Origin of the sequence: Microbacterium sp. NPDC091662, assembly GCF_044756705.1 — a bacterium.
GTDB lineage: Bacteria > Actinomycetota > Actinomycetes > Actinomycetales > Microbacteriaceae > Microbacterium.
This window is the reverse complement of record NZ_JBIVTM010000001.1, coordinates 678416-792125: the sequence shown is the minus strand read 5'-3', so window position 1 is coordinate 792125 and position 113710 is coordinate 678416. Positions and strand designations below refer to the sequence as shown.

106 protein-coding genes, 2 tRNA genes and 1 other RNA gene (1 of these 109 only partly in view) are annotated in these 113710 nt (G+C 67.9%); 77 read left to right on the top strand and 32 right to left on the bottom strand.

Annotated elements, in window-relative coordinates; genetic code table 11:
* Window positions 1-587: the 5' portion of a fumarylacetoacetate hydrolase family protein gene (locus ACIQLD_RS03875; protein WP_402605230.1), read on the bottom strand. The gene continues 283 nt to the left of window position 1, outside the view; only the first 587 of its 870 coding nucleotides appear in the window; the start codon lies at window positions 585-587; its stop codon lies beyond the left edge, outside the window.
* A gap of 88 nt (window positions 588-675) precedes the next feature.
* Between ACIQLD_RS03875 and ACIQLD_RS03870 the strand changes: the two genes are divergently transcribed.
* From ACIQLD_RS03870 to ACIQLD_RS03855, 4 genes are all read left to right on the top strand, one after another.
* Window positions 676-2025: a PrsW family intramembrane metalloprotease gene (locus ACIQLD_RS03870; RefSeq protein ID WP_402605227.1), complete on the top strand. Its 1350-nt coding sequence runs from the start codon at window positions 676-678 to the stop codon at window positions 2023-2025.
* Window positions 2026-2071: 46 nt separating this feature from the next.
* On the top strand, window positions 2072-2752 hold the full coding sequence (locus ACIQLD_RS03865; RefSeq protein ID WP_402605224.1) for an alpha/beta fold hydrolase: 681 nt from the start codon (window positions 2072-2074) through the stop codon (window positions 2750-2752).
* 217 nt (window positions 2753-2969) lie between these two features.
* On the top strand, window positions 2970-3338 hold the full coding sequence (locus ACIQLD_RS03860; protein ID WP_402605221.1) for an FKBP-type peptidyl-prolyl cis-trans isomerase: 369 nt from the start codon (window positions 2970-2972) through the stop codon (window positions 3336-3338).
* A gap of 181 nt (window positions 3339-3519) precedes the next feature.
* The gene (locus ACIQLD_RS03855) at window positions 3520-4074 is read left to right on the top strand and encodes a YceI family protein (protein ID WP_402605218.1); all 555 of its coding nucleotides are present in this window, start codon (window positions 3520-3522) and stop codon (window positions 4072-4074) included.
* Window positions 4075-4107: 33 nt separating this feature from the next.
* Here ACIQLD_RS03855 and ACIQLD_RS03850 read toward each other — a convergent pair whose 3' ends face one another.
* Window positions 4108-5400, bottom strand: a complete 1293-nt coding sequence (locus tag ACIQLD_RS03850; protein WP_402605215.1) for an MFS transporter — start codon at window positions 5398-5400, stop codon at window positions 4108-4110.
* Between the two features lie 186 nt (window positions 5401-5586).
* On the opposite strand from ACIQLD_RS03850, the gene rpsO reads away from it, so the two are divergent.
* From rpsO to ACIQLD_RS03835, 3 genes are all read left to right on the top strand, one after another.
* Window positions 5587-5856 carry a 30S ribosomal protein S15 gene (gene rpsO, locus ACIQLD_RS03845; RefSeq protein WP_017830938.1) on the top strand — a complete coding sequence of 90 codons (270 nt, stop codon included), beginning with the start codon at window positions 5587-5589 and terminating at the stop codon, window positions 5854-5856.
* A gap of 155 nt (window positions 5857-6011) precedes the next feature.
* Window positions 6012-6881, top strand: a complete 870-nt coding sequence (locus ACIQLD_RS03840) for a hypothetical protein (protein ID WP_402605211.1) — start codon at window positions 6012-6014, stop codon at window positions 6879-6881.
* Window positions 6874-7203 carry a transcriptional regulator gene (locus tag ACIQLD_RS03835; RefSeq protein ID WP_402605207.1) on the top strand — a complete coding sequence of 110 codons (330 nt, stop codon included), beginning with the start codon at window positions 6874-6876 and terminating at the stop codon, window positions 7201-7203. The genes ACIQLD_RS03840 and ACIQLD_RS03835 overlap by 8 nt, the downstream gene beginning before the upstream one ends.
* A gap of 8 nt (window positions 7204-7211) precedes the next feature.
* On the opposite strand, the gene ACIQLD_RS03830 is transcribed toward ACIQLD_RS03835, so the two are convergent.
* Complete coding sequence (locus ACIQLD_RS03830) at window positions 7212-8216, bottom strand: isopenicillin N synthase family dioxygenase (RefSeq protein WP_402605203.1); 1005 nt, start codon at window positions 8214-8216, stop codon at window positions 7212-7214.
* 150 nt (window positions 8217-8366) lie between these two features.
* Between ACIQLD_RS03830 and efeU the strand changes: the two genes are divergently transcribed.
* Genes efeU through efeB form a run of 3 tightly spaced genes read left to right on the top strand, consistent with a single transcriptional unit; the run spans window position 8367 to window position 11879 of the window.
* The gene (efeU, locus tag ACIQLD_RS03825; RefSeq protein WP_402605200.1) at window positions 8367-9311 is read left to right on the top strand and encodes an iron uptake transporter permease EfeU; all 945 of its coding nucleotides are present in this window, start codon (window positions 8367-8369) and stop codon (window positions 9309-9311) included.
* The gene (gene efeO, locus ACIQLD_RS03820; protein ID WP_402605197.1) at window positions 9308-10540 is read left to right on the top strand and encodes an iron uptake system protein EfeO; all 1233 of its coding nucleotides are present in this window, start codon (window positions 9308-9310) and stop codon (window positions 10538-10540) included. The genes efeU and efeO overlap by 4 nt, the downstream gene beginning before the upstream one ends.
* Window positions 10541-10574: 34 nt before the next feature.
* Window positions 10575-11879, top strand: coding sequence for an iron uptake transporter deferrochelatase/peroxidase subunit (efeB, locus tag ACIQLD_RS03815; RefSeq protein ID WP_402605194.1), 1305 nt, complete (start codon window positions 10575-10577; stop codon window positions 11877-11879).
* A gap of 4 nt (window positions 11880-11883) precedes the next feature.
* On the opposite strand, the gene ACIQLD_RS03810 is transcribed toward efeB, so the two are convergent.
* Both ACIQLD_RS03810 and ACIQLD_RS03805 read right to left on the bottom strand, forming a co-directional pair.
* A complete protein-coding gene (locus ACIQLD_RS03810) occupies window positions 11884-12759 on the bottom strand; it encodes a serine hydrolase domain-containing protein (RefSeq protein WP_402605191.1) in 876 nt (291 codons plus the stop codon).
* 23 nt (window positions 12760-12782) lie between these two features.
* Entirely contained in the window at window positions 12783-13913 is a 1131-nt protein-coding gene (locus ACIQLD_RS03805) for an acyltransferase family protein (RefSeq protein ID WP_402605188.1), read from the bottom strand.
* A 110-nt stretch (window positions 13914-14023) separates the two neighbouring features.
* Here ACIQLD_RS03805 and ACIQLD_RS03800 point away from each other — a divergent pair, with 110 nt between their 5' ends.
* Genes ACIQLD_RS03800 through ACIQLD_RS03790 form a run of 3 tightly spaced genes read left to right on the top strand, consistent with a single transcriptional unit; the run spans window position 14024 to window position 17300 of the window.
* A complete protein-coding gene (locus ACIQLD_RS03800) occupies window positions 14024-15250 on the top strand; it encodes an LLM class flavin-dependent oxidoreductase (RefSeq protein WP_402605185.1) in 1227 nt (408 codons plus the stop codon).
* Window position 15251: 1 nt separating this feature from the next.
* Window positions 15252-15896: an FMN reductase gene (locus ACIQLD_RS03795; protein ID WP_402605182.1), complete on the top strand. Its 645-nt coding sequence runs from the start codon at window positions 15252-15254 to the stop codon at window positions 15894-15896.
* A gap of 51 nt (window positions 15897-15947) precedes the next feature.
* Complete coding sequence (locus ACIQLD_RS03790; RefSeq protein ID WP_402605179.1) at window positions 15948-17300, top strand: FAD-binding oxidoreductase; 1353 nt, start codon at window positions 15948-15950, stop codon at window positions 17298-17300.
* Window positions 17301-17303: 3 nt separating this feature from the next.
* Here ACIQLD_RS03790 and ACIQLD_RS03785 read toward each other — a convergent pair whose 3' ends face one another.
* Both ACIQLD_RS03785 and ACIQLD_RS03780 read right to left on the bottom strand, forming a co-directional pair.
* Entirely contained in the window at window positions 17304-17993 is a 690-nt protein-coding gene (locus ACIQLD_RS03785) for a response regulator (protein WP_402605176.1), read from the bottom strand.
* Window positions 17990-19270 (bottom strand): ATP-binding protein, encoded by a 1281-nt coding sequence (locus tag ACIQLD_RS03780; protein ID WP_402605173.1) that lies wholly within the window; start codon window positions 19268-19270, stop codon window positions 17990-17992. Before ACIQLD_RS03780 ends, ACIQLD_RS03785 begins: the two co-directional genes overlap by 4 nt.
* A gap of 145 nt (window positions 19271-19415) precedes the next feature.
* Here ACIQLD_RS03780 and ACIQLD_RS03775 point away from each other — a divergent pair, with 145 nt between their 5' ends.
* Entirely contained in the window at window positions 19416-20855 is a 1440-nt protein-coding gene (locus tag ACIQLD_RS03775; protein ID WP_402605170.1) for a cation:dicarboxylate symporter family transporter, read from the top strand.
* A gap of 71 nt (window positions 20856-20926) precedes the next feature.
* Here the strand turns inward: ACIQLD_RS03775 and ACIQLD_RS03770 are convergent, their stop codons facing one another.
* On the bottom strand, window positions 20927-21103 hold the full coding sequence (locus ACIQLD_RS03770) for a DUF5302 domain-containing protein (protein WP_017830923.1): 177 nt from the start codon (window positions 21101-21103) through the stop codon (window positions 20927-20929).
* A 31-nt stretch (window positions 21104-21134) separates the two neighbouring features.
* Window positions 21135-21719, bottom strand: coding sequence for a DedA family protein (locus tag ACIQLD_RS03765; protein WP_402605166.1), 585 nt, complete (start codon window positions 21717-21719; stop codon window positions 21135-21137).
* 139 nt (window positions 21720-21858) lie between these two features.
* Here ACIQLD_RS03765 and ACIQLD_RS03760 point away from each other — a divergent pair, with 139 nt between their 5' ends.
* Entirely contained in the window at window positions 21859-23799 is a 1941-nt protein-coding gene (locus ACIQLD_RS03760) for a GDSL-type esterase/lipase family protein (RefSeq protein ID WP_402605163.1), read from the top strand.
* A gap of 21 nt (window positions 23800-23820) precedes the next feature.
* Here the strand turns inward: ACIQLD_RS03760 and ACIQLD_RS03755 are convergent, their stop codons facing one another.
* A complete protein-coding gene (locus ACIQLD_RS03755) occupies window positions 23821-25131 on the bottom strand; it encodes a UDP-glucose dehydrogenase family protein (RefSeq protein WP_402605160.1) in 1311 nt (436 codons plus the stop codon).
* A gap of 360 nt (window positions 25132-25491) precedes the next feature.
* Between ACIQLD_RS03755 and ACIQLD_RS03750 the strand changes: the two genes are divergently transcribed.
* From ACIQLD_RS03750 to ACIQLD_RS03740, 3 genes are all read left to right on the top strand, one after another.
* A complete protein-coding gene (locus tag ACIQLD_RS03750; protein WP_402605157.1) occupies window positions 25492-27768 on the top strand; it encodes a polyribonucleotide nucleotidyltransferase in 2277 nt (758 codons plus the stop codon).
* A 219-nt stretch (window positions 27769-27987) separates the two neighbouring features.
* Window positions 27988-29016 carry an aldo/keto reductase gene (locus ACIQLD_RS03745; RefSeq protein ID WP_402605154.1) on the top strand — a complete coding sequence of 343 codons (1029 nt, stop codon included), beginning with the start codon at window positions 27988-27990 and terminating at the stop codon, window positions 29014-29016.
* Between the two features lie 69 nt (window positions 29017-29085).
* A complete protein-coding gene (locus ACIQLD_RS03740; RefSeq protein ID WP_028502818.1) occupies window positions 29086-29688 on the top strand; it encodes a histidine phosphatase family protein in 603 nt (200 codons plus the stop codon).
* 1 nt (window position 29689) lies between these two features.
* Here the strand turns inward: ACIQLD_RS03740 and ACIQLD_RS03735 are convergent, their stop codons facing one another.
* Window positions 29690-30607 carry a patatin-like phospholipase family protein gene (locus ACIQLD_RS03735; protein ID WP_402605150.1) on the bottom strand — a complete coding sequence of 306 codons (918 nt, stop codon included), beginning with the start codon at window positions 30605-30607 and terminating at the stop codon, window positions 29690-29692.
* Between the two features lie 212 nt (window positions 30608-30819).
* Between ACIQLD_RS03735 and dapB the strand changes: the two genes are divergently transcribed.
* Together dapB and ACIQLD_RS03725 are read left to right on the top strand one after the other, a co-directional pair.
* Window positions 30820-31560, top strand: a complete 741-nt coding sequence (dapB, locus tag ACIQLD_RS03730; RefSeq protein WP_402605147.1) for a 4-hydroxy-tetrahydrodipicolinate reductase — start codon at window positions 30820-30822, stop codon at window positions 31558-31560.
* A complete protein-coding gene (locus ACIQLD_RS03725) occupies window positions 31560-32000 on the top strand; it encodes a hypothetical protein (RefSeq protein ID WP_402605144.1) in 441 nt (146 codons plus the stop codon). The genes dapB and ACIQLD_RS03725 overlap by 1 nt, the downstream gene beginning before the upstream one ends.
* Before the next feature lie 8 nt (window positions 32001-32008).
* On the opposite strand, the gene ACIQLD_RS03720 is transcribed toward ACIQLD_RS03725, so the two are convergent.
* From ACIQLD_RS03720 to ACIQLD_RS03710, 3 genes are all read right to left on the bottom strand, one after another.
* Window positions 32009-32434 carry an OsmC family peroxiredoxin gene (locus ACIQLD_RS03720; protein WP_402605141.1) on the bottom strand — a complete coding sequence of 142 codons (426 nt, stop codon included), beginning with the start codon at window positions 32432-32434 and terminating at the stop codon, window positions 32009-32011.
* Window positions 32435-32515: 81 nt separating this feature from the next.
* Entirely contained in the window at window positions 32516-33088 is a 573-nt protein-coding gene (locus ACIQLD_RS03715) for a DUF4395 family protein (RefSeq protein WP_402605138.1), read from the bottom strand.
* Between the two features lie 20 nt (window positions 33089-33108).
* Complete coding sequence (locus ACIQLD_RS03710) at window positions 33109-33522, bottom strand: thioredoxin family protein (RefSeq protein WP_402605135.1); 414 nt, start codon at window positions 33520-33522, stop codon at window positions 33109-33111.
* 119 nt (window positions 33523-33641) lie between these two features.
* On the opposite strand from ACIQLD_RS03710, the gene ACIQLD_RS03705 reads away from it, so the two are divergent.
* Genes ACIQLD_RS03705 through ACIQLD_RS03695 form a run of 3 tightly spaced genes read left to right on the top strand, consistent with a single transcriptional unit; the run spans window position 33642 to window position 35685 of the window.
* On the top strand, window positions 33642-34451 hold the full coding sequence (locus ACIQLD_RS03705) for a thymidylate synthase (protein ID WP_402605132.1): 810 nt from the start codon (window positions 33642-33644) through the stop codon (window positions 34449-34451).
* Window positions 34448-34924, top strand: coding sequence for a dihydrofolate reductase (locus ACIQLD_RS03700; protein WP_402605129.1), 477 nt, complete (start codon window positions 34448-34450; stop codon window positions 34922-34924). The genes ACIQLD_RS03705 and ACIQLD_RS03700 overlap by 4 nt, the downstream gene beginning before the upstream one ends.
* Complete coding sequence (locus tag ACIQLD_RS03695; RefSeq protein WP_402605127.1) at window positions 34924-35685, top strand: SDR family NAD(P)-dependent oxidoreductase; 762 nt, start codon at window positions 34924-34926, stop codon at window positions 35683-35685. The genes ACIQLD_RS03700 and ACIQLD_RS03695 overlap by 1 nt, the downstream gene beginning before the upstream one ends.
* A gap of 10 nt (window positions 35686-35695) precedes the next feature.
* Here the strand turns inward: ACIQLD_RS03695 and ACIQLD_RS03690 are convergent, their stop codons facing one another.
* On the bottom strand, window positions 35696-36262 hold the full coding sequence (locus tag ACIQLD_RS03690; protein ID WP_402605124.1) for an NUDIX domain-containing protein: 567 nt from the start codon (window positions 36260-36262) through the stop codon (window positions 35696-35698).
* A 77-nt stretch (window positions 36263-36339) separates the two neighbouring features.
* Here ACIQLD_RS03690 and dapA point away from each other — a divergent pair, with 77 nt between their 5' ends.
* From dapA to dapF, 14 genes are all read left to right on the top strand, one after another.
* Window positions 36340-37317, top strand: coding sequence for a 4-hydroxy-tetrahydrodipicolinate synthase (gene dapA / locus ACIQLD_RS03685; RefSeq protein WP_029259018.1), 978 nt, complete (start codon window positions 36340-36342; stop codon window positions 37315-37317).
* Window positions 37318-37370: 53 nt separating this feature from the next.
* On the top strand, window positions 37371-39047 hold the full coding sequence (locus ACIQLD_RS03680; protein WP_402605120.1) for a ribonuclease J: 1677 nt from the start codon (window positions 37371-37373) through the stop codon (window positions 39045-39047).
* A gap of 72 nt (window positions 39048-39119) precedes the next feature.
* Window positions 39120-39614 carry a GNAT family N-acetyltransferase gene (locus ACIQLD_RS03675; RefSeq protein ID WP_402605116.1) on the top strand — a complete coding sequence of 165 codons (495 nt, stop codon included), beginning with the start codon at window positions 39120-39122 and terminating at the stop codon, window positions 39612-39614.
* A gap of 73 nt (window positions 39615-39687) precedes the next feature.
* Window positions 39688-42423 carry a DNA translocase FtsK gene (locus tag ACIQLD_RS03670; RefSeq protein WP_402605113.1) on the top strand — a complete coding sequence of 912 codons (2736 nt, stop codon included), beginning with the start codon at window positions 39688-39690 and terminating at the stop codon, window positions 42421-42423.
* The gene (pgsA, locus tag ACIQLD_RS03665; protein WP_402605110.1) at window positions 42423-42998 is read left to right on the top strand and encodes a CDP-diacylglycerol--glycerol-3-phosphate 3-phosphatidyltransferase; all 576 of its coding nucleotides are present in this window, start codon (window positions 42423-42425) and stop codon (window positions 42996-42998) included. The genes ACIQLD_RS03670 and pgsA overlap by 1 nt, the downstream gene beginning before the upstream one ends.
* A complete protein-coding gene (locus tag ACIQLD_RS03660; protein WP_402605107.1) occupies window positions 42995-43480 on the top strand; it encodes a CinA family protein in 486 nt (161 codons plus the stop codon). The genes pgsA and ACIQLD_RS03660 overlap by 4 nt, the downstream gene beginning before the upstream one ends.
* 141 nt (window positions 43481-43621) lie before the next feature.
* Window positions 43622-43930 carry a helix-turn-helix domain-containing protein gene (locus ACIQLD_RS03655; protein WP_017830901.1) on the top strand — a complete coding sequence of 103 codons (309 nt, stop codon included), beginning with the start codon at window positions 43622-43624 and terminating at the stop codon, window positions 43928-43930.
* Window positions 43931-43948: 18 nt separating this feature from the next.
* Complete coding sequence (locus ACIQLD_RS03650) at window positions 43949-44173, top strand: DUF3046 domain-containing protein (RefSeq protein ID WP_402605103.1); 225 nt, start codon at window positions 43949-43951, stop codon at window positions 44171-44173.
* Between the two features lie 268 nt (window positions 44174-44441).
* Window positions 44442-45491: a recombinase RecA gene (recA, locus tag ACIQLD_RS03645; protein ID WP_402605100.1), complete on the top strand. Its 1050-nt coding sequence runs from the start codon at window positions 44442-44444 to the stop codon at window positions 45489-45491.
* Window positions 45492-45910: 419 nt separating this feature from the next.
* The gene (locus tag ACIQLD_RS03640; protein ID WP_402605097.1) at window positions 45911-46360 is read left to right on the top strand and encodes a regulatory protein RecX; all 450 of its coding nucleotides are present in this window, start codon (window positions 45911-45913) and stop codon (window positions 46358-46360) included.
* A gap of 49 nt (window positions 46361-46409) precedes the next feature.
* Entirely contained in the window at window positions 46410-47957 is a 1548-nt protein-coding gene (gene miaB, locus ACIQLD_RS03635; RefSeq protein WP_402605094.1) for a tRNA (N6-isopentenyl adenosine(37)-C2)-methylthiotransferase MiaB, read from the top strand.
* Window positions 47954-48880 (top strand): tRNA (adenosine(37)-N6)-dimethylallyltransferase MiaA, encoded by a 927-nt coding sequence (gene miaA, locus ACIQLD_RS03630; RefSeq protein ID WP_402605091.1) that lies wholly within the window; start codon window positions 47954-47956, stop codon window positions 48878-48880. Before miaB ends, miaA begins: the two co-directional genes overlap by 4 nt.
* A gap of 36 nt (window positions 48881-48916) precedes the next feature.
* Window positions 48917-49465 carry a dihydrofolate reductase family protein gene (locus tag ACIQLD_RS03625; protein WP_402605088.1) on the top strand — a complete coding sequence of 183 codons (549 nt, stop codon included), beginning with the start codon at window positions 48917-48919 and terminating at the stop codon, window positions 49463-49465.
* Between the two features lie 9 nt (window positions 49466-49474).
* Complete coding sequence (gene dapF, locus ACIQLD_RS03620; RefSeq protein WP_402605085.1) at window positions 49475-50347, top strand: diaminopimelate epimerase; 873 nt, start codon at window positions 49475-49477, stop codon at window positions 50345-50347.
* A gap of 36 nt (window positions 50348-50383) precedes the next feature.
* Here the strand turns inward: dapF and ACIQLD_RS03615 are convergent, their stop codons facing one another.
* Window positions 50384-51031, bottom strand: a complete 648-nt coding sequence (locus tag ACIQLD_RS03615) for a class I SAM-dependent methyltransferase (RefSeq protein WP_402605082.1) — start codon at window positions 51029-51031, stop codon at window positions 50384-50386.
* 68 nt (window positions 51032-51099) lie between these two features.
* Here ACIQLD_RS03615 and hflX point away from each other — a divergent pair, with 68 nt between their 5' ends.
* A complete protein-coding gene (gene hflX, locus ACIQLD_RS03610; RefSeq protein WP_402605080.1) occupies window positions 51100-52611 on the top strand; it encodes a GTPase HflX in 1512 nt (503 codons plus the stop codon).
* Between the two features lie 7 nt (window positions 52612-52618).
* Here hflX and ACIQLD_RS03605 read toward each other — a convergent pair whose 3' ends face one another.
* A complete protein-coding gene (locus tag ACIQLD_RS03605) occupies window positions 52619-53287 on the bottom strand; it encodes an SIMPL domain-containing protein (protein WP_402605078.1) in 669 nt (222 codons plus the stop codon).
* A gap of 142 nt (window positions 53288-53429) precedes the next feature.
* Here ACIQLD_RS03605 and ssrA point away from each other — a divergent pair.
* The 3 genes from ssrA to ACIQLD_RS03590 all read left to right on the top strand — a co-directional run bounded on the left by ssrA (window position 53430) and on the right by ACIQLD_RS03590 (window position 57760).
* Window positions 53430-53799, top strand: a transfer-messenger RNA (tmRNA) gene (ssrA, locus tag ACIQLD_RS03600).
* 127 nt (window positions 53800-53926) lie between these two features.
* Window positions 53927-54811, top strand: a complete 885-nt coding sequence (locus ACIQLD_RS03595; protein ID WP_402605075.1) for a hypothetical protein — start codon at window positions 53927-53929, stop codon at window positions 54809-54811.
* Between the two features lie 78 nt (window positions 54812-54889).
* Window positions 54890-57760 carry an HAD-IC family P-type ATPase gene (locus ACIQLD_RS03590; RefSeq protein ID WP_402605072.1) on the top strand — a complete coding sequence of 957 codons (2871 nt, stop codon included), beginning with the start codon at window positions 54890-54892 and terminating at the stop codon, window positions 57758-57760.
* On the opposite strand, the gene ACIQLD_RS03585 is transcribed toward ACIQLD_RS03590, so the two are convergent.
* A complete protein-coding gene (locus ACIQLD_RS03585; protein WP_402605070.1) occupies window positions 57746-58564 on the bottom strand; it encodes an AraC family transcriptional regulator in 819 nt (272 codons plus the stop codon). The two genes, ACIQLD_RS03590 and ACIQLD_RS03585, sit on opposite strands and share 15 nt — an antisense overlap.
* A gap of 162 nt (window positions 58565-58726) precedes the next feature.
* On the opposite strand from ACIQLD_RS03585, the gene ACIQLD_RS03580 reads away from it, so the two are divergent.
* From ACIQLD_RS03580 to ACIQLD_RS03565, 4 genes are read left to right on the top strand one after another with little or no spacing between them, the layout of a single operon-like run.
* On the top strand, window positions 58727-59767 hold the full coding sequence (locus ACIQLD_RS03580) for an ABC transporter substrate-binding protein (protein ID WP_402605068.1): 1041 nt from the start codon (window positions 58727-58729) through the stop codon (window positions 59765-59767).
* Between the two features lie 27 nt (window positions 59768-59794).
* Window positions 59795-60814, top strand: coding sequence for an iron chelate uptake ABC transporter family permease subunit (locus ACIQLD_RS03575; RefSeq protein ID WP_402605065.1), 1020 nt, complete (start codon window positions 59795-59797; stop codon window positions 60812-60814).
* Between the two features lie 29 nt (window positions 60815-60843).
* Window positions 60844-61854: a FecCD family ABC transporter permease gene (locus ACIQLD_RS03570; RefSeq protein ID WP_402605062.1), complete on the top strand. Its 1011-nt coding sequence runs from the start codon at window positions 60844-60846 to the stop codon at window positions 61852-61854.
* Window positions 61851-62663 (top strand): ABC transporter ATP-binding protein, encoded by an 813-nt coding sequence (locus ACIQLD_RS03565; protein WP_402605059.1) that lies wholly within the window; start codon window positions 61851-61853, stop codon window positions 62661-62663. Before ACIQLD_RS03570 ends, ACIQLD_RS03565 begins: the two co-directional genes overlap by 4 nt.
* Window positions 62664-62666: 3 nt before the next feature.
* Here ACIQLD_RS03565 and ACIQLD_RS03560 read toward each other — a convergent pair whose 3' ends face one another.
* Together ACIQLD_RS03560 and ACIQLD_RS03555 are read right to left on the bottom strand one after the other, a co-directional pair.
* Complete coding sequence (locus tag ACIQLD_RS03560) at window positions 62667-63233, bottom strand: hypothetical protein (RefSeq protein ID WP_402605056.1); 567 nt, start codon at window positions 63231-63233, stop codon at window positions 62667-62669.
* 20 nt (window positions 63234-63253) lie between these two features.
* Window positions 63254-64045, bottom strand: coding sequence for an inositol monophosphatase family protein (locus ACIQLD_RS03555; protein ID WP_402605054.1), 792 nt, complete (start codon window positions 64043-64045; stop codon window positions 63254-63256).
* Between the two features lie 156 nt (window positions 64046-64201).
* On the opposite strand from ACIQLD_RS03555, the gene ACIQLD_RS03550 reads away from it, so the two are divergent.
* Together ACIQLD_RS03550 and ACIQLD_RS03545 are read left to right on the top strand one after the other, a co-directional pair.
* Window positions 64202-64274: transfer RNA gene (locus ACIQLD_RS03550), tRNA-Lys, on the top strand.
* A 336-nt stretch (window positions 64275-64610) separates the two neighbouring features.
* Complete coding sequence (locus ACIQLD_RS03545) at window positions 64611-66125, top strand: Ig-like domain-containing protein (RefSeq protein ID WP_402605051.1); 1515 nt, start codon at window positions 64611-64613, stop codon at window positions 66123-66125.
* A 107-nt stretch (window positions 66126-66232) separates the two neighbouring features.
* Here ACIQLD_RS03545 and ACIQLD_RS03540 read toward each other — a convergent pair whose 3' ends face one another.
* From ACIQLD_RS03540 to ACIQLD_RS03525, 4 genes are all read right to left on the bottom strand, one after another.
* Window positions 66233-66715 carry a YbaK/EbsC family protein gene (locus tag ACIQLD_RS03540; RefSeq protein ID WP_402605048.1) on the bottom strand — a complete coding sequence of 161 codons (483 nt, stop codon included), beginning with the start codon at window positions 66713-66715 and terminating at the stop codon, window positions 66233-66235.
* Between the two features lie 76 nt (window positions 66716-66791).
* Entirely contained in the window at window positions 66792-68021 is a 1230-nt protein-coding gene (locus tag ACIQLD_RS03535; RefSeq protein WP_402605045.1) for an MFS transporter, read from the bottom strand.
* Window positions 68018-68455 carry a MarR family winged helix-turn-helix transcriptional regulator gene (locus ACIQLD_RS03530; RefSeq protein WP_402605042.1) on the bottom strand — a complete coding sequence of 146 codons (438 nt, stop codon included), beginning with the start codon at window positions 68453-68455 and terminating at the stop codon, window positions 68018-68020. Before ACIQLD_RS03530 ends, ACIQLD_RS03535 begins: the two co-directional genes overlap by 4 nt.
* A gap of 35 nt (window positions 68456-68490) precedes the next feature.
* Entirely contained in the window at window positions 68491-69276 is a 786-nt protein-coding gene (locus ACIQLD_RS03525; RefSeq protein WP_402605040.1) for an IclR family transcriptional regulator, read from the bottom strand.
* A 104-nt stretch (window positions 69277-69380) separates the two neighbouring features.
* Between ACIQLD_RS03525 and ACIQLD_RS03520 the strand changes: the two genes are divergently transcribed.
* Genes ACIQLD_RS03520 through ACIQLD_RS03510 form a run of 3 tightly spaced genes read left to right on the top strand, consistent with a single transcriptional unit; the run spans window position 69381 to window position 72001 of the window.
* Window positions 69381-70154 carry a CoA transferase subunit A gene (locus ACIQLD_RS03520; protein ID WP_402605037.1) on the top strand — a complete coding sequence of 258 codons (774 nt, stop codon included), beginning with the start codon at window positions 69381-69383 and terminating at the stop codon, window positions 70152-70154.
* 1 nt (window position 70155) lies between these two features.
* Window positions 70156-70824 carry a CoA transferase subunit B gene (locus ACIQLD_RS03515; RefSeq protein ID WP_402605035.1) on the top strand — a complete coding sequence of 223 codons (669 nt, stop codon included), beginning with the start codon at window positions 70156-70158 and terminating at the stop codon, window positions 70822-70824.
* The gene (locus ACIQLD_RS03510; protein ID WP_402605033.1) at window positions 70817-72001 is read left to right on the top strand and encodes an acetyl-CoA C-acetyltransferase; all 1185 of its coding nucleotides are present in this window, start codon (window positions 70817-70819) and stop codon (window positions 71999-72001) included. Before ACIQLD_RS03515 ends, ACIQLD_RS03510 begins: the two co-directional genes overlap by 8 nt.
* Before the next feature lie 24 nt (window positions 72002-72025).
* On the opposite strand, the gene ACIQLD_RS03505 is transcribed toward ACIQLD_RS03510, so the two are convergent.
* Window positions 72026-72325 (bottom strand): hypothetical protein, encoded by a 300-nt coding sequence (locus ACIQLD_RS03505; protein ID WP_045265130.1) that lies wholly within the window; start codon window positions 72323-72325, stop codon window positions 72026-72028.
* Between the two features lie 10 nt (window positions 72326-72335).
* Window positions 72336-73556 (bottom strand): PLP-dependent aminotransferase family protein, encoded by a 1221-nt coding sequence (locus tag ACIQLD_RS03500; protein WP_402605030.1) that lies wholly within the window; start codon window positions 73554-73556, stop codon window positions 72336-72338.
* Window positions 73557-73767: 211 nt separating this feature from the next.
* Between ACIQLD_RS03500 and ACIQLD_RS03495 the strand changes: the two genes are divergently transcribed.
* The 8 genes from ACIQLD_RS03495 (at window position 73768) to ACIQLD_RS03460 (ending at window position 83939) form a co-directional block, all read left to right on the top strand.
* On the top strand, window positions 73768-75024 hold the full coding sequence (locus ACIQLD_RS03495) for an MFS transporter (protein WP_402605026.1): 1257 nt from the start codon (window positions 73768-73770) through the stop codon (window positions 75022-75024).
* 63 nt (window positions 75025-75087) lie between these two features.
* Window positions 75088-76494 (top strand): trehalose-6-phosphate synthase, encoded by a 1407-nt coding sequence (locus ACIQLD_RS03490; RefSeq protein ID WP_402605023.1) that lies wholly within the window; start codon window positions 75088-75090, stop codon window positions 76492-76494.
* Between the two features lie 76 nt (window positions 76495-76570).
* Window positions 76571-77368 carry a trehalose-phosphatase gene (gene otsB, locus ACIQLD_RS03485; protein WP_402605022.1) on the top strand — a complete coding sequence of 266 codons (798 nt, stop codon included), beginning with the start codon at window positions 76571-76573 and terminating at the stop codon, window positions 77366-77368.
* 9 nt (window positions 77369-77377) lie between these two features.
* On the top strand, window positions 77378-79096 hold the full coding sequence (gene ilvD, locus ACIQLD_RS03480; protein WP_021200376.1) for a dihydroxy-acid dehydratase: 1719 nt from the start codon (window positions 77378-77380) through the stop codon (window positions 79094-79096).
* Between the two features lie 51 nt (window positions 79097-79147).
* Window positions 79148-80950: an acetolactate synthase large subunit gene (locus tag ACIQLD_RS03475; protein ID WP_402605018.1), complete on the top strand. Its 1803-nt coding sequence runs from the start codon at window positions 79148-79150 to the stop codon at window positions 80948-80950.
* Window positions 80951-80953: 3 nt separating this feature from the next.
* The gene (ilvN, locus tag ACIQLD_RS03470; protein ID WP_017830816.1) at window positions 80954-81463 is read left to right on the top strand and encodes an acetolactate synthase small subunit; all 510 of its coding nucleotides are present in this window, start codon (window positions 80954-80956) and stop codon (window positions 81461-81463) included.
* Window positions 81351-82571, top strand: coding sequence for a ketol-acid reductoisomerase (gene ilvC / locus ACIQLD_RS03465; RefSeq protein WP_402605015.1), 1221 nt, complete (start codon window positions 81351-81353; stop codon window positions 82569-82571). The genes ilvN and ilvC overlap by 113 nt, the downstream gene beginning before the upstream one ends.
* 93 nt (window positions 82572-82664) lie before the next feature.
* Window positions 82665-83939 (top strand): alpha-L-fucosidase, encoded by a 1275-nt coding sequence (locus tag ACIQLD_RS03460; protein ID WP_402605012.1) that lies wholly within the window; start codon window positions 82665-82667, stop codon window positions 83937-83939.
* A 19-nt stretch (window positions 83940-83958) separates the two neighbouring features.
* On the opposite strand, the gene ACIQLD_RS03455 is transcribed toward ACIQLD_RS03460, so the two are convergent.
* Window positions 83959-85110, bottom strand: coding sequence for an ROK family protein (locus ACIQLD_RS03455; RefSeq protein WP_402605009.1), 1152 nt, complete (start codon window positions 85108-85110; stop codon window positions 83959-83961).
* A 200-nt stretch (window positions 85111-85310) separates the two neighbouring features.
* Here ACIQLD_RS03455 and ACIQLD_RS03450 point away from each other — a divergent pair, with 200 nt between their 5' ends.
* The 6 genes from ACIQLD_RS03450 (at window position 85311) to ACIQLD_RS03425 (ending at window position 92400) form a co-directional block, all read left to right on the top strand.
* Complete coding sequence (locus ACIQLD_RS03450; RefSeq protein ID WP_402605006.1) at window positions 85311-86570, top strand: ABC transporter substrate-binding protein; 1260 nt, start codon at window positions 85311-85313, stop codon at window positions 86568-86570.
* A gap of 50 nt (window positions 86571-86620) precedes the next feature.
* Window positions 86621-87526, top strand: coding sequence for a carbohydrate ABC transporter permease (locus ACIQLD_RS03445; protein WP_402605003.1), 906 nt, complete (start codon window positions 86621-86623; stop codon window positions 87524-87526).
* Complete coding sequence (locus tag ACIQLD_RS03440; protein ID WP_402605001.1) at window positions 87516-88424, top strand: carbohydrate ABC transporter permease; 909 nt, start codon at window positions 87516-87518, stop codon at window positions 88422-88424. The genes ACIQLD_RS03445 and ACIQLD_RS03440 overlap by 11 nt, the downstream gene beginning before the upstream one ends.
* A gap of 29 nt (window positions 88425-88453) precedes the next feature.
* Window positions 88454-89404, top strand: coding sequence for an ROK family protein (locus ACIQLD_RS03435; protein ID WP_402604998.1), 951 nt, complete (start codon window positions 88454-88456; stop codon window positions 89402-89404).
* A gap of 114 nt (window positions 89405-89518) precedes the next feature.
* Window positions 89519-91063 (top strand): M81 family metallopeptidase, encoded by a 1545-nt coding sequence (locus ACIQLD_RS03430; protein ID WP_402608481.1) that lies wholly within the window; start codon window positions 89519-89521, stop codon window positions 91061-91063.
* Window positions 91060-92400: an alpha-L-fucosidase gene (locus ACIQLD_RS03425; protein WP_402604996.1), complete on the top strand. Its 1341-nt coding sequence runs from the start codon at window positions 91060-91062 to the stop codon at window positions 92398-92400. Before ACIQLD_RS03430 ends, ACIQLD_RS03425 begins: the two co-directional genes overlap by 4 nt.
* A 94-nt stretch (window positions 92401-92494) precedes the next feature.
* Here the strand turns inward: ACIQLD_RS03425 and ACIQLD_RS03420 are convergent, their stop codons facing one another.
* The gene (locus ACIQLD_RS03420) at window positions 92495-95329 is read right to left on the bottom strand and encodes an FAD-binding and (Fe-S)-binding domain-containing protein (RefSeq protein ID WP_402604994.1); all 2835 of its coding nucleotides are present in this window, start codon (window positions 95327-95329) and stop codon (window positions 92495-92497) included.
* Window positions 95330-95415: 86 nt separating this feature from the next.
* On the opposite strand from ACIQLD_RS03420, the gene ACIQLD_RS03415 reads away from it, so the two are divergent.
* The gene (locus ACIQLD_RS03415) at window positions 95416-96078 is read left to right on the top strand and encodes a GntR family transcriptional regulator (protein ID WP_402604992.1); all 663 of its coding nucleotides are present in this window, start codon (window positions 95416-95418) and stop codon (window positions 96076-96078) included.
* A gap of 14 nt (window positions 96079-96092) precedes the next feature.
* Here ACIQLD_RS03415 and ACIQLD_RS03410 read toward each other — a convergent pair whose 3' ends face one another.
* A complete protein-coding gene (locus ACIQLD_RS03410) occupies window positions 96093-97046 on the bottom strand; it encodes a hypothetical protein (RefSeq protein ID WP_402604990.1) in 954 nt (317 codons plus the stop codon).
* 84 nt (window positions 97047-97130) lie between these two features.
* Here ACIQLD_RS03410 and ACIQLD_RS03405 point away from each other — a divergent pair, with 84 nt between their 5' ends.
* From ACIQLD_RS03405 to serA, 3 genes are all read left to right on the top strand, one after another.
* A complete protein-coding gene (locus ACIQLD_RS03405; RefSeq protein WP_402604987.1) occupies window positions 97131-97595 on the top strand; it encodes a hypothetical protein in 465 nt (154 codons plus the stop codon).
* Complete coding sequence (locus tag ACIQLD_RS03400; protein WP_402604985.1) at window positions 97592-97927, top strand: hypothetical protein; 336 nt, start codon at window positions 97592-97594, stop codon at window positions 97925-97927. The genes ACIQLD_RS03405 and ACIQLD_RS03400 overlap by 4 nt, the downstream gene beginning before the upstream one ends.
* A gap of 123 nt (window positions 97928-98050) precedes the next feature.
* A complete protein-coding gene (gene serA, locus ACIQLD_RS03395; protein ID WP_402604982.1) occupies window positions 98051-99655 on the top strand; it encodes a phosphoglycerate dehydrogenase in 1605 nt (534 codons plus the stop codon).
* 89 nt (window positions 99656-99744) lie between these two features.
* Here serA and ACIQLD_RS03390 read toward each other — a convergent pair whose 3' ends face one another.
* Window positions 99745-100287, bottom strand: a complete 543-nt coding sequence (locus ACIQLD_RS03390; RefSeq protein ID WP_402604980.1) for a TetR/AcrR family transcriptional regulator — start codon at window positions 100285-100287, stop codon at window positions 99745-99747.
* A gap of 96 nt (window positions 100288-100383) precedes the next feature.
* On the opposite strand from ACIQLD_RS03390, the gene ACIQLD_RS03385 reads away from it, so the two are divergent.
* From ACIQLD_RS03385 to ACIQLD_RS03350, 8 genes are all read left to right on the top strand, one after another.
* Window positions 100384-101919 (top strand): MFS transporter, encoded by a 1536-nt coding sequence (locus tag ACIQLD_RS03385; protein WP_402604977.1) that lies wholly within the window; start codon window positions 100384-100386, stop codon window positions 101917-101919.
* An 81-nt stretch (window positions 101920-102000) separates the two neighbouring features.
* The gene (locus tag ACIQLD_RS03380) at window positions 102001-103044 is read left to right on the top strand and encodes a 3-isopropylmalate dehydrogenase (protein ID WP_402604974.1); all 1044 of its coding nucleotides are present in this window, start codon (window positions 102001-102003) and stop codon (window positions 103042-103044) included.
* A gap of 60 nt (window positions 103045-103104) precedes the next feature.
* Entirely contained in the window at window positions 103105-104205 is a 1101-nt protein-coding gene (locus ACIQLD_RS03375) for a branched-chain amino acid aminotransferase (protein WP_402604972.1), read from the top strand.
* 30 nt (window positions 104206-104235) lie between these two features.
* Window positions 104236-105012, top strand: a complete 777-nt coding sequence (locus ACIQLD_RS03370; RefSeq protein ID WP_402604969.1) for a fumarylacetoacetate hydrolase family protein — start codon at window positions 104236-104238, stop codon at window positions 105010-105012.
* The gene (locus tag ACIQLD_RS03365; RefSeq protein ID WP_402604966.1) at window positions 105009-106268 is read left to right on the top strand and encodes an MFS transporter; all 1260 of its coding nucleotides are present in this window, start codon (window positions 105009-105011) and stop codon (window positions 106266-106268) included. Before ACIQLD_RS03370 ends, ACIQLD_RS03365 begins: the two co-directional genes overlap by 4 nt.
* Window positions 106265-107029 (top strand): class I SAM-dependent methyltransferase, encoded by a 765-nt coding sequence (locus ACIQLD_RS03360; RefSeq protein ID WP_402604964.1) that lies wholly within the window; start codon window positions 106265-106267, stop codon window positions 107027-107029. Before ACIQLD_RS03365 ends, ACIQLD_RS03360 begins: the two co-directional genes overlap by 4 nt.
* A gap of 53 nt (window positions 107030-107082) precedes the next feature.
* Window positions 107083-108588: a glutamate--tRNA ligase gene (gene gltX / locus ACIQLD_RS03355; RefSeq protein WP_402604962.1), complete on the top strand. Its 1506-nt coding sequence runs from the start codon at window positions 107083-107085 to the stop codon at window positions 108586-108588.
* 99 nt (window positions 108589-108687) lie between these two features.
* Window positions 108688-108759, top strand: a tRNA-Gln gene (locus tag ACIQLD_RS03350).
* Window positions 108760-108899: 140 nt separating this feature from the next.
* Here the strand turns inward: ACIQLD_RS03350 and ACIQLD_RS03345 are convergent.
* Window positions 108900-111965, bottom strand: a complete 3066-nt coding sequence (locus tag ACIQLD_RS03345) for a LamG-like jellyroll fold domain-containing protein (protein ID WP_402604959.1) — start codon at window positions 111963-111965, stop codon at window positions 108900-108902.
* A 55-nt stretch (window positions 111966-112020) separates the two neighbouring features.
* Window positions 112021-112722, bottom strand: a complete 702-nt coding sequence (locus tag ACIQLD_RS03340) for an HAD family hydrolase (protein WP_402604956.1) — start codon at window positions 112720-112722, stop codon at window positions 112021-112023.
* Between the two features lie 153 nt (window positions 112723-112875).
* On the opposite strand from ACIQLD_RS03340, the gene ACIQLD_RS03335 reads away from it, so the two are divergent.
* A complete protein-coding gene (locus tag ACIQLD_RS03335) occupies window positions 112876-113631 on the top strand; it encodes a GntR family transcriptional regulator (RefSeq protein WP_402604954.1) in 756 nt (251 codons plus the stop codon).
* The last annotated feature ends 79 nt before the right edge of the window (window positions 113632-113710 follow it).

Here is a 113710-nt window from a genome sequence, read left to right as displayed (position 1 = left end):
GCCGTCACGGCGAACGGCCCGGTCGGGGTGAAGCCGTCGAACGACTTGCAGCGGGACCACTGCGCTTCGGAGAACTGGATGTTCCTGGCGGTGATGTCGTTGACCACCGTGTATCCCCAGACGTGCGACAGCGCATCGGCCTCGGCGACGTCCTTCGCGGGGGAGCCGATGAGCACGCCGAGCTCGGCCTCGTAGTCGACGGCCTCGCTCAGCGCGCGTGGCCACGAGGTGATCTGGTCGTGTCCGGTCAGCGAGTTCGGCCAGAGCGTGAAGACCGTCGGGGCGGCATCGGTCTTCAGCCCCAGCTCGCTCGAGTGCGCGGCGTAGTTCAGGCCCACGGCGAGCACGGCGGGGGGAGCGAGCACAGCCGAGGCGAAGGCCCATTCCCCGATCGGGTGCCGAGGAGCGGTGGCGCTCGTCAGCGCCCGGCGCAGTGCGTCGAGACCGTCGTCCCCTCTCTCGATCAGCTGCTGCAGCGTGGCAGGAGGGTCGGTCAGGAGATCAGAGACGAGGATGGCGTCCGAGCCCTCGACGACGGCGAGAACCGCGAGAGGGGAGTCAGGACGGCGCAGGTGAGCGAACCGCATGCTTCTACGCTACCGGGTGGGTGCCGGTCGCCGGGTGGAGGGGGTCGCCAGATCCGGACGGCCGGCGTTGTGCCCATAAGCTTTGCCTATGAGTTCCGGAGGACCGTCCCAGCCGCAGCAGCCCTCGCCGTATGCGCCTCCGCCGGCACCGCCGTCGCGGTCGACATCGCCGCAGCAGTCACCGCAGACGCCGCCGCAGCCGGCACCGCCGCAGCCCTTCGCGCCCGCGCCGTACGCGAGCCCGGTCTCGGCGCCCGCGGCCCGCACCTCCGTCACCGGGTACGCCTCGTCTCTCGCGCAGCCGACGCCGTACACCCCGCCGGCTCCCGTCGCACCGTCGCCCGCGGAGTCGCTTCCGGCGCTTCCCGTTCCGACGAGGAAAGGGCGCACGGTGTCGCTCTGGCTCTTCGGCGTCCTCGGTTTCCTCCTGATCGCCCTTGTCGGCTACTTCGTCTGGGCGCTCGGGTCTTTCGCGTCCGTCGTAGGGCTGGTCCTCGCGCTTATCCCGCTGACCATCGTGTTCCTCGGCGTGCGCCTGATCGATCGGTGGGAGCCCGAGCCCAAGCGGCTCGTGGCATTCGCGATCGCGTGGGGTGCTGTCGCGGCGGTCGGGCTCACACTGCTCGTCGACACCGCGCTCACCCTCCTGCTCGACATCCGCTCCGAGGAGTTCGCCGCCGTCGTGCAGGCGCCCCTCGTGGAGGAGGTCTGGAAGGGGCTGGGCGTCTTCCTCATCTTCCTGCTCGCCCGACGGGCGTTCGACGGTCCTGTCGACGGCATCGTCTACGGCGCGCTGGTCGGGGCGGGCTTCGCCTTCACTGAGAACATCCAGTACTTCGGGGTGAGTCTCATCGAGGGCGGCGGGGAGCAGTTGACCGTCACGTTCGTGGTGCGCGGGCTCCTCTCGCCGTTCGCTCATGCCATGTTCACCGCGATCACGGGTTTCGCGATCGGCCTCGTCGCTCGTCGACATGGCTCGGCGAAGGCGGCGCTCGGCGCCGGCGCGGTGGGCTTGGTGGGCGCGGTCCTGCTCCACGCGCTCTGGAACGGATCGGCGACGTTCGCCGACTTCTTCGGGCTCTACTTCACGCTCCAAGTACCGCTCTTCATCGGGTTCATCCTCTGCATCGTCGCGTTGCGTCGTGAGGAGGCCCGCCTCACCCGCGCCCGTCTCGAGGACTACGCCGCAGCCGGATGGTTCACGCCCGAGGAGGTCACCATGCTCGCCACCCCTGCCGGGCGCAAGGTCGGACTCGCGTGGGCATCGCAGCTGCGGGGTGACCGTCGTCCCCTGATGCGTGCGTTCATCAAGGACGCGACCGAGCTCGCCGCCGTCCGGCAGCGCGCGATCACCGGTCGCGACCCCCTGGCCGTGAACGACGAGCGTGCGCTGCTGATCCGCACCAGGGCGACCAGGGCGGCACTGCTGGCCTACTGAGGCGGCACCCGCCGGCGTACCCTTCTCGGGAGGAAGGTGGTGGCGGATGAGCACTTTCGTGATGATCCACGGCGGCGGTGACGTCGGCTGGTCGTGGCACCTGGTCGCCGCCGAGCTGCGAGAGCGCGGGCACGAGGTGTTCACGCCCGACCTTCCCGCCGACGACGACACGCTCACTCTCGACGACTACGCCGAGGCGGTGGCGGAACTGGTCGGTCTGCGGACCGGGGTGGTGGTCGTCGGGCATTCCTTCGGGGCCTTCACCGCACCGCTGGTCGCGGAGCGCCTCTCCGCCGACGTCCTCGTCCTGATGGCGGGGATGATCCCGTCCCCGGGCGAGTCTCCCGATCAGTGGTGGACGAACACGGGATACGTCACGGCGTCTGCGGCCCAGTCGGTGCGGGACGGCGGGCTGACCGGGAACGACGATCCCCACGTCAGCTTCTACAACGGAGTTCCGCACGAGTTGGCAGACGAAGCACTCCGACGGGAGCGGGCGCATCCGTCGCAGACGGCGATGGAGAGGGTGTGGCCGCTGGCGGCATGGCCAGATGTGCCGACGAGGTTCGTGCTGTTCACGGATGATCGTTTCTTCCCCGCCGCATTCCTGCGCGAGCTCGCCGAGGCACGCCTGGGAGTGGTCGCGGACGAGCTGCCCGGCGGACATTGCGCGATGCTGAGCCGACCGGCGGAGATCGCCGAACTCCTCACCGGATACCTCGGGTGAGGGCCCCGGATCTGCCCACGGCAAGACTCAGCGCCCGGTGCTGCGGCGATGCCTGCGAGTCTCCCGGGCGCTGAGTTGATCTTTAAACAGGGTGCACCCGGCTCTGCGTGAGTGTCAAGAGCCTCTTGCCGAGGTTCGCCGGATGGGCGTGAGGTGTTCGCTGTGAGCAGGTGCCTGCGCGTTGACCGCGTCCGCCGGCCTCGGGTTTGATGGACGTATGACTGAACGCACAAAGCCTGAGTTCGAAGCCCCCAGCATTCCCGCTCCGGCGGATCTCGTCATCCGCGACATCATCGAGGGTGACGGCGCCGAGGCGAAGCCCGGCGACACCGTGACGGTCCACTACGCCGGCGTCGAGTTCGACTCCGGCGAGGAGTTCGACTCCTCGTGGGGCCGCGGTGAGACGATCCAGTTCCCGCTGCGCGGCCTGATCCAGGGGTGGCAGGACGGCATCCCCGGCATGAAGGTCGGCGGTCGCCGCGAGCTGATCATCCCCCCGCACCTCGCGTACGGCCCGGTCGGCGGAGGTCACTTCCTCTCCGGAAAGACGCTGATCTTCATCATCGATCTCGTCGCCGTCGGCTGACATCGGTCGCTTCCACGAGGCGTCTCTCTCCTGCGGGAGGGAGGCGCCTCGCGGCGTGTGCGGGAAAAGATTCTCCATTCAGGGGAATACATGTGAATGAATGTAAGTTGTCACAGAGGTCGCGGTGACGCGGCCCCTGTCCCTTGCCGCAGCAGCGGCTGAAGTCTCCAGAGGAGAAGCAATGACCAGCATCGACATTCCCGGTTACCGCCCCGGCACCTGGGTCCTGGACCCTTCGCACAGCGAGGTCACCTTCAGCGTGCGCCACATGATGATCTCGAAGGTGCGCGGCACCTTCGGTGTGAAGAGTGCGACCCTGATCGCCCCGGAGAACCCGCTGGATGCCACGGTCGAGGCCACGGTCGACGTGACCTCCATCGACACCAACGACGAGGGTCGCGACGCGCACCTGCGCTCGGCCGACTTCTTCGACACCGAGAACTTCCCGACCATGGAGTTCGTCTCCACCGGTGCGCACCTCAAGGGTGATGAGCTCTTCGTCGACGGTGACCTCACCATCCGTGGCGTCACCAAGCCGGTCAGCTTCGAGCTCGACTTCGGTGGCTTCGGTACCGACCCCTACGGCAACTACAAGGCCGGCGCCTCCGCCAAGACGGTGATCAATCGCGAGGACTTCGGTCTCACCTGGAACGCCGCGCTCGAGACGGGCGGCGTTCTCGTCGGCAAGGACATCACGATCAGCCTCGACCTCCAGGGCGCTCTGCAGCAGGACTGACCCCGTCGGAGCTTCTTCCGGACCCCGGGCCCGTCAGGGCTCGGGGTTCTCTGCGTCGTAGTCGTGGAATCGGCGATTGCGTCGCGCGAGCAGGGCCACGAGGGCGATCACCAGCACCCCGCCGAGCAGCGGAGGGAACCACAGGCTGGTCAGTGTCGCGAGGCTTCCGGCGTACAGCGCTCCGACGCGTGGGCCGCCCGCGACCACGACGATGAACAGCCCCTGGAGACGACCGCGCATCGCATCGGGCACCGCGGCCTGCATCATGGTGTTGCGATAGATCGAGCTGACGTTGTCGGAGGCGCCGGACAGGGCGAGGGCGATGCAGGCGGCGATGATCAGCCCGATGTGGGGAGCCGTCTCGGTCGCGGGCGACGAGAACGCGCCGATGAGCAGCACCAGCCCGAACAGCAGGATCGACGCACCGTAGGCCTCCACTGCCCGGGCGATGCCCCGGCCATGCCAGCGATACTGCACCACGCGTCCGGAGAACAGGCTCGACGCGAAGGTGCCCACCGCCACCGCGGCGGTGAGGATGCCGGTCGTGAGCGCTCCGCCGCCCAGCAGCACCGTGCCGAGCGCGGGGAACAGGACGAGCGGCTGCCCGAATGTCATCGCGATGATGTCGATGATGTACTGCATCCGGATGTTTCCCGCTCTGCGCAGGAAGCGCCAGCCGTCGACCAGCGACTCGAGGCCGGGGCGCACGATCTCTCCCTCCGGCCGCAGCGCCGGGAGTGTCCACAGCCCCAGGAACATCGACAGCATGAGCACGACGTCGATCGTGTACGTCCAGCCGTAGCCGGTGAGGGCGACGAGGAGGCCGGCCAGCGCGGGCCCGGCCATGACCGTCAGTCCGAAGGCCACACCGTTGAGGGCGGAGGCTGCGGCGAGCTTCTCGCGAGGGATGAGTCGCGGCACGATCGCCGTGCGCGTGGCCATGCCCACCGAGTTGGCGGCGGAGTTGATCATGCTCAGTGCGTACAGCCACCAGATCGTCTCCATGCCGGTCCAGGTGAGCGCCGCGAGCAGGGCGGTGGAGGCGAAGGTGATGGTCGCCGCGATCAGCGCCACCCGGCGACGGTCGAACGCATCGGCGAGCATGCCGCCGTAGAGGCCGGCGAGGATCATCGGCACGAGTCCGGCCACGGCGATCATGGAGACGGCGAAGGTGTTCTGCGTCAGCGCGAACACGTGCAGCATCACCGTGACGATGGTGAGCTGGCCGCCGATGCCCGCGAGGGTCGAGCCGATCCACATCCGGGCGAACGCCGGACTGGACTTCAAGGGGGAGAGGTCGATCAGATGACCGCGGCGGGTGCTCACTCCTCGAACTTCTTCTGCACGATTCGAGACTAGTTGAACCCGACGGGCTCGCTCCGCCACCGGTGTCACCGGGAGCTGTCCTCGGCTGGTAGACTCGTCAGGTTGCCGTTCGATCGGCCGCGGATAAAGAGAGCCCACGTATCAGGCGTCGGGCGCCGCGCAACAAGCAGAGAGGGGATCGAATCTATGGCACTGGAAGCAGACGTCAAGAAGGCGATCATCGAAGAGTACGCGACGCACCCCGGTGACACCGGATCCCCCGAGGTGCAGGTCGCAATGCTGACGCAGCGCATCAAGGACCTCACCGAGCACCTCAAGGAGCACAAGCACGACCACCACTCGCGTCGTGGACTGTTCCTGCTCGTCGGTCAGCGCCGTCGTCTGCTCGGCTACCTCCAGGACATCGACATCGCGCGCTACCGCTCGCTGATCGAGCGTCTCGGACTCCGCCGCTAAGGCACTGCGATCCTGCGTTCAATCGCGCAGAACATTCTTGAGAAGGCCGCCCCACGGTGTGGGGCGGCCTTCGTCATGTCCGGGGGTTGACCCTCCGCTCACTTTCCGATAGGAAAGTAGGGCGCTTTCCATGAGGAAAGTGGAGGAGACCCGACATGCAGCAGAAGCCGATTCCCGGTCAGGACGCTCTCGTGCCGCCCGATCCCGACGTCGCGCGCCAGTATCTGGCCGCCGCAGATGCGGTGGTGGAGCGTCGCAGCCGTGCCGTCGACAGACGCGCGCTCGCCGCACTCCAGATCGTCAACGCGGTGATCACTGCCGGGTATCTCGTCGCGTTCGCGCTCGTCCTCCGGCAGAGCGATGTCCTCGCCTCCCAAGTGATCCTGTTCTCGTTTCTGGTGTGGGGGCAGCTGGCGAGCGGGATGGCGCAACGCAATGGAATGCAGTGGCGCTGGAGCTCCTCCCGGTGGCCGCTCATTCTCGGTGAGGTCCTCGTTCTCGTCGGCGCTGTCGTCGTGTTCGGCCTCGTCGCGTTGGACCCGAGTCTCCCGGTCGGAGTGGTGCTGATCCCCGCGGGCATAGTCCTGCTGGGTATCGGCGGTTACGGAGTGGTCCAGCTCTTCCGTGCCTCCGGAGATCCCCGGTCTCCGCGGCCCCCGAGGGTCGCTCTGCCCGCTCCGACCCGATGGGGGACCCTGCTCGTCGGTGTCGCTCTCGGCGTGCTGACGATGCTCGCGGGAGCGCCGGACGATGTGGTGCGCAGCGTGATCACCCTGCTGGTGATGCTCGTGCTCCTCGCCTGGATCGCCGCCTTCAACACCTCCGTCGGGCTCCCCGCCATCGGCGCTTCCTGGCGGTGGCCGCATGTCGTGACATTCTTCCTCGCGGCCGGCATGCCCGTTGCTCTCGTGCTGGGAGGAGGGTCGGGCGGCGCGTCAGTGCTCGCCGGAGTCGCCGGCGGCGTCGCGGTGATCGTGCTCTTCGCCCTGGTGTCGTTCGTTCCCGGACGGGAGGGCCGTGGCTGAGCCGGGGTTCCGGCCGCACCCGCGTACGCAGCTGGATGACAACTTCGCCTCACCGATCCGGTTCTCTCTGATGGCCGCGCTCGGCGACGGCATGGAGTTCGACTTCCCGGCGCTCCGCGACATCCTCCAGTGCGGTGACTCCGCTCTGAGCAAGGCCATCACGCACCTGCAGGCGGCCGGCTACGTGCTTGCGCGCAAGGGTGTCGTCGGGGGTCGCGCGCGCACGTGGGTGCGTTCGACGAAGGTGGGCCGCGATGCCTTCGCGGCGCACCTTCAGGCGCTCCGGCAGATCGTCGACCTCGGAGGAGGACAGGCGCTGTGAACCGCGCGTCAGGCGGGCGCGCCCACGAGGTCGGCGTGGTGGATCGCGGCGACGTCGGGGTGCGCGCGCAGACGTGACTTGAGCGCATTCTCGCCGTACAGGGCGTGGATGGGGTTGCTCGGGTCCTCGGTCACGCCGTTCGCCGCGGCGGCCAGCTCCGCTGGCAGCTCGATCAGCGGGAGGCGCTTGTCGAGGGCGGGGTTGAAGAAGAAGGGGATCGAGATCCGCTCGTTCGGCGCCTGCGGAGAGACGACCCGGTGGTTCGTCGCCTTCAGGTATCCGCCTGTCGCGTACTCGAGCAGTTCCCCGATGTTGACGACGAATGCGCCGGAAACCGGGGGCGCATCGACCCACGCCCCGTCGCGCTCGACCTGGAGGCCGCCCTTGCCCGGCTCCACCCAGAGGAGTGTGAGCACGCCGGAATCCTTGTGCGCGCCGACACCCTGCTGCGGCTCGGGCTCGTGCGTCCCGGGGTAGCGGACGATCTTGATGAGGGTCGACGGCTCGCCGAAGTGCTCGTCGAAGTAGCTCTCTTCGGCACCGAGAGTCTGCGCCCATGCGCGCAGCAGCTTGCGCGCCACGTCGGAGAGGGTCCCGTGCCACTCGGCGACCACATCCTGCAGCTCGGGCTGCGCGGCCGGCCAGAGGTTGGGGCCGATGAGTCGGTTGAAGGCGGGGCCGTCGTCGACGGGTTCGCGCTCCGGACCGATGTCGATCTGCTCGCGCCAATCGACTTCCCCCTGCGTGCGTTCGCCGCCGATGCGGGTGTAGCCGCGGAAGTGCGGGCTGTTCACGTTCTCGATCGCGAGCTTGTCCTCCTCGGGGAGTGCGAAGAAGTCCAGGGCGGCCCGGTGCAGCCGCGCCTCGAGCTCGGGGGAGATCCCTGTGCCGGTGAGGTAGAAGAAGCCGACGTCGTGCGTCGCCGCTCGCAGGTCGTCGCGGAATCGTGCCGCGGCCTCGGGGCTTTCGTCGAGCTGGGAGAGGTCGAGGATGGGGAGCGAGAGTTCAGCCATGGACCGAGGGTACGTCGCGTCGACGGGAGGGGGATCCTGTGTTGCGCTCCGTTACCTCGGGCCCTCGTGTGTGGCGGAGGTCGATCGCGGTGCTAGAGTCTCCTCGGTAAGGGCTGCCTTACCTCAGTCATCGCCAGAGAGTGTTCTTTCGTGCTCGCCACCTTTCTCATCGGGCTCCGTGAGGGTCTCGAAGCCGCACTCGTCGTCGGCATCCTCGTCGCCTACCTCCGTCGCCTCGGACGGCAGGACGCGCTCCCGAAGATGTGGGCGGGTGTCGGGCTCGCGATCGCACTGGCTCTCGGCATCGGCGCGGTGCTCACCTTCGGGGCCTACGAACTCACGTTCCAGGCGCAGGAGCTCATCGGCGGCGGTCTGTCGCTGCTCGCCGTCGCGATGGTGACCTGGATGATCTTCTGGATGCAGCGGGCCGGGCGCAGCATGAAGGCGACGCTGGAGGGCGGTATCGACCGGGCCCTCACCGCGGGCGGGCTGTGGGCGCTCATCGCCATCGGCTTCGTGTCCGTCGCCCGTGAGGGGATCGAGACGACCCTGCTGCTGTGGTCGATGGTCCAGTCGTTCGGCGACGCGCCCTCGGCGCTGTTGGGCGCCCTGCTCGGGCTGATCGCGGCCGTGATCATCGGGTGGCTGATCTCCCGCGGCGCGCTGCGACTCGATCTGCGTCGCTTCTTCGCCTGGACCGGTGGGTTCCTCGTGATCGTCGCGGCCGGCGTGCTCGCCTACGCGCTGATGGATCTGCAGGAGGCCGGCGCGCTGCCCGGGCCCTTCACCGCGCTGGCGCCGATCGACGCCGTCACCGGCGGAGTGGCGGTGGGGTGGGCCGCCTTCCCGTTCGGATGGGCGTTCGATGTCTCGGCGACGATCGCCCCCGGCGGGCCCCTCGCCTCGATCCTGCAGGCGACGGTCGGCTTCATGCCCGCGATGACGTGGCTGCAGGTCGTCGCCTGGATCCTCTACATCTCCGTCGTCGGATGGCTCTACATCCGCGGCCTCCGCTCGAAGCGCCCGCCGAAGCCGCAGGGTCCGGCGGCGCCCTCGTCTGAATCTCCCTCCCTCTCACAACAAGGAGCAGCATGACCACCTCGCACCGGTTCCTGGGGGTGCTGGCGGCCACGGGCGCCGCGGCCCTCATCTTGAGCGGATGCGTCGCGAAGAGCGACGCCGAGGCCACCGCGGCCTTCGACGTCTCCTCCACCGACAGCGATTGCGCCGTCTCGGCGGCCACCGCGAAGAGCGGCACCCTGACCTTCGATGTCAAGAACGACACCGATCAGGTCACGGAGTTCTACCTGTTGGCCGAGGACGGCCTCCGGATCGTCGGAGAGGTCGAGAACATCGCGCCGGCCGCCTCCCGCACGCTCACCGTGGTGGCGCAGCCCGGCGACTACTTCACCCTGTGCAAGCCGGGGATGCTCGGCGAAGGTGTCGGCAAGACCGCCTTCACCGTCACCGGCGACCGGGTCGCGGTCGATGGGCCCGACGCCGAGCAGAAGCAGAAGGCCGTCGATCTCTACGCTGCGTTCGTGAAGGACCAGGTCGGTCAGCTCGTGCCGGCCGTCGAGGACTTCGTCGCGGCCTACGAGTCCGGTGACGACGAGACCGCGCGCACGCTCTTCCCGCAGACCCGCGCGTTCTACGAGCGCATCGAGCCGGTGGCCGAGGCCCTGGGCGACCTCGACCCGCGCATCGACTACCGCGAGGTCGACGCCGTCGCCGAAGGGCTGGACTGGACGGGCTTCCACCGCATCGAAAAGGACCTGTGGGTTCCCGCGCAGGATGCGTTGAACGCCGACGGTGAGACCCCCGCGTGGGACGACTGGGCGCCGTCCACGCCGGAGGAGCGGGCCGATTACGGCGACCTGCTGCTCGCTGACGTGCAGGAGCTGTACGACTACGTGCACTCGGACGACTTCACCACCGCGCTCGACGACCAGGGCATCGGCGGCATCTCGAACGGTGCCATCGCGCTGCTCGACGAGGTGGCGACCGGGAAGATCTCCGGCGAGGAGGACTGGTGGTCGGGGACCGACCTCTACGACTTCGCCGCGAACGTCGAGGGTTCGAAGATGGCGTTCTCCCTCGTGCAGGACTTCGCTGTCGCGCAGGGCGACGACGGGAAGGCCCTGGTCGCGGAGATCGAGTCGGGTTACACCGCGCTCGAGGACTCTCTCTCGGCTCACGGCTCGCTGGCCGACGGCTTCGTGGGCTATTCGGAACTGACCGAGGCCGACAAGCGCGAGTTCACCGACCTGATCAACGCTCTGGCAGAGCCGCTCTCGCAGCTCACCAGCACGGTCCTCGACTGATCAGCCGCACGTAGCACGGGATACCATCACGGACGTGAACGAACCAGAAGCGGATGCCGCCCCCGAAGAGTCATCGACGGGCGCGGCACCCGCTCCTGCCGGTTTGAGCCGGCGCGGTCTGCTCGGCCTGGCGATCGGGGGCAGCGTCGCGGGCCTCGCGGTCGGCGCCGGTGCGGGCCTCGCGGGCGGCGTCGCGCTCGGGCGGGCACGGGCCGCGGAAGACGCACATTCCGCGTACGCCTTCTTCGGCGAGCACCAGGCCGGCATCACCACTCCCGTGCAGGATCATCTGCATTTCGCCAGCTTCGACATGATGCCGCGCACCGATCGCGATGACCTGATCTCGCTGTTGCAGGACTGGTCGTACGCGGCCTCGCGCATGGCGCAGGGCCTCGAGGTCAGTGCGACCGGAGCGGTCGGCGGGCCGGCCGAAGCGCCGCCGGACGACACCGGGGAGGCACTGGGACTACCCGCCGCCGGGCTCACGATCACGTTCGGCTTCGGGCCGGGCCTCTTCGAGAACGAGGATGGCGACCGCTACGGGATAGCCGCGCAGCGTCCCCCCGGGCTGGAACGGCTCCCGGCCTTCCTCGGAGACGACCTCGACCCGCAGACCTCCCACGGCGACCTCTGCATCCAGGCCTGCGCGGACGATCCGCAGGTGGCGGTGCACGCGATCCGCAATCTCAGCCGCATAGCCTTCGGCCGTGCCCGGCTGCGTTGGTCGCAGCTGGGGTTCGGCAAGACGTCGCGCACCACGGCGACGCAGGCGACCCCGCGCAACCTCTTCGGCTTCAAGGACGGGACCGCCAACATCCTGGCCGACGACGCCGGGGCTCTCCGCGATCACGTGTGGGTGTCGGCGGAGGATGACCCGGCATGGCTGGCCGGCGGCTCTTACCTGGTGGCGAGGAAGATCGCCATGTTGATCGAGACCTGGGACCGGGTGCGGCTCTCCGAACAGGACACGATCATCGGTCGCGACAAGGGCGAGGGCGCGCCGCTCTCGGGCGGAGACGAGTTCACGGCGCCCGACTTCCACGGCACGGCCATCGATGCGAACAGCCACGTGAGTCTCGCGCATCCGGAGCAGAACGACGGCATCCGCATCCTTCGGCGCGGCTACAACTACGTCGACGGGAACAACGCGCTCGGGCGCCTCGACGCCGGGCTGTTCTTCCTGTCGTACCAGCGTGATCCCGCACAGTTCATCTCGCTGCAGCGACGACTGTCCACCGACCTGATGAACGAGTACATCCGCCACGTCGGCTCGGGTGTCTGGGCAGTACCGGCCGGGGCGGAGCCCGGTTCCTACGTGGGGGCCGGACTGTTCGCCTGACCCGTCAGGAATCGGAGGTCGCGAGGAGCGTCTGCACAGCGGATGCGGCGATGTCGTCGGCGCCGAGATGATCGTCCGCCGTGATCGTCACCACCGCATCCTCGAGGAAGATCAGCAGCTGTCCGTAGGCACCGTGCAGCCGCCAGGCGGGGCCGGGACCGCCCCATCCGGCGAGGGCGTAGCGATCGTAGGATTCGCCGTCCCCGGCGGCCCCCCAGTCGCTGTGCATGCTGTCGATCCACTCGGGGGCGATCAGCTGTCGACCGTCCCAGGCGCCGCGATCGCGGATCAGGAGGCCGAGACGCGAGAGCTCCTCGGTGCGCAGTGCGAGCCCGCCCCCGGCGACGATGCGACCGCGAGGGCTGCGCTGCCACTCGAGGTCTTCGATGCCGAGCGGGGCGAACAGACGCGGGGTGAGGTAGTCGCCCACATCGCCGACGCGTGCCGCGAGCGCGGTCATCGCGGTGTAGGTGCTGGCGTTCGAATACTGGAAAACCCGCCCCCTGGACGGCCGCTGGAGGAACTCGCGAGCGAGGTCGGGCCAGTCGGTCATCAGCGTGTCGGACCAGGCCAGGTCGACACCGCTCGTCATGGTCAGAAGGTGGCGCAGCGTGACCTCGTCGACGCCGTGGCCGAACGCGAAGTCGGGCAGGTAGGTCGCGACCGGTTCGTCGAGGGACACCGCTCCTTCGTCGGCGGCGATCCCCGCGGCCAGGACGCAGACACCCTTCGCGACGGAGTGGATGTCCTCCCGCACGTCCGGAGTCCAGCGGTGCTCTGCGGTATCCGCTCCCACACGCACGTGCAGTCCGTGCGCGACGAAGCCGGAGGCTCCCACCCGTTCGACGATGCGGTCTCTGACGGTCTGCGCTCGGGTCACACGTTCGAGGCTATCGCCTGTCTCTAGCGCGGCCGTCGCGAACCGGTCGGGTCGTTCCGGCGCCCCTCCTTGGAGGCGAGGCCGGGGTCGGCGAACAACCAGCCCGGCCGTGGCTCGACCAGCGGGCGGAACAGCCACCTGACCGGTCTGGTCGCCAGGGCGAGGGCGATGAGCACCGAGAGCACGGTCACGAGGGGAAGCCAGATCCAGGTGGGCTCCAGGTCGCGCAGGATTCCGCTCTCCCGGAACGGGTACAGCACGAACGAGTGCAGGAGGAACACGTACATCGTGTACTGGCCGAATGTGGTCCACCAGTGCGCACCGCGCGGGATCAGGGCGAAGAAGGCGGCGCTGAGCACGACGGCGAGCATCATCAGGACGATCCGGATGCCTCCGGCCCACCACTGCTCGCCGCCGAGGTCGGCGTACGAGTCCTCGTAGAACAGCCAGTGCCGCAGATCCGCCTCCTGCCAGACCGGGAGCCAGTTCCACGCGGCCCAGCCGACTCCGGCGAAGATCGCGAGGGCGCCGGCGCGCAGCCACCACGGGCGGAAGTCGAGGAGTCGGAACCGGTCGACGATGTCGTGTTCGCGCAGCCACCAGCCGAGGGCGAAGAACGGCAGCAGACCGAGGGTGCGCGAGAGCGAGAACGTGCTGTCGATGTTGGGCAGATACCCCACGCCGACCGAGATCACGACGGTCCACAGCAGGGGCCAGCGCAACAGGGCGAGATAGGGGAGCACGAGCCGGAAGATCCCGAGTGCCAGCAGGAACCAGAGGGTCCAGCTCGGCTGCGTGATGTTGGGGTTGGCCTGGCCCTCGACGAGCCATTTGGTGAGCGTCCAGAGCGTCTCGAAGATGACGTACGGAAGGATGATGTCGGTGATGACCCTGGCCATCTGCGTCTTGGTGGGGGAGCCGGACTTCGAGAAGTATCCCGAGATGATCGCGAAGGCCGGCATGTGGAACGCGTACAGCGCCAGATAGAACGCGAACGCGATGTCGGAGTCGTAGATGAGTCGCTGGATCGCGTGGCCGAGCACGACGAGCACGATGCAGACGTACCGTGCGTTGTCCCAGAAGGGCACGCGTCGTCGCTTGCGGGAAACCGATCCTGTGATGGGACCTGCGATGTCGGCGCCGGAACTGCTCATCGTTCGAGGCTACAGGCCGGGAATAAAGTTGCTGTGAGCGCGTTGACACATATACATTCAAATGAATAGAAACGGATGCGAGTCATCCGATTCGGAGACACGGAGCAATCATGAGCGAGCAGTCAGGCGCGCAGGCGATGCAGTTCGGCATCATGTCGGTCAGCGACATCACGCGCGATCCCACCACAGGGATCACCCCCAGCGAGCAGGAGCGCATCAAGGCGACGACGGCGATCGCCGTGCACGCCGAAGAGGTCGGGCTCGACGTCTTCGCGATCGGCGAGCACCACAACCCGCCGTTCTGGTCCTCCAGCCCCACGACCTTCCTCGCGGCGCTGGCCGCGCAGACCGAGCGTCTGATCGTCTCGACGTCGACCACGCTCATCACCACGAACGACCCCGTGCGCATCGCCGAGGAGTACGCGATGCTCCAGCACGTGTCCGACGGCCGCATGGACCTCATGCTCGGTCGTGGCAACACCGGCCCGGTGTACCCCTGGTTCGGCCAGGACATCCGCCAGGGGCTGCCGCTCGCGATCGAGAACTACGCCCTGCTGCACAAGCTGTGGCGTGAGGACGTCGTCGACTGGGAGGGCAAGTTCCGCACGCCGCTGCAGGGCTTCACCTCCACGCCGCGCCCGCTCGACGGGATCGCACCGTTCGTGTGGCACGGATCCATCCGTACCCCGGAGATCGCCGAGCAGGCCGCGTACTACGGAGACGGCTTCTTCGCGAACAACATCTTCTGGCCCAAGGAGCACTACCAGCGCCTCATCGAGCTGTACCGTCAGCGCTTCGAGCACTACGGCCACGGCACGAGGGAACAGGCGATCGTCGGTCTGGGCGGACAGGTGTTCATGGCCGCGAAGTCGCAGGACGCCGTCAACCAGTTCCGTCCGTACTTCGACAACGCGCCCGTCTACGGTCACGGTCCGAGCATGGAGGACTTCACCGAGATGACGCCGTTGACGGTGGGATCCCCGCAGCAGGTCATCGATCGCTACGCGGGCATGCGCGAGCACTACGGTGACTACCAGCGTCAACTGTTCCTCATCGACCACGCGGGTCTGCCGTTGAAGACGGTGCTGGAGCAGCTCGACATCCTCGGCGCCGAGGTGGTTCCGGTGCTCCGCAAGGAGCTCGCGAAGGACCGTCCGGCCACAGTGCCGGACGCCCCGACCCACGCTGCCCGGGTCAAGGCCGAGTTCGGCGACGGGCCGACCCGTCAAGCGCGCCCCGGTGCCAACCGCGGTGACAACCTGACCGGCGATTCGCCCTACCAGGACAGCCCGGCCCCCGCGGGCGCGGCGTTCGGGCTCGGCCGGAAGGAGGCGTGACATGACGATGCGTCGTATCGCGGTGGTCTCCGCCGGTCTGTCGAATCCGTCTTCCACACGGATGCTCGCGGACCGGCTGGCAGCAGAGACCGTCAAGGCCCTCGCCGAGCACGACATCGAGGCGAGCGTCGACGTGATCGAACTGCGCGACTACGCGCACGACATCACGAACAACCTGCTCACCGGGTTCGCGCCGCCCGCGCTCGAGACGGCGATCAACACGGTGGTCTCCGCCGACGCGCTCATCGCGGTGACACCGATCTTCTCGACGAGCTACTCGGGTCTGTTCAAGTCGTTCATCGACGTGCTCGACCCCGATGCTCTCACCGGCACGCCCGTGCTGATCGGTGCGAACGCCGGCACCGCGCGGCACTCGCTGGCGATCGACTACGCGATCCGCCCGCTCTTCGCCTACCTGCATGCGGAGCCTGTCTCGACCGGGGTGTTCGCGGCGTCGAGCGACTGGGGCGGGGCGGGAGACGATGTCGCTCCGCTCGCCAAGCGCGTCGAGAAGGGTGCCAGGGAGTTGGCGGAGGCGATCGCCCGACGCGAGGCGACCTCCGTCGTCGACCCGTACGATCCGGCGACGTATCTGGGAGAGGGCCGTTCCTTCGGCCACATGCTCGGCGGTCTCGCGGGCGAGTGAGACGCGCATGACGCCATCGACGATGTCCGAGGGATATCGTACGGTGGCGTCATGCCCACACACCCCGCGCTCGTCGCCCTCCAGGAACGACTCACCGGCACCCTCGTCCTCCCCGAAGACGACGCCTACGATGCGGCTCGACAGCCGTGGAATCTCGCGATCGAGCAGCGACCGGACGCGGTGGCGACACCGGCCGACGTCGAAGACCTCCGTGCGCTGCTGAACGCGGCGCGGGAGTCCGGCACTCCGCTCGCGATCCAGCCGAGTGGTCATGGGGCCTCCGGGTCCCTGGCCGGCACCGTGCTCGTGCGCATGGGCGCGTTCGACGATCTGGATGTCGACCTCGAGAGCGGCATCGTCAGAGTCGGTGCGGGCGTGCGCTGGGGAGCGGTCGTCGAGGCGCTCGAAGGCACCGGATGGGTCGCTCCGGCAGGGACCAGTCCGGTGGTGAGCGTCGCAGGGTACACACTGGGCGGCGGACACTCGTGGTTCAGCCGCACGGCAGGTCTCGGGTCCGACAACCTGCGCGCGGCGTGGGTGCTGCGCTCCGATGGTACGCACGAGCGGGTCGACGATGACACCGATGCCGACCTCATGTGGGCGCTGCGAGGTGCCGGCGGCCTCGTCGGGATCGTGACCGCGATCGAGATCGATCTGGTCCGGGCGCCCGCCGTCTGGGGTGCGAACCTCACCTTCGACGTCGCCGATGCTCCGGCCGTGATCCGCGCTGTCCGCGATCTCGTGCCCTCGGCTCCGTCGACGCTCAATGTCTTCCTCAACTCGATGCGCATGCCGGACGCCCCGCAGCTCCCGGAGGAGATCAGGGGAAGAAGCTTCCTCACGGTCCAGGCGCTGTCGACGGACGGGCCGCAGGAGGAGCTCATCGACGGAGTGCGGCGCGCCGGAGCAGTGCGCAGGGAGATCACCGGGCCGACGTCGCCGGCGGCACTCGCGGCCGCGTCCAACGAGCCGACCGATCCCACGCCGGGGCGCGGCGCGTCGATGGCGCTCAGCGTGCTCGACGATGCGACCATCGACGCCCTCCTCGAGTTCCGCGAGCTGCCGGAGCAGTGGCCGATCATGGGCATCGACATCCGGATGCTCGGCGGCGCCCTCGATACACCGCGACGTGCGGGCTTCGCCTCGCTCGAATCCGTGGGCTGGTTGCTGCACGCTCTCGTGCCGGTGATTCCCGGCGTGCCCGCAGAACCAGGAGAGACGAGTCTCGCCGCGTTCCGAGAGCTGCTGGAACCGAACGAGGCGTCGCAGACCGTGGCGACCTTTCTCGAGCCGGAGCAGACCCTCGAGCGCTGCGGCTCCGAGCACGAGGTGGCACGGCTTCGCGATCTGCGAGCGCGCTTCGATCCGCACGCCGTGCTGCACGAGGGACGGCTGCCGCGCTGACGGTCAGGCCTGCGGGCCGGGTCGCCTCTTCCAGTCGTACTCGGTCTCCGGCCGGCCGCGGGTGCCGTAGCGTGCAGACCGGGTGAGCACACCCTCGACGACCAGGTGCTCCAGGTATCGGCGCACGGCGACCCGCGACATGCCGAGTCTCTCGGCAGCCTCGCTCGCCGAGAGAGGACCGTCGGCGCGCAACTCTGCGGTGACTCTGTCGAGCGATGCCGCCGAGAGCCCCTTGGGGAGGGGGATCGTCCCCGTGGAGCGACCGAGCAACGCGTCGATCTCTGCCTGCGTGGCTTCGCCGTCGGTGGTCCGCGCCTGCTCCCGATGCGTCCGGTACTGCTGCATACGCTCCTGGAACACCGCGAAGGGGAAGGGCTTCACCAGATACTGGAACACGCCCAGCGCGGCCATCTGCCTGACGGCGTCGGCGTCGCGCACGCCGGTGATGGCGATCACATCCACGGAAGCCGAGCGACCACGAAGTGCGCGGAGCACGTCGATACCGGAGCCGTCGGGCATCGTGATGTCGAGCAGTACGAGGTCGAAGGCATCGGGTCGATCGAGCACGGCGCTCACGGCGGCTCGGGCTCCCGTGCACTCGCCGGCGACGACGAACCCGTCGAGACGGGCCACGTAGTCGCGATGCAGCTCGAGCGTCAGAGCGTCGTCATCGACGATGAGTGTGCGGATCATGGGGGAGACCTTCGCGATCCTGCTGCCGGGAGCACGACCCGGAACGTGGTCGGATCACCGGTCACGGTCACGGATCCGCCGGCGCCGGTGACCACGGAACGCACGAGTGCGAGTCCGACGCCGCGCCCCTGCGCGTCGGCGGGCTTGGTGGAGTATCCCTGATCGAAGATCCGCTCCCGCAGGGGAGGGGGGATACCGGGACCGCTGTCCGAGACCTCCAGCACGATCCCGGTGCCGTGCGGTCGGAGGGCGACCTGCACCCAGCGATCGTCGGAATCGGCGGCGGCGTCCATGGCGTTGTCCACGAGATTGCCGAGCACCGAGACAGCGTCCACGGGAGACAGGGGCGTGCGAGGCGTGTCGGGCTCGATGCGCACCCGCCAGTCGATGCCGCGCTCCTTGGCCTGCGAGGCCTTGCCGAGGAGGAGAGCGCCCACGGCGGGATCCCCGTGTCGTCGTGCGGTCACCTGGTCGACGAGCGACTGGCTCTGTCGCGATGTCTCGGTCAGGATCTCGATCGCGTCGTCGCGACGGCCGAGCTCGAGCAGGGCGACTGCCGCGTGCATCCGGTTCCCGTGCTCGTGGGTCTGCGCACGCAGGGCCTCGCCCAGAGTGCGGATCGATTCGTAGGAAGATACCGCGTCGCGCACCTGACCGGGAGGTAGATCGCCGGCGATGCGGCGAGTCACACGTCGGGCGATCACCGCACCGCCCGCGCCGAGGGCGACGAGGCCGATCGTGATGCCGAGGGTGAGGGGCAGGCGGCGGATCAGCGTGTCGGTGATCGTCTCGGTCGTCACGCCGGCCGAGACCCACCCGATCAGCGCGCCGTCCGGCGTCGTCACCGGCGTGATCGTGCGCACCGATGGGCCGAGCGTGCCGGTGAACTCCTCGGTGAGCGTCGTGGGGGACGCGGGGATCGTTCCCAGGTATCGTCCACCGATCTGGTCGGTGTCGGGGTGAGTGATCCGCGTGCCGTCCGGCGTCATGACCGTGATGAAGTCGAGTCCTGCACTGGTGATCACCGCGAGCGAGTAGGGCTCGAGCACCGCAGTGGCGGCGCCGGGATCGTTCGAACGCAGACCGTCGACCACGAGGGGTGAGGCGGCGAACGCGGCCGCGGTGGCCGCCGTCACCCGTTCCGCCTCGGCGCGGATCGACCGTTGTGCCTCGACCACCAGGTAGACCGCCACGAGAGCGCCGATCACGACGGCTGCGACGAGCAGCACCGCGAAGACGCGGGATGCGGTGCTGCGGGTGCGGGAGGTGTGCGCCATCGCTTCCTCCGATCGTCGATGGTCAGGTGCCGTGACCAATACGACCACAACTCGCCTCGATGCGTGAAGTCGGAGACCGTGAACTCTGATCGGCGGCGAAGCAGCCGCCCACCAGACGAAGACGTCGATGATCGAGGAGGACGCGATGGCGCTCACAACAGGATTCTCACTGCCGAAGTTCAATTGGCGGCGAGGGAAGCAATCGTGGGATCGGCACACCTGGCTGTATGTGTCCGTGCTTCTCGCGGTCGTTCTCGGTGCTGTCGTCGGGCTCGTGTGGCCGGAGGTCGGGCAGGCGTTCGAGCCACTGGGCAAAGGGTTCGTCGCGCTGATCAAGATGATGATCGCCCCGATCATCTTCTGCACCATCGTGGTCGGTGTGGGATCCATCGCCAAGGCGGCGACGGTCGGCAAGATCGGCGGGCTGGCACTGCTGTACTTCATGGTGATGTCGACGTTCGCGCTCGCGATCGGACTGGTCGTGGGCAACATCATCCACCCCGGTGCGGGTCTGGACATGGCGTCGTCGACCTACGATGCGGTCGAGGCGGAGGCGAAGACCACGCAGGAGTTCATCCTCGGCATCATCCCGACGACGTTCTTCTCGGCGTTCACGGGTGAGAGTGTGCTGCAGGTGCTGTTCATCGCGTTGCTCGTCGGCTTCGCCCTGCAGGGTCTCGGCGATCGCGGTGCCCCGATCATGGAGGCGGTCAAGCAGCTCCAGAAGCTGGTCTTCCGCATCCTCGGCATGATCCTGTGGCTCGCGCCTCTCGGAGCCTTCGGCGCCATCGCCGCGGTAGTGGGCAAGACCGGCGTCGCCGCCATCTGGAGCCTCGGAACGCTGATGGTCGCGTTCTACGTCACCTGCATCCTGTTCATCGTCGTGATCCTCGGAGTGCTGCTGTGGACGGTCACGCGGGTGAACATCTTCTCCCTCATGAAGTACCTCGCCAGGGAGTACCTGCTCATCGTCGGCACCTCGTCCTCCGAGTCGGCGCTCCCGCGGTTGATCGCGAAGATGGAGTTCGTCGGGGTGTCGAAGCCGGTCGTCGGCATCACTGTTCCGACCGGGTACTCGTTCAACCTCGACGGCACGGCGATCTACCTGACCATGGCCTCGCTGTTCATCGCCACCGGTATGGGGCAGCCGATGACGATCGGCGAGCAGATCGGTCTGCTGGTCTTCATGATCATCGCGAGTAAGGGCGCAGCAGGTGTCACCGGTGCGGGTCTCGCCACCCTCGCCGGTGGTCTTCAGGCCTACCGTCCCGATCTGGTGGACGGTGTCGGCGTGATCGTCGGCATCGACCGGTTCATGTCGGAGGGCCGCGCGCTCACGAACTTCACCGGCAACGCGGTGGCGACGCTCCTCATCGGCACGTGGACGAAGCAGATCGACCGCGACCGCGTGCGGCGCGTGCTCAGCGGCGAGCTGCCGTTCGATGAGTCCCTGCTCGACGGCGTCGACGCCCACGGGCATGCCGACACCCCTCAGGCCGCGGACATGCAGGAGCTGCGTGAGGCGGCTGTCACCGAGATGGCGGCGAAGGAGGAGCGGGCCAGGCTTCGCGCCGACCGTGCCTGACGCGAGATCGCGCACGACGAGAGGGTGAGGGATGCGGGAGTCCAGCCGAGCCGGCTCCCGCATCCGCGCGGTCAACCGCTCTTGCGTCGGAACTCGCGCCGGGTCTGCGGGGCGTTCGCACTGTGCACGGCGGAGTCGCCGTCGAGGTGTGCCTCGCCCTGCCGGTGGTGCGCGTTCTTCTTCTCGAGCGCTTCCTTGAACTTGCGCTTCATCTCCTCAGACGAGGAGGCGCCTTCTTCGGTGCTCATGCCCCGAGCCTAGAGCACCCGGTCCGACCGGTCACCCTCTGGTGCGGCGCGCGCACAGGTCGATCACCGCTCCGAGCGCGATCGCAAAGGCTATCGACACCGGCACCGCGACGAGGGGGCCGCCCGGAAGGATCGCTGCAACGGCTGCACCCACCGCCGCCTGGTAGAGCGCCCACCCGGTCGCGGCCGGGGCGACGAGTGCGAGGTAGCGAGGAGGGTGGATGCGCGAGGCTCCGGCCACCAGGTTGATCGCCAGTCGCGCGAACGGCACGAACCGGGCGGTGAACAGTACGGTCGCCATCCCGCCGTCCAAGCGGCGGCGGGCCCACATCAGAGCCTGCTGCACACGGGGCATCCTCATCCACCGCCAGCGTTCGGTGCCCACCGAACGGCCGATGAGATAGCAGCAGGCGTCTCCTATGGTCGCGGCGACGGCCGCGCAGACGACCACAGCCCACAGCGGCGGGGAACCCGTGGTCACCGCCACCGCACCGAGCGCCGTCACCGCGACCTCACCCGGCACGACGACGAAGAAGGCATCGCCGACGACGAGCAGCCCCATCACCGCCAGACTCCACGGGCTGGCAAGCGATGCGGTCAGCAGATCCGTCGGCACGTCGCCACTGTGGCCGCAACGGGTGAACGGGAACCAAAGACCGGATAGCCGGTGACCCGTTCTCCAGCATCCGGTGAACATCCGGTGCCAGGGGGCGTCTCCGGCGAAAGGAGCACTCGAGCCCCGTCATCCTGGGGCTGTGAGAGTAGCGATCGTCACGGAGTCCTTCCTTCCGCACATGAACGGCGTCACCGGCTCGGTGCTGCAGATCCTGCGACACCTCGAGCGGCGCGGGCATGAGGCGCATGTCGTCGCCCCCGCCGCGGTCGGTGTGCCCACCGAGGTGAGCGGCGCGCACATCGAGGCGATCCCCAGCCTCGCTCTGCCGGGATACCGTCATGTCCGGGTGGGCACGTCGAGCGCTCGCCGGATCGCATCCTCACTCGCGCGCTTCCAGCCCGACGTCGTGCACCTCGCGTCGCCGTTCGCGCTGGGATGGCGGGGGGTGCTCGCAGCCGAACACCTCGGCCTGCCCGCCGTCGCCGCCTACCAGACCGACGTCGCGGCCTACACCGAGCGCTACCGGATCGCCGCGACCACGGGCATCGCCCAGACCCACATCGCCCGCCTGCACAGGCGTGCGACGATCACCCTGGCCCCTTCGGCGGACTCCGCACGACAGCTCGCCTCGCTCGGCATCGATCGTGTCCGCTTGTGGGGGAGAGGAGTCGATGCCGAACGCTTCCAGCCCACTCGGCGACAGGATGCGCTCCGCTCTGACTGGGGCGCCGACGTCGTGATCGGCTACGTGGGACGCCTCGCTCCCGAGAAGCAGGTCGAAGACCTCGCCGCGCTACGCGACATCCCGGGGACACGAGTGGTGATCGTCGGAGACGGACCCCGCAGGGCGCGGTTGCAGAGCCTTCTCCCCGACGCCCTGTTCCTCGGTCACCTCGACGGCGATGAGCTGGCTGCGGCGATGGCGTCGTTCGACCTCTTCGTGCACCCGGGCGAGAGCGAGACCTTCGGGCAGACCTTACAGGAAGCCCACGCGAGTGGTGTCCCCGTCGTCGCTACTGGGCGCGGCGGCCCGCTCGACCTCGTGCGCATGGGAATCGACGGTTGGCTGTACCGGCCGGGAGATCTCGACGACCTGCGGATGCGCGTGGCCGACCTGGTCGGAGATGCGCGCAAGCGGCGCGCATTCGGCGCGGCGGGTCGCGAAGCCGTGCAGGAACGCAGCTGGGAGAGCGTCTGCGACCAGCTCCTCGACCATTTCGACGAGGCTCGGATGCTGCAGAGGGCCGATTCCGCGGCGCGCTCCCGCCGCATCGTGCGACCGGAGCCGTCCGCACCGGTCACCGCCCGTCGATGGCACCGCTACATCGCCCTCGGCGACTCACTCACGGAAGGACTGTGCGACCCAGCGCCGGACGGTGCCCTCCGCGGATGGGCCGACCGCCTCGCGCTGCTGCTCGCCGCCAGGGGAGGTCTGCACTACGCGAACCTGGCGGTCCGGTCCCAGCGCGTCATCGACCTCTCCGGCCTGCAGCTGACGCGCGCACTCGAGCTGCGCCCCGACCTCGTGTCGATCCTGATCGGGGCGAACGACCTCGTGAAGCGCCGTGTCGACGTCATTGCGCTCGCCGCGGAGCTCGAGGGCGCGGTACGACAGCTGCGCGGGATCGGCGCCGACGTGCTTCTGGTGACGCCGTTCCTCCCCGCACGACGCGCGGCGTCCCTCTACACCAGGAGGTTCTCCGCCTTCGCGACCGCATTGACCGGTATCGCTGCTCGCACAGGAGCCATCCTGATCGACACGGACCTGCATCCCTCATTGGGTGAGCGCCCGAACTGGGGCGAAGACCTGGTGCACCTCAGCAGCCGGGGGCACCGTTTCCTCGCCTACCGCGCGGGGGAGATGCTCGGGGTGCCCGACGCCGACGCGCTGGGGGTGCTCGATGCGGCGATGCACGAGCACGAACCCATCGGCGCCGGCGTGTGGTGGCGCCGTCACGCGCTGCCCTGGGTCTGGCGTCGCCTGCACGGTCGGGCGGCGGGTGACGGGCTGCTCGCGAAGCACGACGACTACGTCTACCTCGGTCGTTCGTCCGCGGCGCGGACCGCGATCGCCCGCTGACGTCGTTCTCCGATTTAGCGGTCAGCGCCGCCCCATGCCGTGGTACTGCCAGCCCGCCGCACGCCACGAGGCGGAGTCGAGACAGTTGCGTCCGTCGACGATGATCCGGCCGCGCACGAGAGCGCCGGCGTGCTCGGGCGAGAGGTCGCGGCGGTACTCGTCCCATTCGGTGACCACGACGACGGCGTCGGCCTCTCGCAGAGCCTCATCGCGGTCATGGGTGTAGCCCAGCTGAGGGTGGGCCGCAGCGGCGTTGTCGACGGCGGCGGGGTCGGTCACGACCACGTCCGCGCCCAGTCCTCGCAGCCGCACGGCCACGTCGAGTGCCGGTGAGTCGCGGATGTCGTCGCTGAACGGCTTGAAGGCGGCACCCAGCACGGCGATCCGACGCCCGAACACGAGTCCGCCCAGCGCGTCGACCACGAGCTGCACCGCCCGATCGCGGCGCCGGAGGTTGATGCTGTCGACCTCGCGCAGGAAACCCACCGCTTCACCGCGTCCCAGCTCCTCTGCCCGCGCCGCGAACGCGCGGATGTCCTTCGGAAGGCACCCTCCGCCGAAGCCGATGCCCGCGCCGAGGTAGCGTCGGCCGATACGGGTGTCGTGGCCGAGCGCGTCGGCGAGCAGAGCGACATCGGCACCCGAGGTCTCTGCGATCTCTGCCATCGCGTTGATGAACGAGATCTTCGTGGCCAGGAATGCGTTCGCGGCGCCCTTGACCAGCTCGGCTGTCGCGAGGTCTGTGACCAGGAAGGGCGTCCCCGCTTCCAGGGCCGGCGCGTACACCTCCCGGAGGACGCCGACCGCCCGCTCACCGGCCGTACCCGCCTCGGCGCCGACCACGAGGCGGTCCGGGGTCAGAGTGTCGTGCACGGCCCAGCCTTCCCGCAGGAACTCGGGGTTCCACACGAGCGTCGCTCCCGTGGCGGCGATGCGCTCGGCCACTCCGGCGGCCGTGCCGACCGGCACGGTGGACTTGCCGGCGACGATGTCGCCGACGCGCAGATGGGGGAGAAGCCCGTCGATCGCCGCATCGACGTAGTGCAGATCCGCGGCGTGACCACCCGGCGTCTGCGGGGTGCCGACCGCGAGGAAGTGCACGTCCGCGCCCGCGGCGTCCGCCATCCGACCGCTGAAGCGGAGCCGGCCCGAGCGGAGGCCTTCCGACAGGAGCTCCGGGAGTCGCGGCTCGAAGAACGGCGCCGCGCCGGATGCGAGCGCTGCGACCTTCTGCTCGTCGACGTCGATGCCGATGACGTCGTGTCCGATGGAGGCCATGGCGGCGGCGTGGACGGCACCGAGGTAGCCGCAGCCGATCACTGACAAGCGCATGGGGTCCACCACAGCGGACGCCCGCCGCTTCGCGGAGTCCACACGGTGAACGGGCTGTGGACGCGAGATGTCGGATCCGCGATGCGCGACGAGACGCAGGATTCGATGTCTGCGCTGGTAGGGTGGATGAGGTTGACGTGTGTCAACCGCACAATTTCACATCGACTCATGGAGCGATCGGCGGAGAAGCTGGTCCCCTGTGGTGGGTTCCTCGGCGGATGTCGGGTGGCTTTCTACTGGTGGCCAGCGCAGGCGAGATTCGCGGGAGTGCCCGCGCGCCCGAACCCCTCCGTTCCGCTCCTTTGAACACGCTCGCGCGTCACATGGATTCGCGAGTCTAAACAAAGAAGGAGAGACCTCTTGGAAGGTCCTGAAATCACCGCCACCGAGGCCGTTCTCGACAACGGCCGCTTCGGCACCCGCACCATCCGCTTCGAGACCGGCCGCCTCGCGCAGCAGGCTCAGGGCGCAGTCGCCGCGTACCTCGACGGCGAGACCATGCTCCTCTCGGCCACCAGCGCAGGCAAGCACCCGCGCGAGGGCTTCGACTTCTTCCCGCTGACGGTCGATGTCGAAGAGCGTTCGTACGCCGCAGGCAAGATCCCCGGCTCGTTCTTCCGTCGTGAGGGTCGTCCCTCGACCGAGGCGATCCTCGTCTGCCGCCTGATCGACCGTCCGCTGCGTCCGTCGTTCGTCGACGGCCTGCGCAACGAGGTCCAGATCGTCATCACCGTCCTCTCGATCGCACCGGGTGAGTTCTACGACGCCCTCGCGATCAACGCCGCGTCCGCGTCGACGCAGATCTCCGGTCTGCCGTTCTCGGGTCCGGTCGCCGGTGTGCGCCTCGCGTTCATCCCGGGCCAGGGCGAGCACGCCGACCAGTGGGTCGCGTTCCCGACCGCCGAGCAGGTCTCGGAGGCCGTGTTCGACCTGATCGTCGCCGGTCGTGTCGTGACCAAGGCCGACGGCACGGAAGACGTCGCCATCATGATGGTCGAGGCCGAGGCCACCGAGGGCAGCTGGAACCTGATCAAGGCCGGCGCCACCAAGCCGAACGAGGAGATCGTGGCCCAGGGCCTCGAGGCCTCCAAGCCCTTCATCGCGCAGCTCGTCAAGGCTCAGGCCGAGCTCGCGGCGACGGCGTCGAAGGAGCCGGGCGTCTACCCGGTCTTCCCCGCGTACAGTGACGAGGTCTACAGCTTCGTCTCCGAGCGCGCGTTCGCCGAGCTCAGCGACGTCTACCAGATCGCCGACAAGGTCGAGCGTCAGACCGCTGACGATGCGATCAAGGACCGCGTCAAGGCAGAGCTCATCGAGGCCACCGAGGCGGGTTCGCTCCCGGCCGCGGCTCCGCTCGAGTTCTCCGCCGCGTACAAGTCCGTCACCAAGAAGATCGTCCGTGGTCGCATCCTCACCGAGGGTGCCCGCATCGACGGCCGTGGGCTGGCGGACATCCGTCCGCTGGACGCCGAGGTGCAGGTCATCCCGCGCGTGCACGGCTCCGCGATCTTCCAGCGCGGCGAGACCCAGATCCTGGGTATCACCACGCTGAACATGCTCAAGATGGAGCAGCAGATCGACTCGCTGTCGCCCACGACGAGCAAGCGCTACATGCACCACTACAACTTCCCGCCCTACTCGACCGGTGAGACCGGCCGTGTCGGTTCGCCGAAGCGTCGCGAGATCGGGCACGGCTTCCTCGCCGAGCGCGCCCTCGTGCCGGTGCTGCCGAGCCGCGAGGAGTTCCCCTACGCGATCCGTCAGGTCTCCGAGGCGCTGAGCTCCAACGGCTCCACCTCGATGGGCTCCGTCTGCGCGTCGACCCTGTCGCTGCTGAACGCGGGTGTGCCGCTGCGCGCCCCCGTCGCCGGCATCGCGATGGGTCTCGTCTCCGACGAGGTCAACGGCGAGACCCGCTACGCGGCTCTGACCGACATCCTGGGTGCGGAAGACGCTCTCGGCGACATGGACTTCAAGGTCGCCGGCACCAGCGAGTTCGTCACGGCGATCCAGCTCGACACGAAGCTCGACGGCATCCCGTCGTCGGTGCTCGCCGGCGCGCTGACCCAGGCTCGTGAGGCTCGTCTGACCATCCTCAACGTCCTGAACGCCGCGATCGACGCTCCAGACGAGATGGCGCCCACCGCGCCGCGCGTCATCAGCGTGCAGATCCCGGTCGACAAGATCGGTGAGCTGATCGGCCCGAAGGGCAAGACGATCAACGCGATCCAGGACGAGACCGGTGCGCAGATCTCCATCGAGGAGGACGGCACCGTCTACATCGGCGCGACCGACGGCCCCTCGGCCGAGGCCGCCCGCGCACAGGTCAACGCGATCGCCAACCCCACCAACCCGGAGGTCGGGGAGCAGTTCCTCGGCACGGTCGTGAAGATCGCCACCTTCGGTGCGTTCGTCTCGCTGCTCCCGGGCAAGGACGGCCTCCTGCACGTCACCGAGGTGCGCAAGCTCGCCGGTGGCAAGCGGGTCGAGAACGTCGACGACGTGCTCTCGGTCGGCCAGAAGATCCTCGTGAAGATCACGAAGATCGACGACCGCGGCAAGCTCTCGCTCGAGCCCGTTCTCGACGACGCTCCTGCCGCTGAAGCAGCGCCCGCAGAGGACGCCGCCGCCGAGTAAGCGCAAACGTTCGGACCGGAACCCGGGTCTCTCCGCACGGAGGGCCCGGGTTCTGTCGTCCGACGGTGTGACCAAATCGTTATCTGGTGTTTCCGCGCCGTTCCCCGGATTGGTCAGGACGTTCGTCGAATTCGCTTACCCTCGAAGTACGCACCGGGGGGTGCAGATCCAGCAGGTACGCAGGTCGGCACGCACCGATCGACGCGGGGGTGAGAGAGTATGCGGTTGTTCAGCGTAGGCGCAGGAGCGTCTGAGGAACGCGCCCAGCAGGGCGTCGCCGAGCATCCCTCCGCGCCCATCCCGATCGTCGGACCCGGGATAGGAGAGACGATCCGCGCCGACCTCGGCGAGACCGGCTACGAGACTTTCCCGCTGATGCTGGGGGCCGCCGAGTTCGGCTGGAACGTCGATCTCGAGACCAGCCACGGCATCCTCGACCGCTACGTGGAGTTCGGCGGCAACGCGATCCACACGGCCGACGGCTTCTCGGGCGGTCGCAGCGAGCACATCATCGGGCAGTGGCTGCGTTCTCGCGGTCAGCGCGACCGCAGCGTGTTGAGCGTGCGCATCGGCGCCCATGCCGACAACCCCGGTCTCGGCTCGGTCAATCTCGTCCGCGCAGTGGAAGGTTCCCTGACGCGGCTCGACGTGGATCGCATCGACGTCCTGTACCTCGACGCCACGCTCGACGCGACCACGAACCTCGAAGACACGCTGGCGACGGTCGAGTGGCTGACGGAAGCCGGCAAGATCGGCGCCCTGGGTGCTTATGGCTTCGTGCCGGAGCGTCTCGTCGAGGCACGCATCCTCGCCTCGGCCGGCTATCCGCGCATCCAGGTGATCGACGCGCCGTACAACCTCATCCGTCGTCAGCCGTTCGAGGGCGATCTCCGGCTCGTGGCCGGCGCGCAGAACCTCGCGGTCACACCCTCTCACGCGCTCGAACACGGTTTCCTCTCCGGACGCCACCGCAGCAAGGCGCTCACGTCACGCGGCGTGCGGGGAGAGCAGCTGCGTGGGCATCTGAACCGCCGTGGGATCAAGATCCTGCGCGCGCTCGATCAGGTCGCCGAAGAGGTGAGCGCTCCCGTCGCGGCGGTGTCGGTGGCGTGGCTGCTCGCCCAGCGCACGGTCGCCGCGCCGATCGTCAACGCGTTCGCGAGTGATCACGTCGACGAACTCATGCAGGGAGCGGGAGTCTCGCTTTCGCGTAGTCAGGTCGCCGAGCTCACCCGGGCGGGAAACTGAGTATCCTCCCACCTGTGACATAGGGTGGGAGGGAGGCCCGGCGGATGCTGGCGATGAAGCGAGCGAGTTGTGACGCACTACATTTATCTGGTCAGACACGGTGAACATCAGGATGCCGAGCACGGTCTCGCCGACGGACCCCTCTCGCCGAGGGGCCAGCGCCAGGCGGAACTGATCGCCGACCGCTTGTCCGGGCTCCCTCTCGACGCCGTCTGGCATTCCCCGCTGCTGCGCGCGAACGAGACGGCGCGAGCGATCGCGGCGCGTCTGCCGTCGGTCGATCCGGAACCGACGGCGTTGCTGTTCGACTGCGTACCCACCGGGATGACCGAGGAGACCCCTTCGGTCTTCGAGCCGTTCTTCGGTTCCGTCACCGAGGCCGAGATCGAGGCAGGGCGCGCACAGATGTCCGACGCCGTGAACGAGTTCCTGGTGCGCAAGACCGGCGATGTGCACGAGGTGCTCATCACTCACAACTTCGTGATCTCGTGGTTCGTCCGCGAGGTTCTCGCCGCACCCGAATGGCGGTGGATGACCCTGAACCAGTCGCATTGCGGCCTCACGGTGATCGCCCAGAAGCAGGGGCGGCCGTGGACGCTGCTCACTCATAACGACACCGGCCATCTTCCGGTGGAGCTGCGGACGGGTATCCCCGACGCACTCCTGGTCTGAATCACCCCCACAACGGCGCGAGCGGTTCGGCGGCTTTCCTGCCCTGAGCGAAGCCGGCCAGCGCGGCGGGTCGACGACGGGCCGGATCCATCACGTCGTCCCCGAACGCCGCGCGAGATTCGTCGTCGGGGAAGACGGTCTCCACCGCGCTTCCCCGGGAGCGCAGGTCATGCACCTGCGCGGACAGATGAGTGCCCCAGGAAGCGGGTGTGCGTGAGGCGCCGCTGAACGGGGAGAGCACGAGCACCTTCGAGAAGCCGGCGGCGAGATCGGCGTTCTCGGCGTTGGTTCTGTAGCCTCCGTCGATGTACTGGCGATCACCGATCCGGTAGGCGAAACCGCTGGCACAGCTCGCAGCGACCGCGTCGACCAGTTCGACGCCGCTGAGACGGTCGAACACGCGAGGCTCGCCGGTGGCGGCGTCGACGGCGGTGAGGAGGATCCGCTGCACCGGCCATTCCGGACGAGGCAGGCGTGCGGCCACGGTCGTGCGCCAGCGCGGACCGGCGTCTTCCGCGGAAGCGGCCAGCTCGATCGCCGCCGCCCCCATCCGGCGACGCATGTCGGCGGGATCGGAGGAGCTGTCGATGATCCGTTGCGTCCGATCCATGTGCGCGGCCATCGATCTCGTCGTGCCGCGTCCCGATCGGTGGGCAGCGGAGGCCGGCAGCGTCGCGTCGCTGGCGACGATGTCGTCGTGCAGCCGGGCCGGGGGAGCGCCGGTGATCTGGGCAGCAGCGGTCGCTCCGGCCGACGTGCCGACGATGACGTCGGCCGTCGTCACGTCGAGTCCGGCATCGGCGAGGCCGGCGACGACGCCGATCAGCCACGCGTTGCCGGCCGAACCGCCTCCACCGAGGACGAGCGCCCGCTGGGCTCGTGTCCGCGGGGAGGAAGAGGGTGAGGTGGTGGTGTTCATGGGAGTGCCTCTCGCGAATGCGTGACGGGACTCCGTGCCTCGACTACCGGGGTCGCGCGAGCGTCGGAAGGGAGGGAGCACCCGTGGGGGTTGCTGCGTTCATGGGTCTCACCTCCTGACGGTGGATAGCGACCTCGGAACGCTACCACGACCTGCCGTCGGCCCCGCGCGCCCCGGGCCGGACTCCGTCGCCCGCGAAATAGACTGGATGCATGACCACGCAGGTAGCACTCGTCGGCGGAACCGGGAAGCTCGGCACGATCATCGGTGCGGTGATCAATGAGCTCGAGGGCTTCGAGGTGAGCCGGGTGCTGACCTCGTCCAGCGATCTCTCCGAGCTCGACGGCGCCGATCTGGTGGTCGACGCGTCGACGCCACAGGTCAGCATCGAAGTCGTCCGTGCCGCTGTCGAACGCGGCATCAACGTGCTGGTCGCGACCTCGGGCTGGTCCTCTGAACGGATCGCACTGGTGCGTCCCCTCGTCGAGGCGGCGGGCACCGGTGCGGTGTTCATCCCCAATTTCTCGCTGGGATCGGTTCTCGGATCGGCGCTGGCTGCGGCTGCCGCACCCTTCTTCGGATCGGCGGAGATCATCGAGGCACACCGCGAGACCAAGATCGACTCGCCGAGTGGGACCGCCGTGCGCACCGCTGAACTGATCGCCGCCTCCCGCGCAGAACAGGGTCCGGTCAGTGCGCCGCACGCGGACCAGCGCGCCAGGGGGCAGCAGGTCGGCAGTGTTCCGATCCACTCGCTGCGTCGTCCCGGCGTCGTCGCCAAGCAGGAGGTCATCCTCTCCGGTCCCGGCGAATCTCTCACCTTCACGCACGACACGATCGACTCGGCGCTCGCCTATGCCCCCGGCATCCGGCTCTCGGTGCCGTTCGCGTTGCAGGCCACCGGTGTGTTCGTGGGTCTCGAGCACATGATCGACATCGGCATCCGGTCGTGATGTCGCGCATCGGCGTCGCGCTGATGGCCGCGGCGCTTCTGGTCTACCTCGCTGTGGCGATCTGGCTCGCCGTGATGTTCATGTCGGTCGGGACGCCCGTGTCGATCGGCATGGGGATCACGCTCCTCGTCCTGGCGCCGATCGGAGCGTGGGCACTCATCCGGGAGATGATGTTCGGCTTCGGTGCAGACCGCCTCGGGCGCCTTCTCGACGCCGAAGGCGGGATGCCGCCGGTCGAGACCGAACTGACGCCCAGCGGAAGGATCGCCCGCGTCGACGCGGATCCGCTTATCGCCCGCTACGCCGCCGAAGCGGACGCGGCAGGCGAGGACTGGCGTGCGCGCTACCGGTTGGGCGTGGTGCAGGACGCGGCGGGCCGTCGCAAGGACGCCAGGGCCAGCATCCGTGAGGCGATCCGTCTCGCGCCGCGCCGACCCTGACGACGCGCTCAGGCGAGCGTGGCTTCGAGGGTGATCTCGATGCCGGCGAGCGCCTGCGACACCGGGCAGCCGGTCTTGGCGCCGCTCGCGATCTCCTGGAACGCCTCGGGAGTCAGATTCGGAACGGTCGCGTTCACATTGAGGTGGCTGCCGGTGATGCCGACGCCGGGCTTGAAGGTGACCGATGCCGTCGTGTTCACACGCTCCGGCGGAGTTCCGTTCTCGGCGAGGGCGTGCGAGAGCGCCATGCTGAAACAGGACGCGTGGGCGGCGGCGATGAGCTCTTCCGGGGTGGTCGTCGTGTCGCTGCCTTCGCTGCGGGCCTTCCAGTTGATCGGGAAGGTGCCGAGGTTCGACGACGAGAACGCGACGGTGCCCGATCCCTCCATGAGCGATCCGGTCCAGGTGCTGGCGGCTTCGCTGGTGACAGGCATGATTCCTCCGGTTCTCGTGCTGCGGACGCAGCGTCGACTCGTGGTCAGCCTAGCGAGCGTCCTGCCGACGCGGAACAGCGGTCAGGTTGCGGTGGCTTCGCGACCGACGACGCCCGCGCGCTGCAGCAGGAGGTAGAGCTGGCAGCCCAGGCAGAAGGCGAAGGCGGCGTTGAGGAAGGCGGCGATGAATGCCGCGGACGTAGCGATCGGCAGCGCCCACGGAACACCCAGCAGGTGCAGGACGAGGCCGACTCCCACCACGAAGAGTCCGACGCCCTGGGAGAACCGCGGCGGGCGCGGATCTTCGAGTTCTGTCGGAGCGGCGAGGCGCGGACGGACGGCTGCGCGGAAGAGCGCGGCCCAGGGGGCCGACCGCGGGGACAACAGTCCCCAGAGGAACAGGAGAGCGATGACGACCGTGAGGAGGAAGCCCGGGTCGAGAGCTCGCTGCAGAAGCGGGGCGGCCTGGATCGCCCACGTCCCGCCTCCGAGGACGGCGAAGTCGAACCCGGGAGCGAACGCGAGCCACGACCCGGGCAGTCGGGCGGTGGAGATCCCGATCAGGGCCAGGAACGTCGCCACCAGCAGCAGGACCGCGGTGATCGCAGCGGCGAAGCGGGGGCCACGGGGGTCGATGCCTGCGGGAGTGCTCATGGATGCTCCGGTCTTCCCGCTCAGACGGCGGCGAGTGCTTCGGTGAGGGCGTGCCGATTCGGCACACCGTGGAATCGAGCGCGCACGGCACCGGCACCGTCGACCACGAAGGTCGTCGGAGTCTGCAGCACCTTGTAGCGCGCCGAGAGATCCGGTCGGTGCGTCAGATCGATCTCCACGTGGCGGAGATCGTCGTGGTCGGCCGCATAGGAACCGAGCAGACGGCTCACCTGCGGGCAGCGCGCGCACATCTCCGTGCTGAACTGCACGAGAGTCGCGCGGGACCCGAGTTCGGCCGTGACGGCGTCCGCCGGATCGAAGCGCACCGCGCCACCGTCTCGCCGTCGTCCATCGCGGCGACGCAGCACGACGCCGATGACCGTCGAGAGCACGAGGAGTGCTGCGGCGATCCCGAGGGCGAGCGAGGGCGACATGGGGTCGAGGATATGTCGTCGCGAAGCGGGTCCGGGTCGATGTTTCCGACCATGACGAAGCGCCCACGCGCGGCAGCGGGTCCGCCCGTGGGGGCGAGGGTGACGGTATCGTGGCTGTCATGAGCGCAGCCGTCCCGACTCCTTATGAAGATCTGCTCCGCGACGTCTTGGAGACCGGAACGCACAAGTCCGATCGCACCGGGACGGGGACGACGAGCGTGTTCGGCCGGCAGATCCGCTTCGATCTGTCGAAGGGGTTCCCGCTCATCACCACCAAGCGGGTGCACTTCAAGTCCATCGCGTACGAGCTCCTCTGGTTCCTGCAGGGCGATTCCAACGTCGGGTGGCTCCGCGAGAACGGCGTCACGATCTGGGACGAGTGGGCCGACGAATCCGGCGACCTCGGCCCTGTCTACGGGGTGCAGTGGCGTTCGTGGCCGACTCCAGACGGGGGGAGCATCGACCAGCTCTCCGACGTGATCGAGCAGATCCGTCGCGCGCCCGATTCTCGCCGGCTCATCGTGTCGGCCTGGAACCCCGCCGACATCCCCGACATGGCGCTCGCCCCCTGTCACGCGCTGTTCCAGTTCTATGTCGCCGACGGCAAGCTCTCGTGCCAGCTGTACCAGCGCAGTGCGGACATGTTCCTCGGCGTGCCGTTCAACATCGCCTCCTACGCCCTGCTCACGATGATGATCGCCCAGCAGGTCGGCCTCGAACCCGGAGACTTCGTATGGACGGGCGGGGACTGCCACGTCTACGACAATCACGTCGAGCAGGTGCGTGAGCAGCTCAGCCGCGAGCCCTTTGCGTATCCGACGCTGCGTTTCGCGCGGAAGCCCGACTCGATCCTCGACTACCGCTACGAGGATTTCGTCGTGGAGGACTATCAGCACCACGCGCCGATCAGGGCGGCGGTGGCGGTATGACCTGGGTCGGGCTGATCTGGGCCGAGGCTCACGGAGGCGTGATCGGGGCCGAGGGCGGCATGCCGTGGCATGTGCCCGAAGACCTGGCGCATTTCAAAGAGGTCACCCTCGGCGCTCCGGTGGTGATGGGCCGCAAGACCTGGGACTCGTTGCCCGAGCGTTTCCGGCCACTCGCCGGACGCGACAACATCGTGGTGACCCGGCAGCAGGACTGGTCTGAAGAGGGCGCGCGGCGTGCCTCCACGGTCGCAGAGGCTGTTCGCGGACTCGACAGGGTCTGGATCATCGGTGGGGCGGAGATCTTCCGGCAGGTGATCGGTGATGCGGATCGGTTGGAGGTCACCGAACTCGATCTCGAGGTCGACGGTGACGCGTATGCACCGGCGAAGACCGGGTGGCGGCTCGTCGACGAGGGGGAGTGGCACACCTCCCGAACCGGCGTCCGCTATCGCTTCCTGGGATACGAGCGCTGATGCCCACCGCGCTGATCACCGGAGCCAGCGCCGGACTGGGCGCCGAGTTCGCGCGCCAGCTCGCACGGCGTCGTGCCGACCTCGTCCTGGTGGCGCGGTCCGAGGACGCACTCGAGACGCTGGGTGCCGAGCTGCGGAGCGAGTACGGCATCGCGGTCGAGATCATCCCCGCCGACCTGGCCGACGAAGCCGGAGTCGAGAAGGTCGCCGAGCGGCTGCGCGACACGGCGGACCCCGTCGACCTTCTGGTGAACAACGCCGGGTTCGGTCTTCCGCTGCAGTTCGCCGACAACGACATCGACGATGAGGTGCGCCACCTCCGTGTGCATGTGGAGGCGTCGATGCGTCTCATGCACGCGGCGCTGCGATCTATGCGCGGTCGCGGCGGTCGCATCATCAATGTGGCTTCCGTCGCCGGCTTCATCTCCCGGTCGACGTACTCCGCCTGCAAGGCCTGGCTGATCGGCTTCAGTCGCTGGGCCAACGCCGAGTACGCCCGCGACGGTGTCTCCGTCACCGCACTGTGCCCCGGATTCACGCATACGTCGTTCCATGAGCGCATGGGGCTCGCGGTGGGTCAAGAGGGTGTTCCCGGCATCATGTGGCTGAACGCGCGGGACGTCGTCCGCGTCGGTCTGCGCGATGCGGCCCGCGGAAGGGCGGTCTCGATACCGTCGCTGCGCTACAAGGTGATCGTGGCGATGACACGCGTCCTGCCGAGCGCGCTCACCTCCGGCGTGGCGCGCCGAGGCCGCGTCTGATCAGCAGCGGTCAGCGGAATCTGCCGAGCAGGATTCCCGCCTTGGCGATCGCAGCGATCGTCTCCCCATCGGTGATGTCGCCGTCGGCGATCATGCGCAGCACGTGCTCGAACGGTACCCACGAGACGGCTTGGATGCCTTCTTCGGCCTGGCTCTCGGTGGCGTCGCTCCCGTTCTCGGCATCGTCCTCTGCTACCGGGCGCAGGTCGCGCGCGAGGAAGACGTGCTCGGTGGCCTCGGCGATCCCGTTCAAAGCCTGCATGGTTCCCAGCGGCGTCCACTCGCCGGCTTCGAATCCGGTCTCCTCCCGGAGCTCGCGTCTCGCTGCGACCAGCGGGTCCTCACCGTCGCTGCCGCCCGCGGGGACCTCGATGGTCCTGCCCACGGTGTAGCGGTCGATCGTCACGAGACACAGGCGGTCCTCGTCGTCCACGGCGACGATGAAGACTGCAGGGTGCTGCATCGTGACGACGCCGTAGATGCCGTCCCCGCCTGCGGGACCCGTGACCCGGTCTTCCCGCACACGGATCCAGGCGTTCTCGTATTTCGTCTCTGTGTCGCGTGTCACCCATGCCATCCTTCGAGCGTAGGGCGGGGACGTCATCAGCGTCACCGCGTCCGCATGAGCGGCAGTCGAACCGATACGCTGGGTCTATGACGCACTCGGGCAACCCTTTCGGACAGGTTCTCGTCGCGCTCGTCACTCCGATGACGGCCGACGGTGAAGTCGATTGGCCCGCCGTCGAGAAGCACATCGATGACGTGATCACCGCGGGAGCGGACGGCATCGTGGTGACCGGCACGACAGGCGAGACCTCGACTCTGACGGACCCCGAGAAGCTCAAGCTCGTCGAGGTGGGCAAGTCGGTCTCCGCCGGTCGCGCCAAGATCATCACCGGCGGTGGCTCCAACGAGACCGCTCACGCGATCGAGCTCTACAAGGCCAGCGAGAAGGCCGGCGCGGACGGCATCATGATCGTCACGCCGTACTACAACAAGCCGACGCAGGCCGGAATCCTGACGCACTTCCGTCTGGTCGCCGACGCGACCGACCTTCCGGTGATCCTCTACGACATCCCCGGCCGCACCGGAGTGCCGATCAAGTACGAGACCATCCTGCGTCTCGCGAAGCACCCGAACATCCTCGCCGTGAAAGACGCCAAGGGCGACTTCTCCGAGGTGAGCCGCGTGCTCAACCAGACCGACCTGATGTACTTCTCCGGCGACGACGCGAACGTGCTGCCGCACCTCGCGATCGGTGCGACCGGTCTCATCGGCGTGACGGCGAACGTCGCCGCAGCGCCGTACCGCACGATCATCGATGCCGTGAACGCCGGTGACCTCGCCACGGCGACCGCCGAGCACAAGCGTCTCGAACCGCTCGTGCGGGCGGTGATGACGCACGTGCCGGGAACCGTCGCGGCCAAGTACATCCTGCACGGACTCGGTCGTATCTCGAGCCCGCGCGTCCGCCTTCCCCTGGTCGGTCCCGAGGAATGGGAGGCCGCGCTCATCGAGGATGAGCTCGACCTGGTCCAGAACGTCCCCGGAGCCGATTTCTCGAACTTCCGACCCGACCGCAACGCGGCTGCGGGTGGTGCCCTGCCGAAAGTGCACGGCACGACGCGCTGAGCCGCGTCGCCATGAACGAACGGACGCGCGGAGTGTCCGACTGAGGAGACAGCATGTCCATTCCCCTGGTAGAACCGACAGCTCTCGACGAAGGGACGCTGCGGGTCATCCCGATCGGCGGACTCGGCGAGATCGGTCGCAACATGACCATGTTCGAGTACGACGGCAAGATCCTGATCGTCGACTGCGGTGTGCTCTTCCCCGAGGAGCACCAGCCGGGTGTCGATCTGATCCTTCCCGACTTCGAGCCCATCCGTGACCGGCTCGACGACATCGTCGGTGTGGTGCTCACGCACGGACATGAAGACCACATCGGGGCGGTTCCTTATCTGCTCCGGCTCAAGAGCGACATCCCTCTGATCGGATCGGGCCTCACCCTCGCGCTGGTCGAGGCGAAGCTCAAGGAGCATCGCATCAAGGCCTTCACACTCACGGTGAAGGAGGGGCAGCAGGAGCGGGTCGGTCCGTTCGACCTCGAGTTCGTCGCCGTCAACCACTCGATTCCCGATGCGCTGGCCGTCGCCATCCGCACGCCCGCAGGCATGGTGCTCGCCACCGGTGACTTCAAGATGGACCAGTTGCCGCTCGACGGTCGGATCACCGACCTGCGCGCGTTCGCACGCCTCGGCGAAGAAGGCGTGGACCTGTTCCTCGTCGACTCGACCAACGCCGATGTGCCCGGCTTCACCCCGACCGAACGTTCCATCGGCCCCGTGCTCGACCAGGTGATCGCGAAGGCACCGCGTCGCGTCATCGTCGCGAGCTTCTCCAGTCACGTTCACCGCGTGCAGCAGGTGATCGACGCCGCGCATGCCAATGGCCGCCGCGTCGCGTTCCTCGGCCGCAGCATGGTGCGCAACATGACGATCGCCGAGCAGCTCGGCTACCTGAAGGTGCCGGACGGGGTCCTCATCGACTTCAAGAAGGCCCGCGATCTGCCGGACGAGCAGATCGTCTACATGTCCACCGGCTCGCAGGGTGAGCCGATGGCGGTGCTGAGCCGCATGGCGAACATGGACCACGCGATCGAGATCAGCGAGGGCGACACCGTCATCCTCGCCTCCAGCCTCATCCCGGGCAACGAGAATGCCGTGTACCGCGTCATCGATGGACTGACCAAGCTCGGCGCGAACGTCGTGCACAAGGCGAATGCGAAGGTCCACGTCTCGGGACACGCCGCCGCCGGCGAGCTGATCTACTGCTACAACATCCTCAAGCCCAAGAACGTCCTGCCCGTGCACGGCGAGTATCGGCACCTGATCGCGAACGCCAAGCTCGCTCAGGACACCGGTGTCCCCGAGGAGAACACGATCATCGCCTCTAACGGCACCGTGATCGACCTCAAGGACGGCATCGCGAAGGTCTCCGGCCAGCTTGATCTCGGATTCGTGTACGTCGACGGCTCCACCGTGGGCGAGATCACCGATGCCGACCTCAAGGACCGCCGGATCCTCGGCGAGGAGGGCTTCATCTCCGTGATCGTCGTGGTCGACGCCGGCACCGGACGCATCATCTCCGGCCCCGAGATCCACGCGCGCGGTGTCGCCGAAGACGACTCGGTGTTCGACGACGTCACGCCGAAGATCGTCGCGGCGCTGAAGGAGGCGTCGGGCAACGGCGTCCGTGACACCCATGCGCTGTCGCAGGTCGTTCGACGCACGATCGGTCGCTGGGTGAACCAGCGTCTGCGTCGTCGTCCGATGATCGTGCCGCTCGTCATCGAGGCCTGACAGCAGGGGAGTCGGCTCGCACTCACGGGTGAGCGTCATCCCGATGTAACACCGACGCCCTATGCTCGCGTCATGTACAGGGGCTTCTCCCTTCGCAGGGCGGCGCAGACGGATGCGATGTTCCTCGGCGACATGCTCGTCGAGGCGGCGAACTGGCGTGCCGGGGGAGTGCGACCGCGGCATGAGGTGCTGACGTCGCCCGACCATCGGCGCTACCTCGCAGGCTGGAAGCGCATGACCGACGACGGACTGGTGGCCGCCGGCGACGACGACATCCCTGTGGGTGCGGCCTGGTACCGGGTGCTCCCGCAGAACGATCCGGGGTTCGGCTTCATCGGCGTCGCCGTGCCGGAGCTGATCATCGGAGTGCATCCGCTCTGGCGTGCCAGAGGCGTCGGGCGTTCATTGCTGCGTGGCGTGGTGCAGCTCGCGGGCTCGCAGGGGCACGCGCGGATCAGCCTGAGCGTGGAACGGGACAACTTCGCGCGCAACCTGTATCGCGCCGAGGGTTTTGCCGTGGTGATCGAGGGTGCGACCCGCGACACCATGGCGCGTGGCACTGCGTAGTCGACACCTCCCGGATCCGTGGAAAGCCGCGTCATTACGCGGAGATGTCGGCTGTTGGACGTAACGTGAGAGCATGGCCAGGAGTACCACGAAGACAGAGCGCGCGTCGACCAGCGCACCGTCGCGCCCCAAGCGGCAGACGGCTCCCAAGGCCTCGCCCGCTCGGAAGGCGCAGCCCGCTCCCAAGAAGTACATCGACGAGGTCGACAAGCCGCCGGTCGTCGCCCGCGCCTGGGTCGGGTTGGCGCACGGTGTCGGGGGGCTCTTCCGCGCGTTCGGGCCGGAGACCCTCGAGAAAGACGATCGTCGCGACGGTTTTCCCTTTCTCCTCGTGATCCTCGCCGTGCTCGGCGCGGTCAACGAGTGGTTCTTCATCGGCAACGAGGTCGCTGCGAACATCAGCGCGTATTCGGTCGGAGGGCTGATCGGGCGCGTCGCATTCGTGATGCCCGTTCTGCTGCTCCTGCTCGCCGGATGGCTGTTCCGCCACCCCTCGTCGGTTCACGACAACGGCCGCATCGGAATCGGTTTCGGATTGTTCGTCCTGACGCTCGCCGGCTTCTGCCACGTCGCGGGCGACGGCCCTCAGCCCAAGGAGGGCATGCTCGCACTGAGCGAGTCCGGCGGACTCTTCGGATGGATGCTCGGCCAGCCGCTCAGTTACCTCACCGACATCCCCGCGTACATCGTGCTGTCGCTGTTGGCGGCGCTCAGCATCCTCATCCTCACCAAGACCCCGCCGAACCGCATCGGCGCCCGACTCGGCGACCTCTACGCCTGGATGTTCGATGCCGAGCGTCCGGAGAAGTCGGCCAAGGACTCCGCGGCGATCGACGACGCCGACAAGGTCGACGATCCCGATGTGCTGCCGTGGTGGCGGCGCAACAAGACCGGTCGTGAAGAGGACCCCGACGAGGGCACCCTCGGTTCCGACGACATCACGGCGCTGCTCACGACTTCCGACCCGACTCCGGCGTATGACCAGGCTGTCGTCGTCGAGAATCCGTACGACGCGGCCACTGAGGTGCTGTCCGACGTGAGGTCGGTCGCCGACTCGCTCGCGGAGCAGCAGACCACGGCCCTCCTCGACGACTCCTCCGACACCGGAGAGGTGCCCGAGCTCCCCGGCCTCGACGGCTTCGGCACCGAGGGGCCCGGTGACCGCGGGCCGCAGGCACCCGTGACGCCGTACATCCTGCCCTCTCCCGGTCTTCTGGTCGAGGGGCCGCCTCCGGTGATGCGCTCCGAGGCCACCGACAAGGTGATCGAGCAGATCACGAGTGTGCTGTCGCAGTTCAAGGTGGATGCGAAGGTCACCGGCTTCTCGCGCGGCCCGACGGTCACCCAGTACGAGGTCGAGGTCGGCCACGGCGTCAAGGTCGAGAAGATCCTGCAGCTGAGCAACAACTTCGCCTACGCGGTCGCCTCGAACGATGTGCGCATTCTCTCGCCGATCCCGGGCAAGAGCGCGATCGGCATCGAGATCCCGAACGCCGACAAGGAGATGGTGGCGCTCGGCGACGTGCTGCGCTCGCCCGCCGCGCAGAAGAGCACGCATCCGATGACGATCGGCGTCGGCAAGGACGTCGGTGGCAACATCGTCATCGCGAATCTCGCGAAGATGCCGCACCTCCTGGTGGCCGGTTCCACTGGCTCCGGTAAGTCCAGCTTCGTGAACTCCATGATCACCAGCCTGCTGATGCGGGCGCGTCCCGCCGATGTGCGCATGGTCCTGATCGACCCGAAACGTGTGGAGCTCACCAGTTACGCCGGCGTCCCGCACCTGATCACGCCCATCATCACGAACCCGAAGAAGGCGGCCGAGGCGCTGCAGTGGGTCGTGAAGGAGATGGACATGCGGTACGACGACCTCGCGTCGTTCGGGTTCCGCCACATCGACGACTTCAACCGTGCCGTTCGCGCCGGGGAGGTCGAGGTGCCGGTGGGCAGCGAACGCGTCCTCAAGCCGTACCCGTACCTGCTGGTCGTGGTCGATGAGCTCGCCGACCTCATGATGGTCGCCCCGCGCGACGTGGAGGACTCCATCGTGCGTATCACCCAGCTCGCGCGTGCGTCTGGAATCCACCTGGTGCTCGCGACGCAGCGCCCGAGCGTCGACGTCGTCACCGGACTCATCAAGGCAAACGTGCCCTCACGACTCGCGTTCGCGGTCACCAGTGTCACCGACAGCCGGGTCATCCTCGACAGCCCGGGCGCCGACAAGCTCATCGGTCAGGGTGATGCACTGTTCTCGCCTATGGGTTCGTCGAAGCCATTCCGTCTGCAGGGCGCGTGGGTCGATGAGAAGGAGATCGACGCGGTCGTCAAGCACGTCACCCGTCAGGCACGTCCGGACTATCGTCCCGACGTGCAGGAGGCGATGGAGCCGACCAAGAAGAAGGAAGTCGACGAAGACATCGGCGACGATCTGGAGCTTCTGCTCGCCGCTGCCGAGCTCATCGTGTCGTCTCAGTTCGGTTCGACGTCGATGTTGCAGCGCAAGCTGCGTGTCGGGTTCGCGAAGGCCGGTCGTCTCATGGACCTTCTCGAGTCCCGCGAGATCGTCGGTCCGTCCGAGGGATCCAAGGCGCGTGACGTGCTGGCCACGGCCGAGCAGCTCCCACAGGTGATGGCCAAGCTGCGCGGGGACGACGTTCCGGCGTCGCCGCCCGCTTCCGCCGCCCCTGTCGCTCCGCCGGTGCCACCCCTGCCGCAGATGCACGACCCGATCGCTGCGCAATATGAGGGGCTTCCCGAGGTCGAGGCCGAGGGCGACGAAGACGCCTGGGGCTTGACGGGACGCGACTGATGGCCATCCCTCGACAGCTGCCCAACGCCATCACCGTCGCGCGCATCCCGCTGGCGGTCGTCTTCTTCGTCCTGTTACTGCTGGGCGGAACCTACGGTCTCGCCGAGCCCGGCCTCCGGTGGGCGGCCGCAGTCATCTTCATCGTGGGGATCTCCACGGACTGGGTCGACGGCTACCTCGCGCGCAAGTACGACATCGTCAGCGACTTCGGCAAGCTCTGGGATCCCATCGCCGACAAGATGCTCACGGGTGCCGGTTTCATCGGACTCGCCATCCTCGGCGAGGTCAGCTGGTGGATCGTCGCCATCATCCTCGTGCGCGAATGGGGGATCACGATCCACCGGCTCATGGTCGCCAGCGAGCATGTCGTGGCTGCGGCCTGGATGGGCAAGATCAAGACAGCGTTCCAAGGTGTGGCGCTCGGCTGGGCGTTGCTCCCGCTGCACTACCTCGTCGGTCTCGATGCGTGGACGCTGATCACCTTCATCCTCATGCTCATCGTCCTGGTGCTCACGGTCGCGAGCGGCATCGACTACATCGTGGCGCAGGTCCGCGGCTCGCGCCGGAAGTCGTGAGCGATGCGGCTGCCGCCGTCCTGGCGGCGCTGGGCCGGCGTGGATGGACGCTCGGCGTCGCGGAGTCGCTGACCGGAGGCGCCCTGTGTGCCGACCTGGTATCGGTTCCCGGTGCGTCCACGGTGCTGCTCGGCGGGGTGGTGGCGTACGCGACGCCGGTCAAGGCATCCGTGTTGGGCGTCGATGCGGATCTTCTCGCCGTGCACGGGCCGGTGCATCCGCAGGTCGCGCTGCAGATGGCAGAGGGAGTGAGGAGCGTGGTGAGCATCGGCGGCTCGCCGGCCGATGTCGGAGTGTCGACGACGGGAATCGCCGGTCCGGATTCCCCCGACGGGCAACCGGTCGGCACGGTGCACATCGGACTGGCGACGCCGGCGGCGATGAGGACGACGGCCTTCCGTTTCGTCGGAGATCGCGAGTCGATCCGTGCGCAGACGGTCTCGGCTGCGCTCGAAGAACTACTGGGGATGCTGGCGGAATAGCAGGACTCCCGGGGTGGTTATGTCTGATGTGCTCACACTTAAACCACAGAGTGCAGGGGTAGATTCTGTGCATGCCAGGGGTACTAGACTGGCTGTCTCATCGGGGGAGACCTCGAACGATCACATGGGGAGGAGGTTCCGATGATTCTTGTACGACAGGAAATCGGCGATGTGCTGAGGGACTTCCGCCTGCAGAAGGGGCGCACGCTCCGGCAGGTCGCAAGCAAGGCGTCGGTTGCGCTCGGCTACCTCAGTGAGGTCGAGCGTGGGCAGAAGGAGGCGTCGAGCGAGATTCTCGCTTCCGTCGCAGACGCTCTCGACGTTCCCATCTCGACGATCATGCGCGAGGTCGGAGACCGTATCTCGGTGCTCGAGGGCATCCAGGTCTTCCCAGACGTCGTCCCCGACGACCTCGTCGCGTCGATCGAACCTCAGCTTTCGCTGCACTGATCCCCGGTCGGGGAAGCCATGCGTCGTAGCGAATTCCTTCGCGCCGTCGAGACAGAGTTCCAGGCGCGCGCGTCCTCTCTGGTGAACGACCTGGCGCTCAGTGCCGTCGGCGGAAGAACGGCGGTCGAAGCGCTGGCCGACGGAACGCCGCCGCGCGATATCTGGTTGGCGTTGTGCGTCGAGATGGATGTTCCGGAGAACAGACGGCATGGTGTCGGTCGGCAGGAGCCGCGCGGACGCTGAGCCTCCGTCGATCTCCGATGCCTACGGGACACGACGCGCTATTCGCGGCGTGTCGTCGAAGATCTGTTCGAAGCGGGCGTAGTCTTCTGCACAAGTGGTTCAGAGAATCTGTTCTGCACGGTAGGTGAGCTCTCCGCGTCGATGTCGGTGGCCTCTCCTACGGTGGAAAACAAGCCGAAGAGCCATTACGCCTTGTCGGAGAGTTTCTCCCAACCGGGAGAGCCGCGACAGCCTACAGGCGGCATCACGCGCGCAGAAGGAGCACATCATGCCATCACCCGCCGACCGCGAGAAGTCCCTCGAGACCGCCCTCGCCCAGATCGATCGCCAGTTCGGAAAGGGCTCGGTCATGCGGCTGGGCAGCGATGAGCGCGCCCCCGTGGCCGTCATCCCCACTGGCTCCATCGCCCTCGACGTCGCTCTCGGCGTCGGAGGCCTCCCGCGTGGTCGAATCGTCGAGATCTACGGACCGGAGTCCTCGGGTAAGACGACCCTCACACTGCATGCGATCGCGAACGCGCAGCGCGCGGGTGGCATCGCCGCCTTCATCGACGCGGAACACGCGCTCGACCCCGACTACGCCGCGAAGCTCGGCGTCGACATCGACGCGCTTCTGGTGTCGCAGCCCGACACCGGTGAGCAGGCGCTCGAGATCGCCGACATGCTTGTGCGCTCGGGAGCCATCGACCTCATCGTCATCGACTCCGTGGCGGCGCTCGTGCCCCGCGCCGAGATCGAGGGCGAGATGGGCGACTCGCACGTCGGTCTGCAGGCGCGACTCATGTCGCAAGCGCTGCGCAAGCTCACCGGTGGCCTGAACCAGACCAATACGACGATGATCTTCATCAACCAGCTTCGTGAGAAGATCGGCGTCTTCTTCGGCTCGCCTGAGACCACCGCCGGTGGTAAGGCGCTGAAGTTCTATGCCTCGGTGCGCATGGACATCCGTCGTATCGAGACCCTGAAGGACGGAACCGACGCCGTCGGAAACCGCACCAGGGTCAAGGTGGTCAAGAACAAGATGGCACCGCCGTTCAAGCAGGCGGAATTCGACATCCTCTACGGCGTCGGCATCTCGCGCGAGGGCAGCCTGATCGACTTCGGCGTCGAGCACGCCATCGTGAAGAAGTCGGGCTCGTGGTACACCTACGACGGTGACCAGTTGGGCCAGGGTAAAGAGAACGCGCGGACGTTCCTGCTGAACAACCCCGACATCGCGTTGGCGATCGAGACGCAGATCAAGCAGAAGCTCGGTATCGGCGGCCCCGTTGCGGTGCCGCCGGCTGCAGACGAGCTCGCTGAGCGTCGTCCGGCCTGATGAGCGACACCCGTGGGGGCGACCCGGACCGGATCGCCCCCATCATCCCCCTCTTCGGCGGTGCGTCAATGAAGCCTGCGCACACGCCGCCTGCTCGGTTGCCGGAGGACGACGACGGGTCAACGAGCGATTCCGGCACGAGCGACGCGGCCGCGTGGCGCACGACATGGGACGCCCCTCCGGACAGGGCCTCGCGCATCGACGCGTCCGACGCGGGTACCCCCAGCGATCGTCATCCCGCACGGGGGATCCGGGGCAGTTCCGTCACTGCGGCCTCACACCCGGCGAACTCCGTTCCTCACCTCCGCGCACTCGGTGGCGGAACGACTGACGATTCCGGCGCGGAAGCGACAGCATCGCCGGATGAGGTTCGTACGGCGGCGGAGGAGTCTCTCGTCCGCAAGCTGCGGGCTCGATCCTTGTCGATCTCCGAGGCGCGGCAGGTGCTGAGGGGCGTCGGTCTCGACAGTGGCGTCGTCGACGATGTGATCGACGACTTCTCTCGTCGCGGTTATCTCGACGACGCCGCCCTCGCCCGGGTGCTGGTGACTTCGGGTGTCGAGCGGAAAGGGCAGGGACGGGTCGCGTTGTCCCGCGCGCTCGCACAGCGGGGGATTCCGCGCGACCTGATCGACGACGCTCTCGACGACCTTCCGGACGACGATGACGAACGCGCGCTCGAGTTCGCGCGTGGCAAGGCGAGGTCGATGAGTCGACTCGATCACGACACCGCGCTCCGGCGGCTGGTGGGCCAACTCTCACGGCGCGGCTACAACGGCGCGGTGGCGATGAAAGCTGCGAAGGCTGCGTTGCGTGAGTACTCCTTCGGAGGTTCCACCTCCGGGGTCCGATTCGTCGACTCGGACTGAAGCCACGACGCCGCACCTGCTCAGCAACGGCTCGTACAATGGGGTGATCATGACTATCCCGCGCAGCGAACCGACGATCATCGGCGCGTCGTCGGCAGCCGTCGACGACGACGGACGACAGCGATCGTATGAAGTGCGCACCTTCGGGTGCCAGATGAACGTGCACGACTCCGAGCGGCTCTCGGGCTCCTTGGAGAGCGCCGGCTACGTGAGAGCTGTCGACGGCGACGAGGCCGACGTGGTGATCATCAACACCTGCGCTGTCCGCGACAACGCAGCGGGCAAGCTGTACGGCACCCTCGGGCATCTCGCCTCCGTCAAGCGTCGCAAGGACGGCATGCAGATCGCCGTCGGGGGATGCCTGGCGCAGATGGACAAGCAGGCGGTGCTCGACAAGGCCCCCTGGGTCGACGTGGTGTTCGGAACGCATAACATGGGTTCCCTGCCGGGACTGCTCGAGCGCGCGCGGCACAACGGCGACGCCGAGCTCGAGATCCTGGAGTCGCTCGAAGTGTTCCCTTCGACGCTGCCGACCAAGCGCGACTCGGCGCACAGCGGCTGGGTCTCGATCTCGGTCGGCTGCAACAACACCTGCACCTTCTGCATCGTTCCGAGCCTGCGTGGCAAAGAGAAGGATCGTCGTCCCGGCGACATCCTGAACGAGATCCGTCTCCTGGTCGAAGACGGCGCGATCGAGGTCACGCTTCTCGGCCAGAACGTCAACTCCTACGGTGTGGAGTTCGGCGACCGCCAGGCATTCGGCAAACTCCTGCGCGCGGCCGGCGACATCGAAGGGCTGGAGCGGATCCGGTTCACGAGCCCCCATCCCGCGGCCTTCACCGACGACGTGATCGACGCCATGGCCGAGACGCCGAACGTGATGCCGCAGCTGCACATGCCGCTGCAGTCGGGGAGCGATCGCATCCTCAAGGCGATGCGCCGCTCCTACCGGAGTGAGCGTTTCCTGGGGATCCTCGACCGGGTTCGTGCCCGCATCCCGAATGCCGCCATCACGACCGACATCATCGTCGGCTTCCCTGGTGAGACAGAAGAAGACTTCGAGGACACGATGCGGGTCGTCGAGCAGGCGAGATTCTCCAGCGCGTTCACCTTCCAGTACTCGATCCGCGAGGGCACTCCCGCGGCGACGATGGAGGATCAGGTTCCCAAGGAGATCGTGCAAGCGCGCTACAACCGGCTGATCGCTCTGCAGGAACGCATCTCACTGGAAGAGAACCAGAAGCAGGTCGGCCGCGAGATCGACGTTCTGGTCTCGACCGGCGAAGGCAAGAAGGATACCGAGACCCACCGTCTGACGGGGCGCGCCGAAGACAACAGGTTGGTGCACTTCGAGGTGACTCCGGGCTCTGATCTTCCTCGCCCCGGTGACGTCGTCACCGTGACCGTCACGCACGGCGCCCCGTTCCATCTGCTCGCGGATGACCCGACAGGCGCACCCCTGAAGATCCGTCGGACCCGCGGTGGAGACGCCTGGGATCGCTCGCAGTCGGAATCGTGCGCGGTTCCTGCCCCGAGCGGCGACGGTGCACCGAAGGCCGTGTCGCTCGGTCTGCCCACACTGCGTGTGGGCGTGTGACCGGACCGCACAGGACCGGACGACGCCTCTGGGCCATCGTCGGGGCGACCGGCACCGGTAAGAGCGATCTCGCGATCGAGTTGGCCGAGACCTTGCGCGCGCAGGGGAACCCTGCCGAGATCGTGAACGCCGACGCCATGCAGCTCTATCGCGGGATGGACGTCGGTACGGCGAAAGTCTCGGTGGCTGAACGCCGGGGCATCCCGCACCACCTCTTCGACGTGCTCGACGTGGACGAGGATGCAGCTGTCGCGTGGTACCAGCCGAGAGCTCGTGAGGCGATCGACGAGATCCACCGCGGAGGCGGAGATGCGATCCTCGTCGGGGGCTCCGGCCTGTACGTGTCGAGTGTCGTGTATGACTTTCGATTTCCTCCGCGCGACCCCGCACTGCGGGAGAATCTCGAACGCGAGCTTGAGGTTCGAGGCTCCGCGCACCTTCTCGAACGTCTGCGGACTCTCGATCCGGAGGCGGCCTCGCGGGTCGATCCGCAGAATCCGCGCCGCATCATCCGTGCGCTCGAAGTCCTCGAGCAGGGCAGTGAGACGCACGGTGCCTCCCTTCCGGAGAAGCCGGTCCTCTGGCATCCGTACACGCGCCTGATCGGTCTTCACGTCGATCGCCCCGCTCTCGTCGAGCGCCTCGATTCCCGAGTCGAACGCATGTGGGCCGGGGGGCTCCTCGCCGAGGTCGCGCAGCTTCGCGCCAACGGGCTCGAACAGGGCGGGACGGCTCCTCGTGCGATCGGATATGCGCAGGCGCTGGCGCAGCTCGACGGAGACCTCACAGAACGTGACGCGATCGCGCAGACCCAGGCGCTCACGAGACGCTATGCCCGCCGCCAGGTGTCCTGGTTCAAGCGGTATCCCGATCTGGAATGGTGGGATGCTCCGGCTCCGGCCGCCGCGCTCCTACACGCCTGATCTCCCGATGTCGGTAGCACCTGCGACCCTCGTGGGATGACGACCCACTTCTACACCGCCTCCAGCCTCGACGGTTTCATCGCGACCGAGGAGCACTCGTTGGACTGGCTGCTCACGCAGGACATCGACCAGGACGGTCCGATGGCGTACACGGGCTTCGAGAGGAACATCGGCGCTCTCGCGATGGGCGCCTCGACGTATGAATGGGTGATGCGCCACGAAGAGGGCCGATGGGGATACACCCAGCCCACGTGGGTTTTCACGCACCGTGAGCTGTCGTTGCCGACAGGGGCCGATGTGCGACTGACGCAGGCAGACATCCGAACGGTTCATGCGGAGATGGAGCAGGCGGCCGGCGGGAGAGACCTCTGGGTCGTGGGCGGCGGAGATCTGGCCGGCCAGTTCGCCGATGCCGGGCTGCTCGACGAGGTGTGGGTGCAGTACGCCCCCGTCACTCTCGGCGCGGGAGCCCCACTGCTGCCGCGCCGGCTCGACCTCGAGCTGATCGAGGTTGCGCGAAACCGCAACTTCCTCTGCGGTCGGTACCGACTCGCACGGGACGGAGGGGTCCTCGACGCTCTCTAGACTGGACCCATGGTCGCATTCACCAAGGGTCACGGCACGGGCAACGACTTCATCATCATCGCTGATCCCGACGGTGACCTCGACCTGACCGTCGAGCAGGTCGCCGTGCTGTGCGATCGTCACTTCGGTATCGGCGCTGACGGGATCCTTCGCGTCGTGAAGTCGTCGGCGATTCCCGAGGGTGCGGCGGCGCTCGATGAGGAGCCGCAGGCGGAATGGTTCATGGACTACCGCAATGCCGATGGGTCGATCGCCGAGATGTGCGGAAACGGCATCCGCGTATTCGCTCACTACCTCGTGCGCTCCGGCCTCGCGACGATCGAGCCCGGCTCGACGTTGCCGATCGGCACGAGGGCAGGAGTGCGCGACGTCACCCGGAGCGCCACGGGGTATCAGGTGGATCTCGGCCGGTGGAAGCTGTCCGGTGACGACCCGCTCGTGCGCGTCGACGGGCTGTCCGTCACACGGCCGGGGCTGGGAATCGACGTCGGGAATCCGCACGTCGTGGTGGCGCTCGCCTCCGAGGCAGAGCTCGCGTCGCTCGAACTGCACCGTGCCCCCGACCTCGACCCGCTGCTACCGGCAGGGGCCAACATCGAGTTCGTGGTTCCCGGCGAACCGCTCGTGCGTGACGGTATCGGACATGTGAGCATGCGCGTCCACGAGCGCGGTGTGGGGGAGACCCTCAGCTGCGGCACCGGAGTTGCGGCGACGGCCCTGGCGGTGCGGTACTGGGCGGGCGAGAACGCGCCGAGCAACTGGCAGGTCGAGGTTCCAGGGGGCACGCTCGGCGTTCGCATGTTCCCCGCGGAGGACGGCGAGCACGTGGCTCTGTCGGGCCCGGCTCAGCTCGTGTTCCAGGGAGAGGTCGACCTCGCCTGAGAGACCGGTCCGGCGCGTCCGCGCGAATGAGCGCGGTCAGGCTCCGTCGAGGACGATCGGCTCCGTCGGCGGGTTCCCGTGCCTGCGCACCTTGAGGATGCGGTAGCCCTTGCCGGTAGCGGTGCGGAAAACGCTGTAGCCGGGGTGGAAGGTCGACCCGATCCATCGCTGGAGCGAATCGGCGCCGAGATTGCGTTGCACGACGAGCCAGGCATCACTGCGCTCGTCGAGGCGCGGGATCCATCGCTCCAGAAGTCCGTGGAGTTCGTTCTTGCCGACGCGGATCGGCGGATTCGATCGGATCGTACGGAAGGAGACGTGCTCGGGAACATCGTCGGGCAGAGATGCGTTGACATTGGTGAGCCCGAGAGCTGCCGCGTTGCGACGCACGAGATCGAGGGCACGCTCATTCACATCGACGGCCCACACCGTCGCGTGGGGAGCGGCCAGGGCCATCGACAGCGTCACCGGACCCCAGCCGCTGCCGAGGTCGAGAAGATCGCCGCCCGGGGGAACCGGGGGCATGTTGGCGAGGAGCACTGCAGTGCCGGCGTCGAGACGATCCGGGCTGAAGACTCCACCGGCGGTGGTGACTTCGAGCTCGCGACCTGCGAGCGATACGCGGATCTTACGCAGATTCTCGGGGCTTGCCGGGGCCGCAGTGAAGTAGTGATCTGACCCCATACGGTGAGCGTACCGGACAGCGCGGGCTAAGGTTAAGGCTCGCAACAAATCCCAGAGACAAGGAACGGATGACGGAGACCACAACACCCTCCACCGACGACCACACGGTCGATCGCGTGCTCGCGAACGCGGAGAAGCGCTCGGATGTCCACGTCTTCGGCGCCGCCCAGGCGCTGCAGGATGAATCGACGGCATCGCACACGAGCACGGACGGCGCGCAGTGGGATCTCGAAGACCGACATGCTCTTCGTCGCGTCGGAGGACTCTCGACGGAGCTCGAGGACGTCACCGAGGTCGAGTACCGGCAGTTGCGTCTCGAGAACGTCGTTTTGGTGGGCGTGTATCCCCAGGGGGCGCAGGAAGACGCGGAGAACTCGCTCCGGGAACTTGCCGCTCTCGCAGAGACCGCCGGTGCTGTCGTGCTCGACGGTGTTCTGCAGCGCCGCCCGCACCCCGACGCCGCGACGTACCTCGGCCGGGGCAAGGCTCAGGAACTCAAAGACATCGTCGCCGCTGTCGGGGCTGACACGGTCATCGCCGACACCGAGCTCGCGCCGAGCCAGCGACGCGCACTCGAGGACGTCGTCAAGGTCAAGGTCATCGACCGCACCACGGTGATCCTCGACATCTTCAGTCAGCATGCCAAGAGCCGGGAGGGCAAGGCGCAGGTCGAGCTTGCCCAGCTCGAGTACCTGCTGCCTCGACTTCGGGGTTGGGGCGACTCGATGAGCCGCCAGGCCGGTGGCCAGGTCGGCGCCGGCGGCGCGGGCATGGGTTCGCGCGGTCCCGGCGAGACGAAGATCGAGCTCGATCGCCGGCGAATCCGTACCAAGATGGCTCTGCTCCGACGCCAGATCCGCGACTTCGGCCCCGCCCGCGACGCCAAGCGTGCCGAGCGCAAGCGGAACACGATCCCCTCCGTCGCGATCGCCGGATACACGAACGCCGGCAAGTCCAGCCTGCTCAATGCGCTCACCAGCGCGGGCGTCCTGGTCGAGAACGCGCTGTTCGCGACGCTGGACGCGACGGTGCGCCGTACGGAGACGGAGGACGGCCGCGTCTACACGCTCACAGACACCGTCGGGTTCGTGCGCAACCTTCCTCATCAGCTCGTCGAAGCGTTCCGATCGACGTTGGAGGAGGTCGGCGAGGCCGACGTCGTGCTCCATGTCGTCGACGGTTCGCATCCGGATCCGGCGGGGCAGTTGCAGACCGTGCGGGATGTCCTGGGCGATGTCGGCGTCCGCGATCTGCCGGAGATCGTGGTCTTCAACAAGGCCGATCTGATCGATGAGGATGAGAGGCTCGTCCTTCGAGGCCTCCAGCCGCACGCTCACTTCGTCTCATCGAGGTCGGGCGAGGGCATCGCGGAACTGCGGGCGGCGGTGGAAGAGGCACTCCCGAAGCCGGCCATCGAAGTCCACGCCGTGATCCCGTACGATCGGGGCGATCTCGTTGCCGCGATCCACGAGTCAGGGATGCTTCTCTCGGTGGAGCACCGAGAGAACGGCACCGCTGTGCACGCTCGGGTCTCGGAGCGGCTGGCCGCCGAACTCGCGCCGTTCGCCGCGCAGGGCTGAGCCGGTCTCAGCGGGCGAGGAACCGCGCCTCCACGGTCGCGGAGATGACGATTTCTTCGGGCTCGTACTCCATGGCTGGTGCGGAGTCGGCGGCGAATGCCGCGCCTCCACGCGCTTTGAGCATCATCGGAGCTCCCGGTGCCGGCTGTCCGCTGGAGATGAGGCCGACATCGGCGATCTCCAGCGGTGTGACCTCATCGAGGCCGAGCGCCCCCGCGTAGGCCTTGGCCCTCGTGACGGCGACGCCGACGGCCTCGGCGGCCACCTCGCGCTCGACCTGCGCGCGTGTCGCGGGTGTGAGGTGCCAGTCGACCCAACCGACCTCGACGCCGTCCCATGGGGAGATGTCGGAGACCCAGATGGAGAGTTCCGAGGCTTCCGCGAACGTGGCGGTGAAGTCGATGCTCGCGTAATAGACCGGTGCGAGACGCTTGCCCTCGCTGCTCCACGGACGTTCGGCCCGTACGGAGAGCCGTTTGCTCGTCCAGTCGACCACACTGCCCGCTTCCGATCTCTCGGCGATGCTGCTGCGCACAGGCTCGGCGAGGCGCATCACATGCTCGACGACGGCGGTGCGTTCCGGGCCCTCGGCACGCACGCCGACACGGATGGTGGCACGCTCCGGCGCGACCTGCGCCTCATGCTCGCCGCGGACGGTGACGGTGACTTCGCTCATGGGGCGACTCTACGCCAGCCGTCCGGACGACCCCGGAATGGCGGAGGGGCTGAGAACGTTGTAGTCTGTGATGCTCGGGTGTTTCACCACTCGGGTTGGTAATTCCACAGTGTGACAGCGGCTCCTTCGAGAGAAGGACCACGGGGCTGATCGGTTTCGACAGCGCCTGTGAATCCACGAGAAGCGGGCCGAGGATGCAGAGTTATCTCGTAAACGCTCTCTGCAAAACAATAGTTGCCGAAACCAAGCGCAACGACTTCGCCCTCGCTGCATAAGCGAGCCCGATAGTCCGTCAGGCCGTATGTGATTCCGATACGGATCCTGGCGTCATCTAGGAATCTTGCTGCGTGATGGCGTCTGGACGTCACGTGGGACTCTTCCCAGGCTGGGCTTGTCGACTTAGGTGTCTGTGACAAAGGTCGGAGCCGAGCAGAACGTCTTCACAGACTGCGCCCGGAGAAGGCGTGGAGACTCAGCGTTGGACGGGGGTTCGATTCCCCCCAGCTCCACCATGTCGCTGTCACGGAGAAACCCCCGGACCGCTTGCTCTCGCAAGTGACCCGGGGGTTTTTCATGCCCCCGCGAGCGCGGCGACATACTGGTCTATCGCACAGGGAGGGCATCCTCTATCGTGTGGGCATGACCGGAGCTTCGAAGTACCCGTCCGTCCGTGCCCACCTTTCACCTCGTGCGCAGGCGGCAGCCCTTGTCGCTGCCATGGCGGTCGTGATCTCGGTGTTGAGCGCAACTCCTGCCACAGCCGAGATCAGGCCCGTCCCAGAAGCGAGCGGGTACACATACAGTGCGGGGGAACCTGCCATCTGGGGCAGGTACGGAGGCACCGCCGGGTCGTACTTCGACAATGCATGCTCCGGGGGGTTCGTCATCGCGGGCGATTCCGGAACTTTCCTGACGACGGCCACCGCCTGCGGCTTCATCGGCGCGGCGGATGGCAGCATCCGTGGAGACGCCGGCTACCACGCCGACCAATTCGCCCGACGTGACAACGATCCGACGGTGCTCCTTCGCATGCGACCGGGCAATGACGCCGACATGCTGATCGTGGATCCGACCACCGGCCAGATGCCCGGGAACGGAGAACTGCAGGGGTGGACCCGGAGCGTCGATCAACCCGTCGGCCTCCTCATCGGGAAGATGGGGATCGATACCGGATGGACGGAAGGACGCATCCTCGGCACGGTGCCGGGGCGCTTCGGTGAGCAACTGCTGTGCACGGATGCGGCGGCGGGACCGGGAGACGTCGGTGGTCCGGTCTGGCGACAGGACGATTCCGGATTACGAGCCCTCGGTACTGTCGTCGGCATCAGTGATGCGGGCGGAGCCTGCTACCGGCCTATCCAGGAGACGCTCTATCAGTACGGCGCATATCTGCCCTCGTACGGCCCCCCGCAGGGCCGCCCCAGCTGGGGAACATTCGCTCCCGGAATGGTGGCCTACCCGGGAACGGCCGAGGTCACCTCCGTCGGTCGAGTCCTCGACAAGGGGGTCGACTGGCGGTTGTAATGACGCGATGCCGCAACGGGCTGCGAATGCCGGACAGCGGAGCCGAGTGAGGAAGCGGCGACCTCTATATTGAGGTCTGTGAACGCCACTCCTGCAGCAGTCTCGACCGGTCTCACGAGCGCCGAGGTCGCCGAGCGCGTGGCGGCGGGGAAGACCAACGCCTTCGTCGCCGACACGAGTCGCAGCGCGTGGAGCATCGTGCGCGCGAACGTGTTCACGCTCTTCAACGGCATCGTCTTCGCGTGCTTCTTCGTACTGTTCTTAGTCGGCCGATGGCAGGACGCCCTTTTCGGCCTCGCAGCGTTCGCGAACGCCATCATCGGGTGTGTGCAGGAGTTTCGGGCGAAGTCCGCTCTCGATCGCCTCGCGCTGATGAACGCGCCGCGCGCTCTTGTCCTGCGAAACAGTGAAGAAGCGGAGATCACGCCCGGAGAGGTCGTCCTCGACGATGTCCTCGTGCTCCGCGCCGGCGAGCAGGTGCCGGCCGACGCGCGGGTTCTCGCGTCGCGCGGGCTTCAGATCGACGAGTCGATGCTCACGGGGGAGTCGGACCCGGTCGAGAAGCAGCCCGGCGACGATGCGCTGTCCGGAGCCGTGGTCGTCGCGGGGGAGGGGACCGCGATCGCGACCCGTGTCGGTGCCGATTCCTACGCGAATCACTTCGCCGGCGAGGCGAAGCGCTTCTCCCTCGTCTCCAGCGAGCTGCGCACTTCGGTCAACCGGGTCCTGAAGTGGGTGAGCTGGATCATCGGTCCGGTCGGACTGCTTGTCTTGAATGCGCAGATCATCGTGCTCGGCGGCTACTCGACCGTGTTCTCCAGCGGTGCCTGGGTGCAGGCCATCGTGAACACGATCGCGTCGTTGACGGCGATGATCCCCCTCGGTCTCGTGCTCATGACGAGCATCGCCTTCGCCGTCGGAGCGTCTCGTCTCGCACGCCGGCAGGTGCTGGTGAACGAGCTGCCGGCTGTGGAAGGCCTCGCGCGCGTCGACGTCATCTGCCTCGACAAGACCGGCACCCTCACTGTCGGGGAGATCGGCTTCGACGAGGCACATCGCCTCGACGGCCTCGCCCCGGAACAGGCAGAGGACGCGGCGGCGGCGCTTGCCTGGTATGCCGCGGCGCCCGATGCGAACGCGACAGCACGGTCGATGCGGACGGCCTACCCGGTCGCCTCGCCACTCGTCGTGTCGGGGTACATCCCGTTCTCATCTGCGCGCAAATGGAGTGCGGCGTCCTTCACCGGCATCCCGGGGACCTGGGTGATGGGAGCACCGGAGATGGTGTTCGGCGATGCGGCCACATCGGCGGAGACGGAGCTGGGGCGCACGGTGACGGCACTCGCCGAGACGGGCCGCCGCACTCTCGTGCTCGGCCACGCGCACGCGGCCCTCTCGGACGCCGACGTCGACTCCGAGCGGCTCCCCGACGGACTCGCGGCCATCATCGTGCTGACCTTCCGCGAGCAGGTGCGCCCCGACGCCGCTCAGACACTCGCCTATTTCGGGCGCCAGCAGGTCGGCATCCGCATCATCTCCGGCGACAACCCGCGTACGGTCGCGGCCATCGCCCGAGAAGTCGGTCTCGACGTGGCCGACGGCTTCGATGCCAGAGAGCTTCCCGATGATGACGCCCAGCTCGCCGACGTGCTCGACCAGCACACCGTGTTCGGACGTGTCACCCCCGAGCAGAAGAAGCGCATGGTGACGGCGTTGCAGAGGCACGGACACACCGTCGCCATGACAGGAGACGGTGTCAACGACGCCCTTGCGATCAAGTCCGCGGATATCGGCATCGCGATGAACTCGGGCTCGCCGGCCACGAAGGCGGTTGCGAGGCTCGTGCTGCTCGACGGACAGTTCTCGCACCTGCCGGACGTCGTCGCCGAGGGGCGCCAGGTCATCGCGAATATCGAGCGCGTGTCGATGCTGTTCCTGAACAAGACGGTCTACGCGACACTGCTCGCGGTCATCTTCGGGGTGTTCGTGCTCGAATTCCCGTTCCTGCCGCGTCAGCTCTCCATCACCGACGGCCTCACGATCGGCATTCCGGCCTTCTTCCTCGCGCTCATGCCGAACGCATCACGCTATGTTCCGGGGTTCCTCCGACGATCGCTGAGCTTCGCGATCCCGTCGGGCGTCGTCGTCGCCCTGGGCCTCACCTGGTACACGTTCGTCGCCCGGGGGCTCGGCGTGCACGAGGAGCAGCTGCGTACCGGAGCCACCGTGATCCTCGCCGTCGTCGGCATCTGGGTGCTGGCCGTCCTCGCACGACCGCTCAACCGGTTCAAGGTGGTGGTGGTCGGCGCGATGTTCATCCTGCTCATCGCCGTGTTCACGATCCCGCTCGCCAGACAGTTCTTCGTACTCGTCGATCCGGGTGAGGAGCTCGCGATCGCACTCACCGGGATCACGATCGTGATGGTCGCGGCGATCGAGGTCGTGCGCCTTCTGCATCGTCGGCTCGTCCTGTCAGCACCCGAACGGACGAGTCCGCGCCGGGTGTCTCGTGCACCCGAGACGCCCGATCCCGCGCCTCCTGCCGTCGCCACGGTGATCACCACGGTGGTCGCCGTGCTCGCCTACGTCTTCGGCGCTCTGGCGACGGGTTTCGGCATCCTCGTATTCCTGGGGCGTTACGATCCGGACGTGAGTGCCTCGGCCTTCTCCCTAGCCGGTGCGGGGATCGCTCTGTTCGGACTTCTCGTGTTCGCTGTCGCGGCAGGCGTGCGCCGCGGCAGCGGACTCTCGCGCCTCATGCTCACGATCTTCCTCGGCATCGCGATCTTGTTGAGCGCGGTCGTCCTCGTGTTCGGAGACCGCTGGGACTGGGGCGCAGCCCTGACCGCTGCGTTCGCGGCCGGGATCATCGTGCTGCTGTGGACCCCGCCGGTCGCGCGCACCTTCGGGCGCATCCTCGAGAGTTCGATGGGGTCAGGACAGCCCTGAGGAGTCGGCCTCTGTCCGGCTGCGTGCCCTCGGGCGTCGAGCAGCGGGTGGGCGATGACCGCGTTTCGCCCGGGCGTAGGCTGCGGGCGTCGAACCGAACAGCTGACGGAACGCCTTGATGAAGCCTGTCGCAGTGGAGTATCCGCTGCGGTCGGCCGCTTCCTGCACTGTGCTGCCCTCCACGATGAGACGCTCCGCTGCGTACAGCCGGGCACGGGTGCGCCACTGCCCGAACGTCAGGCCGGTCTCGCTCTGGAACGCGCGCTGCAGGGTCTTCGTGCTCACGGCGAGCTGCTCTGCCCACTCATCGAGCTCGTGCTGGTCGTCGGGACCGGCGAGGATCGCCTCTGCGACCGTACGCGCGCGGGGGTCCGCGGGGACGGCGAGGGTGTCGAAGCTCTCGTCGGTGTGTTCGAGGATGTGCAGCAACAGCACGAGCGACGCCTCGAGCCGGTCATGATCCGCATCGGTGAGGCACAGGCTCTGCACGATCGCCCCTGCGACGGGGTCGACCGGTAACGCGAGGGGCCTGCTCCATCGTGCCTGCGGGAGGCGGAGCTCGGGGGCGAGGTAGAGGCTGAACATCTCCTCGGCCCCGGTCATGCGCATCTCGTGCTCTGCAAGCGCGGGGACCCAGGCGAAATGGTCGCCGTGCAGGCGCCAACTCGTATCCCCTACGCGGATGTGGGCGCCGCCGGGCACCCAGGCGAGCTGATCCGCCGTGTGGGTGTGCTCTTCGAAGTGCTGATCGGGGAACACCTGTTCCCGGTGCGCCGCAACTTTCTCAGATGTCGTTCCAGGCACAGGAATCCTTCGATCTCGGCGTATCCGGACCCCTGATCATCCTGAACGGACGGGTCGGTGGTTCGTATGGACGATGTGCGTCCATTCAGGATGATAGCGAATTAGGTAAGCCTTCACTATGTTTGGCAGGCGTCCCCCATGTCATTCCACCCGAGGAGCCCCATGTCCCGTCTGCACCGACGCGCCCCGCGAACCCTGATCGCACTCACGGCGCTCGTGATCACCGCCTCTTCGCTCGCAGCCTGCTCTGCGGGCTCGAACGCCGATGAGGGCTCGGGCCAGGCACCCTCTGGTGCCTACCCGGTGACCGTCGAGCACGTCTACGGCGAGACCACGATCGACGAGAAGCCCGAGCGCATCGTGACTCTGGGGTGGTACTCGCAGGATGTGGTCGCCGCTCTCGGCCAGGTACCCGTGGGCGTGGAGGACTTCACCTGGGGCAGCGTCGACACCTACCTGCCGTGGTTCGAGGACGAGGTCGAGGAACTTGGCGGCGAACTGCCGGAGATCATCGAGTTCACGGACGCCGGGGAGTACGACTTCGAGCAGATCCTCGCTCTCGCACCCGACGTGATCCTCGCCAACCACTCCGGGATCTCCGAAACCGACTACAAGCGACTCACCGAGATCGCACCGACGGTCGCCTTCGACAAATCGACCTGGGCGTCCGATCGTGACCAGCTCACGCTCACGATCGGTGCGGTGCTCGACAAGGAAGCCGAAGCGCAGGATCTCCTCGATGAAGCGGATGCGTCGATCGCCGCAGCTGCGGCCGCTCACCCGGAGTTCGCGGGGATCGTCTTCTCCTATGGATGGTTCCTCGCCGAAGGAGAGACCTCCCTCGGCCTGTACCTCCCGCGGGACCCTCGCGTGCCGCTCCTCGAGCAGCTGGGCTTCACATACTCGCCGGACATCGCAGCCCTGGAAGACACGACCAAGGAGTTCTACGCGAATGTCAGTCTGGAGGAGCTCGGCGACATCGACTCGCAGTTCCACATCGGCTGGGGGAACACTCCGGAGGATGTGACGCACACCATCTCCGATCCGCTCGTGTCCCGCTGGTCTCCGGTCGCGGACGGCGCCTACTACTTCTTCGACGACCAGCGACTCGCGTGGGCGACGACCGCACCCAGTGTGCTGAGCATCCCGTCGACGATCGACGACCTCGCCGACGCGCTGTCCGGCGCGGTGCCCGCCCGCTGATCGGTGTCGACGACGTCGAGCCGTACCGTGGAGCGTCCGTCGGCGTTCCACGGTGCGACCTTCCGCGCGGCAGGACTGGTTCTCGCACTCGTCGCCCTGCTCGCCGCCGTGCTGCTGAGCCTCATGGTCGGGGCGCGCGCGTTGCCCGCGTCGACGGTGATCGCCGCACTGGTGGACTTCGACGGATCGGATACTCAGGCGATCGTCAGGGATTCCCGTCTGCCGCGGACGATCGTGGGGCTGGTGGTCGGCCCGGCGCTCGGCGTATGCGGTGCCCTCATCCAGGCCTTCACCCGGAATCCGCTGGCCGACCCCGGGATCCTCGGGGTCAATGCGGGGGCGACTTTCGCGGTCACGATGGGCGTCGGACTTCTCGGAGTGCGAGCGCCGAACGCGTACGTGTGGTTCGCCCTGATCGGCGCGCTCACGGTCACCCTCATCGTCTATCTGATCGGCGCGGCAGGTCGTGGTGGCCCGTCTCCAGGACGCATGACGCTCGCCGGCGTCGCGATCGGCGCCGTGCTGAGCGGTATCACCTCCATCGTGATGCTGAAGAACATGGAGGTGTTCAGCACCCTTCGACTGTGGGGCCTGGGCAGCCTCGGCGGACGTGATGAGAGTGCGGTGGCCCTCATCGCCCCGTTCATCGCGGTCGGCCTCGTCATCGCCGTCATCGTCGCCAGGCCGCTCAACGCCATCGCGCTCGGCGACGACCTCGGGCGCACTCTCGGCGCGGGGCTCGTGAGCACCAGGATCGTCTCCGTGGTCGCCGTGACCGTCTTGGCCGGTGGCGCCACCGCTCTCGCGGGGCCGATCGCCTTCATCGGCCTGATGGTCCCGCATGCGGTGCGATGGTTCACGGGACCCGATCAGCGGTGGATCATCGCATATTCGGCGATCGTGGCTCCGAGCATGCTCCTGTTATCCGACGTGATCGGTCGCGTCGTTCTGCCCACCGGTGAGCTGCAGGTGAGCATCGTGACCGCGATCATCGGTGCCCCTGTGCTGATCGCCCTCGCGCGTCGGAAGAAGGTGAGCGGACTGTGAGCGCTTCCGTGCGCGAGGACGGGCCTCGCATGATCACCCTGCGCGTGGGCGACGTGCTCTGGCGGTGGGACGCCCGCACGCTCGTCATCCGCTCGGCGCTGTTCCTGGTCCTGCTCATACTGGCTGCGGCGACGCTCATGGTCGGCACGTTCTCGTTGGACTTCTCCCAGGTGCTATCGGCCCTCAGCGGCGGTGGTGAGGACAACGTCAGGAAGCTGGTGATCGAATGGCGGTTGCCCCGGCTGCTGTTCGCGGTGCTCGGCGGTGTCGCGCTCGGCGTCAGCGGCGCGATCTTCCAATCCCTCACGCGCAACCCGCTGGGAAGCCCCGACGTGATCGGGTTCGACGCGGGGTCGTATACAGGTGCGCTCATCGTCATGCTGGTCCTCGGCAGCACGTCCTACACGCTGATCGCGTCGGGGGCCGTCCTCGGGGGCGTGATCACGGCGCTGGTCGTCTATCTGCTCTCCTACCGCGGCGGGCTCCAGGGGTTCCGGTTCATCATCGTGGGGATCGGAGTGTCCGCGTTCCTCGTCGGGATCAACAGCTATCTCTTGATCAGCACGGGTGCCCAGCAGGCGCGGGCGGCTGTCGCCTGGGGATTCGGATCATTCTCGGCCCTCGGCTACGAGCAGCTCGTGCCGTTCGCGGTGATCCTCCTGGTGATCCTCCCGCTCGTGGGTTTCGCGCGTCGCGGCTTCGCGCAGCTCGAGCTCGGCGACGATGCCGCGAAGGCGCTCGGCGTGCGCGTCGAGCGACAGCGGCTGACGATGACGGTGCTCGGGGTGGCGCTCACCGCGATCGTCACGGCGGCCGCGGGTCCGATCGCCTTCGTCGCACTCGTCGCGCCGCAGGTGGCGCGCCGTCTCGTCCGGTCTCCGGGACTCGACCTGCCGAGCGCGGCGATCGTCGGCGCCGTCCTGCTGCTCGCCTCGGACTTCATCGGGCAGCGGATCAACATCACCGTCGGTCTCGTGACCGTCGTCCTGGGTGGGGGATACTTCGCCTGGTTGCTCATCAGGGAAGGGTTCCGTCGATGATCGAGAGAGGTTCCAGCCGACTGCGAGCGGAGGGGGTGACGATCGGATATGACCGTCGGGTCATCTCCGCCGACCTCTCTGTCGGCGTGCCGGACGGATCGTTCACCGTGATCGTCGGACCGAACGCCTGCGGCAAGTCGACGTTGCTGCGCGCGCTCTCCCGATTGCTGCTTCCGGACGCGGGGCACGTGCTGCTCGATGGCAAGGCGATCCAGAGCTATCGTGCGAAGGAGGTCGCGCGACGGGTCGGACTGCTGCCGCAGAGTTCACTCGCCCCGGATGGTATCCGGGTGGCGGATCTGGTCGGCCGTGGTCGCTATCCACATCAGTCGTTGATGCGGCCGTGGACGGACGCCGACACGGCGGCCGTCGACGCGGCGATGGCTGCGACCGGCGTCACGGAGCTCGGTGGGCGGCTCGTCGACGAGCTCTCCGGTGGTCAGCGGCAGCGGGTGTGGGTCGCGATGGTCCTCGCGCAGCAGACTCCGCTCCTGCTTTTGGACGAACCGACGACCTTCCTCGACATCGCGCACCAGATCGAACTGCTCGAGCTGCTCACCGATCTGCACGACGGCGGCAGCACTCTGGTCGCCGTGCTGCACGATCTCAATCACGCGGCGCGCTACGCCACCCACCTGATCGCCATGAAGGACGGAGCCGTCGTCGCCGAAGGGAGTCCTGCCGATATCGTCACCGCCGAGCTCGTCGAGGAGGTGTTCGGGCTCGCGTGCATCGTCGTGCCGGATCCTGTCACGGGCAAGCCGAACGTCATTCCCCTGGGTCGCGACCGGTCGGGTCGTCGCGGATGAAGGCTAACGTGGCCATTCGATGAGGATGAGCCCCTGTCGCGTATCGGCGAGGCGTACCCATCCGTCGCCGAACAGGTACGTCATGCCGTAGCCATCCTCGTCCGTGCCCATCGCGTAACGGGGGTCTTCGGTGAAGTAGACCCCGTCGGAACCGTCTTCGCGCTTCCAGCCTTCGGCGAGGAGCGCGGCCTGCGCGGCGGCGGCGTCGGAATCGTCGATCGGCGACCAGCCGTAGAGCTGGCCGTGGTCGGACCCGACGGTGTAGTCGGCCCAGAAGCACAGCAGACCCTCGGTCAATTCGACACCGCCGGCGACGAACTCCTTCTTCTCGGCCGTCCAGCCGGCATCGGCGAGAGCGGCGACCGTCCCAGCCGAGATCATTGACTCACAGGTGAGCTCCGCCTCGGGCACCTCCGGTGTCGGCGAGGTCACCGGCACGGAGGTCGTGGTCGGACGCGGATCCACCGCGTCCGGCGTCGACGACGGGCGCGGTTCCGGAGCCGCGCACGCGGTGAGGGCCACAACGAGCAGCAGGACGCCCGCGGTCGCGGACATGATGCGGGAGTTCATCGCAGGCCTCGTCGTTCGGATCAGTTCTGCATAAGGGTCAGGAAGTCATTGTGAAGGGTGCCGTTGGTTGCGAGTGTCGAGCGCGCGGAGATCGTCTCGACGCCGTCGATGTCCGTCATGCGGCCGCCGGCCTCCCGGACGATCGGAACGGCCGCTGCGATGTCGTATTCCTTGACGCCGAACTCGGCGACCATGTCGATGCGCCCTTCGGCGAGGAGCATGTACGAGTACACGTCGCCATACGCGCGGTCTCGCCAGACGCGGGCGGCCACGGTCAACAGCGTGTCGAGACGGCCTGCCTCCGACCACTGCGTGATGCTCTGGAAACTCACGCTCGCGTCGTCGAGAGAGTCGACAGACGACGTCCGCAGTCGACGCGGTTCGCCCTCGAGCGTCGTCCAGGCGCCTTCTCCGGCCGATGCCCACCAGCGTCGACCGAGCGCCGGCATGCTCACCACTCCCACCTGGGGGACGCCGTCGATCGCGAGCGCGATCATCGTGCCCCACAGCGGGACACCACGAAGGAAGTTGGCGGTTCCGTCGATCGGGTCGATGATCCACTGACGCTGCGTGCTGCCCTGCGCACCGAACTCCTCGCCGAAGATGCCGTCTTCCGGCCGTTCGGTCTCGAGGATGTGGCGGATCGCACGCTCCGTGGCGAGGTCGGCATCGGTCACGTGCGAGTTGTCGGCCTTGGTCGAGATCTCGAGGTCGGACGCGTCGAACCGGGGAAGCGACTGGGCATCGGCGGCATCGGCCAGGCGGAGCGCGAGTTCGAGGTCGTGCCGCAGGCTGTCGGGGGAGGTGGTCACGGTCTAAGAATACTGGCCTGATCGGCGGGGCCAGAGGGTCGAAAGGCCATGTTTCCGTGCCCTCCCGGCGGCGGCGCGCCCGGGGTCCGGGCTCGATTTCACATGGGACCGGTCGGCTGGTAATGTAATTCCTCGGTCGGGGTTATCCCGGGCCACGCACCTCTAGCTCAATCGGCAGAGCAACTGACTCTTAATCAGTGGGTTCTCGGTTCAAGTCCGAGGGGGTGCACGGAACAGCCCTGTAGACACTCTCGCCAGTGTCAACAGGGCTTTTCTGCTTTCCGGGCCGAGCGGGGGCGCGATCGTCGGACTTCCTCTGCTCGCATGCCTCGCTGGTGCTTTCGCCTTCTCCTCCCGTACGACGACAGCGATGTCATTGTGCGTCCGAGGGCCGAGCGCGACGGATTCCGCGGTATCGCGTAATAGATCGAGCCCGCCGCCGTCTCTCATATGGGGACACATGCCTGACGCCCTCGGATGCCTCGCTGCGTTGCAGCAGCGCCGACGGGATGGGCTCCATCAAGAACTGGGGAAGATCTTGTACGAGAGAAATGGCGGCGCCGGCGTGCGCCGAAAGACAACCGCGATCATCGCCGCTGCAGCCGCAGCACTGACCGCCGTGATCACGCTCGCGGGTGCGGGCGCCGCGTCTGCTGCGGAGTACGACTATCCCGCAGCAATCGATCCTTCATCGATCACCGTGACCACGGTCGGTGGCGGCGAAGCGGTCTCGCAGTGGGACCAGGTGCGCGTCGACGCCGATTGGTCGGTGCCGGACGGCGCGGTCGGCGGTCAGACCTTCGGGTTCACGCTCCCGAAGGAGTTCGGCCGGGCGGGGACGTCGTTCTCGGTGCCCTCTGCGGAGGATCCGACCACGATGATCGCCGAGTGCACAGTGAGCAGTGACGCCGCACCGGTGGTCACCTGCACCCTCACCGACTACGTGAACGGGCGCACCGGGGTGGCCGGGTCCCTGTGGTTCGTCGCCTCTGCCGATGAGCAGACGACCGAGAGCACGGTGGAGTTCACGGTCGACGGCACCATCACGCCTGTCGAGATTCCGGGGGGAGGCATCGGCCCGTCGGCGCCTCTGCCCACCGAACCGCAGAAGTGGTCGTGGCAGACGGACGACGGAAGGATCGCGTGGGAGCTCGTTCTGCCCGGTGCGAGCTTCGCCGGCGCGGAGTCGATCGTCGTCGACGACACGCTCACGGGAGCAGGGGACGGATTCGCCGAACACCACAACGAGGATCAGCAGCTCGAGGTGTGGAGCACGACGATGCAGGACCAGGATCCGCAGACGATCACGAACTGGACCGGCTCATGGAATGACGATGGAACGGCCTTCCACCTGGTGATCCCCGGTCCGATCGATCCGACGCGGATGTACTTCGTCAGGTACTTCACGGTACCGAGCTCGCAGGTCGACGGCGCCACCTACGCCAACACCGCCGACGTCAACGGGATCAAGCTCCAGGACAGGGAGGTGTGGTCGGTCACCGGTGGCGGAAGCGGCGACGGCGATGCCAACGGCGCGTTCACCGTGACCAAGGTCGTGAGCGGCTCCGGTTCGTCGGAGGTGCCGGCTGATGCCGTCTACACTGTGCGCTACAGCTATGGCGACCCGGTCGTCGAGCGTACCGTCACCGTCACAGCGGGGGCGACCGCGCCGCTCATCCAGCTCCCCACGGGGACCGTGGTCACGGTGGGGGAGCTCACCCCGCCGGCGGTCGACGGCATCGACTGGGGAGTGCCCGTGTTCTCGGGAGCCGGTGTGAGCGCCACGGCCGACGGCGGAGCGCAGTTCACCGTCGGTTCTGGTGTGACACTCGCGGTCACGCTCACCAACACCGCAACGAAGACGCCGCCCGTGATTCCGCCGGCGACACCGCCGGCGACACCGCCCACCGCGGTCACTCCGCCCACCGAGCTCCCGCTCACGGGCGGATCGTCGCTGGCCACAACCGGGGGCGACGTCCCCGTCGCGATGCTCTGGGGCGGCGGCGCTGCTCTGCTGCTCGGCATCGCGCTGACCCTGCTCGGAGCGGTCCGCGCCCGCTCGCGCATGGTGCAGGACTGAACCACCGAACAAGGCCGGTGCCGCGGAGCTTTCTGCTCCGCGGCACCGGCCTCGTCTGCGTGGGTCGGCGTGATCCGCTGTGCCCGTGAGATCACTCTCTGGTCGAGTCAGACGACGGTGATCACCGTGGCGCCGGTGATGCGGCGGAGCTGCTCGAACGTCAACGGCATGACGGTGTGCGGATGGCCCGCGGCCGCCCAGAGCTCTTCATGGTCCTGCAGAGCTTCGTCGATGAAGGTACGAAGCGGGGCGGGGTGCCCGACAGGGGCGACGCCGCCGATCGCCTGCCCTGTTGCCGAGCGGACGACGGACGCCGGGGCCATGGACACGTCTTCCGCGCCGATGCTCGCCCCCAGCGTGGCGAGCTCTACGCGATGACCTCCGCTGGTCATCACCAGTACGGGGTCGCCATCGGCGAGGAACACCAGACTGTTGGCGATCGCCGCCACGTCGCAACCGATCGTCGCTGCGGCCTCAGCCGCTGTCCGCGCCGAGTCCGGAAGCACACGGATCGAGGTGTCGACGCCGGCCTCCACGAGGTGCTGGTGCACGAGGCGGCTGCGTTCGGGGAGGGAGGGCGTTTCGCTCATCGCCCCACGATATCCAAGGCGCATGCCGCGACGCCGGAGCGGGCTGCGCTGGCCACTCCGGCGTCGGGGGTCCGGTTCAGGCGGCGTCGCCCACGAGGATGGCCGCGGCGTCCTCCGTCGTCGCATCCGCGGGCTCGTCGTCGATGTGCGCAAGCACTCGGCGTCCCAGGAACACCGTCAGTGCCGCCAGCAGCACCGAGGCGGCGGCGAACAGGTACGGAACCGTCGCATTGAAGGCGTGCCACAGCAGCGCCGCGATCGGGGGAGCCATCGCACCGCCGAGGAATCGTACGGCGGAGTACGCCGAGGACGCGACGGAACGGGGGAGGTCGGTCGCCTCCATCACGGCTTCCGTGAGCACGGTGTTCATGACACCGAGGAGGAGCCCGCCCACGACGATGCAGGCGACGAGCGCGGCGGCGTTCGCGACCAGGAGACCGGCGGCGACGAGGTCGATCGCCAGCAGGGGGAGCACGACCAGGATGATGCGGGTGCGGGGCATCCGGCGCATCAGGATCGGCGCGACCCAGACACTGGTGACGGCGAGAGCGACGCCCCATCCGAAGAACGTGAAACCGATGCCCATCGCGCCGAAGCCGAGCGGGAACGGTGAGAAGGCCAGCAGGACGAAGAAGCCGATGTTGTAGAACAGAGCCGTGATCGCCAGGACCGCGAGGGCGGGACGCCGCAGTGCGGTGAACGGTGCGGAGAACTTCACCGGAACCCGCTTCTCCCCGGGGCCGCGCAGCAGCACGAGAACGGCGACGAACGCGATGGCCATCAGCACGACGACACCGAAGAACGGACCGCGCCAGCTCTGCTCCCCGAGGAGTCCGCCCAGGAGAGGTCCCACGGCGATGCCGAGGCCGAGCGCTGCCTCGTACAGCACGATGGCCGCGCTGCTGCCGCCCGACGAGGCGCCGACGATCGTGGCGAGCGCCGTCGAGATGAACAGGGCGTTGCCGAGGCCCCAGCCTGCACGGAAACCGATGACGGCGTCGACACTGCCGCTCAGGGCGCACAGCAGGGCGAAGACGACGATCAGGGCCAGACCGATGAGCAGGGTGGCCTTCGCGCCGATGCGGCTCGAGATCCAACTGGTCACGAGCATCGCGAGTCCGGTCACGAGGAGATAGCTGGTGAACAGCAGCTCGGTCTCGACAGGGGAAGCCTGGAGCGATTCGGCGATCGCGGGCAGGATCGGGTCGACGAGCCCGATGCCCATGAAGGCGACGACGCACGCGAATGCGACGGCCCATACCTGGGCCGGCTGCTTCCACACCGAGGGGGTGGCGGGGGTGTTCACCGAGATTCTCCTGTTCGATCAGTGGCGGTGTGCGCGGCGAGGATCTCCGCCGCGCGGGTGAGGGCCGTCCATTCCTCCTCGCTCAGTGCGGCGAAGCGCGGAGCGAGCGTGTCGCGGAACTCGGCGCGCCAGGCGGCGAGCGCGTCGGTGCCCTGGGCGGTGATGTCGACGACGGTCGCGCGTGAGTCATCGGGGTCGGGGGAGCGGAGCACGAGTCCTTCCCGCTCCAGGCCGCCGAGGAGACGGGTCATGCCGGGCTGGGTGGTGCGGGCGGCCGCGGCGAGTTCACCCACCCTTCTCGCGCCTGCCTGTTCGAGGAGGCTCAACACTCGCCACTGCGCCGCAGGTGCGTCGTTTCCGGCGTCCTGAGCGGCGATGCGGCCGAGCGCGTACCCCGACAGCACCAGGGAGGGGATGACATCCACGCGATTCATACCAATGAGTATATACCTGTTGGTATGAATATTCGTCACCGCCTGGTGCTGGCGATCCTCGCGGAGAGCTGGTGCGCGTGCGCGAGGAGCGTGCGACCGAGTTCGGCCATCCGGTCCGGGCCGAAGCGGAACTCGACGCCGGTCAGACTCAATGCCCACTCCGGACGTCCGGCGCGATCGAAGACCGCGGCGCCCAGCCCCCAGCTGCCCTCGACGATCAGGCCGGGGTTGACCGCATAGCCCCGTTCCTTGGTCTCGGCGAGGCGTGCTCGGAGGGGGAGCCGACCGTGCGCGCGTCCCCACGCTCCCGCCAGCTCGGGGTGGCGGTCGAGATAGGCATCCACATCGTGGTCGGGGAGGAACGCCAGGATGGCGAGTCCGGCGCTGGCGACGCCGAGAGGGAAGCGGACCCCTTCGCTGAGCACGAAGGAGCGGATCGGGAACGACCCCTCCTCGCGGAGCAGGCACACCGTCTCGTCCGCCCGCCGCACGGAGAGGAACGCGCTCTCCTCGGTCTTGACCGCGAGGGAGCGGACGATATCGCGGGCGAGCGTGGTCACGTCGTAGCGCGCCGCCGCCACGGATCCCATGAGGAACAGCTCCGGCCCGGGCATCCATCGCGTGCTCGCGCCGTCGCGGTCGACGAGGCCTTCCGACTTGAGGGCGCTCAGAAGACGGTGGGCTGTGGAGCGCGAGAGCTCAGCGGCGACGGCGAGCTCCTGCAAAGAGGCTCCGTCCGAGCCGGCCGCGGTCACCAGGCGCAGCAGGCGCGCGGCCCGCGCGATCGCCTGGGTGCCGGGTACCGAAGAAGCAGGTTCCATAATGTGGACGCTACCTCCGGGTTCGGCCACATCGCAAGATCCTGCTTCCCCACGGACCTGTCTCCGGCGGATGCTGGGGAGAGCACGGAATCGAAGGAGCCGACGTGATCGACAAGCAGTGGGAGTCCGCCGAGGCGGCCGTCTCCGACATCGAGGACGGAGCGTCGCTGGCCGTCGGCGGTTTCGGCCTGTCCGGGAACCCGATCGCCCTGATCGAGGCTCTCCTCGCCCAAGGCACCAAGGGACTCAGCGTGGTGAGCAACAACTGCGGAGTGGACGACTGGGGACTCGGCGTACTGCTCGCCGCCCAGCGCATCCGCAAGATGACCTCGTCGTACGTGGGGGAGAACAAGGAGTTCGAGCGTCAGTTCCTGAGCGGCGAGCTCGAACTCGAACTCACCCCGCAGGGAACCCTGGCCGAGAAGCTCAGGGCCGGCGGCTCGGGGATCGCCGCGTTCTACACCCAGACGGGTGTCGGCACGCAGGTGGCCGAGGGCGGACTGCCCCGAAGGTACAACCCCGACGGGACCATCGCTGTCGCCTCCCCGGTGAAGGATGTGCGCGTCTTCGAGGTGAACGGGGAGCCGAAGGAGTTCGTCCTGGAAGAGGCGATCACCACCGACTTCTCCCTCGTGCACGCGGCACGCGGCGACCGCCACGGCAACCTCGTGTTCAACAAGGCGGCGCGCAACTTCAATCCGCTCGCCGCCATGGCCGGTCGTATCTGCATCGCCCAGGTCGAGCAGCTGGTCGAGCCGGGCGAGCTCGACCCCGACAGCATCCACCTTCCCGGCGTCTTCGTGCACCGGATCGTCGAGGCGGGCACCGACATCCCCAAGCGCATCGAGCGGCGCACCGTCGCCGCGGAAGGAGCCTGAGATGGCACTCGCCCGCGAGCAGATGGCCGCCCGCGCCGCCGCCGAGCTGGAGGACGGCGCCTACGTGAACCTCGGCATCGGCCTGCCCACCCTGGTGCCCAATCACGTGCCGCCGGGGGTGACGGTCGTCCTGCAGTCGGAGAACGGCATCCTGGGGGTCGGCCCCTATCCCCGGGAGGACGCCGTCGATCCCGACCTCATCAACGCGGGCAAAGAGACGGTCACGACCCTCCCGGGAGCGGCGTTCTTCGACTCGGCGACCAGCTTCGGCATGATTCGCGGCGGCAAGATCGACGCCGCGATCCTCGGTGCGATGCAGGTCTCCGCGAGGGGTGACCTCGCGAACTGGATGATCCCGGGCAAGATGGTCAAGGGGCCCGGCGGCGCCATGGACCTGGTCCACGGAGCCGGACGTGTCATCGTGCTCATGGAACACATGGCCAAGGATGGTTCGGCGAAGATCGTCGACGAATGCTCGCTGCCGTTGACCGGTCGGGGCGTGGTCGATCGGATCATCACCGACCTCGCCGTGATCGATGTGACTCCCGAGGGCCTGGTGCTCGTCGAGACCGCGCCGGGCGTCACCGTCGACGAGGTCATCTCCGCCACAGAACCACCGCTCGCCGTATCCCGCACGCTTCTCACCGGAAGGACCACAGACCATGACTGAGAACGACGTCGTCATCGTCGCCGCCGCGCGCACGCCCCAGGGGCGCCTCAAGGGACAGCTCGCTGCATTCACGGCGCCCCAGCTCGGCTCGATCGCCATCCGCGGCGCGCTCGAGCAGGGCTCGATCGATCCTGCCGATGTCGACGCGGTCATCGTCGGCCAGGTGCTCGCCGCCGGATCGGGGCAGAACGCGGCGCGTCAGGCGGCGATCGGCGCAGGGATCGGGTGGGACGTCCCTGCGCACTCGGTGAACAAGGTGTGCCTGTCCGGCCTGACCGCGATCATCGACGCGGCGCGGATGATCCGCACCGGGGACGCCGACGTGGTCGTCGCCGCCGGTATGGAGTCGATGACGCGCGCGCCGCACCTGCTCATGGGATCGCGCGACGGCTGGGCGTACGGCAGCGTCGAGGTTCTCGACCACATGGCGTACGACGGTCTCACCGACGCGTACGACAGGGAGAGCATGGGCGCATCCACCGAGCGGCACAATGCGCGATTCGGCCTCACCCGGGAGGCGCAGGACCGCGTCGCCGCGCTGTCGCATCAGCGTGCCACGGCCGCGCAGGAGGCGGGCCTCTTCGACGAGGAGATCGTCGCCGTCGACGTGCCGCAGCGTCGGGGAGAGCCGGTGCGCGTGACGAAGGACGAGGGTGTGCGTCCCGACACCACCGTCGAGACTCTCGCAGGGCTGCGAGCGGCGTTCGCCGAGGGGGGGTCGATCACGGCCGGGAACTCGTCACCGATCTCCGACGGCGCCTCGGCTGTGGTGGTGACGACGCGCAGGACTGCGGATGCCAGGGGGTGGGCCGTGCTCGTCACCGTCGGGGCGAGTGGTCAGACGGCAGGTCCGGACAACTCGTTGCAGGCGCAGCCGGCTCGTGCCATCGAACGAGCCTGTGAGAAACAGGGCATCGCGCCCTCGGATCTCGACCTGGTCGAGATCAACGAGGCCTTCGGCGCCGTCGTCGCCCGTTCGCAGGTCGAACTCGGTCTCGACGAGGGCATCGTGAACATCCACGGCGGCGGAATCGCCATCGGCCATCCGATCGGCGCATCGGGGAACCGGCTCGTCGTGCACGTCGCGCATGAGCTCGCGCGTCGCGGAGGCGGCACGGCCGCCGTCGGCCTCTGCGGCGGCGGTGGTCAGGGAGAGGCTCTCATCCTGACCCGGTGACGCGCGTCGCGGGAGGGGACGCGGTCAGGGACGCGCGTCCTTCGCGTGGTCCTGTGTGTCGGCGAGAGCCTTCTGCGACCGGAACTGCAGACGCTGCGCCTTCTTCGCCTTCTTGACCGACTGGGGTGAGTCGGCATCGACCAGCACGCCGCGGCGCTCGCGGTTCATGTCGATCACGGCGCCGACGGCGAGAGCCATCGTGATTCCCCAGCTCACCCACGACAGGACGGCGCGCCAGGTGATCGGCTGCTCGCGGGTGCCGCGCAGCAGAGAGACCCCGGCGGAGATCGCAGCGACAAGTCCGGTGCTGAAGAGGTAGCGCATGCCCCCCACGCTACCTTCCCGCACCCCAGGTCGCACCGAGCCTTGACAAGCCCTCCCTGATCCTGGCAGGGGAGTAGGTGGTGAAGGACAGCCGGAGGGTGCGTTCGTCGGGAGGACCGGAGAAGAACGAGGTGCCGGGGACGAAGGCGACGTCGTGGGCGAGCGCTGCGGGAAGCGCCGATGCCGCGTCCCGTCCCTCGGGGAGTCGAACCCAGACGAACATGCCGCCGTCCGGTCGGTTCCAGGTGCTGCCGTCCGGGAGCGCGGAGGGGAGCATCTCCAGCATCGCGTCGCGACGGGCGGCATACGCTTCGCGGATGCGCGCGAGTGCGGGCTCGCCGCGACCCGAAGCGAGGTAGTGGGCCGCCGCTGCCTGGTCGATCGTGGAGGTGTGGAGGTCGGCGGCCTGCTTGGCGATCGTGACCGAGGAGCGGATGTCCGCCGTGGTGCGGATCCAGCCGATGCGCAGCCCGGGAGCGATCACTTTGGAGAAGCTGCCGAGGCTGATCACATGATCGGGGGCGAACTCGGCGAGCGAGGGGAGGGCGTCCCCCGAGTACCGCAGCTGGCGGTACGGCTCGTCCTCGACGATCCGGAAACCCCGGCGCTGCGCGATCGCGGCCATCTCACGACGAGCGTCGATGCCGTGCGTGCGTCCGGTCGGATTCTGGAAGGTGGGAACGGTGTAGAAGAACTTCGGGTCGTGCTCTGCAGCGAGTCTGTCCAGCGCGTCGAGATCGAGGTCGTCGCCGGCGTAGGGGACGCCGATCACGCGGGCACCGGCCAGCGCGAACGTCTGGAGTGCCGCGAGGTAGCAGGGCTCTTCGACCAGGATCGTGTCGCCGGGGTCGAGAAGCGTCGTCGAGATCAGCCCCAGTCCCTGCTGGGACCCCGTCGTGACGATCAGGTCGGATGCCGCGGTGAGCAGGCCGTCGGTCGAGTAGCGTCTGGCGACCTCGTCGCGGAGCTGCGGGTCTCCCTCCGAGGTGGAGTACTGCAGCACGTCGGGGGAGTCGAGCACGGCATCGAACGCGGCGCGGATGCCCTCGACGTCGAAGAGCTCGGGGGCGGGGAGGCCGCCGGCGAACGAGATGACCTCGGGACGCGCGGTGAGGGCGAGCAGGTCGCGGACCGGTGAGGTCTTGGCGCTTCCGGCACGCTTCGAGCGCGACGGGAGGGAGAGGATCGGCGCGGCGGCCTGCAGGCCTGCGGGGGGCGGGACGGTGGACAACGGGAGTCTCCTCGGGAGCGTGTCGTTCGGCGGGTGTCGCCCAGACTAGACCCGTCTGGAAGGGGTTGTTTCCCTGCCGTTCCACGGTTCCACCCGCTATCATGGCCTGGTCGCGGCTCGCCCGCGGCCGCACAACCGTGTATCTACCGGCCGTCGGCATCCCGACGGACAGCGGCGGCACCCGACATCGCGTCTTCGACGCGCGAGAGCCATGACACGCGCAACAGCATCGCAGCAACTCGCCGAGCCGAGCCTTCTCCGACTCGCCGGCCTTCCCTACTTCCTGATCGCCTTCATCGCGCGGTTGCCGTTCGCGATGATGGTCGTCGGCGTCCTGACCGTCGTCGTCTCCGCTCGTGGTTCCCTGTCGCTGGGCGGGCTCACCTCCGCGGCTGTCGGCCTCGGCACCGCCTGCTTCGGGCCTCTGCTGGGTGCCGCCGCAGACCGCTTCGGCCAGCGCGTGGTGCTGATGGTGCTCGCCCTGGCGAACGGGGCCATGCTCCTGCTGTTCACCTTCGTGGTCTACGGGACCGCGGCAGACGGATTCGTGCTGCTCGCCGCGGTGGGCATCGGTGCCACCGCCCCGCAGGTCGCACCGCTCTCACGATCGCGACTGGTCACGATCATCAGTGAGCGGATGGCCGAGGGGCGCCGCGCCAAGACCGTGTCGGGCACGATGGCCTATGAGTCGGCCGCCGATGAGACCGTGTTCGTCTTCGGCCCCTTCCTCGTCGGCATCCTCGCGTCGGCCATCGCGCCGTGGGCACCGCTGGTCGGCGCTGCCGTGCTGACGGTGGTCTTCGTCGGCGCGTTCGCCCTGCACCCCAGCGGTCGACACGTATCCCAGGACCGCGATGCCGACGGCAAGGCACCGTCAGCCGTCTCGGAGCTTTTCCGCCCCCAGCTGCTGATCGTGGTCCTCGGCATCCTCGGAGTCGGGATCTTCTTCGGAACGATGCTCACCTCGCTGACGTCGTTCATGGCCGACCGCGGTGCTCCGGAGCAGGCCGGCCTCCTCTACGGCGTCATGGGCGTGGGCTCTGCGATCCTCGCGCTCGGTGTCGCCTGGCTGCCCGCCGCGTTCTCGATGCGTGCGCGTTGGCTCGTCTTCTCCGGCATCCTGCTGGCGGGAACCCTGTTGCTGGGGTTCGTCGACACGCCCGGCGCGATGATGGTGGCGCTCGCGATCATGGGCATCGGCATCGGGCCCACCCTGGTCACGCAATACAGCTTCGGCGCCGCCCGCAGTCCGCGCGGGCGATCGGCCACCGTCATGACGATGCTGGGATCCGGCGTCGTGGTCGGGCAGTCGATCGGCGCAGCCGTCGCCGGCGAGATCGCCGAGAACGTCGGCACCCCCGCGGCACTGCTCCTGCCGATGATCGCCGCGTTCATCGCCTTCGCCGCGGGCGTGGCCAACTGGCTTCTCAGCAGTGAGAGGCGTCGCGAGGCTCTCGTCAAGGCCTGACGCACGATCCGCGGAAATCGTGGTTCCTCGATAGCCTGGAGGAAACCCCCGGGAGGAGCCCTCGTGGCCGCAGCAGATTTCGTCGTCGTCGCCAACCGCCTGCCCGTGGATCGCGTGGTGGGGCCCGACGGCGAGGAGACGTGGCGCACATCTCCGGGCGGTCTCGTCGCGGCGCTCGAGCCGATGATGCGCAGCGTCCATGGCGCCTGGGTGGGCTGGCCCGGCCAGGCCGACGTCGAGCTGGAGCCGTTCGAGGCCGATGGGATCGATCTGATCCCGGTCGCGCTGAGCGCCCAGGAGGTCGCGGAGTACTACGAGGGGTTCGCGAACGACACGATCTGGCCGCTGTACCACGACGTGATCGCGCCCCCGCAGTATCACCGGGAGTGGTGGGACGCCTACGTCACCGTGAATCGACGGTTCGCCGAAGCGGCGGCTGCGGCGGCGGCGCCGGAGGGCACCGTCTGGGTGCACGACTACCAGCTGCAGCTCGTGCCGCAGATGGTGCGCGAGCTGCGCCCGGATGTCACGATCGGCTACTTCCATCACATCCCGTTCCCCGCGCATGGGCTCTACGCGCAGCTTCCCTGGCGTGACCAGGTGCTGCGCGGTCTGCTCGGCGCCGACGTCATCGGCTTCCAACGTGCGCAGGACGCCACCTACTTCCTGACCGCCGTGCGGCGACGCCTGCGGTACGAGGTCAAGGGGCCGCATGTCTCCGTCCCCGAGGGGGAGGGCACGCGGACCGCGATGGCGCGGGCGTTCCCCATCTCGATCGACACCACTCCGTATCTCGAGCTGGCCGCTCGCGAGGACGTCCGCGCGAGGGCGGCGGAGATCCGCGCGAGTCTCGGCAACCCGAAGCGCATCCTGCTCGGTGTCGATCGGCTCGATTACACCAAGGGCATCCGTCACCGCATCAAGGCGTACGGCGAACTGCTTGCCGAGGGCCGGCTCAAGGTCGAGGACGTGACGCTCGTGCAGGTCGCCAGCCCCAGTCGTGAGCGCGTGGACGCATACGTCCATCTGCGCGACGAGATCGAGCTCGCTGTCAGCCGCATCAATGGCGACACCGACACCATGGGCCATTCCGCGATCCGCTACCTCCACCAGGGATACCCGCGCGAGGAGATGGTCGCGCTGTATCTGGCCGCCGACGTGATGCTCGTGACCGCCCTGCGTGACGGAATGAACCTCGTCGCCAAGGAGTACGTCGCGACCCGGGTCGACGACCGCGGCGTGCTGGTGCTCAGCGAGTTCACCGGTGCTGCGGACGAGTTGCGGCAGGCCGTCCGGGTCAACCCCCACGACATCGAGGGGCTCAAGGATGCGATCATGACCGCCGTCGAGATGCCGCCCGCCGAGCAGGGCCGTCGCATGCGGTCGCTTCGTCGCCGGGTGTTGGACAACGATGTGAACGCCTGGTCGTCGTCTTTCCTGACGGCGCTCTCCGAGGTCCGAGGACGCTGAAGACCCACGCCCGCGATACCGACCGTGCGACCTCCCGCACGGGCCACCGAGAACCACCCCTGTGATTGGAGAATCCGTGACGCGTCCCTGGACCCCCGGAACCGCTGACGACGCCCTGAAGGCCCTGGCCGCCACACCGCGATTGGTGGTCGCCCTCGACTTCGACGGCACGGCCTCTCCGCTGGTCGCCGACCCGATGGCGGCGCGGGCGCTTCCCGAGGTCGCCGCCCAGGTCGAACGCCTCGCGTCTCTGCCGGACACGGTCGTCGCCTACGTCTCGGGTCGCAGCATGCACGACCTCCGGGTGATCACCGAGCACACCGACGACTCCGCGATCGCGCTGGCGGGCTCGCACGGCGCCCAGTACTGGTTCCCGGGCGAGGGCGACGTGGATGCTCCCGGCGAGGCGACGGAGGAGGGGGCTCGTGAAGAGCTCTGGGCGGCGGCGAAGCCGATCATCGAGCGGTACGAGGGTGCCGAATTCGAGCCCAAGACGTTCGGCATGGGCGTGCACACCCGTCGGGCGGACCGTGAGACCGAGGAACGCGTCTTCGCCGAGATCGACGCCCTCGTCGCCGAGCGGTTCCCGCACTGGCGGCGGCGCTCCGGGCACCGGGTGCTCGAGTTCTCTTCGCGCACCGAAGGCAAGGACGCTGCGATGGCCGCGCTCCGCGACCGCTTCGACGCCACGGGGATCCTGTTCGCCGGCGACGATGTGACCGATGAGGACGCGATGCGGGTGCTCGGCGAGGGTGACCTCGGGGTGCGCGTGGGCCCGGGGGAGAGCGTCGCGACCCTGCGTGTGGACACTCCACAACAGATCGCCGAGCTTCTGGAGGCGTTGGCGGACGAACGCACCTCTCGACGGCAATAGACTTCCGTCATGTCCTCGCATGATCCCTCTCACAGCGCGCCCATCGACATCAAGCCCCGCAGCCGCGTCGTCACCGACGGCATCGAGGCCACGACCTCCCGCGGGATGCTCCGTGCCGTCGGCATGGGAGACGCCGACTGGGACAAGCCGCAGATCGGCATCGCGTCGAGCTGGAACGAGATCACTCCCTGCAACCTGAGCCTCGACCGGCTCGCACAGGGGGCGAAGGAGGGTGTGCACTCGGGCGGCGGCTACCCGCTGCAGTTCGGCACGATCTCCGTGTCCGACGGCATCTCGATGGGGCACGAGGGCATGCACTTCTCGCTCGTGTCGCGCGAGGTCATCGCCGACTCGGTCGAGACCGTGATGATGGCCGAGCGCCTCGACGGCTCCGTCCTGCTCGCCGGCTGCGACAAGTCGATCCCCGGCATGCTCATGGCCAGCGCGCGCCTCGACCTGTCGAGCGTGTTCCTGTACGCCGGGTCGATCGCACCGGGCTGGGTCAAGCTCTCTGACGGCACCGAGAAGGACGTCACGATCATCGACTCGTTCGAGGCGGTCGGTGCGTGTCGTGCCGGCCTCATGAGCGAGGAGGACCTCAAGCGCATCGAGTGCGCCATCGCTCCCGGCGAGGGCGCCTGCGGCGGCATGTACACCGCCAACACCATGGCATCGGTCGCCGAGGCGCTCGGCCTCAGCCTGCCGGGCTCGGCGGCCCCGCCCGCGGCCGACCGTCGTCGCGACTACTACGCTCACCGCTCGGGCGAGGCCGTGGTGAACCTGCTCCGTCAGGGCATCACGACGCGCGACATCCTCACCAAGGAGGCGTTCGAGAACGCGATCGCTCTCGCGATGGCTCTCGGCGGTTCCACGAACGTCGTCCTGCACCTGCTGGCGATCGCCCGCGAGGCCGACGTCGAGCTGAGCCTGCACGACTTCAACCGCATCGGCGACAAGGTTCCGCACGTCGCCGACATGAAGCCCTTCGGCAAGTACGTCATGAACGACGTCGACCGTCACGGCGGCATCCCCGTCATCATGAAGGCCATGCTCGACGAGGGTCTGCTGCACGGTGACGCGCTCACCGTCACGGGCAAGACGCTCGCCGAGAACCTCGCCGACCTCGACCCGCAGCCGATCGACGGTGAGGTCATCCACACCTTCGACAACCCGATCCACGCGACCGGCGGCCTCACGATCCTGCACGGCTCCCTCGCTCCCGAAGGTGCCGTCGTCAAGACCGCCGGCTTCGACGCCGCCGTGTTCGAGGGCCCTGCCCGCGTGTTCGAGCGCGAGCGCGCCGCCATGGACGCCGTCGCCGAGGGCGAGATCGAACCCGGCACCGTCATCGTGATCCGGTACGAGGGCCCCAAGGGCGGACCGGGCATGCGCGAGATGCTCGCGATCACCGCGGCCATCAAGGGCGCGGGGCTCGGAAAAGATGTACTACTCTTGACTGACGGACGATTCTCAGGCGGCACAACCGGCCTGTGCATCGGCCACATAGCACCCGAAGCGGTGGACGCAGGTCCTATCGCCTTCGTGCGCGATGGTGATCTGATACGGGTCGATATCGCAGCTCGCTCTCTCGATCTACTCGTCGACGAGGCAGAGCTCGCCTCCCGCCGTTCTGGCTGGGAGCCGCTTCCCCCGCGCTACACCCGAGGCGTTCTTGCCAAGTACTCGCGCCTCGTGCGGTCCGCCGCCGAGGGAGCGACCACCGGCTGACCCGGACGCTCCGGCGTCCGGCGTCCTCCACAGATCATCAGAAGGAAACTCATGACTGCTGATTCCGCCCCGGCCGTGCCGAGGCCGCCCGCCCGTCAATCCTCTGCGCCGGAGATCACCGGCGCAGAGGCCGTGGTCCGCTCGCTCGAGCTGCTCGGCGTGACCGACGTGTTCGGACTCCCGGGCGGAGCGATCCTCCCGGTCTACGACCCGCTGATGGACGCATCCGAGCTCCGCCACATCCTGGTGCGGCACGAGCAGGGTGCCGGCCATGCCGCCGAGGGCTACGCATCGGCCTCGGGCAAGGTGGGCGTCTGCATCGCGACCTCCGGACCCGGCGCGACCAACCTCGTGACCGCGATCGCCGACGCCTACATGGACTCGGTCCCGATGCTCGCCATCACCGGCCAGGTGTTCTCGACGCTGATGGGAACCGATGCGTTCCAGGAAGCCGACATCGTGGGCATCACGATGCCGATCACCAAGCACTCGTTCCTGGTGAAGGATGCAGCGGACATCCCCGGCGCGATCGCCGCAGCCTACGAGATCGCCGGAACCGGTCGCCCCGGCCCGGTGCTGGTCGACATCACGAAGGACGCGCAGCAGGCGACTGCTCCGTTCGTGTGGCCGCCCAAGATCGACCTTCCCGGCTATCGTCCGGTGACGAAGGCACATGGCAAGCAGATCCAGGCCGCGGCGACCCTGCTCGCCGAAGCCAAGAAGCCGGTCCTCTACGTCGGCGGTGGTGTGATCCGCGGCAAGGCGTCAGCTGAACTCCTCGAACTCGCCGAGTCCACGGGCGCGCCCGTGGTGACCACGCTGATGGCTCGCGGTGCGTTCCCCGACTCCCACTCGCAGCACCTCGGCATGCCGGGCATGCACGGCACGGTTCCCGCCGTGCTGGCGTTGCAGGAGGCCGACCTGCTCGTCTCGCTCGGTGCGCGCTTCGACGACCGCGTCACGGGCAAGGCCGCACTGTTCGCGCCGAATGCGAAGGTCGTGCATGTCGACATCGACCCGGCCGAGATCTCCAAGATCCGCACGGCCGATGTGCCGATCGTGGGCGATGTGCGCGATGTGCTCACCGACCTCGATGCCGCCTTCCGTGGAGCGACCGCCGGCACGAAGCCCGACATCGAGGAGTGGTGGTCGTACCTCGACGGTCTGCGCACCGAGTTCCCGCTCGGGTACGCCCCGACGACAGACGGCCTTCTCGCCCCGCAGTACGTGATCCAGCGGATCGGCGAGCTCACCGGTCCGGAGGGCATCTTCGCCTCGGGTGTCGGCCAGCACCAGATGTGGGCGGCGCAGTTCATCAAGTACGAGCGTCCGAACGCCTGGCTCAACTCCGGCGGCGCCGGCACGATGGGCTACTCGGTTCCCGCCGCGATGGGTGCGAAGGTGGCACAGCCCGATCGTCCGGTCTGGGCGATCGACGGCGACGGCTGCTTCCAGATGACCAATCAGGAGCTCGCGACCTGCACGATCAACAACATCCCGATCAAGGTCGCGATCATCAACAACTCGTCGCTGGGTATGGTGCGGCAGTGGCAGACGCTGTTCTACGACGGCCGCCACTCGAACACCGACCTCAACACCGGTCACGGCACCATCCGCATCCCCGATTTCGTGAAGCTCGCCGAGGCCTACGGCTGTCTCGCGATCCGTGTGGAGAGGGAAGATGAGGTGGACGCCGCCATCCAGCTCGCGCTCGAGACGAACGACCGCCCCGTGGTGATCGACTTCGTCGTGAGTGCCGACTCCATGGTGTGGCCGATGGTCCCGCAGGGTGTCAGCAACAGCTATGTCCAGTACGCCCGCGAGCACGCGCCCGCATTCGACGAGGAGGACTGATCCATGTCGACCCATGTGCTGAGCCTGCTGGTGGAGAACACCCCCGGCCTGCTGACCCGTGTCGCGGGGCTCTTCGCCCGTCGCGGCTTCAATATCGACTCCCTCGCCGTGGGTGTGACGGAGGTGCCGGGCATCTCCCGCATCACAGTCGTGGTCGACGTCGATGAGCTCCCGCTCGAACAGGTCACCAAGCAGCTCAACAAGCTGATCAACGTGATCAAGATCGTCGAGCTCGACTTCGCCACATCGGTGCAGCGCGAGCACATGCTCGTGAAGGTGCGCACCGACAATGCCACGCGCTCGAACGTGATCGAGGTGGTGAACCTCTTCCGCGCCTCCGTGGTCGACTACGCCTCCGACGCGCTCGTGATCGAGGTGACCGGCGACAAGGGCAAGGTCGATGCGATGCTGCGCGCGCTCGAGCCCTTCGGCATCAAGGAGATCGCGCAGTCCGGCCTTCTCGCGATCGGCCGCGGCGGCAAGAGCATCACCGAACGCGTCCTGCGCGGCTGACCAACCCGAGTACCGAGTTTTCGCCGCTCATCGAGTGCGCGGAGCAAGACGAAACGCAAAGAACAAGGAGAAACACATAGTGAGCACCGAGATCTTCTACGACGCCGACGCAGACCTGTCCCTGATCCAGGGCAAGAAGGTCGCGATCGTCGGCTACGGATCGCAGGGTCACGCCCATGCGCAGAACCTGCGCGACTCGGGTGTCGAGGTCGCGATCGCCCTCAAGGAGGGCTCCAAGTCGGCCGCCAAGGCCGAGGAGGCCGGCTTCCCGGTCAAGACCGTCGCCGAGGCCACCGAGTGGGCCGACGTCATCATGATCCTCGCGCCGGACCAGCACCAGCGCACGATCTACAGCGAGTCGATCGCGCCGAACCTCACGGCAGGCAAGACGCTCGCCTTCGCGCACGGCTTCAACATCCGTTTCGGCTACATCGACGCTCCCGAGGGCGTCGACGTGATCCTGGTGGCCCCGAAGGCTCCGGGCCACACGGTCCGTCGCGAGTTCGTCGCCGGCCGTGGCATCCCCGACATCATCGCCGTCGAGCGCGACGCATCGGGCAAGGCCTGGGACCTGGCGCTCTCGTACGCCAAGGCCATCGGCGGTACCCGCGCCGGCGTCATCAAGACGACCTTCACCGAAGAGACCGAGACCGACCTCTTCGGCGAGCAGGCCGTGCTCTGCGGAGGCGTCAGCCACCTGGTGCAGGCGGGCTTCGAGACGCTCACCGAAGCGGGCTACCAGCCGCAGATCGCGTACTTCGAGGTGCTGCATGAGCTCAAGCTCATCGTCGACCTGATGTGGGAGGGCGGCATCGCCAAGCAGCGCTGGTCGATCTCCGACACCGCCGAGTTCGGCGACTACGTCTCGGGCCCGCGCGTCATCGACGAGCGCGTCAAGGAGAGCATGAAGGGCGTGCTGGCCGACATCCAGTCCGGTGCTTTCGCGAAGCGCTTCATCGACGACCAGGACAACGGGGCCGAGGAGTTCCTGGCACTGCGGGCCAAGGAGGAGCAGCACCCGATCGAGGTCACGGGCAAGGAACTGCGCTCGCTCTTCGCCTGGAAGCAGCAGGACGAGGACTACATCGACGGCAGCGCGGCACGCTGATTCGATTCTCGAAAGAACGGGCGTCCCTTCGGGGGCGCCCGTTCTTCGTGGTGGGGTCGATTCTTCGGCTAAACATCCGATGTCTATGCCAGGATGGAGAGCATGCGACAGGAATGGTTTGACCGGGCCCGGTTCGGCATGTTCGTCCACTTCGGCCTCTACAGCGGGGCCGCCCGGCATGAATGGGTGCAGAACTACGAGCGCCTCACCGACGAGGACTACCGACAGTACTTCGAGCACTTCGATCCCGATCTCTTCGATGCCGCGGCTCTAGCGCGCACGGCGAAGGAGGCAGGCATGGGATACGTGGTGCTCACCACGAAGCACCACGACGGATTCTGCCTCTGGGACTCGAAGCTGACCGACTTCACCTCCGTCGCGAACGTCGGACGCGACCTCGTGCGCGAGTACGTCGACGCGCTGAGGGCGGAAGGGCTGAAGGTCGGCCTCTACCACTCGGTGATCGATTGGCATCATCCCGACTTCACCGTGGACTGGAACCACCCGCGCCGCGACGACGAGGGCGCGCACGCTCTCAACGTCGGGCGCGACATGGCCTCGTATCGCGCCTACCTCCACGGGCAGGTGCGCGAGTTGCTCACGGACTACGGCGACATCGACTATCTCTTCTTCGACTTCACCTACCCCGAGGAGAAGGACGGATGGGCCGGCAAGGGCCCGGACGACTGGGATGCGACGGCGCTGCTCGCCCTGTGTCGCGAACTGCAGCCTGACATGCTCGTGAACGATCGACTCGGCATCCCTGCCGATTTCGTCACGCCCGAGCAGTACCAGCCGACCGCACCGATCGTGCGTGACGGGGTTCCGCTGACCTGGGAGGCGTGCCAGACGCTGAACGGCTCGTGGGGCTATCACCGCGACAACACCGACCAGAAGTCGCCCACCATGCTCGTGCAGATGCTGGTGGATTCGGTGTCGATGGGCGGCAACATGCTGCTGAACATCGGCCCGGACGGACGCGGGGCGATCGCGCCGCGCGATGCGAACACCCTGGGCGAGATCGGCGAATGGATGCGTCTGCACCGAGGCGCCGTGATCGGCGCGGGGCACGCGTCGTTCACCCCGCCGCGCGAGGGGGTGTACACGCGCAGGGGGAGCCGTCTCTACCTGCACCTGTTCAGCTGGCCGATGGGCTTCGTGCACCTGCCGGAACTCGCCGGAAAGGTCTCGTATGCGCGACTGCTGAACGACGGATCGTGGCTCCGGACGAGCGTGTCCGATCCGCACCGTGAGGCGGATCTCATGACGCCGGCAGGGGAGGCCGAGGGCACCCTGACGGTGCACCTTCCGGTGCGTCGCCCCGACGTGCTCGTGCCCGTGATCGAACTGACGCTGATCGAGGCCTGAGATTCCCCGTGGTGGCGGCTCAGGCCGTCGCCACGGGGATGTCCATGCCCTCGAGCGCGAGGCGTGCCGCGCCATGCAGGATGGCATCGGCGCCGGTGCTCGCCGACTCGATGCGCAGGCGCTGGGTCGCGAGCGGGTGGCACGCTTCGTAGACCCGGCTGCGGACGGCGGCGATGAACGGCTCGGACGCGCTCATGCTGCCGGTGAGGAACACCGCGTGCGGGTTGAAGAAGTTCACGACCCCGGAGAGCGCCTGTCCGAGATGGGTGCCGGCCGTTCGCACCAGGGTCGTGGCGAGCGGATCCGCGTCCCGCGCCAGGCTGAGCACGTCCGTCGTGGTGCGCACCGAGTCGTTGCCGCGGTCGCGCATCTGCCGCACGAGGCTCGCCCCGCTCGCCACGGTCTCGAGGCAGCCGGTGTTGCCGCAGGAGCACGGGACGTCGCCGCTGCCGTCGATGCGGGTATGCGTGATGTCGCCGGCGGCGGACGTCGCGCCGCGGTGCACACGGCCGTCGACGATGATGCCGCTGCCGATCGCGGTTCCCGCCTTCACCGTGATGCTGTGACCTGCGTGGCCGAATCGCTCTCGGTGTTCGCCGAGGGCGGCGAGGTTGGCGTCGTTGTCGACCGCCACCGGGACGCCGTAGCGCGCGGAGAGGTGCTCGCCGACCCGGAATCCCGGCCATCCGGGCATCCGTGAGGGCTGGTCGACCGATCCTGTCACGATGTCGACGGGGCCGGGCAGGCTGATGCCGATCGCGTGGACTCTTCCGGCGGCGGTCAGGCGGTCGAAGACGATGCCCAGGCGGTCGAGCGTCGCCTCGGGGCCCTCGGTCACGTCGACCGTGATCGACTCGCTGTCCAGGAGGGCGCCGCTGAGGGAGTGCCTGCCGATACGGGCGTGCCCGCCGCCCAGGTCAGCGGAGAGCACGAAGCCGTCGGCGGCGATCTGGAGGACCCGTGGGCGCCGTCCACCTCGCGATGTGCCGTCTCCGGCTTCGCGGAGGACGCCGGCGTCGAGCAGCGACTGCACACGGAGGCCGACCGTCGACGCGGCGACTCCGAGCAGTGCGGCGAGTTCCGAACGGGAGCGCGCCTCGCCGCGCGCGACGAGATCGAGGATCCGCCGCGTGTGCGGATCGTCGACGGTGATGTCAGCGGTGTTCGTCATGGGAGCACTTTCCTGTCGGAGCATCGTCAGCGTAGCGGGGGGTGGTCATGTTTCCCGGGAGTTACGAATTATCAAGGTCCGATAAACATCGGATGTTCAGCTTGCGGCCCCTTGCGAAGTATGAAACGGTAACTTCATACGAAATCCTACTAGGTTGCTTCGAACCTCGAAATAACCAGTTCCCTTCCAGGAGGCATTCAATGAAGAAGTTGCGTGTAGGGGCTGTGGTCGCCGTCGCCGGCGTCGCAGTCGCGATGACCGGTTGCGCGAGCGGCAGCGGCGCCGGTGGTTCGGCCGACGGCGACACCATCGTGGTCGACATGTGGGCGGGCAGCGAGACCGATGTGGATGCCCTCGAGGCCCAGGTCGCGTTCGCACAGGAGCAGAACCCCGACATCAAGATCAAGCTGCAGACGTCGCCGTGGAGCGACTTCTTCACGAAGCTGACCACCAACATGGCCAGCGGCAACATGGCCTGCGTCACCGGCATGAGCGGTGCTCAGCTCGGCGGCTACACCGGTGGCTTCCGCGAGTTGAGCGACGCCGACCTCAAGACGGCGGGCATCGACTGGGCCGAGTTCAACCCGAGCGCCGACGGCATCCTCAGCTTCGAGGGCAAGACCTACGGCGTGCCCTTCGACGTGGCGACCATGCTCGTGTACTACAACCAGGACATGCTGACCGCAGCGGGCGCCGCCACCCCCGAGATCGGCTGGACCTTCGACGACTTCGACACCATCGCGGCCGACGCGACGAAGGACGGCAAGTACGGCTTCGGCATGGGCATGGGCGGCTACCAGTGGATGTCGATGCCGATCGCGTACTCCGCGACGCAGCCCGCCTCCGAGGACGGCACGCTGCACATCGATGAGAAGGCCTTCGTCGATGCCTCGACCTGGTACGCCGAGCTCGTGACCGAGAAGAAGGTCGCAGCCCCTGTGGCTTCCGCTTCCGACACCGGCTGGGGAGAGAACCAGTACACCGGCGCCAACGCGGCCATGGCCGTCGACGGCACGTGGAACGCCGTCAGCTACCTCGACAACGAGTCCGGCTTCGCCGCCGGCATGGTGCCGCTGCCCGCGGGTGCAGACGGCAACCCCGGCCCGATCCTCGGCTCCGGCTACGGCATCTCGGCCAACTGCAAGAACCCCGAGGCCGCACTCAAGGTCATGGGCTCGCTGCTCGGCGAAGATGCGCAGGACTACATCGCGTCCTCCGGCCGGTCCTACCCCGCTCGTACCTCTTCGCAGCCGCTCTACTTCGAGTCGATCGACGAGAAGTACCGCGACCAGGTCCAGTCGGTCTTCGAGGCCGCGTTCGGCGACACCGTGCCGCTGTACATGACGAAGAACTGGCAGAAGCTCGACAGCTACATCCAGCCCAACCTGGTCAGCGTCTACAACGGACAGATGACGATGGAAGAGCTGCTCTCGAACGCGCAGGCGCAGTTCGGCGAGTGATTCGGCTCCAGCCACCGCAGCAGTAACGCAGCAACAGAGAAAGAACTGAGATGACGATCACGACGAGACGTCGACGATCGCTCGCCAAGGTGGAGGCCGGTCAGGCGCTGGGGTTCGCAAGCCCCGCCCTGATCGGGCTCGCCCTGTTCACGATCGTGCCCGTCGGGCTCTCGATCGTGATGAGCGTCTTCGACTGGCCGACCTTCGGCGAGCGGACCTTCAACGGAGTGGACAACTACGTCAAGCTGTTCACCAGCAGCCCCGACTTCTGGCCGGCGCTGCGCAACTCGGCCGTGTACACCCTGTTGTACGTGCCGCTGAGCGTCGCTCTCTCGCTCGTGCTCGCTCTCGGCCTCGGCTCGCGCATCCGCGGACGAGGCGCCCTGCGTGTGCTCTTCTTCATCCCCGTGGTGACTCCCATGGTCGCCAACGTGCTGGTGTGGAAGATGATGCTGCAGCCGCAGGGGCTGTTCAACGGTCTCTCGCAGACCTGGTTCGGCATCGAGCTGCCGAACTTCCTCGCCGATCCGTCGTGGGCCATGATCATGGTCGTCGTGATGAGCGTCTGGCAAGGGCTCGGCTACAACATGCTGATCTTCTCGGCCGCTCTCGAGCAGCTCCCCGAGAGCGTGCTGGAGGCGGCGAGCATCGACGGCGCCCGCGGACTCCGCCGCGTGTGGAGCATCATCATCCCGATGATCTCGCCGTCGATCTTCTTCGCCACCATCATGACGATGATCACCTCGCTGCAGGTGTTCGTGCAGCCGCAGATGCTCACCGGCGGCGGCCCCGGCAACGCCACGAAGCCGCTCGTCATGTACATCTGGGAGCAGGGATTCACCTTCGGCGACCTCGGCCTCGCCGCCGCCGCCGCGTGGATCCTCTTCGCGATCATCATCGCGATCACCGGGCTCCAGTTCGCCGCGCAGAAGAAGTGGGTGCACTATGAGCACTGAGACCCTCGTCCGCCCCACCGGCCGTGCCGGCCGCTCCGAGCGTGAGCGCGCGCGCGGAGCAGCGACCACACCGGGCGCTCGCGTGCGGCTGATCCTCGCCCACGTCGCGATCTACATCGCCGCGCTGATCTTCATCTCCCCGCTGATCTACGCGTTCTTCTCGGCGCTCAAGCCGAATGCGGAGATGTTCTCGATGCCGCCGACCCTGGTGGGTTCCGAGTTGCGGTGGAGCAACTTCGTCGATGTGTTCGCGTACGGACCGTTCCTGACGTACATCATGAACTCCTTCATCGTCGCGATCGGCGGCACCCTCGTCGTGCTGGTCGTCTCGACCACGGCCGGGTACGCCTTCGGTCGTCTGCGCTGGAAGGGTCGCGACGCCGTCTTCGTGCTGTTCCTGGCGACGCTCATGGTGCCGGCCGAGGTGCTCGTGATCCCGATGTTCCAGGTGATGCAGTGGTTCAACTGGGTCGACACCTACCAGGCACTGATCCTGCCCTTCGCCTTCGGCGCCTTCGGCACGTTCCTGATGCGGCAGTTCTTCCGCGGCATCCCGTACGAGCTGGAGGAGGCGGCACGTGTCGACGGCGCCGGCCCCGTGCGCTCGTTCCTGCAGATCATCCTTCCGCTGTCGAAGTCGGCCGTGGCGGTGCTCGCGGTGTTCACGTTCCTCTCGTTCTGGAACAGCTACCTGTGGCCGCTGATCGTGACGGTCGACTACAACGCGCACGGCACGCTCCCCGTCGGACTCGCGAGCTTCGCAGGACTCACCGGCACCCGGTGGGACCTGCAGATGGCCGCGGCCATCATCTCGATGGTGCCGACGACGATTCTCGTGATCGTGCTGCAGAAGCACCTCGTCAAGGGCATCGCGATGGCGGGACTGGGCGGGCGCTGAGCATGATCGGTCAGGAACAGGGGACCACCATGTCCATCGACGGCAGCGTCACCGCCGCCCGCGCAGGTCTGGTCGGGATCGACATCGGCGGCACCAAGATCGCCGCCCTCCTCGTCAGCACGGACGGGACAGTCCTCGCCAGGGGGAGCGTCCCGGCACCCGCAGCCCTCGGCGGCGGGGCGATGGCCGATGCGGCAGCCGATCTCACACGCGCGCTGGTGATCGAGGCCGGAGCGACTCTCGTCGCGGCGGGGGTCGGTGCGGCCGGCGTCATCGACCATGAGACCGGAACGATCCGCGCGGCCTCGGCGACCTTCGTCGGTTGGGCGGGGTTCCCGCTGGCGGGAGAACTCGAAGCGCGCCTCGCCGTTCCCGTGCGGGTCGAGAACGACGTCAACGCGTTCCTCCTGGGTGAAGCCGCGGCCGAAGGGCGAACAGACGTCGATGTGCTCGGCGTCATGCTCGGCACGGGCGTCGGCGGTGCGCTCATGATCGACGGCGAACTCCACCACGGTCCACACGGTGCGGCGGGGGAGATCGGGCACACGCCCGGCTACAGCGACCTGGTGTGCACGTGCGGCCAGACCGGGCATCTGGAGACCCTGGCGTCCGGCACGTCGATCGCGCTGCGCTATCAGGAGCGCACGGAGGGCCGGGCGCTCGACGCCAGAGACGTCGCCGATCGTGCCCGACACGGTGATGCGGATGCGATCGCGGTGTTCGATGCCGCTGGGCGGGCGCTTGCCCTGGCCTGTGCCAGTGCAGCGACGATCCTCGATCTACCCTGTGCGATCGTGGGCGGCGGCGTCGCCACAGCCTGGGACCTCCTCGAACCGGCGATCGCCCGCACGCTGCGCACCGACTCCCCGGTGTCGGGCATTCCGCTGCGCATCATCCCGGCCGTCCTCGGCTCCGATGCCGTGGCTCTCGGCGCCATCGAGACCGCCCGCCGTGCCCTCGTGCCGGCGGGGGCACACTGAATCCGGTCCGCACCGACCACCCGCTGGGCATCACAACCGGCGGAGCACCGACCAATCGAGCACCGACAAGGAGCACACCGCGTGACTGCACGTCCCGAAGCCCACGAGATCTGGATGGGTTCCCTTCCTTCCGTCGCGGACGGCGGTCTCCCGAGACCCCGCATCGGCATCGCCGGGATCTCGATCGAGTCGAGCACGTTCTCCCCTCACATCTCCGGCGACGAGGCCTTCACGGTCCGCACCGGAGAGGCACTGCGCGCGTACTATCCCTTCCTCGAGGACGGGCGCGAGCTCGAAGCCGCTGCGGAGTGGGTACCGCTCACACACGGACGCTCCTTGCCGGGCGGAGCCGTGGCTCCGGAGACTTACCACCGGATGAAGGATGCGATCGTGGAAGGCATCCGCACGCAGGGCCCCTTCGACGGCTTCTTCTTCGACATCCACGGCGCCATGAGCGTCGTCGGCATGGAGGACGCCGAGGGTGATCTCGCTCTCGCCGTGCGTGCGGCGCTCGGACCGGACACCCTGGTGTCGACGTCGATGGATCTGCACGGAAACGTCTCGGAGGTGTTGCGCGACGCGGTCGATCTGCTGACCTGCTACCGGATGGCGCCGCACGAGGACTGGATGAACACCAAGGAGCGGGCGGTGTGGAACCTGCTCGCACGACTGCGGGGGCCGCACGGCGCCGACCCGCTGCGTCGGCGCCCGTTCACGGCGTGGGTGCCGGTCCCGGTGCTGTTGCCCGGGGAGAAGACCAGCACCCGCCTGGAGCCGGCGCGCAGCATCTACGCGCAGCTGCCCGAGATCGAAGCGCTCCCCGGCGTCGTCGACGCCTCGGTGTGGATCGGCTATGCCTGGGCGGATGAGCCGCGGTGCCAGGCCTACGTGGTGGTCACAGGCGATGACGAGCAGCTGATCGCGCGCGAGGCGGAGCGCGTGGCCCGGATGTTCTGGGACGCCCGCGAGGACTTCGTCTTCGTGGCAGAGACCGGCTCCCTCGATGAGGCTCTGCAGAAGGCGCTCGCCCCGGGAGCGCCGCATCCGTACCTGATCTCGGATTCCGGCGACAACCCGACCGCCGGTGGTGCGGGGGACGTGACCTGGACGCTCGCGCACCTGCTCGAGCGGCCGGAGCTCACGGACGGCAGCCGAACCACCCTGGTCGCCTCGATCTTCGACCCCGTGGCCGTCGCCCAGGCAGCGGCCGCCGGTGTCGGTGCCACCGTCACCCTCGCCGCAGGAGCCGGAGTCGATGCGGGGCCGCACGGTCCCGTGACGATCACCGGGACTGTGTTCTCGATCACGGAGGGCGACCCGGATGCGGGCACGCAGGTCGTGATCGCGGTGGGTGGGCTGCACGCCGTCATCACCGAGCGCCGCAAGCCGTTCCACCACCTCTCGGATTTCCGGATGCTGGGGCTCGAGCCCACGACCGCCGACATCGTCGTGGTGAAGATCGGCTACCTCGAACCGGAGCTGTACGAGCTCGCCGCGGGCTGGACCCTCGCCTTGACTCCCGGAGGTGTCGACCAGGATCTGCTGCGTCTGGGCCACCACCGTCTGCAACCCGGCGTCTACCCGTTCGACCCGAATGGCAATCCCGATCTCACCGCGGTCGTCGTACGCCGCGGACTCTCTGAGGAGCAGAGCGCATGATGAACTTCGAGAAGCGCACCGGACCCGACCTCGGCGCGGATGCTCCGACGTACCCGACGCAGGGTGTGCCCGACTGGTACCGCGACGCGAAGCTCGGCTTCTTCGTGCACTGGGGGCTGTACTCGGTGCCGGCGTGGGCCGTGCAGCACGGCGCCGGCGTGAACATCCCGACCGAGGACGCGTACGCCTGGCACCAGTACGCCGAGTGGTACGGCAACACCGTGCGCATCGCCGGCAGCCCCACGTGGGAGCGGCACCAGCAGCTGTTCGGGCCGGGCACCTCGTACGAGGACCTCGCCGATCGGTGGGATGCCTCGGCGTTCGACGCGGATGCCTTCGTGGGCGAGCTCGTCGGGGCTGGCGCCAGGTACATCATCCCCACGACGAAGCACCACGAGGGGTTCTGCCTGTGGGACACCGCGACGACCGGCTTCAATGCGGTCGCTCGAGGCCCGCGCCGTGACCTGATCTCCGAGTTCCACGATGCAACCCGTCGGGCGGGCGCCAAGTTCGGTGTCTACTACTCCGGGGCGCTCGACTGGCATGTCAGCGACTTCCCACCGATCGAGTCCGACACCGACCTGTTCCGGTACCGCCGCAACGACGCCCACTTCGCCCGCTACTCGGCCGCCCAGCTCGATGAACTCGTGTCGCGCTTCTCGCCCGATGTGCTGTGGAACGACATCGAGTGGCCCGACGGTGGCAAGGGTCGAGACGAGCACGCGGTCGCGGCGCTCCTGGAGCGGTACTTCGACGCCGTGCCGGATGGTGTGGTCAACGACCGCTGGGGTGTGCCGTACCACGGCTTCCTCACGCGCGAATACACGGACATCCCCGAGATCATCCCGGAGCCCTGGGAGTCGACTCGCGGCCTCGGCTACTCGTTCGGCTTCAACCAGGCGGAGGACGAGCGGCACTCGCTGTCCGGGGCGGCGCTGATCCGCCTGCTCGTCGACGTCGTGGCCAAGAACGGCAATCTGCTCATCAACGTGGGGCCCGCGGCCGACGGCTCGATCCCGGAACTGCAGCGCAGCGCGATGCGCGAGTTGGGTGCGTGGCTGCAGGTGAACGGAGATGCCATCTACGGCACCCGACCGTGGATCCGGATGGGGGAGCGGACCGGCGCGCCGCGTCGTTACACGACCACAGGGGCGACCGTGCACGTGCAGGCGCTCGACCCGAGCGTCGGCACGATCGAGCTGCCCGATGAGCTGCGCACGCGCGATCTGCGCTGGTCGGACGGCTCTGTCGCCGAGCGGTCGGCGCAGGATAGCGCGGTCGTCGTGATCCCGGCCGGTCTGCGCGAAGAAGCTGTCGCGGTCCTGTCCGCAGGCTGAGACGGATCGGATCGCGACGAGGCGAGGGCCCTGCCGACCACAAGTCGGGAGGGCCCTCGCTGTGTGCGCCCGCGCTCAGCTGTGCTCCCCGCGATCAGGGGCGGGTGAGCTCCTCGAGCACCTCGATCACATGCCGATACGGTCGTCCTGTGGCGCGCGTCATCCCGATCTCGCAGGTGCGGTTCGCCGACACGAACGCGTCGAAGTCGCCGTGCGTGCTCTCGGCCTCCGCGATCTCCGCCGACTCCTGAGCGGTCGCGCTGGCCGTGAGCTCAGGGTGCAGCATGCCGCGGTCGCCGGCGAAGGCGCAGCAGCCCCAGCCCTCGGGGACGAACACGTCGTCGGCGACGGCTCCGGCGATCGCGGTCAGCGCCCCGGTCGCCCCGAGCGCCGTCGTGGAACAGGTCGGATGGACGGCCACCGTGGGGAGCTTCGCCGTGACGCTCACCTTCGGCAGCACCTCGCGGGCCACGAAGGTCGTGGCGTCCTCGATCCGCAGGCCCGCGTAGCGGGGGTTCTTGGCGACCGACTGTGCGAGCATCACGTCGAGGCCCTCGGTGCACGAGGCCGCATCGCACACCACGGGGAGCTCGCCGTGCCGGCTCGCCACCCACAACGACTCCAGGACCCGGTCGGACATGAGCGCGTAGCCGTCGAGATGGCCCTTCGACTTCCACGGTGTGCCGCAGCAGAGCCCGCCGTTCTCCTCGGGGATCACGACGGGGATCCCGGCCCGGTCGAGCAGTGCACGCAGGGCATCCCGAGATCCCTCGCCCTCACCTTCCGCACTGAACATCGTCCCGATGCAGGCGCCGAAGAAGACCGCCTGCGCATCGGTCGGCGACTCCGGGTGCGGTGGCTTCGAGCCGCCGTGGGGGAGCCCGCCGTCGTAGAGGGGCACGGTGTCGGTGCCGAGGACCGCGCGACCGAGGTGCGTGACCCCGCGTACGAGAGGTGCGGGGAGGGCATCGGCGACGGTGAGCGCGACACCTCCGGCACGGGTGACCGTGCCCCAGTGCTTGGCCGCCGTACCCCACACGGCACCCTCGACCGCGTTCGACTGCTCCGCACGAAGCCGACGCACGAGATCGCCGGTGTTGATGTCGACCGGGCAGGCCACACCGCACATGCCGTCGACCGCACACGTCTGGACGCCGTCGTAGTCGTAGTCCTTCTGCAGGTCGCGCAGCAGGTCGGCATCGCCCTGTTCCTCTGCCCACGCCATGTCGCGGCGGATCACGATGCGCTGTCGAGGTGTGAGGGTGATGCTCTTGCTCGGACAGGTCGGTTCGCAGTAGCCGCACTCGACGCAGCGGTCGACCTCGCTCTCGACCGTCGGCACCCGCTTGAGATCGTGCAGATACGAGTCGGGGTCGTCGGAGAGCACCACTCCCGGATTCAGGATGCCGTCGGGGTCGAGGAGTCCCTTGATCTCCCACATCATGTCGGTGAGCTCGTCGCCGTACTGGCGGCGCACGAACGGCGCCATGATGCGCCCGGTTCCGTGCTCGGCCTTCAGTGATCCCTGCTGCGACAGCACGAGGTCGACCAGATCGTCGGTGAAGCGCCGATAGCGGGCGACGCTGTCGGCATCGTCGAAGCGTTCGTTGAGGAGGAAGTGGACGTTGCCGTCCTTGGCGTGCCCGAAGATGACCGAGCCCTCGTAGCCGTGCGCAGCGAACAGCTCGATGAGTCGCTCGCAGGTGTGGAGAAGTCGCGGCACGGGCACCACGATGTCTTCGAGAAGCGCGGTCGTGCCGGACGGTCGGGCGCCGGCCACAGCGGTGTAGAGACCTTTGCGCACATGCCACAGCGCTGCGCGTTCCTCGACATCCGTGGTGAGGCGCGGTGTCACGGCGAGCGGCAGTGCCTCGAAATGCGCCTGCGCCGCGGCACTCGCTTCCGTGAGTGCTTCGGCGTCGGCCGCGTGCACCTCGACCAGGAGAGCGGCGTGTCCCTGCACTTCGATCTCCGCGATCGACGCCGGGACATCGCTCAGCCCCTGCGCGACCCGGAGGGATGCGGCGTCCAGGAGCTCGATGGTGGCGAGCCCGAGTCGGGTGAGGTCGGGGAGCGCCGTCATCGCGGCAGACAGCGTCTCGAACACGAGCAGCCCTGTCGCGATCGACGGGCGCACCTCGATCGTGCGGAACCGGGCTTCGGCCACGAACGCGAGCGTGCCCTCGGAGCCGATGATGAGGTGCTCCAGGATGCGCACGGGGTCGTCGAAGTCCAGCAGTGCGTTCAGTCCGTAGCCCATCGTGTTCTTCATGGAGAACTGCTGGCGCAGGAAGGCGACGCGCTCGGCCGATGCGAGCAGGCGGGCCCGCAGATCGAGCAGACCGTCGGCGATCGCGGGTTCCGCGGCACGCAGCACCTCGTTCGCGTCCGGACGCCCCGTGTCGAGGATCGTCCCGCTCGGGAGCACGATGGTCATCGACTCGATCGTCTGGTACGAGTTCTCGGTGATGCCGCAGGCCATGCCGCTGGAGTTGTTCGCCACGACGCCGCCGATCGTGCAGGCGATCTCGCTCGCGGGGTCGGGGCCGAGCTTGCGGCGATAGCGCGTGAGTCTGGTGTTGACCTGGCGCACGGTCGCGCCGGGGCCGACCCGCACGGTCGCGCCGTCATCCTCCACACGGATGCCGCGGAAGCTGCTGCGGGTGTCGACGAGGATGTCCCCGCTCACGCTCTGCCCGGAGAGGCTGGTGCCGCCGGAGCGGAATGTCATCGTGCGCCCGGCGGCGCGGACGGCTCCGAAGGCGCGCGCCACACCCTCGGCATCAGCGGGGGAGAGCACCGCATCCGGGATCAGCAGGTAATGGGAGGCGTCGTGGGCTCGGGCGAAGCGGTCGATGGAGCGCGAGTGGACCTGAGTCGTGGAGCCCAGCAGGGCGGGGTCCAGCGGTTCGGCGAGGGTGGTCGGCACGGTGCTCCTCTGCTCCGTAGAAGGACTGCGTGGAAGATTGTCAGACAAGTGTACCGAGTCGGGACCCCTTCGATAGGCTGACCCGCATGACCATCACTTCGGAAGCGACGCTGGGGATCGTCGGCGTCGTGGACGCCGTCACCGCGCAGCTGCGCGGCCGCATCCTCGGCGGCGAGATCCGTTCGGGGGACCCGATCACGGAAGCGGCCGTGTCGCAGACCTTCGGAGTCGCCCGCCCCAGCGCGAAGGCGGCGATCGAGCAGCTCGTCGCCAGCGGACTGCTGGTGCGCACCGCGCACCGGAGCGCACGTGTGGTCGGGATCGACCCCGCGACCGTGCGCGACGTCTACCGCACCAGGACCCGGCTCGAGAGCGCGGCGCTTCGCGAGCTCGCGATGACCAGGAGCGTACCCCGAGCCGCGTACGACGCGAATGCGGAGATCCTCGCGATGCCCTCGGGCCCCGATCCGGCGACCGTGGACCCCGACCTGCGCTTTCACACCGCGCTCATCGACGCGCTCGAGAGCGAGCGCACCGGACGGATGTACCGCAGCGTGCTCGACGAAGTGCGGCTGTGCATGGCGCAGGTGCAGGGGCGGCGACTGCTCGACGCCTCGGTGATCGCGTCGCAGCATGCGGCCATCCTCGACGCGGTCGCATCAGGCGACGGAGAAGGCGCAGCAGCCCTTCTCGACGCGCACCTGTCGTCGGCCGAAGAACGTCTGGTCGAGGCGCTCGACGCGGACTAGCGTCGAGCGGACCGTCACTCGGCGGGAGCTTCCTCGACCACGATCGGGGCCTCGACGGTGTCGGCCCACACGGGCGCCGGGAGCACGGTGTCGGTCTGGCCGGCCTGGATCGACCGCAGCGCCTCGGTGATCTCCTCGTCGTTCTCGGGGACAGGCAGGTCGCAGGCGCGCAGCTCCGAAGCGAACTGCAGTGTCAGCCGGATCTTGCCCGCCTCGACGGCCTGTGCGGTCGTACCGGTGCGGATCTCGCTTCCGGTCTGGATCGCCGAGACCTCGTCGCAAACGTGGTAGACCTTGCCGCCGTCGACCCAGACGACCTCGTCCTTGCCCAGGAGCTGGATCACGGCCGACTGGTCGGCCGTGTACTGCTCGACGGACGGTGGGGTGAGGTCGACGCCGATGAAGACCGCCAGGGCCGCGAGCGCGACACCGACTATTCCGGCCGTGGTCTTCTGGCCCTTGTCCATGTCCTTGTTGAGGAAGATCAGGATGACGAGGGGGAGGAACGCCACGACGGCGATGATCGCGCCGAGCTGGTTCTGCACGAAGAACCGTGTCTTGTCGGCCTTGCGTGCGGGATCGAGGCGATTGGCCTTCTTCCACAGCACCGAGCCGGTGATCGACAGGGCCGCGATCACGACGAGCAGCACGAGGAGAGTGATGAACGCCCACTGCGGGAACGTCGCGGTGACACCCTGCTCTTCGAGCAGGCCGGTGTCGGGATTGCGGACGAGGGTGCCGTCTTCGCCGACGAACACGCGCTGGCGCAGGAGCCAGAAGATGCCGATGCCCTCGCCGATGATCGCGACCGCCCAGAGGATGCCGGCGATCCAGCGGAAGCGTGTGGCCTTCGCCTTGGCTTCGGGGGTGGGCACCCACCCGGCGGGCGGCTCGGCCGTCGTGCTCTTCGTGGACTGTTCGACGCGGGCGTCGGTGTTGTCGCTTTCGGCGTTCTCGCTCGCAGCCACGGTGTTCCCTTTCCCCTCCGGTGCCCGCCGTTCCGGCTCAAGGCAACCCCGATTCTAGTGGACCGGTTGTCCTACGCTGGGGACATGACTTCCGATTCCGACGACGCCCTCAGCTGGGACGGCGACGAGGCCTCGACGCCGAAGGATCGTGCGCTTCCGCACGGCTGGAGCGCCGTCGGCAAGGGCAGCGATGATGTGGGGACGATCGAGGACGACGGCACCGTCACGCCGGCAACCGTCGACGAACCCGCGGGCCTGAGCACCCCGATGCTACTGCTCATCGGCGTGGTCGGCGGCGTCTACCTGCTCTACACGATCGGCTGGATCGTCGGCGGGCTCCGACTGCAGCCGCTGGCCTCCTTCCTCGTCTCGGACGTGATGTTCCTGCCGTGGTTCTTCCTCGCGATCGCCGCTCCCGCGCTGTGGTTCCTGGCCGCCTGGGTGCTCACCAGGGGGAGGGCGGCGTGGATCCGCGTGGCGGTGCTGCTCGCCGGTGTGGTCCTCCTCGTGCCCTGGCCCTTCGTCACCGTGGGGGTGATCGGATCATGACCGCATCGTCGACCGAGCCGCAGGTGTCCGCGGGCTCGCCGCGTTGGCTCGTCGGGCTCGTCATCGGACTCGCCGGGCTCTTCTACGCCTACGCGGTCTGGAACGCCGTCGCACACCTCATCACGATGGCGCAGACCGGACTGAGTGGTGGCGGGTGGGCGACGCTGGTGTTCGGGGTCGCCTTCCCCGCGATCGTGTTCGCCTTCGCATACGTGATCGGCAGGCGGCGCCGGGTGGGCGAACTGGCGCTCGTGTTCCTCGCGGGGCTCGGCGTGGTCGCGGTGTTCTGGATGAGTCTGATCGCGCTGAGCCTCACGATGCCCAGCGCGTGAGCGGCCTGCCGTACCGCGTCACACGGCACGGAGGGCTGCCCCTGCTCCGGTAGAGTTGACGCGATCGCGCCCCCATGGTGTGCGGCGCATCGGCCCCTGCCGCGCTGCCCCGAAGGATCCACTGTGCCGAAGCCTGTCGTGCTTATCGCCGAAGTACTCTCTCCCGCCACGATCGACGCCCTCGGTCCTGACTTCGACGTCCGCGACGTCGACGGCACCGACCGCGAGGCGCTGTTCGCGGCACTCGCGGATGCCGATGCCGTGCTGGTCCGCTCGGCCACGCGCATCGACGAGGAGGCGTTGGGTCACGCGCCGAAACTGAAGGTCGTCGCCCGTGCCGGAGTCGGCCTCGACAACGTCGACATCAAGGCAGCCACGGCCGCCGGCGTCATGGTCGTCAACGCGCCGACCTCGAACATCGTCTCCGCTGCCGAGCTCACGGTCGGCCACATCCTGAGCCTCGCCCGCCGCATTCCGGCCGCGCACGCCTCGCTGTCTGCCGGTGCCTGGAAGCGCAGCTCCTTCACGGGAGCCGAGCTGTTCGAGAAGACCGTCGGTATCGTCGGCCTCGGCCGCATCGGCGCCCTCGTCGCCGCGCGCCTCGCGGCGTTCGACATGCGGGTGGTCGCTTACGATCCCTATGTCACCTCCGCCCGTGCTCAGCAGCTCGGCGTGCAGCTCCTCTCGCTCGACGAGCTCGTGGCCGAGTCGGACTTCCTGACGATCCATATGCCGAAGACGCCGGAGACGACAGGCATGATCGGCGCCGAGCAGTTCGCAGCGATGAAGCCGACCGCCTTCGTGGTCAACGTCGCCCGCGGCGGCCTGATCGACGAGGAAGCGCTGCACGCGGCTCTGGTCGCGGGAGAGATCGCGGGCGCCGGACTCGATGTGTTCACCTCCGAGCCCCCCGCAGAGGGAGGCACCGCTCGGCCGCTCCTGGACCTCCCCAACGTCGTGGTCACCCCTCACCTCGGCGCCAGCACCGAGGAGGCGCAGGAGAAGGCCGGCGTCTCGGTGGCCCGGTCGGTGCGCCTCGCCCTGGGCGGAGACCTCGTGCCCGATGCGGTGAACGTCGCCGGTGGCGTCATCGATCCCTACGTGCGCCCCGGCATCTCGCTCGTCGAGAAGCTCGGCCAGATCTTCGCAGCACTCGCGACCTCGCCGCTCACCAGCCTCGACGTCGAGGTGCATGGAGAGCTGAACGACTACGACGTGAGTGTGCTCAAGCTCGCTGCGCTCAAGGGCGTGTTCACGAACATCGTCAGTGAGACCGTCTCGTACGTGAACGCGCCGCTCCTCGCCGACCAGCGCGGGATCGCGGTGCGTCTGCTCAAAGACGATGTCAGCGACGAGTACCGAAACGTCATCACCCTCACGGGTGCGCTGTCCGATGGCTCGCAGCTCTCGGTGTCCGGCACGCTCACGGGTCCGAAGCAGACCGAGAAGCTGGTCGGCATCAACGACCACAGGCTCGAACTGCCGATCGAGAAGCACCACGTCGTCATGCTCTACACCGACCGCCCCGGCATCGTCGCGGTGTACGGCCAGAAGTTCGGGGAGGCCGGCATCAACATCGCCGGCATGCAGATCGCCCGTCAGGCGGCCGGCGCCCAGGCGCTCAGCGTGCTGACCCTGGACTCGCCGGTCTCGGACGAACTGCTCGACGACGTGCGCGACGCGATCGACGCCGACCTGTTCCGTCAGATCGAGATCACCGACATCTGATCGCACGGTCTGATCGCACAGGTCGATCGCACAGACGCAGAAGAGGGCGGGAGCGTGATGCTCCCGCCCTCTCGCTCTTCCCGGTGGTGTCAAGCCGTCGCTTTGAGGACCAGAGCGATCAGCTCAGCGAGTTGGTCGCTGCGGGGGACGAGTCGCTCGGGCCCGTGCACATCGAGCGAGTTGTTGAAGTAGAGCCCGTCGCTCACGAGCATCACCAGGTCGAGGCTCGCGTTGTCGCGCACGTGCGGGCGGATCGTCTCCGCCCAGCGTCGTCGGGTGTCGCGGAGCATGTCGGCTGCAGGGATCGATCCGCCCTGGGCCAGCCGCGTCGTGGCGATCAACACGCGATCGAGGGCATCGTCCTCCATCACCGAAGTGCGCACGTAGTAGGCGACCGGCCCCTCGTCTGCGGCGGTCATGCGTTCGAGGTCGAGTGTCGTGAGTCGGTCGAGTCGCTCGACCAGACCCGCCTCCAGCTCGTCCTTCGATCCGAAGTGGTACAGGAGGCCGCCCTTCGAGACGCCGGCCGCTTTGGCGGTCGCCTCGAGCGTCGCCGCTCGCTCGCCGTCTTCGATGAGGATCGCTTCGAAGGCGTCGAGCACCTTCTCGCGGGCGAGGGGAGGTCGGGGCATCGTGGATCCTCTGCACAGGGGGAGGGGCGGGAATTCTGTTACTATACCATCCGGACGGTTCACTAACCGTGCCTTCACGATTCTGAGAGGTGTTCCATGAACCGTACTGCGTCGATCCCGACGACAGAGACGGATGCTCCCCGCGTCGGAGCCCGCGGCTGGGCGGCACTCGTCGTCCTCATGCTGCCGGTGCTGCTGGTGTCGGTGGACAACACGGTGCTGAGCTTCGCGCTCCCGGAGATCTCGATCGCGCTCGCTCCCACGGGGGCGGAGCAACTGTGGATCATCGACGTGTACCCCCTGGTGCTCGCGGGCCTCCTCGTCACGATGGGGACGCTGGGCGACCGCTTCGGGCGTCGGAAGATGCTCCTGATCGGTGCGACCGGCTTCGCCGCCGTCTCCGCACTGGCCGCCTTCGCGCCCACCGCCGGGCTGCTGATCGCCGCCCGGGCACTCCTCGGCTTCTTCGGCGCCATGCTGATGCCGTCGACCCTCTCCCTCCTGCGCTCGATCTTCCAGAATCGCGATCAGCGCCGCATGGCGATCGCCGTGTGGGCATCGGCGTTCTCCGCCGGCTCGGCACTCGGACCGATCGTCGGCGGGTTCCTCCTCGAGCACTTCGCATGGGGATCCGTGTTCCTCATCGCCGTGCCCGTGCTCATCCCGCTGCTCGTCGCCGCGCCGCTGCTGGTCCCCGAGAGCCGTGACCCGAACCCGGGGCGCATCGACCTGATCAGCATCGCGCTGTCGATGGCGACGATGATCCCGGTGGTCTACGCGATCAAGTCGCTGGCCGTCGACGGGCCGAGCCTCAAGGCCGCGGCCTGGGCGCTGCTCGGCTTCGTGATGGGATACCTGTTCGTTCGTCGTCAGCTGCGTGCCAAGACGCCGATGCTCGACATGGCGCTGTTCCGTCGGGGCTCGTTCTCCGGCGCGATCCTGGTGAACCTGCTCAGCGTCGTGGCTCTGGTCGGCTTCCTCTACTTCGTCTCGCAGCATCTGCAGCTCGTCCTCGGGCTGTCCCCGATGATGGCCGGGCTCGCGCTCGTGCCCGGAATGCTCGCGATGATCGTGGCCGGACTCTCGGTCGTCCCGATCTCCCGTCGCATCCCGCCGCACATCGTGATCCCCGTCGGCCTGGCGTTCTCGGTGGCCGGCTACCTGATTGTGGCGTTCACGACGCACGAGCACGGTGTGCTGCCCCTGGTCGTGGCGTTCGTGGTGCTCGGCATCGGCATCGGTGCCGCCGAGACGATCTCCAATGAGCTGATCCTCTCGAGCGCGCCCGCCGCGAAGGCGGGCGCGGCGAGTGCGGTCTCCGAGACCGCCTACGAGCTCGGAGCCGTGCTCGGCACCGCGGTGCTCGGTGGCATCATCACGGCCTTCTACCGCGGAGCACTCGTGCTGCCAGAGGGGCTGCCGTCAGATGTCGTGCATGCGGCCGGAGAGACCCTCGCCGGTGCCTACACAGCGGCACAGGCGCTGCCGGGCCAGCTCGGTGACGCGCTGTGGGAGGCGGCGGCCGCTGCATTCGGCTCCGGTGTGATGGTGACCTCGCTGATCGGCGCCGGCCTCGTGGTCGTCGCGGGCGTGATCGCCGCCGTCACACTGCGCAAAGCCCCCACGCACTGACCAGTACGCTGGGAGGACCGGCTCGCTCGCCCTGCGGTGAGCCTGAGCCGGTCCATCCCCGTGCAGTGCGCAAGGAGTGTCATGTCGCGTGTCGTGAAGCTGGCCGTCATCCCCGGTGACGGCATCGGTCCCGAGGTCATCGCCGAAGCGGAGAAGGTGCTCGACGCCGTCACCGCGGACAGCGATGTGGTCTTCGACAAGACCCGCTTCTCGCTCGGAGCCGGACGCTTCCTCGAGACCGGCGACACCCTCACGGACGACGATCTCACCGCGATCGCCGCGAACGATGCGATCCTGCTCGGCGCGGTCGGCGGCACCCCGGGTGACCCGCGCCTCAAAGACGCGAACATCGAGCGCGGCCTGCTGCTGAAGCTGCGTTTCACTCTCGACCACTACGTGAACCTGCGCCCGTCGAAACTGTTCGTCGGCGCCTCGGGGCCGCTGGCCGACCCGGGCGACATCGACTTCGTCGTGGTGCGTGAAGGCACCGAAGGGCCGTACGTCGGCAACGGTGGGGCGATCCGCAAGGGCACTCCGCAAGAGGTCGCGAACGAGACCTCGGTGAACACCGCCTTCGGCGTCGAGCGCGTCGTGCGCTATGCGTTCGACCTCGCCGAGCGTCGTCGCAAGAAGGTCACGCTCGTGCACAAGACCAACGTGCTCGTGCACGCCGGTGCCATCTGGCAGCGTGTCGTGAACGAGGTCGCGGCCGAGCACCCCGAGGTCACGGTCGATTACCTGCACGTCGACGCCGCCACGATCTTCCTGGTCACCGATCCCTCGCGCTTCGATGTGATCGTCACCGACAACCTGTTCGGCGACATCCTCACCGACCTCGCCGGAGCGGTCACCGGAGGCATCGGCCTCGCCGCCTCGGGCAACATCAATCCCGACGGCGCCTTTCCGTCGATGTTCGAGCCCGTGCACGGCTCGGCCCCCGACATCGCCGGTCAGCAGAAGGCCGATCCGACCGCTGCGATCCTCTCGATCGCGCTGCTGCTCGACCACCTCGGACTCACCGAGGAATCCGCACGCGTGAGCGCCGCTGTCGAGACCGATATCGCTGCGCGGACGGCCGCTCGAACCACCACGGAGATCGGGTCCGCGATCACTGCACGCCTCTGACTGCAGGCGTAGGCTGAACGGGCGCGAGGATGCGCCCACCCACGAGGAATGGATGATGAGATGACGACCATCGATGCCGAGGCGACCGTGGCTCCCCTGGAGTTCGCCGTCACGAAGAACCTGACCGCTGCGTCTCCCGCGCGGCTCGCCGAGGTGCTGGAGAATCCGGGCTTCGGCGTGGTCTTCACCGATCACATGGTCGACATCTGCTGGTCCGCCAAGGGCGGCTGGCACCGTCCGCGCGTGCAGCCGTACGGCCCGATCCCGCTCGACCCGGCTGCCTCGGTGCTGCACTACGCGCAGGAGATCTTCGAGGGCATCAAGGCCTACCGTCACGCCGACGGCTCGATCCACACGTTCCGCCCCGACCGCAACGCCGCTCGTCTGCAGGCCAGCGCCCGTCGTCTCGCGCTGCCGGAGCTGCCGACCGAGTACTTCATCCAGTCGCTGCGCGAGCTCATCGCCGTGGACGGTCGCTGGGTTCCGAGCGGTGCCGACCAGAGCCTGTACCTGCGCCCGTTCATGTTCGCCAAGGAGGCGTTCCTCGGCGTGCGCGCCGCGCAGAAGGTCGCCTACTACGTCATCGCCAGTCCCGCAGGCGCCTACTTCTCCGGTGGGGTGAAGCCGGTGCGTATCTGGCTCTCCGAGGAGTACGCCCGCGCCGGCAAGGGCGGAACCGGCAAGGCGAAGACCGGTGGCAACTATGCGTCGAGCCTGCTCGCGCAGAGCGAGGCGAGCGCCAAGGGCTGCGATCAGGTCGTGTTCCTCAATGAGAAGCGCGATGTCGAAGAGCTGGGCGGCATGAACGTCGTGTTCGTGTTCAAGGACGGTCGTGTCGTGACGCCCGAGTCCGACAGCATCCTCGAAGGCATCACGCGCGACTCGCTGCTGCAGCTGGCGGAAGACCGCGGCTACACGGTCGAGAAGCGACCGATCTCGATCGACGAATGGCGCGAGGGCGTGGCCTCCGGCGACATCGTCGAAGTGTTCGCGTGCGGCACCGCTGCGGTCGTCACCCCGATCGGCGCACTCGTCGGCGACGGGTTCGACGAGCCGCAGCCGCTGGGCGAGCTCGCACTCTCCCTGCGTGAGGAGCTCACCGACATCCAGTACGGTCGCCGCGAGGACAAGCACGGCTGGCTGCTGCGCCTCGACGCCTGACCGCGGGGCACGATCGGTAGGCTGGATCCCATGAAGATCGCCCGGTTCAGCCACGACGAAGCCATCATGTACGGGATCATCGACGAGCGCGAGCTCGTGGTGCTCGCCGGAGACCCGATGTTCACCGGGTACGAGACCACCGGCGCCCGTGTGCCGCTCGCTGATGCCGCTCTGCTCGCACCGGTGATCCCGCGGTCGAAGGTGGTCTGCGTCGGGAAGAACTATCACGATCACGCAGCCGAGATGGGGGGAGAGGCTCCCGAGGAGCCCCTGTTGTTTCTCAAGCCGAACACCGCGGTGATCGGACCGGGTGACGCGATCGTGCGTCCGACCCTCTCCGACCGCACCGAGTACGAGGGCGAGCTCGTCGTGGTCATCGGCAAGATCGCGAAGAACGTGAAGGCCGAGAACGCCCTCGACTACGTGCTCGGCTACACGATCGGCAACGACGTGACCGCCCGCGACCTGCAGCGCAAGGACGGACAGTGGGCGCGCGCGAAGGGCTTCGACACGTTCTGCCCGCTCGGACCCGTGATCGAGACCGACTTCGATCCCGCGAACGCCACGATCGAGACGAGGGTGAACGGCGAGGTGCGCCAGCACGCTCCGCTCACCGACATGATCCACTCCGTGCCGGCGATCATCGAGTACGCCTCGGCCGTGTTCACCCTGCTCCCGGGCGATGTCATCATGACGGGCACGCCGGCTGGTGTCGGCACCTTCGGCGCAGGAGACGTGGTCGAGGTCGAGATCACGGGGCTGGGCATCCTGCGCAACACCGCGCGCGACGCCGTACCCGCGTCATGACCGATGTCGCCCTGACGGCGGCACAACAGACGGCGGTCCAGCGACGCACCGTGCTGGTGCTGTCGTTCGGGCAGGTGCTCGGCGGCATCGCCTTCGGCGCGACGGTCTCGCTCGGAGCCCTCCTGGCGGCGGACATCTCGGGGAACGACGCGCTCTCCGGCCTGGCGACGGCGTCCGTGACGCTGGGAGCGGCGGCGTGCGCGATCCCGCTGGCCCGCCTCGCCGCTCGTGTCGGCCGGCGTCGTGCGCTCACGCTCGGCAACCTGTTCGCACTGGTCGGCATCGCGGTCGTCATCCTCGCCGCCTCCCTGCGCATCTTCCCGCTGCTGCTCGCAGGCATCCTCATGATCGGTGCCGGAAACGCGGGCAACCTGCAGTCGCGATTCGCCGCAACCGATCTCGCCGCCCCACAGCATCGCGGACGGGATCTGTCGATCGTCGTCTGGTCGACCACGATCGGCGGTGTCGCCGGTCCTCTTCTGCTGGGGCCGGGAGAGATCGTCGGGCAGGCGGTCGGGATGCCGCCGCAGACGGGTTCGTATCTGTTCTCCTTCGTCGCGCAGTGCGCGGCGCTCCTGCTCTACATCGTCGCGCTGCGACCCGATCCGCTCCTGGCCGCGCAGCGACTCGCCAAGGCATCCGCCGCTGCCTCCGGCCCGGTGTCCATGGACAGGCCGCTGGTCGCGCGGTATGCGATCTTCGCGATCGCGGGATCGCACGTCGTGATGGCTTCGGTCATGGCCATGACACCGGTGCATCTGTCGCACATGGCGCACGGCGCGGACGGGATGGCGGCGACCCCTGCCGACGTCTCTGCGTTGGTCGGCGTCACGATCGCACTGCACGTCGGTGGGATGTACGCGCTGTCGCCCGTGTTCGGCATCCTGGCCGACCGCTGGGGGCGCCTGCAGGTCGTGCTGCTCGGGCAGGTGCTGCTCGCCGGGGCTCTCGCGTTCGCCGTGTTCACGGGCACCGAGGCCTGGGGCGTCATGGTCGCACTCATCCTGCTGGGCCTGGGATGGAGCGCGGCGACGGTCGCCGGTGCCGCGCTGCTCACCGAGGCATCCGCACCCGAGCTCCGCACGCGCAGACAGGGTCGCAGCGATTCGCTGATGAGCCTGTCGGCTGCGGCCGGCTCGGTGCTGGCCGGAGTGGTGCTGTCGAACTTCCAGTACTCGGGACTCGGCATCGCGGCCTTCGTCCTGGTCGTCGCGATCGTGGTGCTGTCTCCGCTGGCGCGTACCGGAACACGGTGAAGGACTGGTCCGGGGTCGGCGAGGCGTACTGCGCCTCGTACGCGGCGCTCTGCGCCGGGACCTTCGCCACGATGCACGAGGCTCTGGGCGGATCACGCGGCCGCAGCCTCGTCGACGTGGGTGCCGGCGACGGCACACTCGCTGCGATGTGGGCAGCGGGGGGATGGGCGGTGACCGCCTGCGAACCGGAGCCCACCATGCGCGCGGTCTCGTGCCGGCTGCATCCCCTGATCGACACCGTCGACGGGGCGCTCCCGGCACTCCCGTTCTCGGACGGGTCGTTCGACGTCGCCATCGCGAACTTCGTACTGAATCACGTGGCATCTCCGCGTGCCTGTGCGTCCGAGCTGCGACGAATCAGTCGGAGTGCGGTCGTGGCGACGATCTGGACGCTCTCGCCCTCGTGGTTCTGGGCTGAGGTCGGCGAGTGTGCAGGGATCGCTCCGTTCGTGGGTCCGAGGCTCCCGGACGCGGAGGACTTCGAGCGGACGGCCGACGGCTTCGGGCGGATGCTGCGGGAGTCCGGTTTGCAGCACGTCGACGTCACAGAGCTCGACTGGACCTGGAACGCGGATCCGTATGCTCTCTGGCGCTCGGTCGAAGGGGGAGTGGCCGGTGCCGGTGCCCTGTACGCCGGACTCGATCGGGCCGAGCGGCACCGTTTTCGAACCGCTTTCGACAACGTCGTGGACGAGCGGAGTGTGTGCGGGTTCGTGCCGCTGGAGCATCGTGCGGCGGTCGCCGTGAGCGCCGCTCGCTGAGCGCTCCGATGCCCCAGCGGCGCGGTCAGCCGTCCCCGTAGAATTGAAGGGCTATGGCTACCCCTCACCCCCTCACCACGACTGTCAGTGGTGCCGACGTCCGCGTCCGTTTCTGCCCCTCGCCGACCGGTCTGCCGCATGTCGGCATGGTCCGCACGGCTCTCTACAACTGGGCCTATGCCCGTCACAACGGCGGGAAGATGGTGTTCCGAATCGAGGACACCGACGCCGCCCGCGACAGCGAGGAGAGCTTCCGCCAGCTGGTCGACGCGCTCACCTGGCTCAAGATCGACTGGGACGAGGGCGTCGAGGTCGGCGGACCGCACGCGCCGTACCGGCAGTCGGAGCGTCACGATATCTACCGCGAGGTGATCGACAAGCTCATCGCCACAGGAGCCCTCTACGAGAGCTACTCCACCGCCGAGGAGATCGATGCGCGCAACGAGGCCGCCGGCCGTGCCAAGCAGCTCGGCTACGACAACTTCGACCGCGACCTCACCGACGAGCAGAAGGCGGCTTTCCGCGCCGAGGGCCGTCAGCCCGCTCTGCGCCTGCGCGTACCCGACGAAGACGTCACCTACGTCGACCTGATCCGTGGCGAGGTGACCTTCCCGGCGGGCTCGTTCCCCGACTTCGTGGTGGTGCGTCCGAATGGCGTGCCGCTCTACACGTTCGTGAACCCGGTGGACGATGCGCTCATGGGTATCACCCACGTGCTGCGCGGCGAAGACCTCATGCCCTCGACCGCACGCCAGCTTTCGCTGTACGCGGCTCTCATCGATGCGGGGGTCACGACGTTCGTGCCGCGCTTCGCGCACATGCCGCTGGTGCTGGGCGAGACCGGCAACAAGAAGCTCTCCAAGCGCGACCCGCAGGCCGATCTGTTCCTGCACCGTGAGCGCGGCTTCATTCCCGAGGGACTGCTGAACTACCTCGCGCTCCTCGGCTGGTCGATCGGCCCCGACCGCGACGTGTTCTCGCTCGACGAGTTCACCGCGGCATTCGACATCGTCAACGTCAACCCGAACCCGGCGCGCTTCGACCAGAAGAAGGCCGAATCGATCAACGGCGACCACATCCGCATGCTGGGGGAGAAGGACTTCGCCGAGCGGACGATCCCGTACCTCGCCGCCGCCGGGCTCTTCGACGAGCCCACACATGAGCAGCTGGTGACGGCGTTCCGCGTCGCGCCCCTCGTGCAGGAGCGTGTGCAGCTTCTCGGCGAGGTCCCCGGGATGGTGGGCTTCCTCTTCACCGACGAGGTCTCGTACGCCGAGGACGCGCTCAAGGGCCTGCCCGCGGATGCCGCCGAGGTGCTCGATGCCTGCGTCGTCGCTCTCGAGCCGCTGGAGGAGTTCACGCCGGAGAAGATCCAGGAGGCTCTGGCTGCAGAGCTGGTGGAGAAGCTCGAGCTCAAGCCGCGCATCGCCTACGGCCCGCCGCGTGTGGCCATCACCGGCCGCCGGATCTCCCCGCCGCTGTTCGAGTCGATGGAGCTGCTGGGCAAGGATGAGTCGCTGCGTCGTCTGCGTTCCCTGTCGGCGTTCCTCGCGAGCTGAGCCGCGACGCGCCCGGGCGGCGGCACACGGCACCGGTTTTGGTGTTCCGCCGCCGCTCGGGTAGGCTTGATTCTCGGTGCGAGGCTCCGGTTTCGCCCTTGGGGTATGGTGTAATTGGCAACACGACGGTTTCTGGTTCCGTTATTCTTGGTTCGAGTCCAGGTACCCCAGCAAGATGAAAACCCCCGCTCAGGCGGGGGTTTCTTCGTTTTAGAGGCGCCGGATTCGTCCGGCCCGAGAGTGAAGCGTTCGGCAATGGCCCCCGGCGATCCGTGTCAGCACGGAAAGCAGGGGGCCTTCGCCATCGGCCGTCAGGTCGCGCGGCGGCGCAGGCGGAACAGCCACGCGCCGGCCGCCAGCAGGATTGCAGCCATTCCCGCCCACACCCAGCCGATCGCGCCGTCTGCTCCGGTCGTCGCGAGCGGAGCAGAGGAGCTTTCGGTTCCGGGCTTGGACGCGCTGCCGTCTCCGCTTCCTGCGCCGCCGTCCCCGTTGCCGCCGTTCCCATTGCCGCCCTCGCCTGGTGTGCCGGTGTCGGCCGCAGCGAACTCGATCGAAGCGAGCACACGGCTCTCGACACCGTTCAGCACCAGCTCGGACCCCTCCATGGCGAAGCTGTCGACACCGCTGACCCTGACCGTGGAACCCGCGATCCGGAAACCGGCAGCCGGCGTGAGCGTCAGGCGCACCTGGTCGCCGCGATCCGCAACGCCCTCTGCGGGCGAAACGGTGCCGCCGCGCACCTCGGTGCGATAACTGAAACGCACGGCCTGGGCCTCCACCGCGTCGACGGCGGCCTTCAGCGCCTCGAAGCTCGTCCGCAGCTGTGCCTTCGTCGGCGCCACGACAGCGGCCTTCGCGACCGCACCATCGGTCGAGCCATCCCGCGCTCCTGAAGATCCCGAGAGCAGAGCCGCACTGTGGGCTGTCGCCGTGGCGAGAGCATCGCCGAGCGCCTCATCGAAGACACGTCCGTTGGCGGCCTCGACCTCGTTCGCGTTCATCAGCTCCGTCGCGTACTCGACGGCCTGGGTGAGTGCCGCCGTCTCTGTAGTCGAATCATCGGCGGCGAAGAGCCCGGCGATGTCGCTAGCAGTCAGTGGCCTGTCCCACATCCGCAGGTCGTCCATGTCGAGACCGATGCCGTAGCTCTTGCTCCCGTCCACGCCGACGAGCATGCTCAGGCCGCTGGTCATGCTGCCGATTCCCTCGATGCTCGTCTCCTTGGCCAGCATGCCGTCCATGTATGTGCTCGCCAGGTTCCGTGTGCGGTCCACCGTGACGGTCATGTGGTGCCAGGAGCTGCGGTACTCGCCGACATCACCCGTCGCGTAGACGCCGTTGGTCCCGTCGCCGAGCGTGAACTCGAGCTTGCGGGTGTTCGTTCCCTCCGGGGCGAGGTTGATGCCGGCGCGATACCAGTTCGCCCAGTTCTTGTTGCTGATGATCGCACCGTAGCCGTTGACGCCGGTGACCTTCGTCCAGAAGCTGATCGTGAGGTCCTTGTCGGTACCGAGGTCGAACTCGGGACGAGAACCGAGATCGATGTAGCTGCTCGCGCCCGCGCCGATGCGCACCGCCGTTCCCGAGGACCCCGGGCGATCGGTCGCGACGTACGAGACCGCGCCGACCGGCTTCGCCGCAGGCCCGGAGCCCGCTTGCGTTCCGGTGTCACCGAGGTCGCCCTCGAAGGCGAGGTGCAGGAACTCCCCGTCCGGTGCGGGTGCCGGGGTCTCCGGGAAATCGGGGAAGACGAGCTCGCCGGTCGTGCGTACGATGCCGGTGAGCGGCTCCGACGCGTTCTGGAAGTCGTCGTACGCCGTGACCGTGACGGTGTAGTTCTTCGCCGGTTTCAGACCGCGGATGTCGAAGCCCATCGTGTTCGGGGTCATGTAGAACCGCGAGTATGCCTTGAACGAGCCGGTGACGGACTTCGCCGGGTTCTTGCCGAAGTCCGGCACCTGGTTCACTGTGAACGAGACCGGGTTGCCGGCCTGATCGCGGATCTCGACCTCGTAGTAGTTCACGAGCTCGTCGTCCTTCGCCTGGTCGAAGCGGAGCGTGAGGGATTCCTCTTCGACCTCCGTCGCGGTGACGGCGGCAGCGCCCCACCACGGCGCGACCGTGCTGCGCTGTGCGGCGGTGTACGTGAAGCCGCTCGTGCCCTTGGTCGTATCGACCACCCAGGGCATGCCCACCCAGCGCTGGTGGGTGACGTCGAATCGACGGATGACGGTGGAGCCGTCGGCGAGCACGGTGATGAAGTTCGCGTATTTCTGCGACACCCCGGCAGCTGGATCTCCCTGATTGCCCCCGAAGTATCCACCTCCGACGAAGTCGCCGGGAACATCCTGGTAGATGTAGTTCATCGAGGCGTTCTCGTAGACCGTGAAGTCCTTCTGGAAGATGCTCGTCTCCGGGTTCGAGGAGAAGTGCGTGTGCGCTGAGCCCAGCATCACCTGCGGGTAGGCCGCGAGGATCCGCTGCAGGTCGGGTCCCGCCATGTCGTAGTCGGCGTGGAAGGGCCCTCCGAGCGACGTGCCAGCGTAGCCGCTGTGGATCGAGACGAAGATCGGCTTCGCGGGGTCGTAGTCGGGCCTCGCGGCGATGTCCTGCAGCGTGGAGGTGAGGAAGGCCTGGTATCCGGTGCGCTGCCCGCCGTATCCGAACGTGCTGGTGCCGTTGTAGTCGAGGCCGATGAAGTCGATGCCCTCGATCGTCGTGTGGAAGTTGCTCACGTAACCGGTGGCGGCGTTCGGGTAATGCCACGCGGGCGCCTCGGCCGGCGCGTTCTTCCGCGCGGATTCGAAGGTCGTGCCCATCAGATCGGCGATGTCGTGGTTGCCCTGGGTGAGCAGGACCTGCGACTCGGGGAAGCTCTCGCGCATGACCCGTTCGACCGCGCGATACCAGCCGGCGACCTTCTCGCTGTCGCCGGCGAGGTGAGCGGAGTACTCCGGATCGTTTGCGCCGACGACGTCACCGTTGTCGACCACGACGCGCGGATCGAAGCCCTTGGCATCCGCCCACGCACGGATCGCCTGGAAGTGCGGCTTCGCGCCCTCGTAGGCCACCTGCTCGGAAGTCTTGTCTGCTGTGGCAGCGCCCCCGAGTTCGGTATCGGACATCGTGATGAACTCGAGCGTGGCGTCGGCGCCGTTGTAGGCGTCGTTCGCGGCGTCGATGCGCTGTTGCGTCATCGCTTCCACGGCAGTGGAAGAGGTCGGGACGGCCGTGGGAGCGACCGCCGCTGCCGGGAGAGTGGGCGCGAGCAGGGTGAGGGCCGTCGTGGCCGCGATCACCCCTCCGCAGAGTGCGCGGCGCAGGGCCGCCTCTGGACGCGGGCGCGTCTTCTTCGGGCGATCAGGGGTCAGCATGAGGATTCCTCGCAGGGGTCGTCGGGTTCGAAGGGTGGTCAGAAGTGGCGGGAGGTCAGGGAAGCGGGGGCGGGGAGGGCATCAGTGAAGCGGCCCAGGGGGCCGTCACGGTACGGAGGTGGGGGATGCAGGCCGTCGTGCCGCTCGCCCCCCGCTGATCGGCCCGGACCTGTACGACGCGGCATCCGGCCGCGACGGCAGCACGCACGCCGACCTCGGAGTCCTCGAACACCAGGCACGCGGCCGGATCGACGTCGAGCAGGCCGGTCGCCCGCAGATAGGGTTCTGGGCTCGGCTTCGTGCGTCCCACATCGTCCGCGGTCACGACGACGTCGAATACGCCGAGGCTCACGTTCTCGGCGACCGCATCGACCCATGCCCTGGTCGAGCTGGTCACGAGACCGATCCGGATCCTCTCGCGCCGCAGATGCGCGAGCGCCTCCTCGGCACCCGCGATCCACTCCAGGCTCCCCGCGAAGGAATCGAGCGTGATCTCCTCCAGTTCTGCGGCGAGGTCGCTCGCCGGTGCAGACGACCCTTCGAGAGCGAGCAGGGCGCGAGCGGCATCGATGCTGGACAGCCCCTCGAACCCGGCGAGCTGCGCCGACGACATCGACGCGCCAAGGCCGGCGAGCCGGGCGGTGATCACGTCGAGCCACACCCTTTCGCTGTCCACGAGCGTGCCGTCGAGGTCGAACAGCACGGCGGCGGGCCCAGCGGAGGGGGAGCGATCGGAAGAGGGAGTCGACGAGGTCACGGGACGATTACCCCGCTCCTCGGTGTGCGCGGAGCGGCGCGCAGATGAACGACGTCTGAACGATGGACGGGTGCGGGTGCGGCGGGGGGACAACTGTGAACTGCTGTCCTGATGGCGCGATCGGGGACATCGCGACTCACCTAGTCTGAGACGGTGCTACCGGCAACCCCGCGCTCTCATCGCGAGATCCTGCGCGATCTGATGACCAGGATCATCGATGGGGAGTTCGCCCCGGGCTCCCGTCTTCCGTCCGAGACCAAACTGGCCCTCCACTACGGCTCGACCCGCGGCACGATCCGCCGGGCTCTCGCGGGTCTCGAGGATCGAGGGCTGGTCTCCCCGGTTCATGGCGCAGGCTGGACCGTCCGTTCCGGCCGACAGAGCCAGTCATTCGAAGAACTGCGCTCGTTCGCGCAATGGGCCCGGTCCAAGGGGATGACCCCGGGAGGGCTGGTGCGCCGCAAAGAGTTCGGGGAGGCGACCGCGGCGGAGGCACGTCGCCTGTGGGTGGCCCCGCGGACGCGCGTGCTGCGCGTGACCAGGACGCGCAGCATCGACGGCCGCGACGTGATGCTCGAGCGCACCAGCTACCCGCACTGGATCGCTGATCGGGTGGCCACGATCGCCGACGACGAGGCGTCCGTCGTCGAGGCGCTCTCGCGCGACTTCGGGATCGTGACAGCGTTCGCCGAGCACGCGATCGATGCCGTCGCGGTGTCCAGTGCCGACGCCGAGCTGCTCGGGGTGCGTCGGGCGAGCGCGCTGCTGCGGGTACGCCGTGTGAGCTATGCCCCCGCAGGTGAGCCGATCGAGTACGGCGAGGACCGCTACCTGCCCGACACCGTCACGTTCCTCGTCACGGCGTCGCGGGAGCGCACACCGCTCACGCGCACCGAGTTCTCGCGGTAGCGGATCGCGCCGCGTCGCAACGTCTCCCGCGTCGCAACGTCTCCCGCGTCGCGTCCGGCGATGTCGAGGCCGCCGAGTA

Excerpts from the sequence above, each read along its gene's own strand:
- ACIQLD_RS03460 (WP_402605012.1), top strand. The coding sequence starts at position 82,665 with ATGGAGAGCATGCGACAGGAATGGTTTGACCGGGCCCGGTTCGGCATG.
- ACIQLD_RS03800 (WP_402605185.1), top strand. The coding sequence starts at position 14,024 with ATGAGCGAGCAGTCAGGCGCGCAGGCGATGCAGTTCGGCATCATGTCG.
- recA (WP_402605100.1), top strand. The coding sequence starts at position 44,442 with ATGCCATCACCCGCCGACCGCGAGAAGTCCCTCGAGACCGCCCTCGCC.
- ACIQLD_RS03680 (WP_402605120.1), top strand. The coding sequence starts at position 37,371 with ATGTCCATTCCCCTGGTAGAACCGACAGCTCTCGACGAAGGGACGCTG.
- ACIQLD_RS03495 (WP_402605026.1), top strand. The coding sequence starts at position 73,768 with ATGACACGCGCAACAGCATCGCAGCAACTCGCCGAGCCGAGCCTTCTC.
- ACIQLD_RS03505 (WP_045265130.1), bottom strand. The coding sequence starts at position 72,325 with ATGCGCTACCTCTTCAGCACCGGACTTGTCGCTGCGATCTCCGCCGGG.
- miaB (WP_402605094.1), top strand. The coding sequence starts at position 46,410 with ATGACTATCCCGCGCAGCGAACCGACGATCATCGGCGCGTCGTCGGCA.
- ACIQLD_RS03805 (WP_402605188.1), bottom strand. The coding sequence starts at position 13,913 with ATGAGCAGTTCCGGCGCCGACATCGCAGGTCCCATCACAGGATCGGTT.
- pgsA (WP_402605110.1), top strand. The coding sequence starts at position 42,423 with ATGGCCATCCCTCGACAGCTGCCCAACGCCATCACCGTCGCGCGCATC.
- hflX (WP_402605080.1), top strand. The coding sequence starts at position 51,100 with ATGACGGAGACCACAACACCCTCCACCGACGACCACACGGTCGATCGC.
- ACIQLD_RS03385 (WP_402604977.1), top strand. The coding sequence starts at position 100,384 with ATGAACCGTACTGCGTCGATCCCGACGACAGAGACGGATGCTCCCCGC.
- ACIQLD_RS03700 (WP_402605129.1), top strand. The coding sequence starts at position 34,448 with ATGACCTGGGTCGGGCTGATCTGGGCCGAGGCTCACGGAGGCGTGATC.
- ACIQLD_RS03790 (WP_402605179.1), top strand. The coding sequence starts at position 15,948 with ATGCCCACACACCCCGCGCTCGTCGCCCTCCAGGAACGACTCACCGGC.
- ACIQLD_RS03390 (WP_402604980.1), bottom strand. The coding sequence starts at position 100,287 with ATGCCCCGACCTCCCCTCGCCCGCGAGAAGGTGCTCGACGCCTTCGAA.
- ACIQLD_RS03690 (WP_402605124.1), bottom strand. The coding sequence starts at position 36,262 with ATGGCATGGGTGACACGCGACACAGAGACGAAATACGAGAACGCCTGG.
- ACIQLD_RS03625 (WP_402605088.1), top strand. The coding sequence starts at position 48,917 with ATGACGACCCACTTCTACACCGCCTCCAGCCTCGACGGTTTCATCGCG.
- ACIQLD_RS03430 (WP_402608481.1), top strand. The coding sequence starts at position 89,519 with ATGGGTTCCCTTCCTTCCGTCGCGGACGGCGGTCTCCCGAGACCCCGC.
- ACIQLD_RS03795 (WP_402605182.1), top strand. The coding sequence starts at position 15,252 with ATGACGATGCGTCGTATCGCGGTGGTCTCCGCCGGTCTGTCGAATCCG.
- dapA (WP_029259018.1), top strand. The coding sequence starts at position 36,340 with ATGACGCACTCGGGCAACCCTTTCGGACAGGTTCTCGTCGCGCTCGTC.
- ACIQLD_RS03560 (WP_402605056.1), bottom strand. The coding sequence starts at position 63,233 with ATGAACTCCCGCATCATGTCCGCGACCGCGGGCGTCCTGCTGCTCGTT.
- ACIQLD_RS03435 (WP_402604998.1), top strand. The coding sequence starts at position 88,454 with ATGTCCATCGACGGCAGCGTCACCGCCGCCCGCGCAGGTCTGGTCGGG.
- ACIQLD_RS03775 (WP_402605170.1), top strand. The coding sequence starts at position 19,416 with ATGGCGCTCACAACAGGATTCTCACTGCCGAAGTTCAATTGGCGGCGA.
- ACIQLD_RS03450 (WP_402605006.1), top strand. The coding sequence starts at position 85,311 with ATGAAGAAGTTGCGTGTAGGGGCTGTGGTCGCCGTCGCCGGCGTCGCA.
- ACIQLD_RS03770 (WP_017830923.1), bottom strand. The coding sequence starts at position 21,103 with ATGAGCACCGAAGAAGGCGCCTCCTCGTCTGAGGAGATGAAGCGCAAG.
- ACIQLD_RS03580 (WP_402605068.1), top strand. The coding sequence starts at position 58,727 with ATGTCCCGTCTGCACCGACGCGCCCCGCGAACCCTGATCGCACTCACG.
- ACIQLD_RS03705 (WP_402605132.1), top strand. The coding sequence starts at position 33,642 with ATGAGCGCAGCCGTCCCGACTCCTTATGAAGATCTGCTCCGCGACGTC.
- ACIQLD_RS03455 (WP_402605009.1), bottom strand. The coding sequence starts at position 85,110 with ATGACGAACACCGCTGACATCACCGTCGACGATCCGCACACGCGGCGG.
- ACIQLD_RS03440 (WP_402605001.1), top strand. The coding sequence starts at position 87,516 with ATGAGCACTGAGACCCTCGTCCGCCCCACCGGCCGTGCCGGCCGCTCC.
- ACIQLD_RS03425 (WP_402604996.1), top strand. The coding sequence starts at position 91,060 with ATGATGAACTTCGAGAAGCGCACCGGACCCGACCTCGGCGCGGATGCT.
- ACIQLD_RS03525 (WP_402605040.1), bottom strand. The coding sequence starts at position 69,276 with ATGGAACCTGCTTCTTCGGTACCCGGCACCCAGGCGATCGCGCGGGCC.
- ACIQLD_RS03735 (WP_402605150.1), bottom strand. The coding sequence starts at position 30,607 with ATGAACACCACCACCTCACCCTCTTCCTCCCCGCGGACACGAGCCCAG.
- ACIQLD_RS03365 (WP_402604966.1), top strand. The coding sequence starts at position 105,009 with ATGACCGATGTCGCCCTGACGGCGGCACAACAGACGGCGGTCCAGCGA.
- ACIQLD_RS03515 (WP_402605035.1), top strand. The coding sequence starts at position 70,156 with ATGGCACTCGCCCGCGAGCAGATGGCCGCCCGCGCCGCCGCCGAGCTG.
- ACIQLD_RS03715 (WP_402605138.1), bottom strand. The coding sequence starts at position 33,088 with ATGAGCACTCCCGCAGGCATCGACCCCCGTGGCCCCCGCTTCGCCGCT.
- ACIQLD_RS03615 (WP_402605082.1), bottom strand. The coding sequence starts at position 51,031 with ATGGGGTCAGATCACTACTTCACTGCGGCCCCGGCAAGCCCCGAGAAT.
- ilvD (WP_021200376.1), top strand. The coding sequence starts at position 77,378 with ATGTCCTCGCATGATCCCTCTCACAGCGCGCCCATCGACATCAAGCCC.
- ACIQLD_RS03380 (WP_402604974.1), top strand. The coding sequence starts at position 102,001 with ATGTCGCGTGTCGTGAAGCTGGCCGTCATCCCCGGTGACGGCATCGGT.
- ACIQLD_RS03475 (WP_402605018.1), top strand. The coding sequence starts at position 79,148 with ATGACTGCTGATTCCGCCCCGGCCGTGCCGAGGCCGCCCGCCCGTCAA.
- gltX (WP_402604962.1), top strand. The coding sequence starts at position 107,083 with ATGGCTACCCCTCACCCCCTCACCACGACTGTCAGTGGTGCCGACGTC.
- ACIQLD_RS03370 (WP_402604969.1), top strand. The coding sequence starts at position 104,236 with ATGAAGATCGCCCGGTTCAGCCACGACGAAGCCATCATGTACGGGATC.
- ACIQLD_RS03865 (WP_402605224.1), top strand. The coding sequence starts at position 2,072 with ATGAGCACTTTCGTGATGATCCACGGCGGCGGTGACGTCGGCTGGTCG.
- ACIQLD_RS03400 (WP_402604985.1), top strand. The coding sequence starts at position 97,592 with ATGACCGCATCGTCGACCGAGCCGCAGGTGTCCGCGGGCTCGCCGCGT.
- ACIQLD_RS03530 (WP_402605042.1), bottom strand. The coding sequence starts at position 68,455 with ATGAATCGCGTGGATGTCATCCCCTCCCTGGTGCTGTCGGGGTACGCG.
- ACIQLD_RS03725 (WP_402605144.1), top strand. The coding sequence starts at position 31,560 with ATGTCGCGCATCGGCGTCGCGCTGATGGCCGCGGCGCTTCTGGTCTAC.
- dapF (WP_402605085.1), top strand. The coding sequence starts at position 49,475 with ATGGTCGCATTCACCAAGGGTCACGGCACGGGCAACGACTTCATCATC.
- ACIQLD_RS03855 (WP_402605218.1), top strand. The coding sequence starts at position 3,520 with ATGACCAGCATCGACATTCCCGGTTACCGCCCCGGCACCTGGGTCCTG.
- ACIQLD_RS03650 (WP_402605103.1), top strand. The coding sequence starts at position 43,949 with ATGCGTCGTAGCGAATTCCTTCGCGCCGTCGAGACAGAGTTCCAGGCG.
- ACIQLD_RS03675 (WP_402605116.1), top strand. The coding sequence starts at position 39,120 with ATGTACAGGGGCTTCTCCCTTCGCAGGGCGGCGCAGACGGATGCGATG.
- ACIQLD_RS03655 (WP_017830901.1), top strand. The coding sequence starts at position 43,622 with ATGATTCTTGTACGACAGGAAATCGGCGATGTGCTGAGGGACTTCCGC.
- ACIQLD_RS03710 (WP_402605135.1), bottom strand. The coding sequence starts at position 33,522 with ATGTCGCCCTCGCTCGCCCTCGGGATCGCCGCAGCACTCCTCGTGCTC.
- ACIQLD_RS03830 (WP_402605203.1), bottom strand. The coding sequence starts at position 8,216 with ATGGCTGAACTCTCGCTCCCCATCCTCGACCTCTCCCAGCTCGACGAA.
- ACIQLD_RS03870 (WP_402605227.1), top strand. The coding sequence starts at position 676 with ATGAGTTCCGGAGGACCGTCCCAGCCGCAGCAGCCCTCGCCGTATGCG.
- dapB (WP_402605147.1), top strand. The coding sequence starts at position 30,820 with ATGACCACGCAGGTAGCACTCGTCGGCGGAACCGGGAAGCTCGGCACG.
- ACIQLD_RS03415 (WP_402604992.1), top strand. The coding sequence starts at position 95,416 with ATGACCATCACTTCGGAAGCGACGCTGGGGATCGTCGGCGTCGTGGAC.
- efeO (WP_402605197.1), top strand. The coding sequence starts at position 9,308 with ATGACCACCTCGCACCGGTTCCTGGGGGTGCTGGCGGCCACGGGCGCC.
- ilvC (WP_402605015.1), top strand. The coding sequence starts at position 81,351 with ATGCGATGCTGCGCGCGCTCGAGCCCTTCGGCATCAAGGAGATCGCGC.
- ACIQLD_RS03595 (WP_402605075.1), top strand. The coding sequence starts at position 53,927 with ATGACCGGAGCTTCGAAGTACCCGTCCGTCCGTGCCCACCTTTCACCT.
- ACIQLD_RS03510 (WP_402605033.1), top strand. The coding sequence starts at position 70,817 with ATGACTGAGAACGACGTCGTCATCGTCGCCGCCGCGCGCACGCCCCAG.
- ACIQLD_RS03695 (WP_402605127.1), top strand. The coding sequence starts at position 34,924 with ATGCCCACCGCGCTGATCACCGGAGCCAGCGCCGGACTGGGCGCCGAG.
- ACIQLD_RS03375 (WP_402604972.1), top strand. The coding sequence starts at position 103,105 with ATGACGACCATCGATGCCGAGGCGACCGTGGCTCCCCTGGAGTTCGCC.
- ACIQLD_RS03605 (WP_402605078.1), bottom strand. The coding sequence starts at position 53,287 with ATGAGCGAAGTCACCGTCACCGTCCGCGGCGAGCATGAGGCGCAGGTC.
- rpsO (WP_017830938.1), top strand. The coding sequence starts at position 5,587 with ATGGCACTGGAAGCAGACGTCAAGAAGGCGATCATCGAAGAGTACGCG.
- ACIQLD_RS03445 (WP_402605003.1), top strand. The coding sequence starts at position 86,621 with ATGACGATCACGACGAGACGTCGACGATCGCTCGCCAAGGTGGAGGCC.
- ACIQLD_RS03755 (WP_402605160.1), bottom strand. The coding sequence starts at position 25,131 with ATGCGCTTGTCAGTGATCGGCTGCGGCTACCTCGGTGCCGTCCACGCC.
- ACIQLD_RS03840 (WP_402605211.1), top strand. The coding sequence starts at position 6,012 with ATGCAGCAGAAGCCGATTCCCGGTCAGGACGCTCTCGTGCCGCCCGAT.
- ACIQLD_RS03570 (WP_402605062.1), top strand. The coding sequence starts at position 60,844 with ATGATCACCCTGCGCGTGGGCGACGTGCTCTGGCGGTGGGACGCCCGC.
- ACIQLD_RS03670 (WP_402605113.1), top strand. The coding sequence starts at position 39,688 with ATGGCCAGGAGTACCACGAAGACAGAGCGCGCGTCGACCAGCGCACCG.
- ACIQLD_RS03785 (WP_402605176.1), bottom strand. The coding sequence starts at position 17,993 with ATGATCCGCACACTCATCGTCGATGACGACGCTCTGACGCTCGAGCTG.
- ilvN (WP_017830816.1), top strand. The coding sequence starts at position 80,954 with ATGTCGACCCATGTGCTGAGCCTGCTGGTGGAGAACACCCCCGGCCTG.
- ACIQLD_RS03345 (WP_402604959.1), bottom strand. The coding sequence starts at position 111,965 with ATGCTGACCCCTGATCGCCCGAAGAAGACGCGCCCGCGTCCAGAGGCG.
- ACIQLD_RS03860 (WP_402605221.1), top strand. The coding sequence starts at position 2,970 with ATGACTGAACGCACAAAGCCTGAGTTCGAAGCCCCCAGCATTCCCGCT.
- ACIQLD_RS03540 (WP_402605048.1), bottom strand. The coding sequence starts at position 66,715 with ATGAGCGAAACGCCCTCCCTCCCCGAACGCAGCCGCCTCGTGCACCAG.
- ACIQLD_RS03565 (WP_402605059.1), top strand. The coding sequence starts at position 61,851 with ATGATCGAGAGAGGTTCCAGCCGACTGCGAGCGGAGGGGGTGACGATC.
- ACIQLD_RS03780 (WP_402605173.1), bottom strand. The coding sequence starts at position 19,270 with ATGGCGCACACCTCCCGCACCCGCAGCACCGCATCCCGCGTCTTCGCG.
- ACIQLD_RS03405 (WP_402604987.1), top strand. The coding sequence starts at position 97,131 with ATGACTTCCGATTCCGACGACGCCCTCAGCTGGGACGGCGACGAGGCC.
- ACIQLD_RS03720 (WP_402605141.1), bottom strand. The coding sequence starts at position 32,434 with ATGCCTGTCACCAGCGAAGCCGCCAGCACCTGGACCGGATCGCTCATG.
- ACIQLD_RS03745 (WP_402605154.1), top strand. The coding sequence starts at position 27,988 with ATGCGGTTGTTCAGCGTAGGCGCAGGAGCGTCTGAGGAACGCGCCCAG.